The sequence below is a fragment of the Neoroseomonas terrae genome, assembly GCF_018129025.1.
Classification (GTDB): Bacteria; Pseudomonadota; Alphaproteobacteria; order Acetobacterales; family Acetobacteraceae; genus Neoroseomonas; species Neoroseomonas terrae.
Map to the genome: position 1 here is coordinate 1 of NZ_JAAEDI010000023.1, position 105651 is coordinate 105651.

Below are 105651 nucleotides of genomic sequence, written 5' to 3' on the forward strand. Positions count from 1 at the left end.
CCCGGTCCGGGCGCCGATGGAACGGCCGGCGCGCTGGGCTGCCGCACCGCGGCCGGCGCGGTCGGCTCAACCGGATCCCAGGGGATTCGCGGCGCCCTCGGCAGCGGCGGGGGCCCCGGTGCGGCCATCGGCATGCTGCGGTCTCCCTCGGTGCCGGCCGGGCGCGGCGACACGGGCCGCATCTCGGCATCGAGCGGATTGCGACTGCGCTGGCGTTCATCGGCAAGCGCCGCCGTCAACGCATCGCGCACCGCGACATCGGGCACGGTCGGGCGGGCCGGGATGGTTCCAAGATTCGGAAAGGGATCATCGGCGCCGGGCGGCCGTTCACGCCCCTCGAAGGCCGGCCCGGTCAGGTTGCTCCACAGCGGGCCGATCGCCTCGCCGCCCTGCCCGGCCGTGCAGCCGGCCGTCAGCAGCGCCGCGGCGAGCACCAGCCGCCGTGCTTGATCGGCCCGTGCCCGGCCCCTACCGTGCCGGGGCGTTGCCCTGCGGTCCATCCGACCGGTCATGCCGCCACTGTCGCCATCGCGGCCAAGCGGTACCCCGAATCGGTCGGCACGCGAAGGCCATGCCGCCAGTTGATGGATGCGAATACCCGATGGCCGAGACAGAAAACCCGAACGCCGCGCAGTTCCGCCTGCCGGACCCTGCCATCGTCAGCCGCACCATGGCCGATGTCGCGGAACGGGGGCAGCGCATCGTCTCGGACTTCCTGAAGCGCCAGTCGGAATCGGCAGCCGATCCCGACCCGCTCAAGATCGGCCACGCCTTCCTCGAAATGACGACGCGGCTGATGGCCAACCCGGGTCGGCTGATGCAGGCGCAGCTCGGTTTCTGGCACGACTACCTTACCCTTTGGCAGAACACGGCGCGGCGCATGCTCGGCGACGAGCCGAAGCCCGTCATCGCCGAGGACGACAAGGACCGCCGCTTCAAGGACGACGCCTGGCGCGACCATGAGGTGTTCGATTTCATCCGCCAATCATACCTGTTGTCTGCGCGCTACTTCCGATCCGTCGTCGAGGGCACGGAGGGCCTGCCGGCACACACCGCGCAGAAGGTGGATTTCTACACGCGGCAGTTCGTGGATGCGATGAGCCCGACGAACTTCCTGATGACAAATCCGGAGGTACTGCGCCGCACCGCGGAATCGGGCGGCGAGAACCTGCTGCGCGGCCTGTCGAACCTTCTATCCGACCTCGAGCGCGGGCGCGGCAAACTGCGCATCCGCATGACTGACGACACCAAGTTCCGCGTCGGCGAGAACATCGCCGTCACGCCAGGCAAGGTCGTGTTCCAGAACGACCTGATGCAGCTGATCCAGTACAGCCCGACAACGAAGGAGGTGCTGAAGCGCCCGCTGCTGATCATCCCGCCCTGGATCAACAAGTTCTACATCCTCGACCTGCGGCCGAAGAACAGCTTCATCCGCTGGGCGGTGGAACAGGGCCATACGGTCTTCGTCATCTCCTGGGTCAATCCGGACGAGAAACTCGCCGAGAAGGGCTTCGACGACTACATGCTCGAAGGACCCTACGCCGCGCTCGACGCGATCGAGGCGGCGACCGGTGAGAAGGGTGCCAACGTCATCGGCTACTGCCTTGGCGGCACGCTGCTGGCGTCCACCCTTGCTCACATGGCGGTGAGGAAAGACACGCGGGTGAAGTCCGCCACCTTCTTCACGACGATGGTGGATTTCGAGGAGGCAGGGGAACTTGGCGTCTTCATCGACGAGGAGCAGCTCTCGGCCCTCGAGGAGAAGATGTCGAAGCTCGGCTACCTCGAGGGCCGCGAGATGGCGACGACCTTCAACATGCTGCGGGCGAACGACCTGATTTGGTCCTTCGTGGTCAACAACTACCTGATGGGCCAGGAGCCCTTCCCCTTCGACCTGCTGTACTGGAACGACGATTCCACGCGCATGCCGGCGAAGATGCACAGCTTCTACCTGCGCCGGATGTACCAGCAGAACGACCTGGTGAAACCGGGCGGCGTGGATCTGGCCGGGGTGAAGCTCGACCTGAGGAAGGTCAAGGTCCCAGCCTACATCCTCTCGACGCGCGAGGACCATATCGCGCCCTGGAAATCCACCTACCGCGCTACGCAGCTCTACAAGGGGTCGACGCGCTTCGTGCTTGCCGCCTCCGGCCACATCGCGGGTGTCGCAAACCCGCCGGATGCCGGCAAGTACAGCCATTGGGTCAATGCCGAACTGCCGCCGGAACCCGACGCTTGGTTCAAGGGGGCGACGGAGCTCGCTGGATCCTGGTGGCCGGACTGGCACCGCTGGGTATCGGCGCTCGACCGCACCATGGCCCCGGCGCGTGTGCCCGGCCAAGGCGGTGGCTTGGCTGCAATCGAGGACGCACCGGGCTCCTTCGTGAAGGTCATGGCGACGGACTGACCCAGGCCGAAGCGCCCGGCAGCGCCTCTGCCCGAGTCTTTCTTTGGACCTTAGACGGTGGGTGGCTGGCATCCGCCGGCCTGCCTTCGCGCCATGCGCGCTGTGCCGGGGATTGCAGCCGGCTCGCGCTTCGCGGCGGCGGTTCGGCTTTCGAGGGAGGACTCGGGCTTATCCCGGTCGAACGACCGCGCCGCTGTTCAGCGCGCCGCCCGTGGTCCCGGTGTCAGTACCCGCGCCCGAGCCCGGCCGTGATCGCGCCCGGCGCGCCCCATTGCCACCACGGGCCCGCGCCGGACCAGCCGCTGTCGAGGTCGAGCCGCCTGATATCGTTCGACAGCGCCGCCATGGCCTGCTCGGCCGCCGGCAACGGCCCCACATCGCTCAGCCGGTCGAGCGTCACCTCGCCGCCCGGCTCGAAGATCGGTGCGCGGAGCGCCGCCGCCGCTCCGGCCCGGTCATTCGCCCGAAGCCGCGCCGATACGGTGCCGAGCGCCTGGATCACCTCCGCCGCCGGCGCCTGTTGCGCGGCGCCGATGGCGGCCCGGTTTTCGTCCCGCGCCGTCCGCATCGCATAGCCAATGGTGGGCGACAGGTTTGGCCAGGCACGCCGGTTGGCCACCTCGAGGTCGATCGCCTCGAACCGGGCCAGCGCCAGCGCCGCCTCGGCCGGGTGGCCGGCGAGCTCGGCGCCCTGGTTGGCAAAAGCGGCGGTCGTTGCCGCCACGGCCGCGCGCAGCGGCCCGCCCTCGCGCGGCTCGGTCGTCAGCACCGCGGGCGGCAGCGCCTGCGGCGTGCGGAGTTCCTCGCAGGCCGCCAGCAGCACCGGCAACAGGGTCAAGGCGCGTCGATCGATCAAGGCCAACTGTCGTCCTGCCCCTGGCGCTGGATGCGGAGGAATTCGTAGAACACCATTTGCGCCGCTTGGGCAGAACGGGGCAAGAGCGGGAGGTTCGACAGCTTGGCGAGCGAGGCATCCCCGCCCGGCGTGAACAGTGGCGGCTGTAGCCGGGTCGGAGCGGCTGTCGGGTTTTGCCCGCCATAGTCCATGCGAACGGCCGTCATGGCATTGATGACCGGCTGCGGCAGGGCGGCCTGCTCGATGCCGATCGCCGCGCGCCATTCCGGCCGCGCCTGTTCCAGTGCCATCTTTGCGAGCGGCGACATCTCGATCCAGCGCTGATTCACATTCAGCTCGATCACCAGGAACTCGGCCTGGGAGATGATGTGCGCCGCGACCCAGGGCTGCCCGGCCATTTGACCGGGCGAAGCGAAATAGCTCGCAGTGTTGATGATCGCCTGATTGCCCGGGTCGGCGAAACCGGCAGCCGGATCGAACGGCAGTTGCGCGGGCGGCAACGGCGGCCTCGTGCTGCAGGCTGCGGTCAGGCCAGCCAATGCGACCGCGAGGCTCCGCCGGGGTAAAGCGAAATCCTGCGCCATGGCACCATCCTCCATCCGTGCATCTGGCGTTGCCGGAGCCGCGCGGCAATCCCGCTACAGGCAACCGGCCGCCCGCGCCCGCGCCCGCACGAGGGCAAGCACGGTGCGGCAGGTCGGCGCTGCCTCGCCCACCAGATCGGCCAGTTCGACCACGGCGCCGAGCAGCGCCTCGACCTCCATCGGCCGCCCGCGCTCCAGATCCTGGAGCATCGATGTCTTGTGCGCGCCGACTTCCGCCGCGCCGGCGATGCGCTTGTCGACGTCGATCGCGAAGCGGATGCCCAGCGCTTCGGCGATGCGCTGGCCCTCCAGCATCATGGTGCGGGCGACCGCCCGCTGCTCGTCATCGTTGATCAGCACGTCGAGCGTCGCCGTGGTCAGCGCCGAGATGGGATTGAAGGCCAGGTTGCCCCACAGCTTCACCCATAGCTCGTCCCGGATGCGCGGCCGTACCGGCGCCTTGAACCCGGCGGCAATCAGCGCCTCGGACAGCTTCTGGGCACGAGGGCTGCGCGAGCCATCCGGTTCGCCGAGGGAGAAGCGGTCGCCATAGGTGTGTTCGATGACACCGGGCTCGATCACCTCGGCCGCGGGATAGACGATGCAGCCGATGGCCCGCTGCGGAGGCAGAAGGCGGGAGACGATGCCGCCAGGATCGACGCTCTCGACGATGCGGCCCCCATGCGGCCCGGCGAGGCCGTGGAAGTACCACCACGGCACGCCGTTGACCGCGCTGACGATCGCTGTCTCCCGCCCCAGCAGCGGCTGCATCTGCAGCGCAGCGCCGGGCAGCGAATGCGCCTTCAGCGTGACCACGACGTAGTCCTGCGGGCCGGCCTCCTCGGCGGAGGCGACGCAGCGCGGGCGGGCGGAGATCTCCTGGCCCTCGCTCAGCAGGCGCAGGCCCTTCGCCTGCATCGCGGCAAGATGAGGGCCGCGGGCGATGACGGTGACCTCGGCATCGCCCTTCAGAGCGAGCTTCGCCGCCATGAGGCCGCCGATCGCGCCGGCACCGAAGATGCAGACCTTCATGCCGTCAGCCCCAGCTTCTCCGCGAGCCCGATACGCATCAGCTTGCCCGTCGCGCCCTTCGGGATCTCGTCAAGGAACACCACTTTCCGCGGCACCTTGAAATCCGCGAGATGCAGCGCGGCGAACTCGCGCAGTTCGCGTTCGCTGCAGGCCAGGCCGTCGCGGAGCACCACGGCGACCGCGACTTCCTCACCCAGCTTCGCATGCGGCATGGCGAAGCAGAGCGCCTGCGCCACCGCCGGATGGCCGGACAGCACGCCGTCCACCTCCAGGGGGCTCACCTTCTCCCCGCCGCGGTTGATCAGTTCCTTAAGCCGTCCGGTCAGCGTCAGGAAGCCATCGGCATCGAAGGCGCCCTGGTCCCCGGTGCGGAACCAGCCATTGGTGAAGGCCTTGCCGTTGGCCTCGGGGTTCGCCTCGTAGCCGGCGGTGACGTTGGGGCCGCGGATCACGACCTCGCCAATCTGACCTACGGTCAGCAGCGTGCCGTCATCACCCATGACGGCGACCTGCGGGCCCGCCGCCAGCCCAACGGAACCCGGCTTGCGCGGTCCGGCGAGCGGGTTCGAGCACATCTGGTGGGACGCCTCCGTCATGCCATAGGCCTCGACCAGCGGCGCGGCGAAGACCTGTTCCAGTTGCTGCATGACCGGTGCCGGCAGCGATGCCGAGGAGGAGCGAAGGAAGCGCAGCCGCGCCCGCGCGATAACGTCCGCGTTTCGTTCAGCGCGCGCCAGGATCGCCTGATGCATGGTGGGCACGGCGGTGAACCAGCTTGGCCGTTCCTCATCCAGCCAGCGGAAGAAGCGCAGCGCATCGAAGCCCGGCGTGCAGATGACCGACGCACCCGCACCCAGCGAGGACAGCACCGCCGCGATCAGACCATGGATATGGAACAGCGGCATGACGTTGAGGCAAGCGTCGTCCGGCCCCAGTTCCAGCGTGCGCGCGATGTTGCGGGCCGAGGCGCAGACATTCGCCTGGGTCAGCGGCACGATCTTCGGCCGCGCCGTGGTGCCGGAGGTATGCAGGATCAGCGCCTCGTCCGTCGACAGGGCCTCGCCGGGCTTTGCCGCGCTGCCAGGCTCGCCGCCTTCCAGGGTGAAGTCGCCGGCCGCCTCACCCGGGATCAGTTCCAGGACCGGGATGGACAGGCGCGCCGCCACTTCCCGCGCGTCGGAGGCCATACCCTGCAGCACGACCAGCGCCCGGGCGCGCAGGTCAGTCAGGTAGAAGGTGAATTCCTCCGCACGATAGGCGGGGTTCAGCGGCGCCGTCGCCGCACCGCTGCCGATGGCGAGGAAGGCCGCCGCCATCTCCGGCCCGTTGGGCAGGACAATCGCCACGCGGTCGCCACGCCCGATGCCAAGCCGGTTCAGCGTGCCGGTTGTGCGGGCGCAAAGGTCGCGCAACGCACCGAAGCTCAGCGACGGCCGGTCATTGGTGCCGCGCAATGCCGCCGCGCCCGCGGGTGCGGCGGCAAGCAGATGCGGGATGGTATCGGTCATGCGCGCGTTCTTCCTCCCTTGCCGGCGGTCTTGCTGCCGCTGCTCGGCGTCTTCGCGTGATCTCCCCGGCCAGGCGCGGCGCGTCAGGCGCCGGCGAGCGAGCGCCGATGCCGCCCCGACAACTCGACATAGTGCCCGGCGGTGCGGTCGAAGCCGGCGCGGCGCTCCACAGTCAGCACCTGAACCATCTTCGCCGGGTTGCCCATCCAGAGTTCCATCGCCTTGATGACCTTGCCCGGCGGCAGCACGGAACCGGCGGCGAGCACGCCGCCTTCCTCGATGACCGCATCGTCGAGCACGGTTGCGCCCATCCCGACGAAGGCGCGGTCCTTCAGCGTGCAGGCGTGGATGATCGCGGCGTGGCCGACAGTGACGTCATTGCCGATGGTGGTGCATTGCCGCCCGGCATTCACATGCACGATCGTGCCGTCCTGGATATTCGTGCCGGTGCCGATGGTGATGGTGTTGGTGTCGCCGCGCAGGACGCAGTGATACCAGATGTTGGACCCCTCCCCGATCGTCACCTGGCCGATCACGGCGGCGGTCGGCGCGACCCAGGCATTGGGGTGGATGACGGGGCGATGGCCCTCGAAGACATAGAGCGGCGGCAGCGTTGTGGTCTGGTTGGCGTCCATGGTCGATCCTCCGATATTCCGGCCGACAGGATGCGCCTTCGGGCGGGGCAGCGGAAGCCACCCCCGCCTGGAGGCCCGGTCACGAGCGGAGGGGCGCTGCCCCTCCGAACCACCCCGCCAGGTGGCTGGGCCACCTGGACCGCAATCGATTGGTGCGTCGGAGCGGGCTTCGGAACCATTCTGCCAGCCGCGCCGGGGGCCAGATGGAGGTTTGCAAAGGCCTTTCGGCCTTTGCTGGGGTGGCTTGGAGGGGTGAAACCCCTCCAACGCCGTCAGCAGCAGTATCAGCGCAACCCGTCGCTGCTCCTATTCGGCGGCGCGCGCCGTCGCCACCGGCAGGTCGGCATTCACGGGAATGTCGAGCATCAGCCCGAGGTTCTGCACCGCCGCCCCCGACGCGCCTTTGCCGAGGTTGTCGTAGCGCGCCACCAGCACCGCCTGCCCGAGCGACGCGTCGCCATGGACGCGGATCTCGAGGCCGTTGGTGTTGTTCAGCGCCTGCGGCTCGATCTTGCCATTGGCGTCGGCCGGCACGACGCGGACATAGGTGCTGCCGGCGTAGCGCGCGGCTAGCATCGCCTCGATCTCCGCCGGCGTCACGGTCTTGGCGAGCGTGTCGAGATGCAGCGGGATCGCGTCGATCATGCCCTGCGCGTAGTCGGCGACGGCCGGGACGAAGATCGGCCGGCGCGTCAGCAGGGAGTATTTCTGCAGCTCCGGCACATGCTTGTGCTTCAGCCCGAGGCCGTACATCTCGAAATCCGGCGCCGTGCGGGATTCATAGGCCGCGACCATCGACTTGCCGCCGCCGGTGTAGCCGGAGACAGCGTTGACGGTGACGGGATGATCCGCCGCCATGATCCCGGCCTCGACCAGCGGCCGCAGCATGAGGATCGCCCCGGTCGGGTAGCAACCCGGGTTGGAGACACGCTGTGCGGACGCGATTGCCGCCGGTTGGTTCGCCGTCAGCTCGGCCAAGCCATAGACCCAGTCCGGATCGACCCGGTACGCGGTGGAGGCATCGAGCAGCTTCGGCGCGTTGTTGCCGAGGGAAGCGGCCAGCGCCGCGCTCTCCTTCGCCGCGTCGTCTGGCAGGCAGAGGATGACGAGGTCCACCTCCTCCATCATCTCCCGGCGCGCCCCGGGGTCCTTTCGGCGGTCCGCGTCGATCGAGCGCAGGGCGACATGCGGGTTCTCCGCCAGCCGCTCGCGGATCTGCAGGCCGGTCGTGCCGGCCTCGCCGTCGATGAACACCTTGGGGGTCTTGGCCATGGGAAATGGACCTCCGTTGCGTGGGTAGTTTGCCGCCAAAGGCGGCCCGTAATGCAATAGGGGCGGATCCTCGCGGATCCACCCCCATTTGCATGACAGTCCTGCGTCGAAGGACCGGCGCTGCGCGCCGATCCGCCGGCGTCAGCGCTTGCTGAACTGGAAGGAACGTCGGGCCTTCGCCTTGCCGTACTTCTTCCGCTCGACCACGCGCGGGTCGCGGGTCAGGAAACCGGCCTTCTTCAGGATGGCGCGCAGCTCCGGCTCATAGTTGGTGAGCGCGCGGGAGATGCCGTGGCGAACCGCGCCGGCCTGGCCCGAGAGCCCGCCGCCGACGACGGAGCAGAACACGTCGAACTGCTGGTAGCGGTCGGCCACCAGGAAGGGCTGCGTGATCAGCATGCGCAGCACGGGGCGTGCGAAATAGCGCGACGCCGGCCGGTCGTTGATCAGGATCTGGCCCTTGCCGGGCTTCACCCACACGCGGGCCACGGCATCCTTGCGGCGGCCGGTGGCATAGGCGCGGCCCTGGGCATCGCGCTTCGGTTCACGCTTGATCGCGGCCTCAGGCGCCGCCGGCGTGCCGGCGACCATGTCCTTCAGGTCCGCGAGGGTACGGGTCTCGCTCATGACCTCAGGCCACCTTCTTCACGAGGACGGAGTTCTTGCGGTTCAGCGCGGCGACGTCGAGCGCCTCCGGCTGCTGGCCGGCATGCGGGTGCTCGGCGCCGGCATAGACGTGCAGGTTGCGCATCTGCTGGCGGCCGAGGGGGCCGCGCGTGATCATGCGCTCGACCGCCTTCTCGATGACCCGCTCGGGATACTTGCTCTCCAGGCGCTCACGCACCGTGCGCTGCTTGATGCCGCCCGGGTAGCCGGTGTGCCAGTAGAACACCTTCTGCTCGGCCTTGGCGCCGGTCACGCGCACCTTCTTCGCATTGATGATGACGACATGGTCGCCACAATCGACATGCGGGGTGAAGGTCGGCTTGTTCTTGCCGCGGAGGCGATTGGCGACCAGGGTCGCGAGGCGGCCGAGCACGAGCCCGTCCGCATCGATGAGCACCCAGCCCTTCTTCACATCCGCCGGCTTAATCGAGGTCGTCTGTCTCGTAAGCATGGGTGTTCCAAGGGTCTGACAAATGAAGTGGCAGAGCTTATCGCGGCGACGGGGCTGAAAGTCAAGCGGAAAGCCGGGTTTCGGCATGCGGTATTATGATACCGCCATCGCGAACACGAAGCCGTGGGGTTCTCCGGAACGCGATTGCGGCCTCGTCATCCCGTGGGGCAGCGTTCGGCCCGCCAACCCGCCGGAGGACCCGAAAGCATGTTCAGCCACGTCACCCTCGGCACGACCGATATCCGCCGCTCCGTCGCCTTCTACGACCCTCTGCTCGCGCTGCTGGGGCTGGAGCGGCATGAATCGGACCTCGAACTCGGCTTCGCCGGCTATGCCGCGGAACGCGATACGACACCGCAGTTCTGGATCCTGCTGCCGATCGACCGCGCACCCGCCACGGTCGGCAACGGCGTGACGGTCGCCTTCGAGGCCCGGGACCGTGCGACGGTCGACCAGTTCCACGCCGCCGGCCTCGCCCGCGGTGCGGAGGATGTCGGCGCGCCCGGCCTGCGCCCTCACTACCACGCCGACTATTACGGTGCTTATCTGCGCGATCCCGACGGCAACAAGCTCTGCTGCGTGTGCCACCGCCCCGAATAGCGGGCCGGAAGCCCTCGCGCAGACCGGAGAGAGACGCGCGAGATGACCGACAAGAAGCCCCATGGCCTGGGCCGGAACGCCTCCAACTACGGCGATCCGGCCTTTGCGCTGTATCTGCGCCGGTCCTTCGCGAAATCCATGGGCTACAGCCAAGCGATGCTCGACAAGCCGGTGGTCGGCATCGCGGACACGGCCAGCGACTACAACAACTGCCACCGCACCATTCCGGAACTGATCGAGGCGGTGAAGCGCGGCGTGCTCGCCGCCGGCGGGCTGCCGATGGCCTTCCCGACCATCAGCATCTGCGAACCGTCGCTGTCGCCGTGCTCGATGCACTACCGCAACCTGATGGCGCTCGACACCGAGACGATGCTGGCGAACCAACCGATGGACGCCGCGGTGCTGGTGGGTGGCTGCGACAAGACGGTGCCGGCGCAGCTCATGGGTGCGATCAGCTCCGGCACGCCGTCCGTCATGCTCGTCGTCGGCCCAATGCTGGCACAGTCCTTCGAGGGCGAGCGGCTTTCCGCCTGCACCGATTGCCGCCGCTACTGGGCGCGGTATCGCGCCGGGGAAGTGACGGATGAGAAGATCAACACGCTGGAAGGCAAGCTCGCGACGACGGCCGGGACCTGTGGCGTGATGGGCACGGCGTCCACAATGGCCTGCATCGCCTCCACGCTCGGCTTCATGCCGCTTGATGCGGCGTCCGCGCCTGCCGTCCACGCCGACCGGCTTCGCATCGCCGAGGAAGCCGGCGCGCAGGCCGTGCGGCTGATCCAGAACCCCGTCTCGCCGCTGTCGCTGATGACGCAGGGCAATCTCGACAACGCGGTGCGCGTGCTGCTGTCGCTCGGCGGGTCGACCAACGCCATCGTGCATCTCGCCGCCATCGCCGGGCGCGCGGGACTTGAACTCGACCTCAAGCGGCTCGACGCGCTGTCGGAGGAAACGCCGGTGCTGGTGGACCTCAAGCCCACCGGCGTCGGCTACATGGAGGATTTCCACGCCGCCGGCGGCATGCGCGCCCTGCTGTGGGAGCTCCGCGACCTGCTCGACCTGACGACCAAGGACCTCGACGGCAGGACGCTGGAAGAACGCATCGGCGACGGCTCGCACTTCGTCGATCGCCGCATCATCCATGCGCGGGCCGAGCCGGTTTCCCCGGTCGGGGGGCTGATTGCGCTGTTCGGATCGCTGGCACCGGAAGGCGCGATCCTCAAGCGCAGCGCCGCGACGCCGTCGCTGTTCGAGACCGAAGCGCGCTGCCTCGTCTTCGATGGCCTCAAGGACCTGTCCGACCGCATCGACGACCCGGACCTCGACGTCACGCCGCAGGACATCCTCGTGCTGAAGGGTGCGGGCCCGCGCTCCCCGGCCGGCATGCCGGAAGCCGGCTACCTACCCATCCCGAAGAAGCTCGCGCGCCAGGGCGTGAAGGACATGGTGCGGATGAGCGACTGCCGCATGTCCGGCACCGCCTTCGGCACCATCGTGCTGCACATCTCACCGGAAGCCTCGGTCGGCGGGCCGCTGCAATTCGTCGAGACGGGCGACCGCATCCGCCTGTCGGTGAAGAACCGCTCGCTCGACCTGCTGGTGGATGAGGCGACGCTGGCGAAGCGCCGCGCGGCATGGACGCCGGAGCCGGCGCCGAAGCGTGGATGGGACAAGCTGGTCTACGACCAGGTGACCCAGGCGCCGCAGGGCGCGGACCTCGAGTTCCTGCGCGCGGCAGCGTCGTGATCAGGCGGACTGCCTGAACGAACGGCCGTGGCGTCCAGCTCAGTTTCCTCAGCGCCGCCCGCCCGCAGGGCGATCGGCATGGGATTGCTGATCGCCGCGGGCTGTTCCTTGCGCATCCGGTCGCTGGACCACGGCGAAACGGCGGCGGTCCGCCTGCGGCGCAATGCCCTTTCAACGGGTGACTGGGGTGTTGACCACAGCCCGCCGGACAGTTGCAGCGGCAATGGCGCCCATCGCTCGTCGATGGTGGCGATTGCCAGTCGCTTTGCAGCTCCTGCTGGCCGTCCCGGCGACAATAGTGGCGGCACTCGCGACCCTGCTCATACTCTTCGCGATGCTTGTGCCTCCGAAGCAGCCCCCGTTCTGGGTCTTGCTCAGCATGGCGCAAGTCGGCGTATTCATGGAATTCCACGATCGCGGCCTGCCGCTGCCACACCCCTTGGATTCCGCGACACCGGGCAATCGGTCCGTGCCATGCTTCCGCGATGGCGAAGTTGCACGCGACCTGCCGCAAAACCGAGGCTGCTTGCCAGGCATCTTCTCGGCTGAGGGCCGGAATGCGGACGATGGCTCCCTGATGCGGAGGCCGGCCACAGCCGTAACTGGTGTCGCGGTACCGACCTTTATGCTCGACTCTGGTTTCATCGGACGTCGCTTGATCCCGTACATCGAGGAGCCTTGCCAAGCCGTGCGAGACTTCGACGCTGTGATCATGCCGCATCTGCGCAGGCAAGCTGAAGCACAGCGGGGCGGCCAACCTGTCAGCGATCGTGTCGCACAGGGATGGACCGGGCAGGAGTTACAGAGGATTCGTACCAGCTTCGACTGTGACGGCGACGGCCACTTACGTGATGACTGGCGCGAAGCCTGGAAGGCAACGACCTTCCGCGTGCATCTGTATGATGCGCGCGGGGAGGTCGTCACGACGCTTGAAGTCGTACCCAACTGGGTGGTCCAGCGCGGTGATTGGGTGGTGCCGGCCCGTTGGCCAAACAGCGCGGATACGATTCGTTGGCTGTCGTCCCAGTTCCCGGAGGCGGATAGAGCACCGGCAAGCGCACAGTGATATCGACGAGGATGTTTCTTCGCACTGATGCGCAGACTCGGGCGTCACCCAGCATCGCATCGATGCGGCGAGCAGGCCCCATCCCTATATGGCGCGGGTGCGCCGGATGATTTCCTTGTTGCTGCTGCTCGCCCTGGCGGGCGGGCTGTTCCTCCTGTCCCGGCATCTGCCGGATCGCTGGAACCCCTTCACCCCGATCGTCCTCACCGAGCCGCCCGGCCCCTTCACCCGCATGAAGCTGCGGCGCCTGGCCGGCGAGCCCGAGCTCTGCCGCGCCGTGCTGGCCGAGGCCGGCGTGATGGTGAGCATCCTGCCCGACGGCTCGGCGGGAGAAGACTGCCCGCTGGAGGACACGCTGCGCCTGCCCGGCCGCTTCGAACCGGCTCGGCCGCTGCTGACCTGCCCGATGGCCGCCGCCTGGACGCTCTATGAAGGGCAGGTACTGCGGCCGGCGGCGGAGCGACATTTCGGCGCGGACATCACCCGCGTGCAGCATTTGGGCACGCTCGCCTGCCGCAACGTCCGCGGCGGGCAGCGGCGCAGCCAGCATGCGACGGCCAATGCCATCGACCTCGCCGCCGTGCGGCTCGCTGACGGCCGGCAGGTGAGTGTCCTGCGCGACTACGGCCGCGACACGCCGGCCGGTGCCTTCCTGCGGGAAGCCCGCGACGGTGCCTGCCGCATCTTCGCCGCGGTGCTGGGCCCGGAGCGCGACGCGGCGCATGCCAACCACTTCCATCTCGACCTCGGCCGCTGGTCGGCTTGCCGATGACGAGGATGGCTCTCGCGGACGTCAGAGGGGCTTTGCCGCTCCGGCACCTCCCCGGCACGGCGACCCATGAACGTTGCCTTGCACCGTTCGTGGGAGGCCGCATCGGCCGAAGGGCCTTTGCAAACCTAAACCTGGCGCCGTGCAGGCTGCGCGCCGAGAGTCGCCTTCGTATGTTCGAACGGCTGCGGCGCCTGTCACCAACAGATTGCGGTCCAGAGGCTCCAAGCCCCTGGCGGGTGGAGGCTCGAAGGAGGGCAGAGCCCTCCTTCGATCGTCACCCGCGCTACGTCGGATCTCCCCCATGACCCTCGCCCTGATCGGCGCCACCGGCCGTTCCGGCGCTGCGCTGGCCCGCGCCCTGGCAGCGGCCGGCACGCCCTTCATCCCCGTCGCGCGGGACCGCGGCAAATGGTCCTCGCTCGCCCTTCCCGGTGATCTTCAGGCCGCCGACCTGCGTGACGCCGTGGCTCTGAAGCGCGCGCTCGCCGGCGCGACCCGCATCGTCAGCACTGTCCATGCCCGCTGGGCGCCGGCTCTGCTCGCCGCTGCCGAACCCGGTGCGAGCTTCGTCCTGATGGGATCGACGCGCCGCTTCTCGCAGTGGCCGGACGCGCATGGCGACGGCGTCCGTGCTGGCGAAGCCGCCTTCCTCGCCTCCGGGCGCAGCGGCGTGATGCTGCATCCCACGATGATCTATGGCGCGGAGGGGGAGGACAATGTGCGCCGCCTCGCCGCCCTGGTCGCGCGCCTGCCCGTCGCGCCGCTGCCTGGTGGCGGCCGCGCGCTGGTGCAGCCGATCCACCAGGGCGACGTCACGCGCTGCCTGATGGCGGCCGTCACGCGCGACTGGACGACGGCCGAGACCATCGTCATCGCCGGCCCGGCAGCCCTGCCCTACCGCAACTTCCTTGGCGCTGTCGCACGGGCCGCCGGCCTCCGCGCGCCGCCGATCCTGCCGATCCCGGCCCTGCCGTTGCGGCTGCTGGCGCCCCTCACCCGCCTCCTTCCGGGCCTGCCCCGCATCGGCGCCGACGAGATTCGGCGGCTGACGGAAGACAAAGCCTTCGACATCGAGCGCATGCGGCGCATGCTCGGCGTGGAGCCGATCCCGCTTGACGAAGGCCTTGCCCTCACCTTCCCGCCGCAGCACACACGGCGTTGACCTGCACCGGAGCCCGACCATGCCCGTGAACAACCGCATCGCCGACTTCCATGCCGAGATGACCGCCTGGCGGCGCGACTTCCACGAACACCCGGAACTCGCCTTCGAGGAGGTGCGCACCTCGAAGATCGTCGCCGACAAGCTCCGTGAGTTCGGCTGCGACGAGGTCGTCACCGGCATGGCGAAGACGGGCGTCGTCGGCGTCATCCGCGGGAACAACGCTGCCTCCGGCCGCGCCATCGGGCTGCGCGCCGACATGGATGCGCTGCCGATCCTGGAAGACACCGGCGTTCTTTACGCGTCGAAGACGCCGGGGAAAATGCACGCCTGCGGCCATGACGGGCACACCACCATGCTGCTCGGCGCGGCGAAGTACTTGGCCGAGACGCGGAACTTCGACGGCACCGTCTACGTCATCTTCCAGCCCGCCGAGGAGAATTTCGGCGGCGGCGAGGTGATGGTGAAGGAAGGCCTGTTCGAGCGCTTCCCGATGGAACGCGTCTTCGGCCTGCACAACTGGCCGTCCGTGCCGGCGGGCACCTTCCTGTGGCGCGAGGGACCGGTCATGGCCGCCGTTGCGAACCTGGAGGTGACCATCACCGGCAAGGGCGCGCACGGGGCCATGCCGAACAACGGCAACGATCCGATCGTGATCGCCGCCGCCATGGTGCAGGCGCTGCAATCGATCGTTGCGCGCAATGTCGAACCGGTGGAAGGCGGCGTCATCACCATCGGCCACATCAATGGTGGCCACACCTACAACGTGATCCCCGAGACGGTGACGATGCTCGGCACCGCCCGCTGGTTCGCGCCGGAGGTCGGCGACCTGCTGGAGAAGCGCTTCCTCGAGACCGTCAACGGCATCGCCGCGGCCTTCGGCGCGATGGTGGAGGCGAAGTTCGTCCGCCTCTACCCGGCGACGATCAATGAGGTCGCCTCCGTCCACCTCGCCGCCGACGCCGCGCGCGCCGTGCAGGGCGATGCGCGCGTGCAGCCGCTGGCGAAGCCCACGATGGGCGGGGAGGACTTCTCCTTCATGCTGAACGCGAAGGACGGTGCCTATCTGATGCTGGGCGGCGGGCGGTCCGCGACGGACGCCAACGTCCACCACCCGAAATACGACTTCAACGACGACATCCTGCCGGTTGGCGCCTCCTGGTGGGCGTCGCTCGCGGAGCGGTTACTGCCCCGCCAGGGCTGACCGCATTAGGCTGCCGGCAACCAGTACGGGGGATGGTCGTTCGGCCGTTACCCGACCGGAGGTCCGATGGCCCAGCCGACCGCGCGCTTCGACACTTGGCCCTTGCTGCCGCGCCGCCGCAATGCGGCGGCGGAGCGGCCGGCCGGCGAGCCACTAGAGGCGGCCGCCGCCGCCCTGGCGGGTCTCGCGGCCCTGTTCCTGGTGCTGCGCTGGGCCGTTCCCAGCAGCGGGATGGCTGTGGAGGTGGCGCGGCAGGTGGCCCTATGGGGGTGCCTCGGTGGGCTCGCGCTGGTGGTCGGGCTGACGGCATTGGCATTCGGCGTCGCCATCGCGACGCCGCTGATCCCCACCGGCGGCCCGTTCAAGATGGTGGCGCTGATGGTCTTCGACCATATCGTGCATCTGGCCTTCGTGCTGACGGTCGCGGGGCTGCTTGGCCTGATCGTGCTGCATGGCGAGCTGGGGCCGATAGCCGCCTGGTTCGCTGGCCAGGCTCTGGTGCTGTGGGGATGCCACCGCGCCCGCCTATGGCTCGCGGGGCCTTCGATCGCCTGACGGACGGCAGGAAAGTCCTTCCAGAGCTCGCCCGGGTTCGACGATGCCATTTTCCCTCCGCCGCACGCCGGAGGAGCGATTTGCTATTTTCTCCAAGCCCTTGCCGCCGCGCGCCTGATGGCGTTCCCCTGCCCGGGAACGGAAGGAGAAACCCTATGCCGCATGATGGTCACGACCACCCCTCCATCCCCGATGATGGCTGGAAGCATACGGGCGTGCGCGTCATCCCTGGCGGCAGCCTGGATGCCAATACCGCCCAGACGCCGGGGATGAACCGCGCCGCTGCGATCAACGCCGCCCGCGTCGGCGCGCAGAAGATCTGGGCCGGCACCGTCCACATCCATCCCGACGCCAAGACGGGCGCGCATCACCATGGTCACCTCGAAAGCGTGATCTTCGTGGTGAAGGGCAAGGCGCGCATGCGCTGGGGCGAGAAGCTGGAGTTCGTCGCCGAGGCCGGCCCCGGCGACTTCATCTACGTACCGCCCTATGTCCCGCATCAGGAGATCAACGCCTCCTCCGACGAGACGCTCGAATGCGTGCTGGTGCGCTCGGACAATGAGGCGGTGGCGATCAACATCGATATCGAGCCGGTGGAGAAGCCAGAGACCGTGCTCTGGGTGGACCCGATCCACCGGGCACCGTGACGGCGGCCCGCCACCGCTGCGGCGCACCGTCTTGACGCCGCGAAAAGCGGCCGAATAGCCTTCCCCCCATCATCGGACGGCGCCCGCGACGGCGACCGCCAAAGGGGGGAAGCCATGACGCGCTCGGATGGGCCGCCGTCGCCCGGCGCGCGGCCACCGCCGCGTGATCGCAGCGGCGCGATGCCGTCCCCCACTTCATCCGGATCATTCGCCGCGCCGGGTCGTACCCCGCGCGGCGCGAAACGCATCCAACAAGGAATGGGCCGCATCGCCACCGGCGGTACCACGGTCGTCCGGCCCGTGCCGACGCACCGCCCCAGCGGCGGCTCCCGGAAAGGATGACCATGGACCCGACTGCGAAGCGCCGCCTGGGACGGACGGCGCTTGAAGTGACCTCGCTCGGCTTCGGCGGCGCGCCGATCGGCGGCTTCCGCGCGACCATCCCGGAGGCCGAGGCACAATCCCTGCTCGACGCGGCCTGGGGAGGCGGGGTGCGCTTCTTCGACACCTCGCCCTTCTACGGATACGGCCGCAGCGAGTTGCGCGTCGGTCACGCGCTGCGGCAGCGGCCGCGCGAGGAACGTCCTGTCCACCAAGATCGGCCGCGTCATGCGCCCGGCCCGCCCGGGCGAGGCACCGCCTGCCGACATGCGGCAGAACGGCCTGCCCGGTTTCGTGCCGCGCTTCGACTACACCTATGATGGTGTGATGCGCTCGCTGGAGCAGTCGTATCTGCGGCTCGGCCTCGACCGCATCGACATCGTGCTGATCCACGACATCGACTTCTGGACGATCGGCGACCGGGACGTGCTGGAGGATCGATTCCGGACCGTGATGGATGGTGGCTATCGCGCGCTGCACGAGTTGCGCGCCGCGGGCGTGATCGGCGCCATCGGTTGCGGCCTGAACGAAGCGGACATGTGCCTGCGCTTCGCGCGCGCCGGCGACTTTGACTGCATGTTGCTGGCCGGCCGCTACACGCTGCTGGAACAGGGCGCGATGGCGGCGTTCATGCCCTATTGCGCCGAACGTGGCATGAGCGTGATCCTCGGCGGACCGTTCAACTCCGGGATCCTGGCCGGCGAGGTGAAAGACGGCGCGCCCTACGACTACGCCGCGGCACCAGCGGCCGTCGTGGACAAGGCCCGCCGGATCGAGGCCGTGTGCCGACGGCACAGCGTACCCCTGCCCGCCGCCGCACTGCAGTTCGTGCTGGCGCATCCTGTCGTGTGCTCCGTGATCCCGGGCGCCCTGGCGCGCCATGAGGTCGAGGCCAACATCGCCCATCTGCGCCGCCCGATCCCTGCGGCGCTGTGGGCGGATCTGAAGGCCGAAGGCTTGCTCGACACCGCCGCCCCCGTACCGGCGGGGTGAACCGGTGCCCCCTTGCGCCCATGGCCGCGCGGCGCCAACGCTGTATGGGACAGCGAAGGGACGGGACGGATGACGCAGACGATGCGCGCAGCGGTGGTGACGGCCGAGGGCGTAAAGGTCCAACCGGTGGCGATCCCGGCGCCAGGGCCCGAGGAAGTGCTGGTCCGCGTCCGCGCCGCCACGCTGAATCGCGCCGATCTTGGCGTCGCGGCTGGCGGATCGCATGGCTCGATGGGCGGGGCGGGAACGATCCTCGGCCTCGACTTCGCCGGCGAGGTCGCAGCCATCGGCAGTGGCGTGACGGGCGTGGCGGTCGGTGACCGCGTCACCTGCTCCGGCGCGGGCGGCTATGCCGAATACGCCATCGCGGATGCGGAGCGCGTCCAGAAGGTGCCCGACCGCAACCTGTCGTGGGAGGAAGCGGCAACGCTGCCGGTCGCGCTCGCGACGATGCACGATGCGATCGTCTCGAACGGCCGCGTCGCGAAGGGCGAGAGCGTGATGATCCTTGGCGCCTCCTCAGGCGTCGGCATCATGGGCATGCAGATCGCGAAGTTCATGGGCGCGTCGCTGGTCATCGGCACCTCCACCGATGCTACGCGCCGCGCCAAGCTCAAGGAGTTCGGCGCGGATGTCGCGGTGAACACGCGCGACGCCGATTGGGCGGACCAGGTGCTGAAAGCGACCGACGGCCGCGGCGTGAACCTCGTAATCGACCAGATCAGCGCGGCGACGATCAATGCCGCGATGCGCTGCACGGCGATCCTCGGGCGCATCGTCAATGTCGGCCGGCTCGGCGGTGGCAAGGGCGAGTTCGACTTCGACACGCATGCGACGCGGCGCATTTCGTATATCGGCGTCACGCACCGCACACGCTCGCCCGCAGAGATCCGGGCGGAATACGCCGCCATGCGCCGCGACCTCTGGCCTGCTGTCGAACAGGGCCGCTTCTCCATCCCGATCGACAAGATCTTTCCGCTGGATGCGGTGGTCGAGGCGCTGGCCCACATGAAGGCCAACCGCCACTTCGGCAAGATCGTGCTGTCCGTGTAGCGGGAGATGCGCCATGCATGATTTCGTCATCCGCGGTGGCACGGTGGTCGACGGCACGGGCGCCGCGCCGTTCGAAGCGGATATCGCCATCGATGCCGGTCGCATCACAGCCGTGGGCCGCGTGACGGCACCTGGGCGTGACGAGATCGCCGCCAAGGGCCTGCTCGTCACGCCGGGCTTCGTGGACATCCACACCCATTACGACGCGCAGGCGAGCTGGTCGGACCGGCTGATCTCCTCCTCCATCAACGGCGTCACCACCGCGCTGATCGGCAATTGCGGTGTCGGCTTCGCGCCGTGCCGGCCCGAGCGGCGCGAGATGCTGGTGAAGCTGATGGAGGGCGTGGAGGACCTGCCCGAAGTCGTGCTGACCGAGGGCCTGCCCTGGTCGTGGGAATCCTTCCCCGACTACATGAACTTCCTCGGCGGCCGACGCTACGACACGGACATCGCCGCCATGGTGACGCATGCGCCCCTGCGCGTGCATGTGATGGGCGAACGCGCCGAGGCGCATGCCGAGGCCACCCCCGAGGAATGTGCCGAGATGGCGCGGCTGGCGGCCGAGGGGCTCGCGGCGGGCGCGGTCGGCATCTCGACCTCCCGCGCGCTCGCCCATCGCACGCTGGATGGGCGGCACATCCCGACGCTGGGCGCGCCGGAAGCTGAGCTGGAAGCCCTGGCCGGCGCACTGCGCGACCATGGCGCGGGTTGGCTCCAGGTGATCTCCGACTTCGACGATCCGGCGGAGGAGGAATTCGCGCGGCTGCGCCGCGTCGCTGCCGTATCGGGGCGTCCCCTCACCTTTTCCCTCCTCCAACGCGAGTCCAAGCCGGGCTTCTGGCGCTGGCTGCTCGATCGCGTCGAGGATGCGAACGCCGATGGCGTGCGGATGTTCGGCCAGGTGATGGGCCGGCCGGTGGGGCTGATGTTCGGCTTCGAGCTGTCGCAGCATCCGTTCCTGACACGCCCGTCCTATCGAGAGGTCGCGCATCTGCCGCTGCCGGAACGCGTCGCCGCGCTCCGCGACCCGGCCCGCCGCGCCCGCATCCTGGCCGAGCCAACCGACGATGCCGGCCTGAAGGTGCGGCTGAACAACTGGGACAAGATCTTCCCGCTGGGCGACCCGCCGGACTACGAGCCGCCACCCGAGCGTTCCGTCGCCGCCATGGCCGCCGCGCGCGGCATGCCACCCGAAGCCTTGTGCTACGATCTGATGCTGGAACGCGACGGCCAGGCCATCCTGAATCGCCCGCTGCTCAATTACGCGGATGGCGACCTCGCCGCGATCCGCGAGATGATGACGCATCCCCACACGCTGATGGGCCTCGGTGATGGTGGGGCGCATGTCGGCTACATCTGCGATGCATCCAGCATGACGCACATGCTGTCCTACTGGGTGCGCGATCGCCGGCGTGGGCCGCGCCTGTCGATCGAACAGGCAGTGAAGCGCATCAGCCGAGACAATGCGGCGGCGATGGGTCTGACCGATCGTGGCGTCATCGTGCCAGGCCGCAAGGCGGACATCAACGTGATCGACTTCGATCGCCTGCAGCTGCACGCGCCGGTCATGCACTACGACCTGCCTGCCGGCGGCAAGCGACTGATTCAGAAGGCGGATGGCTACGTCGCGACCATGCTCTCGGGCGCCGTGACCTATGCCGATGGGCTGGCGACGGGCGCCCTGCCCGGCCGCCTGGTGCGCGGAGCCCGTGGCGCCTGATGCCGACCGAGAAGGAGAAGATGCTCGCCGGCGCGCTCTACGACGCGAGCGCGCCTGAAATCCAGGCGGATATGGAAGCCGCGCATGCCTGGATCGAGCGCTACAATGCCAGCCTGGCCGCGGACGAACGCCGCGCGCTGCTGCTGGAACGCTTCGCCGCCGTGGGCGACGGCGCCATCATCCGCCCGCCCTTCCATTGCGACTACGGCTTCAACATCAGCCTCGGCGCCGGCGTCTTCCTGAACTTCAACTGCGTGATCCTGGACGTCGTGGCCGTCACGATCGGCGACCGCACGCAGATCGGGCCGGGCGTGCAGATCCTCGCCGCCGACCACCCGCGCGACCCGGCGCAGCGCGCGGCGGGGCTGGAATTCGGTCGGCCGGTGACCATCGGCAGCAATGTCTGGATCGGCGCGGGGGCGATCATCCTGCCCGGCGTGACGATCGGCGACGATGCGCTGATCGGGGCGGGCAGCGTCGTGACGCGCGATGTGCCGGCGGGGGCGACGGCGTTCGGGAATCCGGCGCGGGTGAAGAATTGAAGGGGCTCCGCCCCTCCAAACCACCCCGCCAGGATGCTGGGCATCCTGGACCGCAATCTGTTGGTGTTGGGCAGTCGGGCATGCTGCTGCTTCGTCAGGCGCTCGGCGCATGGCGCCAGGTATTGGTTTCCAAAGGCCCTTCGGCCTTTGGCGGGGTGAGCCCGAGAGGGGCAGAGCCCCTCTCGGTTCCGCCCTTCACGCCCAGACCTGTTCCGGCGTCAGCGGCTTCGCGATCAGCCCCTGCTCCGCACAGAACCGCCCCGCCAACGCGATCGCCGGCGCCAGCGCCTCCCGCGTCGTCAGGCTCTCGCCGAAGATATCGAGCAGACCGGCAACGATCGCCGGGTCCCGCGCCAGCTCCGACCTCGCGACAACCAGGTGGTTCACCGGCTTGAAGCCATAGCGCGCGTGGAAGTCCCGCCCTGCCGCGGCCGGGTCGGGGAATACCGTCCGCATCCCCTCCGGCACCTCGAAGCCGAAGATCGCCGCATCCAGCTCACCGCCGCGCACCATCGTCGCGATGTCCCTGCCGGGGGCTGAGCGCGTCACGAAGGACGGGTCGCGGAAGGTCGGGACATGCGCGTCCTCGAAGGTCGTCCAGGCGATGGAATCCGGCTTCACGCCGTAGCTGTCCGCCAGCACACCGCGTAGCCACATCCCCGTCGTCTGGCTGTAGGCGCGCACGCCCACGCGCTTGCCCTTCAGATCGGCCGGACCGGTGATCGGGCTGTCCCTCGGGCAGACCAGCGCGCCTTCCTGATATCGTTCGGCCATCACCACCGGCAGCAGCGTGATGGGAATGCCGGCTTCCTTCGCCATCAGGAAGGTGGCGATCGCCATCTCGCAGACGTCGAAGCGCAATTCGCGCACCATCGGCGCGAAGGCCATGTTGATCGGCTTGATCGTCTTGCGATCAAGCCGCAGCGCGGCCGTCTCGGGCAGCGATGCCGTGTGCGGGTACTCGCCGATCGCGGCGGTCAGGACGCGCGGGCTCATGCGCCGACCTCCTCGAAGAAGGCGTCGACCTTCGCGTTGAAGGCGGCCGCATGCTCGAAATGACCGGAATGCCCGGCCTTCGGCAGTGGCGATACCCGCGCCCCCGGGATCAGCGGCGCCATGCCGGCCGCGGCGAAGGGCGGGATGACCACATCCTCCTCCGACGGCACGAACATCACCGGCGTCTGCGCGGCGGCGAAGGATTCCGGCGGGCGGCTGCGCGCAGCGTGCAGCTTTGCGCGCACGGCCTCCCGGTCGAAGCCCTGGGACAGGCCGTTGATGTGGGTATAGACCTGGAACAACGCCGGCTGTTCCTCCGCCATGCGCGCACCGGTCGCGGGCAGGATGTTGCGCGAGAGAAGATCGGTGCGGGCTTCCGCGCTGGTCTTGCTCCAGGGCGCCAGTTGCGATCTTTGCGGTTCCTGCATCTGCCGCGGGTCCAGCGAGCCGGTCGTCGCCGCCAGCACCAGCGCCTTCACCCGGCCCGGCCGCAGCAGCGCATATTCCACGCCCGACCAGCCGCCCATCGACTGGCAGACCATGCGGATGTCGCCGAGCTTCAGCTCATCGACCAGCGCCGCGACGTCGCCGCCATACGCCGCCGGGTCCGGCCCGCCGGCCGGCGCCGTGGAGGGGAAGAAGCCGCGATGCGAGAAGGCGACGCAGGTATAGCGCGTCGCGAAATGCGCCACCTGCTGCCACCAGGAGAACAGGCAGCCGCCGAGCCCGTGCGCGAAGACGATCGCCGGGCCGGACCCCGTCACCTCGTAGCGGATGCGCGCATCGGGCCGTTCGATCCAGCCGGCACGGCGCGGGGGTGCGGCGAAGCTCATGCCAGCGTCTCCACCACATGCGGGAAGACGGACTGGAAGCCCTCGCCCCAGGTGATCTTCTTGTCGGAGTTGCGGGCCGCCTGGGCACCGCGCTGCTGGGCGACGCGGGTGTAGTATTCCCAGAGGTGCTCCTGCCCTTCCATGCACTCGATCGCCGCGCGCTTCTTCGCCCAGACGCTGCCGATGTCGAGCAGCATGTCCGGCTTCCAGTTGCACTGTTCCGGCTGGTGCGGTTCGAACAGGAAGACCGGCGGCGCGCCGAGCACCTTCTGCCCCGGATTATGGCCATGCGCCTGGGCGGTGATGCGGGCGTGCTGGGCGAAATCCGTCACCGCGGGGTGGTCGCGGTTGTAGATGTCCTCCTTGCTGTGGGTCAGCACGAAGTCCGGGTGGATGTCACGATACACATCGACCAGGCGGAACAGCGAGTCGTTCGTCAGCGTGATCGGGTAGTCGCCGAGGTCCCAGAACTGGATGTCGTGCACGCCGAGCACCTCGGCCGCCTTCTTCGCCTCGACCTCACGGCCGGCCTTCACGCGGTCCAGCGTCATCCCCGGCACGCGCCACAGCTTCGCCGATTCGCCGCGCTCGCCGTAGGACAGGCAGATGACCGTGACCTTCCACCCCTTCTCGGCGTGCAGCGCGATCGCGCCACCGCAGCGCCAGACGAAGTCGGCCGAATGGGCGCTGACGACGAGGGCGGTCTTGGTCATGGGCATTCCTCCACAAGGCGATCTGGCGGCGCGCAACGGCCGCGCCTAGGCTGGGCGGGGAGAAAACCACAGGAGAAGCCGCCCCGCCATGGCCGACACCTTCGACTATGTCATCGTGGGTGCCGGCGCCGCCGGCTCGATCCTCGCCGCGCGACTGACCGAGGATCCCGGCGTCACCGTCTGCGTGCTCGAGGCCGGGCCGCCCGACCGCAACCCGTGGATCCACATCCCCGCGGGCTTCATCAAGACGCTGGTCGACCCGTCGGTCACCTGGCAGTTCAAGACGGCGCCGACCGAGCGGACAGGCGGGCGGGCGATCGCGACGACGCAGGGGCGGACCCTCGGCGGATCGTCCTCCGTCAACGGCATGATCTACAATCGCGGCCAGCCGGGGGATCTGAATTCCTGGGCGCAGCGCGGCAATCGCGGCTGGGGCTATGACGACTGCCTGCCCTACTACATGCGGACCGAGCGCCGCATCGGCTTCGGCCGCGACGACCGGCGTGGCAAGATCGGCGGGCTGCCGGTCACGGACATGGACTGGATCCATCCGCTGTCCGAGGCCTTCCTGGAGGGCTGCGTCGGCGCCGGCCTGCCGCGCAACCCGGACTACAACAGCGGGGACCAGGCGGGGGTCGGCTATTTCCAGCGCGGCATCCAGAAGGGATGGCGAGTGTCAGCCGCCCGCGCCTTCCTCAAGCCGGCCATGTCGCGGAAGGAACTCGAGGTCCGCACCAATGCCCGCGCCTGCGGCATCATCTTCGAGGGCAAGCGCGCCGTCGGCATCCGCTACCTGACGCAGCGCGGCGGCGTACCTGCGGAGGTCCGCGCGCGGCGGGAAGTCATCATCTCCGCCGGCACCGCGAACACCGCGCGCCTGCTGCAGGTGTCGGGCATCGGGCCGGCCTCCACGCTGGCGCGCATCAACGTGCCGGTCTTCCACGAATTGCCGGTCGGCGAGAATTTCCGCGACCACTACGCCTCCCGCATCGTGATGCGCGCGAAGGACGGGGTGGAGACGCTGAACCAGCTCGCCAAGGGCTTCAAGCTGGCACAGCAGGTGGCGCGCTGGGCGATGGGCAAGCCCTCGATCCTCGCGACCGCGCCGTCCCACGTCCACATCTTCTGGAAGTCCTTCGAAGGGCTGGATGAACCGGACCTGCAAGGCGTCTTCACCCCCGGCTCCTACGCCGAGGGCAAGGTCTACGTGCTCGACGACTACCCTGGCTGCACGGCCGGCGCATGGCAGCATCGGCCGGAGAGCATCGGCTGGGTGCGCGCGAAGACAGCCGATGTCTTCGACGACCCCGAGATCCAGCCCAACTACCTCGCCGACGAGATGGATCGCCGCGTCCATCTGGGCGGCATCCGTTTGATTCGCCGCCTGCTCAACACGCCGAAGATGCAGGCGCTGCTGCAAGGCGAGGTGCTGCCGGGGGTGAACACCCGGAGCGACGACGAGCTGCTCGACTTCGCCTATCGCAACGGCTCAACCACCTACCACCTCATCGGCACCTGCCGCATGGGGCCCGAGACGGACAGGACCGCCGTGGTCAACGACCGGCTCCAGGTGCATGGGCTGGAGGCGCTGCGGGTGATCGACGCCTCGATCATGCCGTCCATGACCTCCTCCAACACCTACGCGACGACGATGATGATCGCGGAGCGCGGTTCGGACTTCGTCCGGGGCCGGCCGCCACTGGCGGCCTGAGGGCCGATCGTCCCTGCGCTGCCGTTCCTCGGCCAAGCCGCCTGGCACCCCTAACGCCGCGAGGCGGGCACCGCGTCAATTCAGGCCGCGCGGCGCAGGCTGAAGCGCGCCCAGACGTCCTGCAGCGCGCCCACCAGCCGGTCCATGTCGCCGTCGCTGTGCACCGGCGACGGCGTAATGCGCAGCCGCTCCGTGCCGCGCGGCACCGTCGGGTAGTTGATCGGCTGGACGTAGATGCCGTGCTCATCCAGCAGGGCATCGCTGATGGTCCGGCACAGCACGGGATCGCAGACCATCACCGGAACGATATGGCTCGGGTTCGGCAGGTGCGGCACGCCCGCTGCGTCCAGCCGTCGGCGCAGGGTCGCCGCGCGTTCATGCAGGCGGTCGCGTTCGGCGCTGCTGCCACGAAGATGCTCGATCGCGGCGCGCGCCCCGGCCGCGATCGCCGGCGGCAGTGCCGTCGAGAAGATGAAGCCCGAGGCGTAGGAACGCACGAAGTCGACCATCGCGGCGGACCCCGCGATATACCCACCGATGACGCCGAAGGCCTTGGCGAGCGTGCCCTCGATCACCGTCAGGCGATGCGCCACGCCGTCGCGCTCCGTCACGCCGCCGCCGGTCGGGCCGTAGAGGCCGACGCCATGGACCTCGTCGCAATAGGTCATGGCGCCGAACCCATCCGCCACGTCGCAGATGTCGGCGATAGGCGCGATGTCGCCATCCATGGAGTAGACGCTCTCGAACGCCACCAGCTTCGGCGCGGCGGGATCGAGTGACGCCAGCACGCGACGCAGATCAGCGACGTCGTTGTGGCGGAACAGGCGCCGCTCCGCGCGCGAATGCCGCATGCCTTCGATCATCGAGGCATGGTTCATCTCGTCCGAGACGATGATGCAGCCGGGAATGCGCGAAGCTAGCGTGGACAGCGTCGCCCAGTTCGACATGTAGCCCGAATTGAACAGCAGCGCGGCCTCGGTCCCGTGCAGGCCGGCAAGCGCGTGTTCCAGCAACACATGCTCGTGATTGGTGCCCGAGATATTGCGCGTGCCCCCTGCCCCGGCGCCGTGGCGGTCGAGCGCCGCATGCATCGCCGCAAGCACCTTCGGATGCTGCCCCATGCCGAGATAGTCGTTGGAGCACCACACCGTCACTTCCCGCGCCATGCCGGCGTCATGGCGAATGGCGCGCGGATACTGCCCCGCGCAGCGCTCGATGTCGGCAAAGACGCGATAGCGCCCTTCGCGGCGCAGGGTATCGAGTTCGGAACGGAAATAGGCCTCGTAGTCCATCCGTGACCTCCCAGGGCCGGATGCCGCCCTGGCATGGGACAGCAGTCGCGCAGGCGCGGCAGCTTCCGGATGCACCCGGCGGGCGTGTCGTGCCTTGACGCAGATCAATTCGCCGCCCGGGAAAGCCCAGGACGGCCATCGCGCGTGCCCATAGGCGCCTTCGCCCGCGGGCTCAAGCCGTCACCGTGCCGCCTTTGCCGAATGGCGGGATCGGACTAAGCCGGGGCCTGCGCCGCGAGAAGGAGTGCCGCATGCGCCGTATCGTGATGGCAATGACGCTGGCCGCGATGCCCGGCATGGCCGTGGCCCAGCAGGGCGATGCCGCGGCCGGACAGCGGGTCTACAACCAGTGCCGTGCCTGCCACACGGTCGACCAGGGCGGCCGGAACGGCGTCGGTCCCAACCTGTTCGGCATCGTCGGCCGCCGCGCCGGCAGCGTCGAAGGCTTCCGCTACTCCGCGAACCTGCGCGAACTTGGCGCCGAGGACCTCACCTGGACCGAGGACCGGCTGCGCGCCTATGTCGCGAACCCCAAAGCGGTGGTGCCACGCGGCAGCATGTCCTACGCGGGGCTTCGCAACGAGACGATGATCAACGACCTGATGGCGTATCTCACCTCGCTACGATAGCGGTCAGGCGGCCGCGCGCCGCCCGCGATAGGCCTTGAGCGAGCCCGCATGCATCAGCCGCCCCGACAGCGGCCGGCCAATGATGCGTTCCGCGAGCCGCGCCGCCTCGATCAGCGCTTCGAGGTCCACGCCGGTTTCGATGCCCATCTCATGGCAGAGGAACACCATGTCCTCGGTGCAGATGTTTCCCGCGCCCTTCGCGTCGCCATGGCCGGCGAAGGGGCAGCCGCCGAGGCCGGCGACCGAACTGTCGAAATGGGAGACACCCATCTCCAGCGCGGCGAGCACATTGGCAGGCCCGAGGCCACGCGTGTCGTGCAGGTGCAGCCCGACCTCCGCCCCCGGTAGCGCGTCGCGCAGCATACCGACGGCCCGGCGGATCGCCTTCGGGTTGGCCCAACCCATGGTGTCAGCGAGATACAACCGCGGCGGCGCCATGCCGCGCGCCTCGCAGGTCTTCCACGCCCAGACCAGTTCGCCGACGGCGCGTTCCGGCGCGACTTCGCCTTCGAAATTGCAGCCGAAGGCGGCCATGACCAGCGCGCGTTCCATCGGCACGCCATCGGCTGCGTAGCGGTCGAGCCAGCCATTGACGCGGCCGCGCATCTCCGCCGCCGTGCAGTTGTTGTTGCGCATCGCAAACGCATCGGAGGCATAGAGCGCGATGCGTCCCGTGATGTGCACGCCTGGCGCTGCGCGGGCGCGCTCATAGCCGCGCTCGTTCAGCCACACCGCGTCGTAGCGCACACCGGGCTTCCGCCTGATCGTGCCGAACAGTGCTTCCGCATCGGCCATCTGCGGCACGGCCTTGGGGGATACGAAGGAAGAGACCTGGATTTCCTCGAGCCCCGTCTCCGACAGCGCATCAACCAACGACGCGCGCTGCTCGAGCGGAAAGCTGCCGCGCTCGATCTGGAAACCCTCACGAGGACCTTCCTCGTGGAAATGCACGTGCTTCGGCAGATCGGACATGTCGTTTCCTCCGCACGCCGCGCGGCAGCCGCGGCATGGACGCTGTTGCTTCGCCGCGCCAGTATGCGGCCACGCGACGGCACCGGCCAGAGGGTGCCCAACGGAGGACGCATCCATGACCCGACCGATCGGTCGACGCGCAGCGCTGACGGCGCTCGCCGCGGTTCCCGCCCTGCCCCGCCTTGCCGATGCTCAAGGCACCGGTGCGTGGCCCGACCGGCCGGTCCGCGCGATCGTCGCCTTTCCTGCCGGCAGCGGCACGGACGTCACGACGCGCCTCATCACCGAGCCCATCGCAGCGGAACTGGGACAGCCCATCGTCGTCGACAATCGCGGTGGCGCGAATGGCTTCCTTGCCTCCGAGGCGGTCGCGCGGTCGCGGCCGGATGGCTACACGTTCCTGTTCACGGCCAACACGACCCATGGGTCGAACCCGGCGCTGTTCCGACGGCTGCCCTATGACCCGGTGAATGACTTCGCACCTGTCGCGCTGATCGGCGTCGGCGTGCTGCTGGTGGTCGTGAACAACGACCTGCCGATCCGGTCCATGCAGGACCTCGTCGCCTACGCGCGCGCCAATCCAGGACGACTGAACTTCGCCTCCGGCAGCGCTTCCTCACGCGTCGCGGGTGAGATGTTCAAGTCGATGGCTAATGTGGACATGGTGAACGTCACCTATCGCTCGAACCCGCTCGGGATCACCGACGTGATGGGTGGCGTCGCTCAGGTGATGTTCGTCGATGCAACCACCTCCGCGACCCATGCCCGGGAGGGCCGGGTGCGGGCAATCGGCGTGACGAGCCGCGAGCGCGTTTCGATGCTGCCGGACGTGCCGACCGTCGAGGAACAGGGCTTCCCGGGCTACGAGATGCTGTCCTGGAATGCCGTTTACGCGCCCGCCGGCACGCCGGCGCCCATGGTGCTGCGGATGAACCGACTGATCAACGAGACCATGGCGAAGCCCGATATCGCCGCGCGGCTGACCGCCAACGGCATGGTCCTGCGCCCCGGCACGCCCGAAGACCTCGCGACGTTCCAGGCGGCCGAGATCGACAAATGGAAGCGCCTCGTCGCCGCTTCAGGGATCGAGCTGCAATGACGGGGGTGCTCGACGGCCTGCGCGTGGTGGAACTCGGCCAGGTGCTGGCCGGGCCCTTCGCCGGCGCGATCTTCGCCGATCTCGGCGCTGAGGTGATCAAGGTCGAGAAGCCCGATGGCGGCGACGATGCCCGCCAGATGGGCCCCGCCTTCCGCCACGGCGACGCGCTGAACTTCCACGAGTTCAACCGCGGCAAGCGGTCGGTCGCGCTCGACCTGAAATCGCCGGAGGGTGTCGCGGCGCTGCACGTGCTGCTCGAGGACGCCGACATCATGCTGCACAACCTCCGCCCCGGCGTGGCGGAGACGCTCGGCATCGGCCCGGACGAGGTCACGGCACGGCATCCGCGGCTGATCTACTGTGCCATGGCCGCCTTCGGCCATGTCGGGCCGGAGAGGCTGCGCCCCGGCTACGAGCCCCTGCTGCAGGCCTTCGGCGGACTGTCCTCCATCACTGGCGAACCAGGCGGGCCGCCGGTGCGCATGGGTGCATCCGTCGTCGATCAGGGCACGGGCATGTGGACGGTGCTCGGCGCACTCGCGATGCTGGAACGCCGGCATCGCACCGGGCGCGGCGGGGTCGTGAACACCTCGCTGCTGGAAACGGCGCTGCTCTGGGCCGGGCAGAAGATCAGCGGCTACGTCAACACCGGGAAGGTGGGCGAACGCCACGCCTCGGGCCATCCGAACCTCGTGCCCTACCAAGCCTTCGATGCGGCGGATGGGCCGGTTCTCGTCTGCTGCGGCAATGACCGGCTGTTCTCCCGCTTCGCCGCCGAGCTTGGCCATCCGGAATGGGTCAGCGATCCGCGCTTCATCACGAACCGCGCGCGGCTATCGAACCAGGGCGAGTTGCTGCCGATGATCGCCGCGGTCATGAATGCCGTGCCGCGCGGCGAATGGCTCGACCGTCTGCAGCGCATCGGCGTGCCCTGCGCGCCGGTGAATGCCATCCCGGAAGTGCTGGCCGAACCGCAGGTGCAGGCGATGGAGATGGTGCAGCCCGTGCCCGGGGAGGATTTCTCGCTGGTGGCGATGCCGCTGTCCTTCGATGGCGAGCGGCCGCGGATGCGCGCCGGCGCGCCGCGCCTCGGGGCCGACAATGCGGCGCTGGTGGGCGCGAAGGGCGACTAGCGGCGCGTCCTTCCCCGCGCTCGCTGCAGGGTGTCGTTGCAGCGCGTGTCGTCGCCGATGCCGAGTTCGATCGTCGGCAGGATCGCGAGCGGCGCGGCGGTGAAGCCGAGCGCCGCCGCGATGCCGCCGCGAATGCCCAGTTCCACGATTTCCGGCTGCACTGACGGGTCGCGCAGCGTGCCCGTCACCAGCAGGTCCGTCGGCAGCGCCGCCACTGTCAGGCGCTTCGCCTGGCTGCGCACCCGCAGGTCCAGGCGCTCGCGATCCAGCCGGATGCTGCCTTCGGCGCTCAGCAGCGCATCGTCCGTTTCCAGCAGAAACAAGCGGGGTCGCAGCACGCCGCGTTGCAGGGCGAAGTCGCCGACGAAGCATTCGATCCGCGTGCGTGAAGGCAACCCGAGCGCCGAGAAGACCGCATTTCCCAGCCGCAGTCCTGACAGATCCACCAGGAAGGCCGACAGGTTCCCACCGCCCGTCGCCAAGACCAAGGAGCCATTGCCGCGGCCGAGCATCTCGGCGGTCGAACGCCCGGTCGCCTCGATCCGCGCTCGGCCGGTCAGCGTACCGCCGCCTTCTGAGCCGACGAAGCGCATGAGGCGCGCGATGTCCACGCGGCGGAACTCGATATCGCCCTGCAGGCGCAGCGCCTCGTTCTCGACCGGGGTGAGGATTAGGTTGCCGGCCACCTCGCCCCGCCCGATGCCGAACGCGACGGGGCGCAGCGTGATGACGCCGTCGATAAGCGTGAGGTCCGCGCGCAGGTTGTCGACGGGCGCGGACCCGCCCACCACCTGCCGCGCACGATACGTCAGGTGCACGTTCGCGGCCTCGAGCTTGGGGATGCTCACGGGCTGGTCGGGCAGCACGCGCGAACCCTGCTGGCCTTCCCGCGTCGGCGTGCCGCGCCCCGGTCGCCCGCCGATGAAGCCGGTCAGGTCCGCAAGATCGACGCGCCGGGATTGCAGTTCCGCAGTGACGTCGGGCCGGGTGCCGCGCGGGTCGACCGTGATGGCGCCGCCAAGGTCACTGTTGCCCACCCGTCCGGCGATCTCCGTGAAGCGGAAACGGGATTCGGCGTAGCTGAGCTTGCCCTGCACCCGATAGCGCGGCGTTCGCGGAATCGGCACGCCCGTCAGCGGCGTCAGCAGCGCCATGTTCGGCCCCGCGAGTTCCAGGGTCAGGTCGGCACCGGCGAGGTTCACCACATCCAGCACAGTCCCGGCCAGCCGGCCATGCGTGGGGCCGTTCTCCAGCGTCACCTCGATCGGCCACGGCACGGTCGCCTCGCCCAATGCCAGCAGCGCGCCGCCATTCAACTGAGCCGAGAGCGGCTGCTCGGCATAGGTGCCCTCTGCCTCGGCGGCCAGCACCGGGACCCCCTGTTCGTTCTCGCGCGTTTCAAAGGTGATGCGGACATCGGCGCGGAGTTGGTTGACGAGGACATGCGCCTGCCCGCCCTGCACGCGCAGTGCACCGACGCGGACGGGTGCCGCCGGCGGGGTCTCCCCGGATGGCGGCTCCCCGGCCGCGGCCGGCAGGGCAAAGGTGTAGTTGTTGTCGCCCTCCGCCCGCGCCTGCGCGGCAATCACCGGCGTTTCGATGGTGACGCGAGGCAGGATCAGGGCACGGGTGCGGCGCGTCTCCCCGACGTCGATTTCGACAGCGACGCGGGCGATGCGCGCGAAGGGTGGGTCAGCGGGCCAGCCCTCGGGATTGGCGACGACGACATCGGTAAAGGTGACTTGAGTCAGGCCGAAGGACGGCGAGACCGATATTGCCCCGATGGTGACGGGCCGGCCAAATAGGCTCGACAACTGCCTTTCCGCCATCGGTCGGGCGGCGACCCACGCGAAGGCCGCAGCCCCCGCCCCCAGAATGCAAAGGACGACCAGGATACCGATCGCCCACCTCGCTGCCTTACGCATCGCCTCCCCGCTGCGGCCGTAATCGGCCCCAGCGGGAAACGCGCGGCACCGGGCCTGGGCTTGCCCGGTCACGCGAGTGTGACGGGGTTACGCCCGCATCAGGAATTCCGGCCCGAGTTCATCCATCGTGTTCGCGCCGATCAGCGCGAGATCACGGTGGATCTCCTCCTGAAGCAGGTCGATCGCGCGCTCCACGCCCGGATGCCCGCGCACCGCCGCCGCGCACAGCATGGGGCGACCGACGAAGACGAAGGCCGCGCCGAGCGCATAGGCCTTCATCACATCCGTCCCCCGCCGCACGCCACCGTCGTAGATCACCGGCATGTCGCCCGCGACGCTCACCGCCGCTTCCAGCATGCGCAGGCCGGACACGGCGCCATCGAGCTGTCGCCCGCCATGGTTCGACACCATCACGCCGTCCACGCCGATCTGCTTAGCACGCAGGATATCGTCCGGGTGCAGCACGCCCTTGATGAGCACCTTGCCCGGGAAGCGCTTGCGGATCAGTTCCAGATGCTCCCATGCCAGCCCGTCCCGCGCGCCAAAGGCGCGCTCCAGGTCGCGCGACAGGATCGGCGGGCCGCGCCCGGCATCCATGTTCTCGAAATGCGGCATGCCGTGGTTCTGCAGCGTCTTGAACCAGGTGCCGAAGGCCCAGCGGGGGTGCGTGGCCCCCTGCCAGAATAGCCTGAAGGTCGGCTTCAACGGGATCGTATAGCCGTTGCGGATGTTGTTCTCCCGGTTGGAGGAGACCTGCACATCCACCGTCAGCACGAAGGTCTTGAAGCCCGCTGCGATGACGCGGTCGACCAGCGGCTCGATGCGCGAAGGCTCGCCGGGCAGATACGCCTGGTACCAGGCATCCGGATTGGCCTTGGCGACCTCCTCGAGCTTGATGAGCGAAGAAGCCGACATGATCATCGGGATGTTCTTCGCGCGCGCCGCCTGCGTCAGGACAAGGTCTCCGCGATAAGCAAGCAGCGCGGATGAGCCCATGGGCGGGATGCCGAAAGGCGCGTCGTACTCCTTCCCGAACAGCGTCGCCCGCGTGTGGCGGGCCCGGGCATCCACGAGCACGCGGGGTACGAAGCCCCACTCCGCGAAGGCGCGGCGATTGTCGTCCAGCGACCAGTCGGTCTCGACGCCGCCCGCCATGTAGCCATGCAGCATCTTCGGCAGATGCCGCTTCGCCGCGGCTTCGAAATCATGCAGCGACAGGAAGGATGCCAGGTTGGCAGGGACAGGCGGGGCGGCGCGCTTCTGGGACAGGGCCTGGGCAGCGGGCTGGCGGGATTCGGCGGGGCCTTGGGCATTCATGGGCTGGTCTTCCTGGACAACGGCACCATCATTGTCCGGCGGGCCGTGTCGGACAATGCCCCCGCCCGGCCATGGGGGCGGTGCGTCCGGTGCGGGAGTGAAGTGGCCTCATCGTCGGCCGAGTGCCGCGGCGGGGGTCGCCGCGGCGGCTGCAACCCGGGCCGAGCAGGTACGTTTCGTGTCCGGTCGCTCGTTAATGGGCGTGTGACAGGGTCTGCCAGTCGCGTCTGCGCGGACCCTGCTGAAACGAGGTTCGAGCATGCGTGCATTCTATGTCATTGCCCCCGCCGCCGGGCTGCTGCTGGCTGCCTGCACCGTCAACAACCCGCCAGCGCCGGCTCCCGTCGTGGTTCAGGAGCCGATGCGCGCCGTGCCGCCGGGGTCGACCGTGATCCCGCCGGGGTCGACGGTCGCGCCACCGGGCTCCGTGATCGTACCGCCGCGCTACTAAGCGCGACCGGAGCGGGGCCTGACGTGGTCCCGCTCCGCAGGGCTCACGGCTGAGAACGCCGTGCGCGTCCACAGCCGCCTTGCCTGCACCTCAGTTCGCCGGCCGGAGCCCAATCGCCAGCGTCCACTCATCGGATCGGGCTGCGTGCGTGAATTCGCGCCGGACGCCCCAGAGATTGACCTGGTGATGCATTGGGACAAGCCCGACATCCCGCATCGCCGTCTCAGTGGCCCGGATGAAGATCTGCCGACGCTGCTCGTCGTCGAGCGTCGCCAGCCCTTCGGCCAGGAGGCGATCCACCTCGGGGTTCGAGTACCGCGAACGGTTTGATGCGCCCTGCCCCGTCGCACGGTCATAGGTCGCAAGCAGCGAGCCCAGCGGCGATGACGCCTCGGCCGTGTCGATGCCCCAACCGCCGAAGATCATGCTGTAGTCCTGGCGGCTGGCGCTCGCGATCCAGGTCGCGAAGGGCAACGCCTGAACCGTTGTCTGGATGCCGATGCGCGCCAGCATCTGTCCAAGGGCCTGGCAGATCCGCTCATCGTTGACGTAGCGGTTGTTGGAGCAATGGATGGTCAGGTTGAAGCCGTTCGGGAAGCCCGCCTCGGCCAGCAGCGCGCGGGCGCGCGTGGGGTCGTAGGCGGGCGGCGGCAAGCTCGGCGTCCAGCCGAACCAGTCGCGCGGCATCAGCTGCCCCGTCGGCTCCGCGGCGCCGTCCATCACGCGGCTGACGATGGCATCCCGGTTCACCGCCATGCTCACCGCCTGACGCACGCGCAGGTCGCGGAACGGGTTCTGCGCCAGCGGCCGCCCCTGCCGGTCGGTCACGAAGGGCGAGGAGCGTTCGAGGTGATCCACGAACACATACATGTTGCGGTTGGACAGGGCGCGGCTGACGCGGGTGCGTTGGTCTCGTTCCACGCGCGCGATGTCCCCGGTCGGCAGGGCATCGATGATGTCGACATCGCCCGAGAGCAGCGCGGCGACACGCGACGCCGGACTGCGCATGAAGCGCGTGACCACCGACGCCCACGGCGCGGCGCCACCCCAGTAGTCCGGGTTGCGTTCCATCACGATGCGGTCGCCCTGCGTCCAGGACACGAAGCGGAACGGTCCCGTGCCGATCATCGCCCGGCCGCTGTTGTAGTCCGCGGTCGAGGCCCCTTCGCCATGCCGACGGGAGACGATGCCGAAGGTCGAGAGATAGACGGGCATCAGCGGAAAGACGGTGTGGGTGCGGAAGCGGATGGTATGCGCATCCACCACGGTCGTCTCCGCGATCTGGCGGATATAGAGGCCGAAGGAGGACGGGCTGTTCGGCACCGCCGGTGCCCGGGCGATGGTGAAGGCGACGTCCTCGGCGGTGAAGGGCGACCCGTCATGCCAGGTCACGCCCTCCCGCAGTTTGAACTCCCAGGTCAGGTCATCGATGGCGCGCCAGGAGACGGCGAGGCCCGGCACCATGCGCTGCTGTTCGTCCTGCATGATCAGCGCATCGAAGAAATGCGCCGAGACGGCCTTGTTCGGCGCCAGGTTGTGATAGTGCGGATCGGTCGAGGTGATCTCCGCCTCCACCGCCATGCGCAGTACCGGCGCGGGCTGGGCCTGCGCCGGGCGGGGGCCCGGAAACGCCGCGAGGGCGGCGAGCAGTGACGTGGCCAGCAGGCTGCGTCTGGCGTTCCGGGGCATAGCGATAGTCTCCGTTTCAGGTGCGGGATGGCATGCGCAGGATCTCCCGCGCGTCGTCGGGGCTCGCGACCTCGCGGCCCATGTCGCGCGACATGCGCGCGATCCGGTCCACAATATCCGCGTTCGTCGGGCAGCCAAGCTCCGGATACTGGTAATCGCCGAGGCCCGGCGCGACGTGCCCGCCTTCGGCGATGGCGACAGCGGCGCAGGGGAAGATGTTGGCGTGCTTGGTGCACACCGCCCACTGAATGCTGCCGTCGGGCGGAACGGCATGAAAGAAGGCGCGCAGGCCGTCCGGCGTGGCATCGTGGCCGGCGAGCCGGCTGCCGCCGCAGAGCGGGATCTTCGCGAGCACGGGGTTGTCGAGCAGCCCCATCTCGATGAAAGCCGCCGCCGCCCGCATGAAGGGCACCGACCAGATGCCGAGGCTCGGCTTCACCCCCAGGTCGCGCATGGTCTTCGCGAAGAACATGCAGCTCTCGATGCTGTTGGCGTAGACCTTGTCCGTGCTCTCCCACTGCTTCTTCGCAGGGTTGTAGCGGTCCATGTTGGTGCTGCCGATGTCGATCGTCGCGATGTCGGGCTTCGACGCCTGGACATGCTTCACGCGGTCGGCCGCTTCCCCTTCAAGATAGACATTCCCGAGCGTCGTGTGGATCAGGATGTCGCTGCGCGCGCGGATCTCGCGGGTGATCTCGGCGTAGAGTTCGGGGCTGTGGCTCCGTTCGCCGTTGGGCCCGCGCGCGTGGACGTGCACGATGGAGGCACCTGCCTCACGGCACTGCGCGGCCTGCTCGGCAATTTCCTGCGGCGTGTAGGGAATGTGCTGGTTCGGGCCACGCACTTCCCACTCGTTCAGGCGGACGTTGATAATCAGCTTTTTCATGGCGTCACGTTCTCGATGTGATGGGAGCAAAATGCGTGCCTAGCCTCAGGCGGCGGGCAGGCCGAGCATGGCCCGCGTTTCGGCGGGCGTCGCCGTATCACGGCCGAAGCCGCGGGCCAGCTGCGCGAAGTAGCGCACCAGCTCCGCATTGGTCGGGCAGCCGAGTTCCGGATAGGGGTAGTCCCCGATGCCCGGCGAAAGGTGCCCCCCGCGTTCGAGCGCGACCGCCGCCGCCGGCAGGATGCTGCCTTCCTTGCAGGTCACGGTCCATTCGATACGTCGTTCGCGCGGCAGCACGTCCAGGAAGGCCAGCGTGCTGGCGATCGTGCAGGGATGCCCGCCGACGATGCCGCCTTCGCAGAAGGCGAATTGCACATAGGCCGGCTCCTTGAACACGCCCATGTCGAGCATCGCATCGGCGGTACGCAGGAAGGGGATGGCCCAGCAGGTGAGATGCGGCTTCACCCCGGCGCGATCCATCTCACCGGCCAGGTACATGCAGGTGCCGATGGTGTTCAGATAGGTCTTGTCAGTGGTGCGGAAGCGCTTCGCCGCCGCGTCGTACACGTCGATGTTCGTGCTGCCGACGTCGACGGCCGCCAGGTCCGCTCGGTCCTGCGGCTGGTCGCGCATGCGCGCGATGTGCGCGGCCCGGGCCTCATCACCCTTGATGGTGTTCTGGCCGAGCGTGCAGTCGATCAGGATATCGGTCCGCGCACGAATGCGCCGGATGATGTCGAGATAGACATCCGAGTCGTGCGACGGCGACCCATCCGCGTTTCGCGCATGGAAATGCACGATGGAGGCGCCGGCCTCCCGGCAGGCGGCGGCCGTTTCCGCAATTTCCTCCGGCGTGAAGGGAATGTGCGGGTTGCGGTCGCGCGGCGCGTACTCGTTGATCCGCGCCATGATGATGACCTTCTTGGCCATGGACGTTTCCTCCCTGTTCTCAGGCGGCGGCGATGCCGGCGCGCACGGCGCGCGCGGCGAGTTCGTCGCGGCCCTCGCGCATCTCCTCGATCGTGCCGTAGGCCAGCATGTAGTGGCCGCGATAGCCCGCCTGCTCGATCAGCGCGAAGGTGTCCTCGAAGTCGATAGTGCCTTCGCCGGGTCGCAGGTGTTCTTCCTTGTCGCCGCGGTTGTCGGCGAGGCGGACTTCCTCCATCCGCGCCACCCCGAAGGCATCGAAGAAGCCCCGGATGCCGACGGGCAGCATGTGCGCGTGGTTGACCGTGTAGGTCCAGCCGTAGATCTCGGGATCCAGGCGGTCGAAATAGGCGCGGCATTCCTCGACGTCGCAGGCGAGGTAGCGCACCTCGGCATCCGCCGGCTCGGGGTTCATGTTCTCGAGCAGCAGACGGATGCCGTGCTTCCGCGCGTGGTCGCCGAGGCTCTGCAGGCGCTGGATGCCGGTCTCCATCCGCCGGGCGTAGTCGCCGGTGAAGTGGAAGCCGCCATGCAGCACGATCCAGTCGGCGCCGAGCGGCTTCGCCAGCTCGATGTAGCGGCGGAGATACTCCTCCACGGCCTCGCGCAGGAACGGCGCGGTCTCCGCGACGTTGACGGCGGAGAGAGTGTGCAGGCCCAGGCGGATGCCCTGGCTCTCGATGCTGTTGCGCACATCGGCGATGCGCGTGGCGTCGAAATCCTCGAAGGCGTTGCCGGTGTCGCCCAGGCGGACGTCGATCACGCCAACGCCGTTGCGGGCGGACCAGGCGACGGCCTCCTCGATAGGCAGGCGCGCGCCGAAGTCGATGCCGATGCGGTCCTTGAAGTTGCTCACCGGATGGCGATCCCTTTGTGTGGCGCGAGAGGCGACGCGCTGATTGTTGACAATAACCAGAAAAGCCGTGGCTGATCGGCATTGTCAACCAGCGCTGCGCACACCGGACTCTCACCTTATGGCGGATGGATCGCCTGTACTCCTCTGGCAGCCGTTTGCCCGTTGTTGACAATAATGCCATCAGTGTGTCGCATGATCGTCGTCCCCGGCTGTCGCCGGCCACTCCGTGGAGCCATGCCTTGCCTGTCCTGCCTGTCACCCCTCTCGATCCGGCCGCTCCGAGCCTGCGCCGCGCCTATGACCCGCGTCAGCCGCTGCTGCGCCCCTATGTCCGCGAGGCGGACAGCTTCCGCGACGGCCGTTCATCGCCACGCGAGGTGCTGGAAGCCGGCATCGACCGCATCACCCGGGACGAACCCGCCATCCGCGCCTTCGTGACGCATGATTTCGCCGCGGCACGGCGCGCCGCTGATGCGGCGACCGCGCGGTGGAAGGAAGGGCGGCCGCTTTCGCCTGTGGATGGCATGCCCATCGTGGTGAAGGACATGATCGCGACCGCCGGCCTGCCGACGCAAATGAACAACCCGATCTACGCGGGATGGGATGCACGCACGGACGCCGCCTGCGTCTTCGCGATGCGCGAGGCCGGCGCCGTGATCCTCGGCAAGACCGTGACGACGGAATTCGCCTGCGGCAACTCCGGTCCGACCCGGAACCCCTACGACAGCACGCGCACGCCGGGCGGCTCGTCCAGCGGATCGGCGGCGGCTGTCGGTGCGGGCATGGCGACGCTCGGCTTCGGCACGCAGACGCATGGTTCGACCATTCGTCCGGCCGGATACTGCGGCGCCTATGCGCTGAAGCCGACGCATGGCGCGCTGCATGTAGGCGGCATCACGCCGCTGGGCGCCACGCTCGACCATCTCGGCCTGATCGGTGCGAGCCTCGAGGATGTGTGGGCATCCGGCATGGCGATCTCGCGCATCGTGGGCGGGACGCCGCCGCATCCGGGCCTCGCCGGCCCCGCGACCGCGCCGGCGCCGGCGCAGCCGCGCACCCTGGTGCGGCTCGACACGCTCGGCTGGAGCGAGACGCCGGACAGTTCGCGCGCGGCCTTCGAGGCCGCCATTGCCGCGCTCGGCCAGGCGGGTGTGCGCATCGTGGACAAGGACAACGACGCCGAGGTCGCGGCGCTGGAAGCGGCGTTGACGGAGATCGGCGAGTTCGCCAACGACCTGCTGGCCTGGGAAGCGCGCTGGCCGCTGGCGGCGTATCGCGCCCACGGCCCGGAGATGGTCGGCGGCCGTATCCACGACCTGCTGGAGCGCGCCGCGCGGCTCGATCCGGCGGCCTATGCGCGAGCCGTCGGCGACCGCCAGCGTCTGCGCGACCGCGTGGCAGCCTTCGCCGGTCGCGCCGACGGCTTCGTCATGTTGTGTTCCAGCGGGCCCGCGATCCAGGATCACGCCTTCACGGGCTCGCGCAACTACGCGCTGCCCTGGACGCTGGTTGGTGCGCCCGCCTTCGCCCTGCCGCTGCTCGTCGCGGAGGACCTGCCGCTTGGCCTGCAGATTGCTGGCTTCGCCGAGCAGGATGCGGAAGCCTGCGCGATCGCCGGCTGGGTCCGCGACACGCTGCTGCCGCCGCACCGCGACCATTGAAGGACCGAACCGATGCTGTCACGTCGTACATTGATTGCCGCCCTGCCGGGCCTGCTCGCTGCGCCGGCAGTGCGGGCGCAGGATTTCCCGAACCGCACCATCCGCTTCATCGTGGGCTTCCCGCCGGGCGGGACGACCGACATCGCCGCACGGCTGATGGCGCCGAAGATGCAGGCGCTGCTCGGCCAGCCTGTCGTGGTCGAAAACCGCACCGGCGCGGGCGGCAACATTGGCTCGGAGTTCGTCGTGCGGGCGCCGGCCGACGGGCATACGATTCTGATGGGAACGATCGGCGGCCTGTCGATCAACCCCGCACTCTACGGCAACCTCACCTTCGATCCGGCGATGGACCTCGCGCCCATCACGCGCGTCGGCATGATCCTGAACGTGCTCGCGGTGCCGGCGGAGCGCACCTGGCGCAACACGGCTGAGATGGTGACGGCGGCGAAGGCCTCGCCGCTGACCTTCGGCTCCTCCGGTGCGGGCGGCGCGGGGCACATGGCGGGTGAGCAGCTCAATCTGATGGCGGGGCTGCAGAACATTCACGTGCCCTATCGCGGTGGCGCGCCACTGATCACCGATCTGATGGCGGGGCGCATCGACTTCGCCTTCACCCCGGCTTCGGGCGCCAAGCCGCAGGCGGATGCGGGCAAGCTGCGCATGATCGCGGTCTCGACGAAGGACCGCAGCACATTGCTTCCTGAGATTCCGGCCGTCGCCGAATCCGCAGGACTCGCCGGCTTCGACATGGCGGATTGGAGCGCGCTGATGGCACCGCGCGGGACGCCAGCGCCGGTAGTGCGCACGCTGCACGGCGCCGCCACGGCCGCGCTGCGCGACCCGGAGCTTGTGGCCGCGCTGGGGCAGCGCGGCATCGAATCCACGCCGTCCTCGCCAGAGGAGTGCGGCGCCTTCATCCAGGCTGAGACCGCCAAGTGGCTGCCGGTGGTGCGTGCCTCGGGCGCGCGGCCCGATTGATGTGACGCATCCGGCGCGTTAGCTGGATGCAACCGACGGAGGCAGGATGATGACCGGGCAGCGGCTGAGCGATCTGACAGCGACCGAGACGGCCCGGCGTATCGCCCAGGGCAGCATCACGGCGCGTTCCGTGGTTGAGGCCTGCCTCGAACAGGTGGCGCAGCGCGAACCGGAGGTGCTTGCGTTCGAGTATCTGGACGCGGACGGTGCGCGCCGCGCCGCGGACAGGCTCGATGCCTCGGGCAAGGCGGCGACGCTGCCGATCCCCGGCGCATGCTTCGCCGTAAAGGACATCATCGATACGGCGGACATGCCGACCGGCTATGGCTCGCCGATCCACGCTGGGCATCGCCCTTCGGCCGATGCCGCCTGCGTCGCGTTGTCCCGCAAGGCAGGCGGCATTGCGCTTGGCAAGGCCGTCACGACGGAATTCGCCAACGTGCATCCCGGGAAGACGCGGAACCCGCACGATCCGGATCGCACGCCGGGCGGATCCTCGTCCGGTTCGGCGGCGGCGGTGGCGGCGCGGATGCTGCCGCTGGCGCTTGGAACACAGACCACGTCCTCGACCATACGGCCGGCGTCCTTCTGCGGCGTGGTCGGATTCGTGCCGACCTATGGGACGATCAGCGTCTCCGGCGTGCGTGCCGCGGCGGGCTCGCTGGACCGGGTCGGGCTGTTCGCGCGGTCGGTGGACGACATCGCGCTCTACGCAGCCGTCGTGCGCGGCGTGACGCCCGGCGACGCACCGTCCGGCCAGGCCTTCGCACCGAGGATCGGGTTCTGCGGCGAGTTCCTGGCGGGTAGGATGGACGCCGGGACAGGTGACGCGCTGACCGGCCTGACGCGACGCATCGCCACGGCGGGCGCGAGCGTCGGCACCGTAGCCGTCCCCTCCAGCTTCACGCGGCTGACGGAGGAGCATCGCTGGATCTCGAGCTTCGAGTTCGTGCGCAACTTCACCTACGAGATCGAGAACCACTGGGACCGGATCAGCACGACGCTGCGCGAAGGCCGCATCAGCCATGGCCAGTCGTGTCCCCCGGAACAGTATCTCGAGGCGCAGCGCCTGGCGAAGGAAGCGCGAGCGCGGGCGGACGCCCTGTTCGGCGATCATGATGTCCTCCTGGCCGCCTCAGCGGCCGGGGAAGCCCCGAAAGGTTCGGCGACGGGCGATTTCGCTTTCTGTGCGCTGTGGACAGTGCTCGGCCTGCCTGCCGTATCATTACCCCTTATGAGCGGCCCCTCGGGCCTGCCCATCGGCGCGCAACTCCTGGGCCGGCCCGGAGACGAAGCGCGGCTGCTGGCAGCCGCCGCGTGGATAATGACGCATGGTGCCGGATGATCGGCTGACGGCCGCGCTGCTGACGCAGCCGCAGGCCACCGAGCACAAGACGCATGCCGACCGCGTCTTCGAGGAGATCGAGCGCGCGATCGTCACCGGCCAGTTCGCACCCGAAACCCGGCTCGGTGAGGAGACACTGGCCGAGCGGTTCGGCGTCAGCCGCGGACCACTACGCGAGGCGCTGCGGCAACTGGAGGGGCGTGGACTGGTCGTGCGGCTGCCGCACGCCGGCGTGCGCGTGGTGTCCCTGGGGCATGCCGACCTCATCGAGCTGTACGAGGTCCGCGCCAATCTGGAAGGGCTCGCCTGCCGCCTCGCGGCGCAGCGCATCAGCGACTCCGAAGCGACGGCGCTGGAAGCCTTGCTGCGCCAGCATGGGGATGAGGAAGGTGTGCGCACTGGCACGGCCTATTTCCAGGAACACGGCAGCTTCGATTTTCACTTCGCCATCGCGCGGCTTTCAAAGTCCCGCCGGCTGGAGAAGCTTCTCTGTGACGACCTGTATTCGCTGACGCGCCTGTTCAGGTTTCGGACCGGCCACAAGCCAGGTCGGCCACGCCAGGCCTATGACGACCACCTGCGCATCTGCGAGGCACTAGGCCGCCGTGATGCGGAGCTGGCCGAGTTGCTCATGCGGCGCCATATCGAGGCTGCGTGCAAGGAGCTGCAGGCGATGACGTGAACCGCACATGACAGCGGTTCACGACGCAGGAGAAGCCATCTGCATGCAGCGTTGGCTCAGAAGGAAGCCGGAGTGCCGCCAGTCTGTCCAGAATGCGCGCCGCACCTCGCGCAGCCGCAGAGAACTGCGGCCGCAGCCAGCCTAAGCTTGGGAGCAAACAGGAAGTTTGGCTGAAGCCGCGCGAAATCGGCCAGAAAGACAAGGAGAACTGGCGGAGGGGATGTCCGCCCATATCCGCACAACACCAAGGACTTTGTCGACATTTGGTCACTCAGTCCACAATTCAGTCCACAAACAGATGACTGGCTGCGGTGGGATGGCACGGGATGCGGAGTTCCCTGCCGGCAAATCATCTTCGGACCCTGCCCTGCCCCGCCTGCCTGCCTGCCGGGGATGATTCAAAGTGCGCAGCTTCCCCCTTCCCAGAAAGTCCATCCCTCTGCGTGGGTTGCCAGCCCTAACCACTGCCGAATCGGCGCCTTCCCAGGTATCTCCAGGCTCGCGACTAGCGAGAGAGGAATCGATGGGACTGCGACGCACGCCCAACACCCGCGCGAGCTTGCGCGACAGCGACGAAGGTCGGGCTGCGCGTTGCGCCGCCCACGGGGCTGTTTTCCAGTACGTCGCCTGCCTCGTCGCGGCTGGCGGCATCGTCGCTTGGGCGGTCCTTCGCTGAGGGCTACGCGGCGCGCGTCCGGGCTACCGCGCCTCGCGCGCGACGGCCGCCCTCGATGAGGTCGACGCGCGAATAGTTGAGAATTGGCGATCCTTATTCTCGATTATGGTTCATGGCACGTCGAGGTGGAACCGACATGCCCGATGGGGTGCATCTTCGAGGGATGTATAGCCGTTACATGGACGAGGCGCGTGCGCTGCCGGGCAGTCGACGCCTTGTCGATAAGATTCTCATCCCCTTTCATCAGGCTTGTGACCAGCAAGATCTGGAAGTCGCGGCACGTCTCCTCAAGATCGTCGAGGTCATGCTTCAGAAACCCGCCGCCACAATCCACGCGGATCGCCGGAGGACCGTGCAATTACTAGTCGCGGCTCATGAACGCCTGTGGCTGCTGAAGCATCCTGAAGCGCAGGGGCACTAGAGATGTCGCGTTCGCATACCTAACCGCGGCGGCTTCTGGCGACGACAACTAGGGCCGCGAAGTCCTCGAATGCTTTGTCCAGCCTCGCTCTCGATCGAAGGATACCGGCGAAGCGAGATTGCGAAACGCCCATCGCCTTGGCTGCTTGGGGCTTCGTCATGCCTGACTCCACGAGCTGGGCAGCTCGTCGCTGCCGAGCATCTGCGGTTCGCCAGGTGGATTCCCCGGATTCTTTATGAATTCGCATGAGATCGTTTCTTCGGCCGCTTGTTGGTGTGTCGTATTAAATTTGTTCCAATATCGGATTTTGTCAACGCGCTCGCGCCGCAGCCACGCGAACGCGGTGAACCGTGCCGCCGGCACCTGCTGACCACGGAGACGTGCACGCTCTTACGTGAATGCAATTGGACCGCAGTTCTGTAAGGGCGCTCACTCAGAAAGCGCCTCACGCGCCACCGTGCCGGCCTAACCCGCAGCGCTTGCAGGAGATCGTCGTGAGCAGTTGTGGCCTTTGGTTGTCGGCGGCCGGGCTCGTCGTTGCTTGGTTGGCTGCATGCGCGTCAATCTTCCTGACGCTCTGACGGTGCCAACCGCCCCGCTGAGCAGGGCACGCACGCGGTCCCGAGGACGAACAGGCGGCAGGAACCGCAACGTTCAAAGCGAGTAGATTTCGGGCGCTGAGTGCTTTCCGAACAACCCTCCGACTCGCGCTGCCAGGGATTGTGAATGCAGGTGCCGCGCTTGCCATCAAACTGGCCGCCGATACCGGGCGTTTGGCTGTCTCGATCAGGCTGGTCATGGCGATGGCACAGGGCGATCAGGAGGCCACAGCGCTCGTTCGCGCGATCGAGCAGAAGGCCGCCGACTTCACCGCGAACCCCGCGAAAGCGAACCGGCTCGGCTACTTCCGCGGGCACGACCTAACCCCCGCAATGAGCGGAGAGACCGCCCGACCCAGCATCCATGATGACTACGCTGCGTGGCTTCGGGCCGTGGCCGAGCGCGACCTTGCCGGCCGCGAATATCGGTTCGACAAAGCACCGGAAGCGCCCGGCGGGATTCGATTGATACTGCTGCGGTAAGGCCGTCGAGTTATCGCCTTCTGTCCTGTATCGTGCTGCGCGGCCGCACGTGGTCGTCTAGGAACACCATGGAAAAGATCGACGCAAAGATCCTCGGCATGGTCTCGGTGACGCTGCTGACGCGGCTCACTGGGCAATTGGAGCGCGAGGGTGTGTTGCCGCGCGGCTGGACTGCGACCGAACTGCGCGACATCGCCGCGACCGCCGAGACGAACATCCTCCGCGGCAGCGATCCTGAGTTCCACCACGCCTTTGCGAGGGCACTCCAGCGCATCGCTCAAGTGTGCCTGCAGCCGGTTCCGGAAGGAAACGCTGAGGCGAAGGAGCCGGCCTAGGCAGCCCGGCGATGGTCTGGCAGCCTACCCGGACCGCGCGGTCACTCGAACCAGGGATCGTGACGGAGAGCACAAACTCGCCCGCCGACTTGCGCTCGGCGGGCTTTTTGTTGGGCGGTTCGACCGATCTAGCTGCCGCCACCGCCCTGCAGTGGCGGCCTCCACTCTGAGAGCCTTTAGGAGGCGCAGTCGGCCCCTTCGCTCCAACATCACCGTCTTTGTGCGTGACTGCCGCGCAACTGCCCGGCTAACCATCGCTTTCGTGATTAGCTGATCTACGAGACAAAGCGCTGGGGGGCGGGGTGAATGACTGAATTGCGTGACGCATACCATCGCGCGTGCGTGGAGTTGGAAGTTGCGGCACGCGTACTGCAAGCTGCTGAGGCCAGGTTCCGCACGGCTCAGGCCCGATGCGAGGAGATCGAGAGCGCGCTGGGAATGACCAAGCTCAGTACGTGCCCGTTTCCTGAAGTCCCTAAGTCGCGCCTTGTCGCGCCAGACGCCAGGAGCACACGCCCTGGCTTAGCTTTGCTTTCCCTGGTGGCCAGTGGCACGAGAATACTGCGCCGCCCCCCGGAGTGGAACGCCATGGCGGCCGGCGTACTGATCGCGATGATCCTTTCCGCGGCATACGCAAGTAGCTTGCGTTGGTCTGAACAGATGTACCAAGAAGCGTTGAACTACGCGCCCTTCGTTGGGGAGGGTGACACTGGTGTTTGGGCCAGTGTCGCCGCGATCTTTGGCGAAGACACCGCGGAGGCTCAGTAGCGCTTTCAGTCCGCCTCGGCACCCGCGCGGCCTGTTGGGCGATAAAAGCCGCCCGCCGCGGGAAGCGACGGGCGGAGGAAGATGGGTGCGAGGTACGATTGCCCTCGGAGGGCAGTGCTAGAACCTCGCCGGACCGCCGGAGTTTCGCAACGACCCAGCCGCGGACCGAGCTTTTCGTCGGCGGACGCACGCGCCGGCGATCCTTCGGAAGGTCACGGTGATGGAAGCGTCAAATGCCGGCCATCTCCGCTAGGGTCGAAGGCTCGTCCTCCGGTGACGCGACGGTGCCCAGCAACACTGTGCCAGCGATCAACAGCAGCAGGGCCGCTGACGCGAGCAGGGCGGCCAGGGCGATCCCAGGAAATCGCTTCATGGTTGTACGGTGCCGGCAGCGCGAGCTTTGTGAAGGCCCCATTCGCTCACGGAGCGATCAACCCCGTTATCCACCGTTTCATCAACGCAACTCTTTTTCTGAGGACGCAACCATTACGCGGTGAGGGGCTGCATCACGCAATCAGGCCGCCCGCCAAGCTCCACCGCTGGGCGCTCGGGCGGCGTTGCCGTCTGCCGGCGTTGTCGACGGGGGCAAGTTCTCCGTCCTTCCCGGCATACCCTCTTTTGTGGGCATCGCGCCGGCCGCTGGCGAGTTAGCATTGCAACACGATGACGACTCCGAAAGCAGATGAGCCAAAGGCCCTCCGAAAGGCCGATAGGCGCTTGCTTAAGCCGCTCGCGGATTTGCAGGCGAGCGCCGACGCGACGGTCATTCAAGAACTGTGGCAGACCATCTTGGAACGTCGTGCGAGCCGTCCGACCGCGTCGCACTCTGCACGCCTCCTTGCCAAGGGACGGACGCGGATGGCGCAGAAGCTGGGCGAGGAAGTCGTCGAGTGCGCCATCGCGGCTCTGGGGCTTGATCGCCGCGAGACAGTGCTGGAGAGTGCCGACGTGATTTACCACCTCGTCGCGCTATGGGTCGATTTGGGGATCCAGCCGCAAGAGATCTGGAACGCGTTGACTCAGCGCGGAGATTTGCTCGACGGCCTTCCCGCGAGCGTTGATGCGTCGCATCACGCTCGGCACTCTTGACACCCCTGCTACATCGGTCACCAGCCCGGCAGGCCGGGGCAGATCGTGGGGAAGACGGTGACGGTGAGGGTGGCCGACGGGACACCAGCAATTCTATGCTGCGACTACTTAGGCTAGGCCGTAGACTCATAAGCCCTGAGCCGCAGCCGCATTGAGGCGAGTTGGACCATGGCAAGGAAGTTGGCGGCGAGCTTGTCGTAGCGGGTGGCGACGCGGCGGAAGTGCTTCAGCTTGGAGAAGAATCGTTCGATGAGGTTGCGCTCGCGATAGAGTCGCTTGCTGAAGCACGGCTTCCAGCGTCGGTTGCTCTTGGGTGGGATGTTGGGCGTGGCGCCCTGGTCCTGGATCAGTCCGCGAATGCGGTCGGCGTCGTAGGCCTTGTCCGCCAGCACGATTGTGCGCGGGCCGAGGTGGTCAAGCAGCGTATAGGCGATCTGGCCGTCGTGGGTCTGTCCAGCGGTCAGGCCGAGCCGGATCGGGAGGCCTTGCGCGTCGACGACGACATGGATCTTGGTCGTGAGCCCGCCACGCGATCGACCGAGACAGTGATCTGCACCCCCTTTTTTGCCGTCGCGGCCTGCTGGTGGGCGCGAACGGAGGTGCTATCGATCATCTGAATGGCGCCGTCGTGAGCGGCAGTGATGGCGTCCATCAGCCGATCCCACACGCCGGCCTTTCGCCATCGCACGAAGCGGTTGTAACAGGTGGTGCGCGGGCCATAGCGCTCGGGCAGGTCGCGCCACGGCGCACCGGACCGCAGCACCCAGAAGATGCCATTCAGCACACGGCGGTCATCGACGCGCGGCACGCCACGAGACTTGTTGGGCAGGAGCGGCTCGATCACGCGCCACTCGAAGTCGGTCAGGTCATATCGGCTCATGCCGACGCTGAATCAGACTTCAGCGCGGCGAGAAAGCCGCTAGCCGGCGGAGGTGGTTCGTCTGACCGTTTTCATCATCTGAAGGATTGCGTCAGCCGCCTGTTGTGGGGCGGTTGTTCCAGTGTCGATCCGCATCGCGGGCTGCGGCATGGCCTGCATGCACGCGGCCATCGAAGATCGGAGGTCTCGAAGAATTGCTGGGGACCGAAGCTTGCCGAAGGCCATGCGAGTAGGTTCAACGAGCCGGCGTTCCTGCTCGTCCGCCGCCACATCCAACGCTACGAAGATCACTTCACCGTCCACTGCTTCGACCAGACGCGACACGCGTTCCGGGAAGTCATTGGTCACGGTAGGTTCCGGAGCAAAGGTAAAGATCAACGATTGCCCTGCCTTGGCTGCTGTAGAAATAGTCTCAATCCAGAAATGCTCTCGCAACTGGATGAACTCTTGCGAGCCGAATGGAAATACGGCTGCAACGGCATCAACAATCAGATGATTATGAAACAGCGGCAGGCTGGCGCGCTCGGCAACCAGGCGGGCAATGGTCAGCTTACCCGAGGCAACAGGACCATAGATGAAGAGCAGGCGCATAGCGCGTTACCCTACCTCTTCAGCCCCAAGCATTCCACCACCTCAGTGACCTCTCATTTATGGGTTCACAGCCTAGGCGCCGCGCCTAGTCGGCGCGCCTGTTGGACTTAACCTAGGTTAATGCGCCGCGCACACAGCGCCGTTACATGGCGCCCGGCACGTTCGCTGGGCGGGTGGGGCCGCAGCCCGACCATTACCCGCGGAGCATGGCGTGCGATTCTGGTTGTACCTCGCCGCAGTCGCCGTGGCGGCATTAGCCGCAGCCGCGTGCGTCCTCCCTTGGTGAGCCGGCACCGTTAGGCGCGGACCCACGTCGCCAGCGGCGTCACATCATCAGCCGAGGCAATCTGATCAAGGATCAGCGTGCCCGCGACCACCAGTAGTATCAGGGCGGCCGATGCAAGCACTGCGGCTATCATGAGTCCCGATACGCGCCTCATAGGTTCGAGCGTATCCACGCTGCGCCATGATGGAAGCGGTTTTTTCGCTCACAACGCGATCAAATCTGCACGTTATCACCCGCTCGGCCTGCAACCCTTCCGAAGGGGTGTAACCAAATCGCGGTGAGCCGTGCAGCGGGGGGCGCCCGCGTTCGTTGCAGCCGGATGCGTCTTCCGACCGAGGTTTGGCTGCTGGTCTGGTCCGCCGTCATCGCCGCGGTGCTTTGGGCGCCGGTGTGGATGAGGTGAAGGGGCGGAGCAGCCGGGCAAACGTCGGGTAGGAAGTTCAGGACCGCGGGCGCTGTCGTTGCCGCAACGCAAACATGTGATCCCGCGCCCGGCCGCGCCGGCGTACCCTGGCGATGCCTCCGACGAGAGGCTAATCCATCTGCCTAGCCCCTGCCCGCCGTCAGTCCCCGGCGGGCCTTCTTTTGTCCTCGCGCTCCCGGTGCCAGACGTGGTTTCCCGGCAACGATCCGCTTCCGTACCATGCCGCTGCCTGGCTCAGACCGGGTCGCATCTCAAACTGGCCCGCTGCTGATCCGGCGGTTTTTTTGCGCTCACCGCCCCGCCTCATCCTTCGCCAGCATCTCAATGAACCGCCGCGGCGCTTAATGCGCCGAGCGTGCCACCAGCCTCCGCCGGCATTCCTCCGCGTCGGCTTCATCGGCGAAGGCCAGGGCGACAGCCCCGCCATTGGCGAGAGCAGCGACGGCCGCTGCCTCCCCCACTTCATCCGGCCAGGTGGCGCCGTCCTCCGGTTCCACCCACAGCCCGCGCCCGGCGATGGCCCTACAGCCCGGCACGTCCGGCAGCGTCGCGCAGCCCGTCACCAGCACCACCCACGGCGCGGCGCCGCTGGGGAGGCCGTGCAGGCTGACAACGCCTTCCCGGGGCACCGATAGCCGCGTCACGGCACCGGCCCCTTCATACCGCCGCCCACCGGGCCGCTGGTGCTGCTGAACATGCCGCCCCCGCCCGCCGTGATGGCTTGCATCAGCGTCGCCGCCAGTTGCGCGCCCTGGAGCGGGCCGAAGGGCTGGCCGCTCTGGAACCCGCCTCCGCCCGCGAGCAGCGAGGCCATGATCTGCCGGCGGCGTTCTTCGTTGGGGTCGCCGGCCATCGCACCCACGGCCTCGTTGGTCGGCGACGGCGCGAGCCCCGAAGCCGGCGGCTTGTGCATGGCGGCGTTGGCATCCCAGATGCCTATCGGTGAGAGCATGGCGAATCCTCCCTCACCAACCTGTCGGGCCTTTGACCAGTGCCTTCGCGCCGCCATCGGCCGGACTGATCAGGCTGCTAATCAGCGTGCCGGCGAGCATGCCGAGCCCCTGCCCGGCCTGCCCCCACGCTCCGCCTGCACCGCCGCCCCCGCCTTGGAGCAGGTTCGCCATCATCTGGCGGCGACGCTCGGCGTTCGGGTCGGCCGAGGTCGGCGCGCCAGGTGGCGCCATGGCGGGGGCGGCCAGGGCATCCGGCTTCTTCAGCCAGATGGACGGGTCCGCAGGAAAGCCCACAGGCATCGTGGTCATGCGTCGGTCCTTTCGAGGATGGCCGCATGTGCGGCCGTGACAGCATCCACCACGGGCAGGAGGGCGCTTGCGATCGGCGCCAGCCGTTTGCGGTAGTCAGCGAACAGGTCGGGATAGAATTGCCGTAGGTAGGCGGCGCGGCTTTCGTGCCACCAAGCGGTGCAGCGCGCGCATTCGGGCGACTGCGTCTTGTGATGGTAGAGACGGGCGATCGGCGCACCCACGCTGCGGAGGTAGCGGAACACGTCTTCCGCCTTCCACTCGCGCAGCGGCAGCCTTAGCAGCATGCCACCGGGAAGGATGGCGCCGTCATCGGCAGGGAGGCGGGGCAGATCGTCGCGCCGCGTTCCGCGGAACAGCAGATCCACCCCATCCGCCGCGATGCGCTCCCACAGGGGCAGCATGAGGTTGGCGTAGCAGCAGGCGTAACGCTGCACGATGCTGCCCGGCCCCGTCCCCGGGGGCTCGCGCCCATTGCCGGGCACCAGGTCGGACGGCGCGCCGTTGCGCTCGATCCAGCCCAGCACGTCGCCTTGCAGATGCACGAACCGCGGCGCGAAGGCTTTGACGTGGTCCACGATCTCGCGAACCTCGGGCAGCAGGTCGCCCGTGTCGAGGTGATACAGCGTGACGCGATCGAGCAAGCCCGCCTCGCGCAGCAGATAGACGACAGCAAGGGAATCCTTCCCGCCACTGAACGCCGCGGCTGGCCGTGCTGCTGCTTCAATGGCGGCACGCAGATCGGTTCCGATGGGCGGCAACGCCGTTCGAACGAAGGTGTCGGCAGGCGTCATCTGGCGATCTCCACGCACTGTTCAGTATAGAGCATTCCTGTGCTCAATCCAACGATCGCAAACCACCGAAGTCAGAAACTTCGCTTTCTGCAACTCGCATAAATCGCTCGCGCCGTTGTTAGCCGAAGACCGCGATCTGGGACTTCGGCGCCTTAGTCATCCTCCACGCTATTGGTCGCAGGCCACCGAAGATCGCGTCGTAGATCTACCTGGCGTGGTCGAACTCGGCACGGAATGCCGCGTCGCAGCCCTTCGGGTTAATCATATCCCCGGACCAGCCGGCGGCGTCTCCGGCGTGTTGGCGAAGTGGCGCGCCATGGCTTCCCAGGCAGCCGGCGGGGAAAACTTGGTCACTCTTCATGTGCGACGCCCGACGCCCATACATTTGCTCCTCCAACCTGTTGGATGGGAGCGCGGCAACCATAGCGCCGGCTAAGGGGTTGCTCATGCGCAGCCAGGAGAGGAGCCGCCACCATGGCCCAGGAACCCAAGCCAAAGTCCGATACCCGGAAGATCAACACGCCGCTGGATGAGCAGCTCGACGATTCCTTCCCGGCCAGCGACCCGCCGTCGCTGACCGACCCGAGCAAGAAGATCATGCCGAAGTTCCCGTCGCCGGCCGATGAGGAAGATCCGACCACCAAGCCCGGCCAGAAAGGGCCGCAGTCGTAGCGCCCCCCCCGGCCGAACTGCCGTCACCGGTCGGAGCCCGGCGGTGCGTATGTCTTGAGCCACTCTTGGACACTGTCGGGCCGAAACGGCGCCACCACGACCAGGCCGCGGTATCCCGTCCGCGCCTTGTGTGCAGCAATCTCGGCGTCGATCGTGGCGCGGTCGGCGCCTGGCGGCACGCGCACCACATAGCAGCCGCTCTGCCCGGTGGTCTCCAATGCGGTGAGACGCCCTTCGAGATTCTTCCTGGTCATCGATAGCCTCCATTGTTCTGGCGCGCTTCCAGCGCCGTGATGCGGTTCTCAAGCTCCAAGGTCTCGATCGCGCGACGCTGCATTTCCAGGATCGCGGCGACCGCCTGGCCTTCTTCCGGCGAGAGGTCACCTGCCGCGGCCACCATGTAGCGCAGCGTCCACTTCGCCGAGCCCGGCCCGACGATGCGCAGATAGAGATTGCCGCCGTCAGCCTTCGCGCCCGGCTTTCCCGCCGCGAGCAACGCGCGAATCGCGACCGCCTGCAAACGGCCTCCGATCTTCCCCCGCGCCATCCGCCCACCCTTCCCGTCCACAATTGGGTCCACAATAACGATGTGGATTGGCAGGGAACAGCGCGGAACGGCTGGGGACGCGGCGCCTGAAATACTGGCGGTTTTCCGCCATATTCCGGAGGTCTAGGGCACTATGGGGAATGTCTGGGGATGGAGAACTGGCGGAGGGGATGTCCGCCATACCATCGTTCGCAACCGTCCAGATGGGGCGCCGCTGACCACCATAACTGACGGAAATTGCGTAATTTCATTCGCCGACCTGACCACCGATACTCGCTTCCGTTCGCCCCTATTCGGGCATACGATGTGGGAACGGATGAGGGAACAACCCCGTTCCCACAATGGCGGAGATATTGGGTGCCGAAGCGCGCAGCGGGCCTTTCGGCCGCTCAAGTAGCGAAAGAGAGGCGTCCGGGTCGCTATAGCGACGGGGGCGGGCTCATCTTCTATGTGAAGGCTAGCGGGGTCCCTGCCTGGGTGTTCCGCTACAGCGTGAACGGCGCCCGCCGCGACATGGGGCTTGGCCCGGCGCGCGGCACGGGCGCCCTTTCCCTTGCGGACGCCCGCGTGAAGGTCGGCGAGTTGCGCCGCATGGTGGATGCCGGGGTCGATCCCTTGGCGAAGCGGGAAGCCGATGCTGCCGCAGCGAAGGCCGCGGAGCGGGCGGCCGTAGCGCGCGCGAAGACCTTCAGCCAGGTGACGGACCTGTTTCTCAGCGCGCATGAGGCCGGCTGGCGGAATGCGAAGCACCGCGCACAATGGAAGATGACGCTCACGGAGTATGCCGGCCCGCACATGGGCAACCTGGTCGTCGGCGATATCGCCACCGAGCACATCACCGCGGCGCTCTCGCCGATCTGGACAACGAAGCCGGAAACGGCCTCTCGCCTGCGCGGCCGCATCGAGGCGGTACTGGACTTCGCCGCTGTCCATGGCTGGCGCGACGGGGCGAATCCTGCGCGGTGGCGCGGGCATCTGGACAAGGCGTTCCCCCGCCGTACGAAGGTGCGCGCGGTCAAACACCACGCCGCTCTCCCCTGGCAGGACGTGAACAGCTTCATGACGCTGCTCACGAAGCGTGAGGGCGTGTCGGTCGATGCACTCGCCTTCTGCATCCTGACGGCGGGGCGGTCGGGCGAAGTGCTCGGTGCGCGGTGGTCCGAGCTCGACCTGACTTCCGCGGTGTGGACGATCCCGGCGGAACGCATGAAGGCCGGCAGGGAACACCGGGTGCCGTTGTCATCCCCTGCCCTGTCGGTGCTTCACAGAATGGCGAAAGTACGCGAGCGCGATGCGGCTGACGCATTGGTTTTTCCGGGTCAGAAGGAAGGCCGGCCGCTCTCCATCATGGCCATGACGATGGTCCTGCGCCGGATGGCGCGTGGGCACCTGACGGTGCATGGCTTCCGCTCCGCCTTCCGCGATTGGGCCGGCGAGACGACGGCGCACCCGCGCGAAGTGGTAGAGGCGGCCCTCGCGCACCGCACCGGCGACAAGGTCGAACAGGCCTATGCCCGCGGCGACCTCTTCACTAAGCGACGGCGGCTCATGGATGATTGGTCCGCCTTCTGTGCGAAGAAGCCGGCGACCGTCACGGCGATGACGCCCGTGGCGGGGGAGACCGTGGAGCAAACAGCGTGAAGTTCCCAGCTCCATCCCGCGAGTTCCATATTCCCGACGTTCCGGCCGAAGGCTCACCCTTGTGGTTAGCTCGCATCGCCTTCGCGGATGATTCGGCACTGGCCGACCGCGTCACCATGCTGGGGATTCGGCAGCGGTGGGCCGGCGAATCAGACTGCGCGCCGCTCTCACCCGAAGAACAGGCGGAGCACGACGCCGGCGAGCAGGCTATTCGCGCCTTGATCCTGCGGCGTCTCCGCTGCGGAGAGCTGGTTGCCCGCGGCATCCCCGAAGGCCGCATCCAGTACGAGGTGATCCCCCCTGAGGCTTGGCGGGATGTCACTGTCGATTGGTGGGAAAGCGCCATCGCGGTGCATGGGGTCGAGGTTCGGGGCATCATCGTCAGCCCGGTGCCGGGAGCGGTGAAGGACGCTCCCGCAAAGCCCAAGAGCGCCGCCGGCCGCGGTCGGGGCCGCAGCTACAAGGATCATGATGCCCCCCTAGTGGAAGAAGCCGTGGAGGCTGTCATTTGCGGCGCGGCAAGCGGGCCGATGGTTGCTGCGCGCGGCGTCGCCGACCGGGCAACAGGCCGGGGCGAGCCAGAATCGAAAGTGAAGCGGCTGACGCCGAGAATTCAGTCTCGCCTTAATGAACTCGGGTGGCAGCCCCGATAACGCGGCGCTGCACCGCGCCTGTCGCAGCGGAGCCAGTCAGAGTGGTCAGTTCTGACTACTCTACCCCAGACTGACCGACCAGCCTGTTCCTATTGGGTCCTCGCACACCGCCGGACGGCGGCGATCAAGCGAGGATTCCCCATGAACTTCGACCCCTCCGCCCAGAACATCCAGCCGAACACGGCGCTGGGCTTCCGTGTCAACGACGCCTGCCGGCTCGGCGGTTTCGGCCGCACCACCTGCTATGCGCTGCTGAAGAACGGCGCGCTGAAGAAGGTGAAGGTCGCCGGCCGCACCCTGATCGAAGGCGACAGCCTGCGCGCGCTGCTGAAGAACGGCAGCGCGGAAATCTCCTCCCCCGCGAAGTGAGGAGGCCGGTGAGCATGATCGCTCTCCGTTGGTGCCGACCGATCGCGGTGACTCCCACCGAGAAGGCCCTGCTGTGGGCGCTGGCCGACCAGGCCGACGACGGAGGTAAGGCCTGGCCGTCCATTGCCGGACTGGTCGAGGCCACCTGCCTGTCGGAACGGTCGGTCCAGAACGCCATCAAGGGCCTCCGCCTCCGGCACCTGCTGACCACCGAACCGGGTGGTGGGCGCTACCGCACCACCACCTATCGGCTGCATCTCGGCGCCCCCGAAACCCCGCAGGAGGTGCCGGGTAAGGCGCACGACGTGCGGGGTTTGCCGGAGGATAAAACCCCGCAGGTGGTGCAGGAAACCCCGCAGGTGGTGCACCCGAACCCTCAGAATCCTCAGAACCCCCAGGGAACCCTCACACTGAACGAGCCCGAATTGCCGCGGGGGGATGCCTTCAGCGATTGGTGGGAAAGCTATCCGAAGAAGGTCGGAAAGGACGACGCGGCGCGCGCCTATGACCGCGCGAAGAAGCGCGGCGCGACCGACGGGGAACTGGCCGCCGGGCTGGCCCGCCAGCGGTGGCCCAGCGAGCGGCGCTACATCCCGAACCCCACCACCTGGTTGAACGGAGGTCGCTGGAAGGACGATCCCGATGCCGCGGCGCCGCCCGAGCGCCTGCGCAGCGGCCGGGTGAACCGGCTGGATGCCCTCGCCGCCGAACTTCTCGCCGAGCGCGGCGCCAGCACCAGCACCGGAGGCACCGTCCGCATCATCGACGGCCAGGCCGAGGAGATCTGGCAATGAGCGCCGTCGCGAATCGCTACCCGGCGCCCGCTCGCGCCATCGAAGGCGTGCCGGTGCCGGCTGCCAGCCAGTGGTTGCGCGATGCCATGCGCTACATCGCCGATCCGCACCCGAATGTCGGCTTCGAGCCGGAGCGGATCGCGCCGGGCGTGCGCGAGGAGGCGGGCCGCGCCCTCATCGCGATTGACCGCGTTCTGCGACCGGCCACGGAAGACGACTGGCGGGCGTTCGTCGCGCCGTTGCGGTCCCTGCCGCAGGCGCCGACCACCGCCGCCAGTCTCGCCCTGGCCATCAGCGGCTTCACCTTCGCGATGAACGACGTCCCCGCCGCGGCGCTGACGATCGATCGCTCGCGCGAGGCGTCGCGGAGCCTGCGCTTCTGGCCTTCGCCGGCGGAACTGGACAGCATCCTGCGCCCGGCCACCGATGCCCTGAAGCGCGAGCGCCGATTGCTGGATGCCGTGGCAAAGGCGCCGACCGCCACCACCCGCGCAGCGCCGACGGAGGCCGAGCGCGCCCACATCACCGCCGGCTTCGCCAGCCTGCAAGCGGAACTGCGCGCCCGCGCCGCCGAGAAGCCCCGGACGGAGGCGAAGCCCAGCCACCTCAACCACAACCAACTGCGCGCCGCCTATGCCGGGATCGACACCGACGCGGCGCGCACCCGCTTGGCTGCGCTGGAGGGCCGCTCAGAATGAGCTCGGCGACCATCGACCCCGATCGTTTCCGCAAGGTCTGGACGATGGCGCAGCAGGGCGCCACGCAGGGCGAGCGGGATGCCGCGATGGGCCGCGCCGAGGTCATGTTGGCGGGCGCCGGCCTGACCTTGGACGATGTGCCGGCCGTCCTCGCCGAGGACCCGGCGCCGCAGGAGGAGGTGGCCGGGTTCACTTTCTACGACATGAACAATCCCGCCCATGTGGCCGCCTGGAGCGCCGGGAGGCGAAGCGGCGGGCGGAGATGGCGCGACGCAACGCGCCCTTTCGCGCGGAGGTGATTCGCCGCTACGGCACCGAGGAAGCCGTCACGCGCCCCACGCCGGACCTGCCGCCCGGCACGCCGAAGCCGGCCGGAGGCCAGGCGGCCTGATGCGCCGGCTCCACCAAGCACGCGCGCCGCCGTCGCGCCCGGCATCCCCATTGAGTCCTCCGACACGCAGCAGAGTGCGCACGAAAGGAACTACTCCCGTGAAGTCCGAAAATTTCATCCCAGAGGCGCCCGAAGAGATCGCAGCGGCATTCAACGCCTATGCCGACCGGATGCGCTCATATCCGGCCGCCGTGCAGGCGGACATTCGCCATGCGCTCCTTCCCTTCTTCGAGAAGTTCGGCGGCGACAACGCGCCGCGCGATCGGGCCACGGGCGAGAAACTGATCCCCGCCCGCGAGGTTCTTGCCGCCGTCTATGCCGCGGAGGCCAACGCCCTGCGGGCCCATGAGGCTGCGGCGAATGCTCCAGTTCGAGATCGGCGGCCCGCGTATCTCGCCTCCTTCGAGCAAGCTTGTGAACGAGCGGTGGAGGACGACACGCCCCCGAAGATCGTTGCTCGTCTCTTTGGCGACCTGCCCGATGGGACGTGGAACGATGCGGTCGATGCTGTCGCGGATAGCATTGGCACCATCTCCGAAGTGCATCACGGCCGCGCATTCCGCCGACGGTTCCTGGCGCAGTTCCGGCGGGAGTGCGCCGCCGAACGCCAGAAGCACCGCAGCAGCACGATCGAGGTGCACGCCCGCGGCGTGAACGAAACGCTGCACTGACCTGAGCTGCCCCGCCGCCCGTCCGGGGCGGCGGGCGTATCATTCTCGCAACACTTGCTCGCGCAACTGCGTTTCCTAGAAGGGAATTCCTCCGCCAGGATCTCTCGTCAGGAAGAATACCAGGAGCGGTCCCAGCCCACGATCTTGCTTCCCACGCTAGGGTTGGCGCGAAACTGGGATGAATCCTAGTTTACGTGTGGATTTGCACGATCCTGAAAGCGCCCGTTACTGACTCGTCCGCCGAAACCCGGAGGACCAGATGACGGCCCACTCACTCAATCCCGCCGCGGCCCTGATCGCCGCCGATGAGCTAATAGCGGCCCTGCGTGGCACCACTGCCGAAGATACGGCGCTGGACATCAACCTCAGCATCGAGGATGCGATCCTCGCCCTGCCGCCGCGTACTGTGCGGGCGATCACCGCGCAGATGTCCATCGCGATGCATCGACTCTGGCGCACCTGGGGCGACGATGGCGCCGCGCCGATGCTGAAGACGCTCGCCGATGCTCTTGTGGCTCTCGGCGACACCAGCGCTGCTGACGGCGCCATGGATACGGACGCGCTCGCCACGCTGCGCCGCATCCAGATCGCGATGACCCCGCAGACGCAGCCGTTGCCGGCCGTGGAGCAGGACAACGCGCACCAGCTTTGTGCCACGGAGATCAAGCGGTGAGCGCGCCTAAACCTCACCTCTGCTGCTGGCCGTTCAATCAGTCGGGCGCATCGGAGTATCTGAGCTGCGAAGCCGCGCGCCGCATCGGCGGTTCCCACGGCGACGAGCACCACGCCCGCGCCTACCGCGCGACGCCGGTCCGCTCCGGCCCGCGGATCCCGCTCGCCGCTGCGCATGGGGCATTCAGCCGCGCCGCGCCGCGCGGTTGACGAGGCCGAAAGGCCGGCCAGCCACGATCGAAACAGGTCAACGCCCAGCAGTAGCCTGCCGCGCCCGGCATCACCTGCCGGACATCCAGCACCTCCCAGACACCGCGGACACGAGCCGCATTGAAGGAATCGAACTGTGAAGCCCGAAGCTCTCTTGAAGAAAGCGCGCCTGCGGGCGCGCGCAGGCAAGCGAGGCAATCAACTGCTGGAGCGGCGGCACCCGTCCGCCCCCAAACTGCAGCTACCCGGTCCCATGGCACTCGCCGTGCACGAGTCTGGTCACGCCGTCGCCCGGCTGGTCCTTTCCGAAACACACTATGTCCCACCGATCGAGGAGGTGTCGGTTGACCCGCTGCCCGAGGACAACGCACTCGGCATCGTGCGCGGGGAGAGACGCACGAAGTTGTCCCTTCTGGGATACCTGGACGACGCCCTCGCCTCCCGCCCTGGGATGCTGGATGCCGCGCGAGAGAGTGCGCGCCAGGATATCATCGACACGTTGGCGGGGCCGATTGCCGAGTTGCGGTGGCGCCATTGGCTGACCGTCGCCATGTCGCGCCCCAACTACCTGTCCTTGGTGCTCGCCGTGGATGCCACGGTCCCTGTCAATGTCGATCGCTTCAAGCAGGCCGAGGTAGCGATCGGAAACGACGCTTTGGTCATCGCGACGTTGCTTCGATGGATCGCGCCGGCTGACCCGTCCGCGTTCCTCGGTGCATGCTGGGATGAAACGTCCGCCCTCATCGAACGGGAATGGCGGGGCATCGTCGCCGTGGCCCGCATGCTTCGCCTGCGCCGCACCATGTCCGGCGAGGACTTCGAGGCCGCCTGGCAAACCGTCAGACGGCAACCGCGGGTCCCGCCGCACTGATCCGCCCGTAGCACCTGCCGCGCCACCACCTGAATAGCGCGCGCTCGACCTACGTGAGCTCAGCGCCGCGCAGGTTCTCGTCACCATTGGCGAACTGCTTCGCCTCAGTGCTCTCAGCGCAGTAGGGCATTCTAGGGTCATCAACGCGCAACAGAACAGCGGCGGGGCGGTCGTGACGCCACCCTGGAGGCATGTCCGTGTCCATCACCAGCGCGCAGCGTGCCGCACTGCGCGCCGAGGTAGAGGCCGCCGCGCTCGCCGAGATCGAGCGTGTCGGACCCGAGGCCTTGAACAAGAACTGCGTCGCCAAGCGCTTCGCGAGGCGCGGTGCCAGCCCGGCCACGGTCTATCGCTGGGTCGATGCCATGGTGAAGGATGGCCGCGCCGGGCAGCACCTCGCCAGGAAGGTCAGGGCCGCTGTCGCCGAGCGCGCGAAGCGCCACCCCGTCCCCATGGATGCGGCTGCGCATGTCGCGGCCGAGGTGATGGCCAACCTGCCCGTCCTAGTCTCGCCGGACGACATCGCCGGGTGTGGTGGGACGATCTCTGCCATCGGCCAGCTCCAGGACTGCATGCATGCGGCCCGTCAGGTCATGAAGCATGCCCGAACCACCGATGGCGACGTTCGCATGGCGAAGACGCTGTTGACCGCGTCGGAGCACCTCCGCCGTTGCCTTGAGACCACGGCCCGCCTCGCCGAAGCGATGCGTAGCGTTGCCGAGGTGGACCGTTTCCACCAGGCGGTGATGGAGGAGGTGGCGAGGGAAGCGCCCGCAGTCACCGAGCGCATTCTGATGCGCCTCGGCCAGGCCACACGTGCGTTGGGTGCCTGATGCCGATCGCCGCGGCCGACCCGCCCAACCCGAGCCTGTTCCTTGGTGAGCGGCAGACGATACGGCTCACCGTCGCAGGCCGCGCAAGGCTGTGGCGGTCCGCTCGGGACCGGCGCCCCGAACCGCACAAAGGCCGCCACATCTGTCTCGGCTGCCCCATCGGCGGCGCAAACGCCGGCGAGCAGCATGAACCTTTGGTCGAGGCGCACGAGGGAATGGCGGTCTGTCTGCTGCCGCTGCCGCTGCCGCTGCCACTGCCGACATCCGCCCGATCGGCTCGTCGGCGGGTGGCGTTGCCCCCATTCAAACCGGACAAGCGGCTTGGGTTAGTGACTGCGCGGTGATGAACTTATGAGGCGAGAAGGTGCGCGAGCCGCTGTGAGGGTGGATGCGCACCACGTCACAGGCCGGTCCAGACTATGGTGCGGGCCGCCCGCACCGCGACATCCCGGATCGCATTTGGCGTCCCGCCCTTCGCCCGGAACCTGCCGCCAGGTGGCCAAGCCGCACCGACGGTCGAGGGCGAAGAAGACCGCATTGCTCGGAGCGCCACTCCACTCAGCCATCGGGCCGGGCAACACCAATTTGCGCGCCCGCCGAACCTGCGAGATCACCTGCTCTCGTCGTCGCACTTCACTTGGTCGGCGCTGGCGCATAGCCGTGCGCCGCAGGCACGAACGAAGGTGGTGGTGCCGGCGGCAGGGATCGAACCCACGGCCTGCCCATTACAAGTGGGCTGCTCTACCAACTGAGCTACGCCGGCTTGTGAGAAAAGCCCCCGGCCCCTCCGCCACCGCAAGATGCGCCAGCACGGGAGACAAACCCGCTGAGGCTCCCGAAGCTGGATGCCATATCCAGCGCCGGCGTATCCCGCAACAAGTGCCTGCCGCCCGGGCCGGCGGGGCATCGCGCCCCGGTTCGTCATTCTATCATCAACCAGTCCGACGCGGCTTCAGCACTCCGCCGGTGGACAAACCCGTGGATGCGGCCATTCGCTTCACATTTAACGCCTCGCTGCGATCGGCAGGAGCCGTGCCATTGCGCCGCTCGCGCGCTGATCGCCGCACACGGTGAGAAAACTTCCTCACTTTCATGATGAAGTCCCAACGGTAGGGAATCCTTGGCCTTCGGACGGATCCGAGGAGGCAAGGCGGATCGAAAATGAGAAAGTCGCATCATGAGAATGAGGAGACCGCGAGCGTCGGTGCTGTCTCACGGTTCCGGAGCCGAGATTGGCCGCACGGGATGCGCCAAGGCCGGCATTTAGTACTCGTCCGCTTCATTTGGCGCGCTACGGACGAACGCGCACGCGGCACGTCGATCATCGCGACGGAAGCTTGTGACCGAACCCGACTGGCCGGAGCGAGAAGCAGACTTGATGCTGATCCGGCACGTCCAAGACCTGATTCGCATCGTTGGCCGGGCACCCCTAAGGAAGCGGGGCTGCGAGGACAGAAGTCGAGGAATTGATGCAGGCCTACGCGGCGATCAGTTGCCGCCACAACGCGGCGCGGCGCTGAAGCGTTCTCTGTCCGCGCGGCGGGCGGAGGGCGGTCCCAACGAGCAGTAGGAGCCACGCGGCAATCCGTTGCTGAATTGAGAGCCTTTCATCGGAATGGAGAGGGCGGCGTTCACGGCGTGGTCGTGACGTAGATCGCGATGATCGCGGTTCTTCTGCTGTGTGGCATAGTCCGATTGCGCCTCAGCCTCGAAAGCTCAAAATCGACGTCCAGGGCAGCAACGGTGATAGCCTCTGGATTTCCAAGGCCGCTCGATTGAGCAGTGCAAGCAAGCGATCGGTTCCCCCTGTTCGCGTCTCACTCGCCAAACGGAGAATCTTAAGTGCCGCCACGGCTTTGCCTTCACCATCGTGCACCGCCACGCCGAGATGGAAGAAGCGAGGCGTTCCACTCGCTGTGACGGCGTAGCCCATGTGCCGCGTACGTTGGACGGCAACGCGCACCTCATCCGGCCCGGTGAAGTACCGTCGGTAGGCGTCAGCATTGGCCTTCAGGACCTGCTCCATTTCGGCGTCCGGCATCTCCGAAAGGATGACCTGCCCACCGGCGGCGACGCCGATCGGGCGCCGGACGCCGACGCCGCCGACCCAACGGAGCGTCGACGCCTGGTTGCCGCGGCGTCGCATCGCCTCGCTGGCGGACGGCCGAACTTGGTATGAAGAAGGTACCGCGCGCTGGATGCAGACCATCTCCAGGCCACTGGGGATCAACAGGTGTGTAGGATGCCCTGTGCGCTGTGCGAGGTCCTCCAGCACTGGAGCGCAGATATCGGCGGGATGCGGCCGGCTGGCAGCGGCAAGGCCGAGCTCGTACGCCAGAGGCCCAATCCGATACTCGTGGGCTGCGGTATGGGTGACGAGGCCCTCGGCCTGGAGGGATTTCAGGATCCGATGGGCCGTCGGCGCCGGCAATCCGGACCAGGCAACCAGATCAGAGATGCGGGCACCACGCGCCCCTCGGGTGGCGATCAGGCGCAGCAGATCGACGGCGCGGCCGATACTCTGGACAGTGTCCCGCGATTGGGGGCGGCCGCCCCTCGAGGCGGCGGTGGCCGACATTGATTGTTCCTCCCACCACAGTCAGTGGCTCCACGAGGCCCTCGTGACCTAGCGGTTCGGTGCATCGTGCCAGCGGATGGCCATGTGCGGTAGGGGATCTTGGACCGACGAGTTGCCTTGAGACGAGGTCGCGGCGCTTCAGACGTCGGCCGAACCAGCGGTAGCGGCGGTCCGCGCGCCGCGGAAGTCGGGCTCCCTGCGCTCGAGCATTGCCTGCACTCCGGCGCGGTGATCTGCGCCGAGGAAGGTCAAGGTTTCCAGGCCAAGCTGGGCGTCGACGAGAGATCGGAGCCCCTGCTGCATGAGGAGGTTGATTGCCCGCTTGGTGCTTCGGATAGCCGCTTGCGAACCGTTGAGCATCCGATCCGCGAAGCCGTAAGCCGTGGCGTCAAGTTCGGCCGCGGGGACGGCTCGGTTGATCAGGCCCATGGCGGCGGCATCCTTCGCCGCGATTGCATCTCCGGTCAGAAGGAACTCCTTGGCACGGGGGAAGCCGATGCTCATCGGCCACGCCAGTGAACCGCCATCGCCCGCTGCGAGGCCGATACGTACGTGCGGATCAGCGATGCGGGCCGTCTCGACCGCGACAATGAAGTCGCAGAGCAGCGCGAGCGTGCAGCCCAGCCCGATCGCCGGCCCGTTGACCCGGGCAATCACCGGCTTTTCGAGATCGAGCATGCTGAGCACGATCTCCCGTGCCTCCCTCATGGCGGTGACCCAGAGTTCGGGCTGGTCCAGCCGGGTGCGCATCTCGTTCAGGTCGCCACCGGCACAGAAGCTGTCACCAGCGCCGGTAAGCACCACAACGTCAGTCCCTGGGTCCCTGGCGACGTCGCGGAACACCATCGACAGTTCTCGATGCGTCGCGGCATTGCTCGCGTTCCGCGGCGGGCGGTCCATCGTGACCGTGAGTAGACGCCCCATCTGCTCTATGCGTAGTGCCGAATACGTCTCGTACATGCCCGTCCCTGTCTCTTGTCGCGCTAGTCCAGGGCAACCTGGCCGCGCAGCCTGCCGTAGAGTTCGATCTCACGCGACACCGATGCGATGAACTCGTCGCGCGTGACTGGTGTCGGCTCGATCCCGACGGCCGCCAGGCGTTGGCGGACCGCCGGATCACCAAGGCCCGCATTGATGGCCGAATGCAGTTTCTCGACAATCGGTGCGGGTAGATCCGCCGGTCCGTGGACACCGAACCATGCGTAGACGGAGAGGTCGACGCCTCCTTCCCGCAGCGTCGGCACCGCAGGGAAGCTCGCCTGGCGCGCGTCGCTGGTGATCGCCAGCAGGCGCAGACGGTCGTCCGCCGCAAAGGGGGCGACCTCCGAGAGGAATGCCGAGACCATCTGGATCTGGCCGGCCAACAGCGCAGTTACCGCCGGCCCGCCTCCCCGGAAGGGAATGTGCGTAAACTCGGCCCCCGTTATCTGGCGCAGCAGTTCCATCACGAGGTGCGGGGTCGTGCCGATCCCTGCCGTGCCGTAGCTGATCGTGCCCGGCTGGACCCGAGCCGCAGCGATGAGGTCGCTGGCTGAACGGAAGGGCGATTGCGGCGAGACCGCCAGGGCGAACGGGCCTCGGCCGACCATCCCGATTGGCGTGAAAGAGCGGACGGTCTCCATCGACAGGAGCGCCTCGCGCAGGGTCGGCAGGATCGAGAAGGTCGAGGGTGTGCTCAGAACCAGCGTGTAGCCGTCAGGTCGGCTCTCCAGCGCGGCCCTTGTACCAATCACCCCACCTCCACCGGCACGATTGTCGACGATGGCCTGGACGTTCAGCTGCCGGCCGATGATCTCGGCCACCAGACGACCGACCGCATCGGCTGACCCTCCGGCCGGAAACGGAACGATGATGCGGATCGGACGGTTCGGAAAGTCTTCCGTCTGCGCCTGCGCCAGGGACGACGACGCACAGAAGGTCAGCCCCGCGGCCGTGAGAAGCGACCGCCTGGCGAGCCTGGCTTGGGGATCGGGCATTGGCATCTCCTCCTGCTTGGCCTCTTGTCGACAGGCGGCTTGGTCACCCGCCTTGGGCCATCGGTTAGCCGGCGCCGACGCGGGGCAGTCCGAGCACGCGTTCGCCGATGATGTTGCGCCGGATCTCCGAAGTGCCGCCGGCGATGGTCTCGTGGAAGACGTGCAGGAATGCGCCCACCAGGTCCTCCGACGCGCCACCGCGCATCAGGCCTTGAGGACCGAGGATGCGCATGGCCGTCCGATGCACGCGCTGTGACAACTCTCCGTAGTAAAGGGCGACGATGGCGCCCTCCGGGCCGGGAACGGCCTCGCGCTGGCAGCGGGAGATCTGAGCGTAGGTCATGGAACGCAACGCAGCGACCTCGGCCTTCAGCTCCGCCAGGTCGCCGGCGACTTCGTCGTCGTTCAGAAGCACGTTCCCGTTCGGCCCCGGGAGTTCTCGCGCGAGCGAGATCAGTTCCTCGATCGCCCGCGCAAGGTCGAGTTGCTTCGCGACATACCCGGTCCCGCGCTCAAAGGAGAGCGTGGACATGGCGACACGCCAACCGTCATTGACCGCTCCAACCACATTCGCGAGCGGGATACGGACGTTGTCGTAGAAAACCTCGCAAAAGTGGTGGTGACCGGCCAGCGTGCGGATCGGCCGCACAGTGATACCCGGCGCTGTCATGTCGCAGATGACCCAGGTCAGCCCCCGGTGCTTCGGGACCGCGGGATCCGTCCGCACCAGCAGCTCCTGCCACCGCGCTAGATGCGCGTGGCTGGTCCAGACCTTTTGGCCGTTGACGACTAGATCCTCGCCATCGATCTCCGCCCGGGTTCGCAGGCTGGCCAAGTCCGACCCGCTGCCGGGCTCGGAGAAGCCCTGACACCAGACGACCTCGCCGCGGAGGATCTGCGGCAGGTGGAATGCCTTCTGCGCTTCGCTGCCGCGGGCGATCAGTGTCGGTCCACCGTGGTTGAGTGCGACGGTCAGGCAACCCTGCAGTGGCGCGTTGGCACGAGCGCACTCCTCGTACCAGATCAGCTGCTCGATGAGCGAAGCCCCTCGCCCGCCGTGTTCCCTGGGCCAGGCCAGTCCTGCCCAGCCGCCGTCGTATTGCCGGCGCTGCCAATCAAGGTCGAAGGCCCGCATGGGCTCGCCGTCGGTCGGGCGCGTCTCCTTAGGCTTGTTGGCGAACAGCCAATCCTTCGCCTCCTCACGGAAGTTGTTCTCTGCAGCGCTGAATCGAAGGTCCATGGCGTCCGTTCGAGGTGTCGTCGCGGCACGCGGCAGAGGCCGGTCGCGCAGGAGATCCTCATCTTCCGCTCCGTCTGCCGAGCCGAGGAAGTCCAAAGGCGAAGAAATTCCGCGATGCGGAAAAACCAAGAGATCCCGCGGCGTGCGGCGGGGACCCGCTCCCTATACTGGCGTCATCGATACGAGAGCGAGCGATATGGTTGATCTTCTCCCCGATCCCGAACAGCGCCAGATCGAGGAGAGCTTCGTCGAGTTCGTCACCAAGGAGCTCCCGATCGATCGCCTGCGCGGTGGTGAGTCGCCGAACCGCGATCGGGAACTTTGGCAACGCATCGCGCACCTCGGTTGGCTTGGCCTGAGCATTCCGGAGGATGCAGGCGGTGTAGGGCTGAGTCTCGCCGAGGAGACCCTCCTGTTCCGGGTCTGCGGTCGTGCGCTGGTGACCCCATCGCTGCTCGCGACCGTTCTTGCTGCCCGTGTCGCTCTTGAGACCAAGGACGCCGCGGCGATCGAGACCCTACTCGGTGGCCGGCGCCGCGCCGCCTTTGCCCTGGCGATGCCTGGCAGTCGGCCCGCTAAACTGCTGCTGCTGGACGCCCATCCCGAGGATCTTTTACTCCTACTCCACCCGGCTGGAGCAAGGCTGATCGAACCGTCCGACCTCGGCGTCTGGCAGGAACTCGACCCCTTCGATGGGACGCTGACTCTCGCTCAGGCCGACTACCCTCGTGCTGACCAGGCTCCTGCGGTGACGTCGAGCATCCTACGCCGTGCCGACCTTCTCCTCGCTGCACTCCAGGTCGGTGCAGCCGAGGCCGCCCGCGACATGGCCGTTGCCTATGCCAAGGACCGCAATCAGTTCGGCCAACCCATCGGCTCCTTCCAGGCAGTGAAGCATCATTGCGCCGACATGGCCGTCCGCTGCGAAGCCGCCGGCGCCCAGCTTGCTTTCGCCGCCTGCGCCGAGCGGGACGGCATCGGCGAGCCGGAGGGACCTGCCCAGGCGTTGCTGATCGCGCGCGATGCTGCGATGCGGAATGGTGCCGCCAACATTCAGATCCATGGCGGTCTGGGCTTCACCGCGGAATGCCATGCACAGCTGTTCATGAAGCGCGCCCAGGTTCTCGCACAGCTCGGCACCGACGCTAGGCGCGCCCTGATCTCGGCGCTGCGCGATGCGAATGCGAGCCGCGCGGCCTGACATCCCACAATACTCGGAGCGGTCGACCATGCCTGCCATCGCCTATCAGTACCCTGAGGAGATCTCCGCGCTGCGCGAGGCCATCACCGGCTTCATCCGGGCCGAGGTGATCCCAAGGCACGACAGGAACCGCTCGCTGTTCGAGGATCCCCATCTCGCCTACGACAGCCGTGGCCTGTTCACCCCGGCGATGCGGCAACTGGCCCTCGAAGTACGAACCACCGCGGCCGAGGCGGGCTTCTACGCCATGGCCACACCTGAGGATCTGGGTGGAGCCGGCATGGGTCTCACGGCGTACTTCGCGGCCTTCGAGCGGATCTTCCACGAGTGCGGCTACCGCTACACGCTGGGTCATCAGATCGTCAGCCATTGGGCCAAAGGCCCAAGCCCCCTCCTCCACAAGATGACTGCGCGTATGCGCGCGGACGTCCTCCCCGGTCTGATGTCCGGGCAGGCGACGATGTGCTTCGCGCTCTCTGAGCCCGGCGCGGGGTCAGATGCGGCGATGATTAAGACGCGCGCGGTTCGCAACGGCGACGGGTGGCGGATCTCCGGGACGAAGATCTGGACGACGAACAGTCCTTATGCGGACTACGTCTGCGTTTTCGCGATCACCGACCCAGAGCGGGCAGCTGTCCGGAAGGGCGGCATCAGTTGCTTCCTGGTCCCAACGAACAGCCCGGGCTTCAGCGTCGGGCGGGTCATCATGATGTTCGGTCAGTCGCATGGCGACGAAGCGGTGCTCACCTTCGACGAGGTGGAGGTCGGTGAGCATCAGCTGATTGGAGATCTCGACCAGGGCTTCAAGGCAGCAATGCTTGGGGTGGGACTGGGCCGCGTATTCAATATCGCTCGAGCCGTCGGTACCGCGCGCTGGGCACTCGAGCTCGCCCTTGAGCATGCCAAAGTGCGCGAGACCTTCGGCCGGAAACTTTCCGATCGCCAGGGGATCATGTTTCCCCTGGCTGAGTCAGCGATGCAGATCCATGCTGCCCATCTGATGGCGCTGAACGTGGTGCAGCTCCTGGACCGGGGCCTTCGGGCGCACAAGGAACTGTCGATGGCCAAGGCCTACTGCTGCAGGATCGCGATGCAGGCGGTGGACCGGGCGATGCAGACACACGGTGCCATGGGTCTGACGAACGAGATGAGTCTCTCCGAGGCCTACATCGCCATGCGCAAGATCAACATCGCCGACGGCACGGCGGAGATCATGCACCACGTGGTCGCCAAGGAGCTCCTGGGCGGCGATACGGATCTCTAACGTCAGCGCAGGCGCCACTTCGCTTTCGACGCGCTCCATCGGTCGACCTCGGCTCGGCCGATCGGATTGCCGAGTTGGGTGTACTTCAAAGCATTGGCCGTGGCAGCGTGCCGGGGCATGTCGAGCGCCTCCCAGATCGCTCGAACGCTCCCCTGGATCGCCGCGGCAGGCTTGGCTGCGATGATCGACGCGATCTCGTGCGCGCGTGCCACTAGTTCCTCCCGTGTCTGCACGATCTCGGTGACCAGGCTGATCCGGAGGGTCGTCTGGGCCGACATTCGTTCGTCGTTGCCCATCAGTGTCATTCGGTGGGGGGGGGGAAATATCCATGAGCGATTTGAGGCAGGGAAACCTCGGTCCCTACAATCTCGAGGGTCGGATAGCGGTCGTCACGGGAACCAGCAGCGGCATCGGAGCTGCCACGGTGCAGCGCCTCGCCGAGCAGGGCGCCCGGGTGTCATTGGCTACAACACCGGTCGGGAGCGGGCTGAGGCACTGGCGTCGCGGCTTCCTGGGACCGGACACTTCTCCATGTTCCTGTCGGCAACGGACAGTGGAGCGATCCGCACCGCGGCGAATGAGATCGAACGGCGCTTCGAGCGCGTCGATGTCCTCGTGAATTCTGCCGGAACCACGCGTGCGGTTCCCCATGGTGACCTCGAGGCGATGGACGACGAGACCTTCGATCGCATCCTGATCACCAGTGTGCGTGGCCCCTTCGCGGTTATTCGCGCCTTCCTGCCGCTGTTGCGACGCAGCGGTGATGCCGTCGTCGTCAACATGTCGTCGTTTGCCGCGCTCCGCGGCCAGGGCAGCAGTGTCCCGTACGCGGCCTCCAAGGCGGCCGTCGACACCATGGGCGAGTCGCTGGCACGCGCCCTGGCACCGACCATCAGGGTTGTCGGCATCGTCCCGGCCGGGGTCGACACCGACTTCATCCCCGGCCGCACCCAGGAAGGCTTCTTGCGAGACATCGCGCAGAGCCCGCTGAAGACCATCTGCCAGCCTGATGAGGTGGCCATGGCCGTGCTGGCCGCGGTGACGCACCTCCGTCTGACGACCGGATCAACTATACTGGTCGATGGCGGCTCGCATCTTTAGCGAGCGCGCTGGCCTACTCGATCTGCGCGCCGCTAGCCCGCACCAGAGGTGCCCACTTCGCGATCTCCGCCTGAACATACGCAGCCGCCGACTCAGGCGTTGAGTCGGTCACCGGCTCAATCGCAAGGCTCCGCAGGTCCCTCTGCAGGGACTCGTCTTTCATCGTGGCCATTGCTGTCCGATTCAGCGAGGTGACGATCGCAGCAGGCGCACCGGCGGGCAGGCTAAGAACATTGAAGGTGCCGAACTCTGCACCCGGATACCCAACCTCCTCGGCCGTCGGGATATCCGGAAAGCTTGGCGATCGCCTCGCGGCAAGGACAGCGATGATCCGGATCCGCCCAGCGCGGTGATGGTCGATCAGCGGTCCGAAGGTCTCGAGGAAGAGAGGTATCGTCCCCGCCAGGACGTCCATCAGCGCGGGGTTGCTGCCGCGATAGGCGACATGCGTGATGTCCAGGTTCTGAGTCTGCTTCAGCCACTCGAAGGCAAGCTGCGTGATCGTTCCGACGCCGGCCGTTGCATACGAATAGTGGCCCGGCCTCGCGCGGACGAGCTCAACCATCTCGCGCAGATTGTTGGCTGGCACGCTCGGATGCACGGCAACAACCAGGGGAGCGGTGCCTACGATTGCGACGTGGGAATAGTCGCGTATCGCGTCATAGGCCGGCCGAACCATCATGGTGGGGTTCACCCCGTGGGTCGAAGCCGTCCCGAACAGGGCCGTGTAGCCATCGGGTGCGGCTCTCGCGACCTCCGTGGATCCCAGGATGCCACCCGCCCCGCCACGGTTCTCAACGACGATAGGCTGGCCGAACCCCGCCATTGCCCGCTCGGCGAACTTCCGTGCGAACAGGTCAGTCGCCCCACCCGCTGCGAAGGGGACAACGATGCGCATCGGACGGGTTGGATACCGTTCCTGCGCCGCGGCCTGCTTCCAGCCAACCGGGAGGCACCCCGATCCCGCCGCAGCCAGTAGAGACCGTCGTTCCATCGTTTGTCTTCCTCCCCTAGATCGCCGACGTCAGGCCCGTGATGAGGGCGGCGAGTACACTGAAGGCGGGGTGACGGATGAAGCACTCGCTGTGGCTAGGCCCTGCCCCTTTGGGCATGCCCGAATAGCACTGGTCGCCCAGGCGCCGGACTGTGCCATGCGCTCCATTTCCTCCGCTTGGTGACAAACATCGCATCGGCGTGCGGAACCGGCCAAGGACTGGCCCTGACTATTCACATCTGTGAATGCGATCGCTGGAGCGTGGACGGTGCGTTGACGCCATGCGCGTGGGTCCCGACAGTCCCCGCTCATGGAAACGGATGGCCTCGCGCAGACGATGCGCAGCCGTTGGACGCAGGCTCCGGGACGCCCGGCGCTCGGCTTCGGCGACACCTGGTATGACTGGCAGTGGGTCGGCGAGAACGCGACGCGCCTCGAGGAAGCGCTCACAGCGGTCACCTATCCGTCGCGCGCCCCCATCGCCGTCATCGCACGGAACCGGCCAGCCCAGGCAGGCGCCATTCTTGGACTGATGGCGACCGGTCGCCCCGCGGTCGTCATCTCCTCCATTCAGTCGCCCGATGGCCTGGCGGCCGACATCCTCAGGCTCGGAGTGCAGGTCGTCTTGGGAAGCCCTGACGACCTCCGTGCAGATGCCGTCGCCAATGCAATGCGGACGACAGGCGTCCTGGGGATGACCGTTGCGGAGCATGGCTCACCGACCTTCGACGTCGAGACCCCCGTACGTGTGGAGTGGGCGCCTCAGGCTATCGACCCTGACGCCCTGGTCGTGATGTTGACCAGCGGCACGACCGGGGCGCCCAAGCGCCTGACGCTTGGCCGTCGGGCTACCCTGTCAGCCATGGCGGATCTGACGGCCATGCTCGGGGAATGCGAGGAGCCCGGGGAGACCTCGCCGTCGATCCTCTTCCAGCCCCTGGCCAACATCAGCGGCATGTATCTGCTGATGCTCCTTGCGGCTGAGGGACGTCCTGCGTTTCTCATGGAGCGGTTCAGGGCCGCCGAGTGGGCGGAGGCGGTCCGACGTCTTGGCCCCTCCTGGCTCTGGCTCCCGCCGGCGGCGATGCAGATGGTCTTGGACGCGGATGTCGACCCAGCGCACCTCTCCTCGGCCCGGGCGCTGAGGACGGGGTCCGCACCGTTGGGGGACAGCGTACGGACCCGCTTCGAGGAGCGCTTTTCCATCCCCGTCCTCAGCCACTACGGCGCCACGGAGTTTTGCGGCATCGTGACGTCCCTGTCCCCCGATGACGTCGCCGAGAACCCTGATCGCAGCAGCTCGGTCGGCAGGGCTAGGCCGGGCGTCCGCCTGCAGGTCGTTGATGCCGCAGATGGGGCGGTGGTCGCTCTGGGCGAACTCGGCATCCTCGAGGTTCAGGCCGACCGTCTTGGACCGGGCTGGATGCGCACCACTGACCTTGCCGCCATCGATCCCGATGGGTTCCTGACGCTGCATGGCAGGGCGGACGACGCCATCAATCGTGGGGGCTTCAAGGTGCTCGCCGGCCAGGTGGCTGATATCCTGCGCGCACATCCAGCCGTAGCGGACGCCGCCGTCCTTGGACTAGCGGATGATCGCCTTGGCCAGGTCCCCGTAGCGGCTGTTGAGTGTCGCCATGGCGTCCTGCCGCCTTCCAGCGAGGATCTCGCCGCCTTCAGCCGCAGCCACCTACTCGCCTACCAGGTGCCAGTCCGCTTCCTCATCGTGCCTTCCCTGCCCCGGACGGGGACGATGAAGATCGACCGCCAGGCCGCGCTGAAGCTATTCGCGTCGGCCGGCTGACCTTGCCGGCACCTCGCCAGCCTTCGATGCCCTCGCGCATCGCGGCGATGAAGTCCGTCTCGTGCCTGCGGAGGACTTCCGTGTCGGCACTGACGCTGAGCGCGATCGGGCGATCCTGCAGGGGGTCGAGGGGCAGGAGCATCGCCACCGAACCACGGCCGACGCGCACCTTATCCACGACCTTCGCGTAGCCGCGGCGACGTGTCTCCTCGATGGCGCGCATGATCGATGGGAGGCCAACCCGCTTCTCGGGTGGGTGGACCGCGTTGAAATGCCGGACGAGTTGGCCAATCACGGCATCGGCGTAGCTCGCGACCACCGCGATACCGGCGGCCGTATGGAACAGAGGCCTCCTTGCCCCTGGCATGTACGTCATGTCCCCGCTGTCAGGCTCGATGATGGCCATATACTGGACATCGAGACCCAGACGCCCGGCCAGAATGGTGACCTGACCTGTCGCGGCATAGACGCGCTCCATGAGGTCGCTGACATCCCCCCCGCCCCAGGTGGCAATGCCAACCCACTCCCCGAGCAGGGCGATCCGCGGTGTCGGCGTGTACCGTCGATCCCGCGGGTCCTGTTTCATGTAGCCCAGGTCGACCAGCGACCGCAGGAGAACGGCTGTGCTTGAGGCTGGGTAGCCTAGGTAGGTGGCGACATCCGTCACGCTCGCTGGACGACGGAGCTTGTCGAACAACTCGAATACCTCGAGCACACGCTTTGCCGACTTCACCGGCGCGGCAGCAGTCCTCGTGTTAGGCATCACCGATTTTCCGTCGTGGAGTTCCGATCCCGCCGAGGCTAGGCATTCACATCCGTGAATACAACGACGGGCGCCTTGGCGGGCTGGTGCCGCCTGCAGCACGATCGCACGTCCTTTGGGTTCGGGTCGAATGAGCGACGTTCCGGTGGCAGACGAATTGGGCGGGTTCCGTGCCGAAGTACAGCGATTCCTCGTGAGTGCGTTGCCGCCTGAGTTGGCGGCGAGAACGAAGGCCGGCCATACGCTGTCGCGCGATGAGCTCATGTTTTGGCACCGTACCCTGCATGGCCGGGGCTGGGTGGCACCTGGCTGGCCCACGGAGCATGGAGGTGCCGGCTGGAGCATCCTCCAGCGGCACATCTATGACGAGGAAGCTGCGCGAGCCGGTGCGCCATCGATCATTCCAATGGCGCTGACGATTGTCGGGCCGCTGCTCATCGCCCATGGCACCGATGCACAGCGCACCAAGTACCTACCGCGGATCCTCGATGGCAGTGAGATTTGGTGCCAGGCCTGGTCAGAGCCGGAGGCAGGCTCGGATCTCGCAAGCCTCAGGTGCCATGCTGAGCGCATCGGGGATGAGTACGTCGTCAACGGGACGAAGATCTGGACGACGTTTGCCCAGTGGGCGGATCGCTGCATGTTGCTCGCTAGAACTGCAACGGGAGACCGACAGCAGTTCGGCATCACAATCCTGCTCATCGACATGAAAGATCCCGGTGTCTCGATCAGGCCGCTACCGTCGCTGGATGGCATGCACGTCCTGAACCAGGTCTATTTCGACAATGTCCGGGTACTCGTGTCGGACCGCGTCGGCCCGGAGGATGAAGGCTGGGGACTACTTAAGTCGACGGTCGGCCACGAGAGGATTCTCAATGCAGATGTCGGGCGTGCCAGGGCACTGCTCGATCGTTTGATCCGGACGGTTCAAGCGAACCCAGGTGCACAGCCAGGTTTGCGCTCACGCGTCGCCCGGGCGGCCATTCGGCTCCGGTCGCTGGAGGTCCTCGTCATGCGTGCCCTGGACTCGCCGGACCCCGCCAATGCTTCCGGCGCATCCATCATCAAGCTTCTGGGCACTGAGCTCCAACAAGAGGCCTCGTGGCTCATGAGCGAAGCCCTTGGCCTGTACGGCTTGCCTTATCTGCCGGACGTCATGCAGAACGGCTGGCAGAATGAGATACCTATTGGCCCCGATGATGCCGCGACAGTGACGCCATTCTATCTGTTTTGGCGTAAGGCCTCGATCTCCGCGGGCACCAGCGAGATCATGCGAAACCTGATAGCGCAGCAGGTCCTTGGCCGATGAGCATGTCATCCAGCCCTGGAGAGGATCTTCTTGCGATTGAGGAGGCCGCTAACAATTTCTTGTCGCAGGAGTACGACTTCAGACGCAGGAATATCTACCTGCAGGGGACCGGAAATGTTGAGCGGTCCCTGTGGCGTCGCTTTGCGGACCTTGGCTGGCTTGGACTGTCACTACCGGAGGACTACGGCGGAGCCGGCGGCAGCGCGGTCGAAAGTTGGATGCTGCTCCAGCGATTGGGCGCCTACCTAGTGTTGGAACCCTACCTCTCCAGCGTGGTCGTCTGTGGTTGGCCCCTCGTCACGCACGGCCGGAAGCAAGTCCGCGACCGCCTGCTTCCGGAGTTGATCGCAGGACGAATACAACTGTCGCTAGCACTTAACGAGCCAGAAGGAAAACACCCCAACATCATTACTACCTTAGCGACGCCCATGGACGGCGGCTGGCGATTAGTTGGCCATAAGTCGGTCGTCCTAGGCGCGCCGACCGCCGACTACCTCCTTTTGAGCGCCAGGTGCGACGCACAGCGCATTGTCCTGCTCATTCGTCCGGACGACGCTGGCGTCATGATCCGCCCCTATCGCCTCATTGATGGGCGGACCGCTGGCGAGATTCTTTTTGATGGTGCCCGAGTTGGGCCGGATAGTCTGCTGGCTGTCGGTCCCGAGGCCGATGAGTTGTTGGACGTAGCGCGCCTCGCAGGAGCATTCGGATGTGTTGCTGAATCAGTAGGCGTGATGAAGGCGGCGCTGGCAGCAACGGTCGAGCACGTTCGCGCCCGCCGTCAGTTCGGACAGGCGCTTTCGGGGTTTCAGGCTATTCGGCATCGCATTGCGGCCATGCACATCGCGTGTGAGGAGGCAGACGCCCTAGGTTGGAGAGCCGCTCAGGCCTACAGCCTTGCTGATCCTAAGGAACGCCTTGCCGCGATTGCTGCGGCTAAGTCTGATGTGGGCCAAAGTGCTCGCCGTGTTTGCGAAGAGGCAGTCCAATTTCACGGCGCAATTGCTATCACCGATGAGTTCCCAGTTGGCCATTACCTCAAGCGAGCCGTCGTCAACGAGCGCCTATTCGGCAACAGCGAGCTCTGGACTGAACACTTCTCCAAGGCAGTATTCGGATGGCCTTAGGCGGTGCGTGGGGATCACCATACGCGCCCTGTGCAATTGCTCGTACGCACTGGTACTCCACCACCGATCAGCACAGCAGTGCGATGGCATTAGTGCCCAGAGGGACCATGGTGGTTGGCTAGCGCCCACGCCCCTGTCAGTCTGGCGTCACGCCACCATCCCGCACTATCCGCTCCCAACGCGGAATGTCCGCGTCCAGGCCCGCCCGTGTCTCGACGGCAGTGCTGCCGACCGGCTCGAAGCCAAGTTCCGCGAGGCGCGCCCGGATCGCTGCGCTGGTGACGACGGCCCGCGCGGCGCCGGCGAGGCGCTCGACGATCGGCTCCGGCAAACCGGCCGGCCCCACCAGGATGTTCACCAGGGCCGCGTCCACCTGCGGCAGACCTGCCTGGGCCATGCTCGGCACATCGGGAAGCAGGGGCGACCGCTCCGCCCCGGTCACGGCCAGCGCGCGAAGCCGCCCGGCACGGACATGCTCGGCGATGGCCGGCACTGTGCCGAAGGCCATCTGCACGCGCCCGGCGAGGAGATCCGTGATCATCGGACCGCCGCCGCGATAGGGCACATGGACGTAGTCGAAGCCCGCCGCCTGGCGGAACTGCTCGCCGGCCATGTGGACCGCCGTGCCGTTGCCGGCCGACGCGAAGGTCAGCGCGCCCGGCTTCGCGCGGCCTTCCGCGATCAGTTCCGCGACGGTCTGCCACGGGGACGAGGCTGGCACGACCAGCGCCAGCGGCGCGCGGACGAGCAGCGACACCGGCGTGAAGTCGCGCCGCGTGTCATAGGGCAGCCGCGAGCCGAACAGCGCGGGGTTCACGACGAAGGCGGTATCCATCACGCCCAGCGTGTAGCCATCCGCCGGCGCGGTCGCGACGGCCTGCGTGCCGGCGATGCTGGCAGCGCCGCCGCGATTCTCCACCACGAAGGACTGGCCCAGCGCGGTGCTGAGTTCCTGGGCGAGCAGCCGCGCGGTGATGTCGCTCGCCCCGCCCGGCGGGTAGGGCACGATCAGCCGCACCGGCCGGCTCGGCCACGCCTGCGCCAAGGCCGGTCGCGCGGCCGCGCCCAGCGCAATCCCGCCCGCAAGCAGCGATCGCCGGCCCATGGTCATCGAATTCATTTGTTCCTCCCTGGTCGTGTCGCGGCGTCAGGCGGCATCGATCTGCCACTGCTCACCAAGCCATGGCGCCAGTCGTGCCGGATCGAGCTCGAAGCCGAGGCCCGGCGCGTCCGGCACCGCGATCGTGCCATCGGCCGCCGGGTCCATCGGTCCGAGCAGCGTCAGCAACGGGTTCGGCGTCACGTCGATCTCGATGAAGGGATAGGGCATCGGACCGCCGCCGCGGCGCGGCACCAGCAGCGACCCCATCTGCAACGCGGCATGGGCGTTCACCAGCGTGCCGAATACATGCGGCATCGCCGGCACGTCGAAGGCATCGGCCAGCGCCGCGATGCGCCGGAAGCCGTTGAAGCCGCCGCAGACGCCCATGTCCGGTTGCAGCACGGAGAAGGTGCGCGCCTGCAGGAAGTCGCGGAACGCCGCGAGGCTGCCGAGTGCCTCCCCACCCGCGATGGCGCAGCGCGTCGCCTGCGCCACGGCCTGATAGCCGCCGATATCCTCGGGCTGCAGCGGTTCCTCAATCCACAGGAGGTCGGCATCCTCCATGTGTCGCGCGCTTTGCAGCGCGGCACCGACGGCGTAGCCCTGGTTGATGTCCACCATCAGCGCCGCATCCGGCCCAACCTGCCGCCGCATCGCGCGCATCACCTCGCCGTCGCGATGCGGCGCGACACCAACGCGCGGCTTGATGGCGCGGAAGTTGCGGCGCAGTAGGTCATCGACCTGGCCGGGATACTCTCTGTAAGGGTCCGGGCCCTCGGCGATGAACGGTCCGCTCGCATAGGCCAGCATCCGGTCGCGCAGCGCGCCGCCCAGCATGCGCGCGACGCTGACGCCGAGGCTGCGCGCGGCGAGATCGTGCAGCGCCATGTCGATGGACGAGATCGCCATCATGCCAGCACCGCGCCGGTCATAGTTCAGCGTGCCGGCCATCGCGTGATACAGCCGGCCAAGGTCCTGCACCGGCTGCCCGAGCACCAGCGGCGCCAGCCGCGCCCGGATGAAGGCGGCCGCCGCGAAGGGCGAGGAGAAGGCCTCGCCCCAGCCGACCGTCCCGTCCTCGCCGATCGCCTGGACCAGCAGGAAGTCACGCCGGCGGATGAAGGTCGAGGCGTTGCCGAGTGCCGGGCTCGGCGAGAAGCCGAGATGGTAGCCACGCAGGCCGATGATCTTCACCCATCCTCCAGTCCCGCCGCGCGTGACGGCGGTGCAGCGTTGGTCCGCTATGAGCCTTCAGTCGGCTCGGATGTTGGCCTCTTGCACAAGGCGGCTCCATTTGGCGATGTCGGCGGCGATGAAGGCGTCGGCCTCGGTGGCATTGGTGCCGCCCGGTTCCAGACCAAGCGCCGTCAGCCGCTCGCGCACCGCGTCGCTGATCAGCACCGCCGCCGTCTCGGTGCGCAGCCGCGCGACGATCGGCGCCGGCGTGCCCGACCGCACCGAGAGCACGTGCCAGACGGCCAGCGAGAAGCCGGGAACGCCGGCCTCCGCGACCGTGGGCAGTTGCGGATAGGCGGCCGAACGCTGCTCCCCTGACGTCGCGAGGGCCCGCAGACGGCCGGACTGGAGCAGTTCCGCAACCTCGGCGGGGCCGGCGAACATGAAGTGCAGCGTGCCGTTGATCATGTCCGTCAGCGCCGCAGCGTTGCCGCGATACGGCACATGCTCGGCCTGGAAACCCGCGATCTGGCCCATCATCACCACCGCGACGTGGGATGGCGACCCAACGCCGGGCGAGCCGTAGGACAACCGGCTCGGCGCCGAGCGCGCCTGCTGGATCAGGGAGGGCACGTCGCGCGCCGGCCCATCCACCGGCACGACGAGCACGCTCGATGCGCGCGCGACCATCGCGATGGTGGTGAAGTCGCGGCTCGTCTCGAAGCCGGCCGTGCGGACGATCAGCGGGCTGATCGCGTGCGTGCCGATATGGCCGATGACCAGGGTATAGCCATCGGCCGGCGCCTGCGCGGCCGCCGCCATGCCGAGCAGCCCATTGGCCCCGCCGCGATTGTCCACCACCACCGGCTGGCCGAGCCTCTGTTGCAGCCCGGCGGCGATGAGCCGCGCCAGGATGTCCGAACTGCCGCCGGGCACGAAGGGCACGATGAGGCGGATCGGCCGGTCCGGCCATTCCGCCCGCGCGGCCGGCGCAAAACACGACAGCAGCGCGACGGCAAAGCAGGCCAGCACCCGTCTGGTGAAGCGCATCCCGTTGTTCCTCCCGTTGTTCGTTTGCTTGACGCGCTTACCGGAGCGCGCGCGGTGCGATCTTCCGTCCGGCGAGGACCGGGTCGCTGCTCGGCTGCAGCAGGCCACAGCCGCCTGCCACCGCCCACCACAGGCTGTCGGCGCGATGGACGATCAGGCATTCCAGGCTGCGGATGACGCCATCGCCTTCGAAGGAATGGCCGAGCGCGATATGCGCGATCTCCTCCGGCAGGCCAACGGCGATGCAGATATGCGCGCCATACACCGAGTGGCGCAGCGACGGCAGGCCGGTCTGGGACGGGTCGCCTTCCCAGCGGCGCCGGTTCTCCGCATCGAACTCCCAGGGCTTGCCAACGTCATGCACGAGGCCGCCGGCCAGCACGATGTCCCGGTTGATGTTCGCTTCCGGGAAGGTCGTGGTGAAGTTGTCGGCGATCGACAGGGCGATCTGCGTGACGCCGCGCAGATGCACCGTCTGGTCGCCGCGCTTGAGCGGGAACATGCCGGGATTGCCTTCCCCCGGCAGGTCCGACACGCGGGCGAAGCTGCTCTCTGACAGGGCGTAGGCCCAGGCCTCGATGCATTTGGCCCGCAATTCGGCATCGGCGATGTCGGCGAGTTCCGGCAAATCCTCGACGACGGCATCGCGCAGGGCCTGGGTGACCGGCCGCCGGACGCGGCGATCCATGAAATGCACGGTGCTTCTCTCCCCACTCGCCGCTGCCCTCGGAACCGGGCCGCTTACGCTTCAGGTTGTGCCAGCGGAATCCATATGGAAAATATCTCTTTCGACAGCATTCATGTGATTCAGGTTATGCGTCTGCGGCTTCGGGAGCTGGAGGTGTTCCGGCAGGTGATGGAGGTGGGCAGCGTCACCGAGGCGGCGCGCAGCCTTGGTACGTCGCAGCCCGCGGTCAGCAAGATGCTGCAGCAGGTCGAGGACCGGCTGGGCTTCGACCTGTTTGTCCGGGATGGCCGGCGCTTGCGACCTACGGCTGAGGCTCAGGCCCTGCTGCCGGAGACGATGAAGGCCTTCGGCGCGCTCGACGCCGTGCATCGCCTGGCGGATGACCTGCGCGTCGGGCGGTCGGGCATCCTTACCATCGCGGCCATCCCGTCCCTCGCCAACAGCCTGCTGCCGCTGGCGATCCAGCGGTTCCGCGAGACGCGACCGCATGCGTCGGTCGTCGTGCAGACCGGGCGGGCGGCGGAGGTCACCGCCATCGTCAGCAGCCAGGCGGCCGATCTCGGGGCGGTTGTCGGGCCGGTCGGCCAGGCGGATGTTCGCGTCAGCGAACTCGGCGCATCGGCGCTGGCCTGCGTCATGCCGAAGGGTCACCCCCTGGCTGAACGATCGAGCGTGACGCCCAGCGACCTGCAGGGTCTTTCGCTGATCTGCCCGGGGCGCGGCTGGCCGATCGGCACCATGCTGGAAGGCGCCTTCACCAATGCGAATGTGCCGCTGCGCATCGCCATGGACGTGCCGCAGGCGACGATCGCGGGCGCGCTGGTGCGTGCTGGCGCGGGTGTCGCGGTGCTGGACGGCTTCGGCGGCATGTGCGTCGCGGCGCCCGATCTCGTGGCAGTGCCCCTGCGGCCGAGGATGGTGAGCGTCGCGCGCCTGATCGAACCGCGGCACCGTCCACTGTCGCGGCTCGCGCTGGAATTCCGGCGGGAACTGCTGGCGGTCACGGAGGCAGCGGGGTTCCGCTGAGGACGGGGGCCAGGCCCATCGCGACTATCCATCATAAGCGATGCGGAACCCTGTGTGCCCGGCCGACGTGTCAGGGCTGTGGCCCGTCCGCGCCGCGATGCGATAGCGGTAGCAATAGCTCTCGTGGCAGAGATACGAACCGCCCTTCATCACGCGTTCGCCGGCGGATGCCGCCACCGCATTGCGTGCCTTCGCCATGGAGGACAGAGAGCGCACGCGGAACGCATCCGCGCACCACTCCCACACATTGCCGCACATGTTGAACAGGCCATAGGCGTTCGGCGCGAAGCTGTCGGCAGGCGCGGTCCCCGCGAAGCCGTCGGCGGCCGTGTTGCTCTGCGGGAAGCTGCCCTGCCAGATGTTGCAATGGCCGGCATTGGCGTCGTCGGGCTCGTCCGCGCCCCATGGAAACCGCGCCTTCCGATCGCCGCCCCTCGCGGCGTGTTCCCACTCGGCCTCCGTCGGCAGCCTTCCCCCCGACCAGGCGGCGTAGGCGGCCGCGTCATTCCAGGACACATGGATCACCGGATGATCGGCACGATCCGCCGTGGATGACCCGGGGCCTTCAGGCGCCGACCAACACGCGCCCTGGACCTTCGCCCACCATGGCGTCTGCGGCGGGCTTTCCACTGCCGCGCCGGGCGGCAGGAACGCGCGGAAGACATAGGACCAGCCGTAGCGCTCGGCATCGCTCCGGTACCCCGTTCCCGCCACGAAGGCAGCGAAACGCGCATTCGTCACGGCCTGGGCGTCGATGCGGAAGGGGCGGAGCGAGATGCGCCGCGCCGGCCCTTCGCCGTCAGCGCGAAAGACCGGGGCATCGGTGCCGATCGTCCCCTGCCCGCCCGGAATGGCGACGACGACCGATGCTACCGACGGATGCGCACGCTGCGCCATCGGGGCCGGTGCCGCGCCGGCGACCGCGCCGCGCCCGGGGACGCAGCAGGCCTTCGTACCGTCCGGCGGCAGGATCATCGCGTTTCCTCCGTGGTGCGCCTCGCACGCGGCGCCGTGGAACGACGCCTCGGCGCACGATGATCGACGGTGCCCCCGGCACCTGCAATGACGCGCGCTGCCGACTCGATCTGCTTCATCAGGCGCAGCGCGGTGGGGCTGAGATAGCCCTTGGCCCGCCACACCAGCCCGGCGGAGCGATCGAAGAGGTCATCCGACGACGTCATGGCGACCTCGCGATAGGCGTGCCCCAATTCGGAGGGCCCGAGACGCGAGCGTTCGAGCAGGGCCAGCGCGTTGAAGGTTACGCCGAGCCGCAAGGGAAACGGGTGGTCGCGCAATGCCACCATCGCCGAGGGAAACATCAGGCCGCGACTGCCGAACTGATGCTCCAACCAGCCGCGCGCTTCGGTTCCGGTCGCGGGCACCAGCCAGGTCTGCGTTGCGAGGTCAGGCCAGGACACGCCCGCGCGATCATGCAGCGGATGGTTCACCGGCGCGGCGACGACACGCGGGTCGCGGAACAGCGGCTTCCACATCAGGTCGCCATCATTGGCGAAGCCTGAACCCGCGACAGCGAAATCGATCTCGCTGTTCAGCAGCAGGCGTCCAAAGATCGCCGGCGTGCCGCCCAGCATCTCGATCATCATGCCTTGCCGCATCAGCGGCCGCACCGCGTCGGCGAGAAGCATCTGCGGAATGCCGATCCCTACCCCGATCCGCACCAGCCCGGCGCGACCGCTGCGCAGGTCGCGCATCGCGATGCTCGCATCCTCGATCCTGGCATGGATGTCGCGCGCATGCGCGGCGAAGATCTGGCCCGATTCCGTGAGGACGACGCCGCGCGCCTTCCGCTCGAACAACTGCATGCCCAGCGCGCGTTCCAGCCGCGCCACGGATTTCGTCAGCGTCGGCTGGGAAATCCCGAGCTGTCGCGCCGCCGCGCTGAGATTCTGGCTGCCGGCGACCGCCAGGAAGTATCCGATGTCATCGGTGTTCATCCGTCGCCCCGCCCCGCGGCGGCATCGCGACCGAGATCAAGGCGACGCCACGCGTTATGCCAATCCGGCATGGATTCCATGATCACCATCGTAGTCGCCTCCCGTCGCCGCAATCTAGGCTCGATCCGACGATCGGCAGCGACGGCGGCATCAACTTCAATGATGCCCGCGCATTAGGGAACAGTTGCATGACCAAGGCTCGGAATCTGCTTGTCATCATGTCGGACGAGCACAATCCGAAGATCGCCGGCTATGCGGGCGACACCGTGGTCGCCACGCCGCATCTCGATCGGCTCGCGGCGCGCGGCACCCGGTTCGATGCGGCCTACACGCCCTCACCCATCTGCGTTCCCGCCCGCGGCGCCTTCGCCACCGGCCAGCCGGTGCATCGCAGCCGGTGCTGGGACAACGCCATAGCCTATGACGGCCGCATGCCGTCGTGGCACAAGGCGCTGCGGGATCGCGGCCATCACGTCGCTTCGATCGGCAAGCTGCATTTCGAAGGGCATCCAGGCCAGGATTACGGCTTCAGCGAGATGATCCTGCCGATGCAGATCACCAACGGCACCGGCGACGTCACGATGCTGCTGCGCGACCCGACGGATGTCCGCGAGGCCGGCGCGCGCAAGCTTCTTGCCCAGTCCGGGCCGGGCGAGAGCGAGTACTCCATCTACGATCGCCGCGTCGCCGCCGCGGCGCAGACCTGGCTGCGCGAGAGCGCGCCGCGGCATACCGACAAGCCCTGGGTGCTCTTCGTCTCGATGGTGTCGCCGCACTTTCCGCTGACCGCGCCGCCCGAGCACTACTACCGCTATGCCGATCGCGACCTGCCGAAGCCGAAGCTGTGGGACGCACCCGTGGAGGAGCGGCTTCCGCATCCCTGGCTGCGCGGCTACGGCCATCGCTCCGACCACTACCGGCACTTCCGCAGCGATGACGACCTGCACCGCGCCCTGGCGGGGTATTACGGCCTCGTCTCCTTCATGGACGACCATGTCGGCAAGATCCTCGCCGCGCTGGAAGCGGCCGGCATCACGGACGATACCCGCGTCATCTACACGTCGGACCACGGCGACAATCTCGGCTCGCGCGGCCTATGGGGCAAATGCACGATGTACGAGGAAAGCGCGCGCATCCCGCTGCTGATGGCAGGGCCGGATGTGCCCGCTGCGACAGCCTGCCCGACGCCCGTGACGCTGTGCGATGTCGCGGCAACGATCCTCGATGCGGTGGGCGCGGCCGACGCAATCACGGAACTCGCGCTGCCAGGCGAATCCCTGCTTGCCTTGGCCGGTGCGCCGCCCAAGGACAAGGCTGCGCTATCGCAGTTGCACACCTACTGCCCCAACGGCGTCTTCATGCTGCGAACGCTGCGGCACAAGTACATCCACTATGTCGGCGCCGCGCCGCAACTCTTCGATCTCGAGGCGGATCCGGAGGAGCTGCACGACCTGGCGGGCGATCCGGCCCACGCGGCGTTGCTTGCGGCGCTCGAGGCCCGGCTGCGCGCCATGCTCGATCCCGAGACCGTCGATGCCGAGGCGATCGCCGCCCAGTCGCGCAAGATCGACGAGTATGGTGGCACCGAACGCATCAGTCAGAAGGAGCGGATGGCCTATACGCCACCGCCCGTGGGTTGAGGGAGGCGACCATGAATCGACGTTCACTGCTTCTCGCGGCACCGGCGCTGACGCTGGCCCGTCCCACGCGCGCCCAGATAGCCGGCGGGCGGCCGATCCGGATGGTCGTGGCCTATCCGCCCGGCGGGGGTACGGACCTGATGGCCCGGGCGGTCGCACAAGGTCTGCGGACGCATCTGGGCCAGAACGTCGTGGTCGAGAACCGCGCGGGCGGCAACGGGACCGTGGGTTCGCTGTCGGTGGCGCAATCCCGACCGGACGGAACGACGCTGCTGTTTGCGTCAGGCAGCGAGTTGGCGGTGAAACCGCTGCTCGAGGCGGATCTTCCCTACGATGCGGTGCGTGACTTCGCGCCGATCGCCCTGATGGGCATCACGCCTGTCGGCGTGGCGGTGCATCCATCCGTGCCGGCGAGCACGATGGGCGAGTTCATCGCGCTCGCCAAGGCCCAGCCCGGCAAGCTGAACATCGCCAACTCCGGCCGCGGCGGCGTGATGCACCTGACGGCGGCGTACCTGGCGTTGCGTGCCGACATCAACGTTGTCCATGTCGCCTATCGCGGTGCGGCGCCGGCGGTGGCCGACACGGTGGCGGGAACGACGCAGGCCGTGGTCTCCGGGCTGCCACCGCTGCTGCCGCAGGCGCAGGAAGGCCGGCTTCGGATGCTTGCCGTCGCGGTGCCGCGACGCAGCTCTGCCCTGCCCGATGTGCCGACACTGGACGAGGCGGGCCTCACCGGCTTCGACATGTCGAACACGGTGGGCATCGTGGCGCGCCAGGGCACGCCGGCCGACATCCTGGACGCGGTGAATGCCGCAGCCAATCGCGCCATCCAGGATCCGGAGATCCGTCAGGTGTTCGTCATGAATGGCGCCGAGCCGGCCGGCTCCACGGTCGAGCAATACGCAACCTTCGCTCAGGCCGAGCGGGATCGCTTTCGTGCCGTCGTGCGCGCAACGGGCATTGCCGTGCAGGACTAGCGATCCGTCGACAGTTCGGCTGGTCTCTGTTCTGAACTCCGAGATGGCGCAGACAACGCCACCCGGGAATGGCCGCGAGGCCCCGCCTTAGCCTCCCGCTCTATCGCCATCGATTGTCGAGGGCCGCTCCACCTCACTCATCCTTCTTCTGCTCGGAGTGAGGCGTTGGCCCTATCTCACTGGGGCGCAAAACAAGCACCCGAGGTGCGCTAGCTGGACTTGCCATCCAGAATTCGGCTGGCAGCGATCACCTGGTCCGTATGCTCGCCGAGTTTGGGCGCGGAATGGGGATTCTCCGTCGACGATCGCGACATCCGGATGGGATTGCGAACCACACGTGCAACGCCGCCGTCCGGCAGCGTCACCGATTGGACCAACTCCCTCGCAATGACATGCTGATCGTCAAACACCTGGGCCAAGTTGTTGATCGGGCTTGCCGGAACCCCCGCCGCCTGAAGGAGAGCGAGGCACTCCGCCACCGTTCTTGTCCGAAGCGCGGCGGCGATGATCGGCGCCAGTTCAGCGACATGAGACAGCCGCGCTGCATTGCGGGTGAAGCGATCGTCGCGTGCCACGTCGAACAGCTCGAGCGCGGTGCAGAAGCTTTGAAACTGGCTATCATTGCCGACGATGATCATGATGTCGCCATCGGCGCATCTGAAGCTGTCGCTGGGATAGACAGTGGCTAGGCGGTTGCCGGCACGCACCGGGAGCTTGCCCGTCGCGAGATAGCCCAGGCCGATGTTCGTCAACGCCCAGACCTGGACGTCCAGCAGCGAGAGATCGAGGTGCTGGCCGAGACCCGACGCGTCGCGTTCCCGGAGCGCGGCGAGGATCGCGACGTCTGCGTGCAATGCCGTCATGAGATCGGCAACGGCGATGCCGGACTTTCGTGGGCCGCCGCCTTGGACGCTATCGGGATCCCCCGTGATGCTCATGAGGCCGCCCATGCCCTGGACGACCGTGTCATATCCCGGCCGGGCGCTGTACGGCCCCGTCTGGCCAAATCCGGTTATGGAGCAATACACCAGTCGCGGGTTCAGCGCAGCGAGGCTGCCGAAATCCAAGCCGTATTTGCGAAGTGATCCGACCTTGTAGTTCTCGATGAGAACGTCAGCCTCCGAAGCGAGCCGTCGAACCAGATCCTGGCCCGCTTCGCTTGCAATGTCGGCGACCACTGAACGCTTCCCGCGATTGCACGTCCAGAAGTAGACAGACTCGTCGCGGGGAGACATCGGCTGCTCCCGCATGAACGGAGGCGCCCATTCCCGCGTATCGTCTCCCCTCTCCGGACGTTCGATCTTAACGACGTCGGCGCCCAGATCGACTAGGATCTGACCCGCCATCGGACCGGCCATGACCCGCGACAGATCGAGAACCCGGAGCCCCTGGAGGGCTCCGCGCCGCATTTCGCCGCTCACTTCTGCCCCCATACCGGCTTGCGTTTCTCCGCAAAGGCCGCGAGGCCTTCCTTGCAGTCATCCATGCCGAACACCGTTGAGACCAGGTCGACAGCGGCCTCCGATCGTTCGCGATACCCTGCGGCCGCCGTGCGGAGAAAGGCGTCTCTGCCCAACCGCATCAAGGCAGGAGACTTGGATGCGAGTGTCGCGGCGTAACGGCGGGCCTCGTTCATCAGTTCGGCTTCCGGCGCTTGGCGCATAACCAGGCCCAGCGACATCGCCTCCTGCACGTCGAATGCGCGACCCGTGAACAGAAGGTCGAATGCCCGATGCCGCCCCACGATCTGCGGGAGATGGCAGAAATGGATTGCGGGAAGGAGCCCGACGTCGAGTTCCGGATAGCCGAAGGTCGCGTGATCTGCCGCGATGATGACGTCGCAGGTGATCGCGATGGACATGCCCGCACCCCGCGCCGCGCCATTGATGGCAGCGATCGAAGGCTTGCCGAGCCGAAACTGGAGATCGCTGAGCCTGGCGTAGATCTTCCCGACAATGCGATGTGCGTCGGCCGGTGCGCCACGCAGGAAGGAGGGCAGATCGAGCCCTCCGCAAAAGCGCCCCGAGATGGCGCTCCCGATGATTACCGCGCGCACCTCGGAATCCTCGCGTGCCCTGTCCAGCGCTGCGAACAAGGCATCCATGAACGCATCCGTTATCGCGTTCACAGGCGGGTTGTCGAAGGTGATCTCGGCGACGCCGCCGCGCACCTCGTAGTCTATCACGATGTCCCTCCGTCAGTTGATCTAGGCCATGAGGCCGCTGCGCGACGCTATTCGGGCTGGATGCCAGCCTGCCGGATCAGCGCCTCCCAACGGACATTGTCCGCCCTGATTCGTGAATCGAGCCCGGCCGCATCCAGTGTGAGGACCGCAGTCGACGCCGTCGCAAAGCGCTCCTGCAACGCTGGCCGCGTCAGTGCCGCTCGGATCGCGGCATCGAGGCGCGTGACCACGTCCGGCTGCATGCGCGCCGGCCCCTGCACCGCAATGATCGTCTCGAGCGACATCTCGGCCGATGGGAAGCCTTCCTGCAGCGTCGGAACGTCCGGCGCGAGCGTACTTCGCGCGCCGGCGGAAACGGCGATCGCACGGGCATGCCCCGAGCGCATCTGTGCGAGCCCGCTGCCCAGATCGACGACCGCCGCGTCGATATGGCCACCGGCCAGGTCCGTCATGGTCTGAGGTATGCCACGATAGCTGACGGCGGTCGGGCGCGTGCCGCTCGCGGTCGCGAACAGCGCCAAAACGACCTGCCCGGATGGAGAGCCGAAGCCAATCGTCATCGGCTGCGCGGATTGCCGGGCACGAGCGTGGAAATCGGCGATGGTCCGGATCGGTGACGTCGCCTGCACCATGAAGATCATGGAGGTCGAACCGACGCCGGAGACGGGCTGGAAGCTCCCGACAGGATCGTAGGGGAGGTTTCGGATCAGACTGCCTGCCACGAACATGACCGAAGAGCCCATGAGCAATGTCTGGCCATCCGGTTGGCTTCGGGCGACATGGGCCGCCGCCAGTGTCCCCTGGGCGCCCGGACGATTGTCCACGACGACGGGCTGACCGAGCGACTCCTGCAGTTGCTGCGCGAGCGCGCGCGTGACGACGTCGGTATTCGAGCCTGCCGGGAAGGGAACGACGAGCGTTATCGGGCGCGAGGCTTCTTGAGCCCGCCCGGTTGCTGGTTGGCACGCCAGCAGCGACACCGCCGCGACGCGTAGGATATCCCGTCGGCACGGCGCGCGCCGCCGGCAGTCGGAGGTCGCCCGACAGCGTGGATCACCCCTGTCCATGCGGCAGTCGCCTTGTTGCGGCGCGTCACTCATTGCATTCCCTCCTTTACTGCACCCGTGCTCTTTGTGGCCGGGTTGATCAGACACCTGCGGATCGACGCTTTTGCTGCGCTGCCGAATGGCCAGCCCGTCATGACGAATGTTGGTGGAGGCTGTCCCGGCATGGCCGGACGCGCAAGCGGCTTCGAGGCGGTCCACTAGATCGGGTGGTTATGGGCTGAAGCGACAGCGCCATAGCGCACGGTCCGGTGATGATTTTCACATCCGCGCCGAACAAGGGCGGGACGTGAGTCGCATGGACTACAGCAGCTACCGATTCATCAAAGCGGAACGGCAAGGCCGGATCCTGACGCTCACGCTGAACAATCCGCCCATGAACACGGTGCAGATGGAACTGCATCACGAGCTTTCGCGGATCTTCCACGATGTGCAGGTCGATCACGACAGCGACGTGGTCGTTCTGACCGGCAGCGGTGACGTCTTTTCCGCCGGCGGCGACATCCCGAACATGCAGCGCCGCATCGACAACCCCGAGCTGTTCAATCAGAAGAACGTGGAGATGAAGCGCATCATCTACGGGCTGATTGAGCTGGAAAAGCCCGTGGTATGCCGCATGAACGGCGACTGCTTCGGCCTCGGCGCGACGCTGGCGCTGCTGTGCGACATCATCATCGCCGTAGACACGGCAAGGATCGCCGATCCGCACGTCAAGGTCGGGTACGTCGCGGGCGATGGCGGCGCCATCATCTGGCCGCAGCTCGTCGGATATGCACGCGCGAAGCAGTACCTTCTCCTCGGTGATCCGCTCACCGCCACCGAGGCGGAGCGGATCGGACTGATCAACTTCGCCGTGCCGGCCGGGGAACTCGATGCCAAGGTCCAGGAGATCGCGGGCCGTCTCGAGCGCGGCGCGACCAAGGCGATACGGTGGACCAAGACGTCGATCAACATCGCGCTCCGGCAGTTGGCCCACTCCATGTTGGATGCCTCGCTGGCCTATGAGGCTTTGACCAACATCGGCGCCGATCATCAGGAAGCGGTCAACGCGTTCCGCGAAAAGCGGAAGCCTGTGTTCAACAAGGCCTGACCCACCGACCGCGCAGCGTAACGTCTCCCACGAGAGGGATCCCATGCCCAAGGCTTTTGATGGTGTGCGCGTGCTCGATATGAGCCGCGTGTTGGCCGGCCCGTTCCTGGCTCAGAACCTGGCGGATCTTGGCGCCGACGTGATCAAGGTCGAGCGACCGGGACATGGCGACGAGTCCCGGACCTTCCCGCCATTCCTCGCCGCCAAGGACGGCGGCACCACCGAGGACTCCGCCTACTTCTCGACCGTAAACCGGGGAAAGAGGTCGATCACGGTGGACCTGTCCCGCTCCGAGGGACAGCAGATCATTCGCCGGCTCGTGGCGGAGACCGACGTTCTCGTCGAGAATTATCGCGTCGGTACGCTGGCGCGCTACGGCCTCGACTATGAGAGCCTTCGGCAGATCAACCCGAGCCTCATCTACTGCTCCATCACGGGCTTTGGGCAGACCGGCCCTTACCGCGAGCAGCCCGGCTATGACTACATCTTTCAGGCAATGAGCGGCCTGATGAGCCTGACGGGCCAGAGCGACGACCTGCCTGGCGGCGGCCCCGCCAAGGTGGGCGTCGCGATCTGCGACGTCATTACCGGCATCTATTCCAGCTTCGCCGTTGCCGCCGCGCTGTTCCATCGCCAGCGGACGGGCGAAGGGCAGCATATCGACATGTCGCTGCTCGACGTCCAGGTCGCCGCGATCTCTCACATCAACATGAACTACCTGGTTTCCGGCGTCATCCCGAAGCGCATGGGCACTGCGCATCCGAGCATCGTCCCCTACCAAGTCTTCGACGGATCGGATGGCAAGTTCGTCCTGGCTGTCGGCAATGATGGCCAGTTCCGCAAGCTTTGCGAGATCATGGGCAGGCCGAATCTTCCGGATGATCCGCTCTACGCCACGAACGTCGTCCGCGTGGCGAACCGTGCCGAGCTCGTCCCGCTGGTCGCATCGATCCTGCGGACGCAGCCGGTAAAGCACTGGGTGGATCGGCTGAGCGCGGTCGGCGTGCCCTGCGGCCCGATCAACGATCTCAAGCAGGTTTTCGACGACCCGCAGATCAAGGAACGCGACGTCCTCAAGACCATCCCGCATCCCCGCGCCGGCACGATGCCCGTGCTGTCCAACCCGGCCAGGCTGAGCGTGACGCCGCCTTCCTATGATCGGCCTCCTCCGAGCCTCGGCGAGCATACGGGGGATATCCTCTCGACCCTTCTCGGAATGCCCGCGGAGGAGATCGCCGACCTCCGTCGCGCCGGTGTCATCTGAGGCCCATCCAACAGACGCCTGCTGCCGGGAGAGGATCGCCGCATGCCGAGGACACCTGACTACTTCAAAGGGAAGACCGCGTTCATCACGGGTGCCGCATCCGGTATCGGCAGGGCCACGGCGCTCCTGTTCGGCCGAGACGGCGCGAATGTGGTTTGCACCGACCGGGACCTCGCCGGCGCGGAGCGCACCGCGGCTGAGGTCGAACGCCTTGGCGTGCGCTCGCTCGCTCTGGAGACCGATGTCGTATCGCGCGAGCAGGTGGATCGCGCCGTCAAGCAAAGCGTCGACGCCTTCGGCCGCGTCGACTTCCAGTTCAACTCCGCCGGCTCGGCGCTGAATCGCGCGACGTTCCTGGAGATCGACGACGACCTCTTCGATCGTACCTTCGACCTCAACGTGAAGGGTACCTTCTACTGCATGCAGGCCGTGCTGCCGCACATGCTGGCGCAGGGGAGCGGCGTGATCGTCAACGTCGCCAGCATGGCACACAAGCGTGGGAGTCCGGGTGCCTATGTGCACTATGCGGCGGCGAAGGCGGCCGTTCTGACCATGACTCTCGGCGTCGCGCGGGAATTCGCAGCGAAGAGAATTCGTTGCCTGTCGGTATCGCCGGGCCCGATCGACACCGGCTTCCAAGCGGCAGCCAACACGCCCCCCGAGAGCATCGAGAAGTCCCTTCTCGACGTTCCGATGAAGCGCTTCGGTCGGGCCGATGAGATCGGCGAGCTCGTGCTCTTCCTGTGCTCGGATGCGTGCGAGTTCATGACGGCCGACACCGTCTACGTCAGCGGCGGTGGCGGCTGGCGCTAGCCGGAAGCGACGGGCAGCAAGAACGATCTGCGGAGGAAAAAATGAACATGATTGGACGACGCGCGGCGATCGCGTCGGCGCTTTCGGTCGGGCTGGGTTCCGGGGCTCTTGCCCAGGAGTCCTGGCCGTCGCGCCCCATTCGGCTCGTGGTCGGATATCCGGCCGGTGGTCCCGGGGATCTGATTACGCGACTGGCCGCCGACGGCCTGCGGGACGAGCTGAATGTTCCGGTCATCGTCGAGAACAGGCCAGGCGCGGGCGGCGCGATCGGCGCCGCTTTCGCTGCCAGGGCGGAGCCGGACGGCTACACGATCTTCAGCGGCCATGTGCAGAACTACACGCTCAATCCGCTGATCCAGCGGTCGATCACCTACCGGCCGTTGGAGGACTTCGTCAGCCTCGGCACTCTTGCCGTCGTTCCGAATGTCCTTGTCGTCAACGCGCGCAGCTCGACCCTGACGACGGTTGCAGAGCTGGTGCAGCGGGCGCGCAGCAGGCCGGGCTCATTGACCTACGCGTCCTATGGCCCCGGATCGTCGCCGCACCTGCTCAGCGTGCTGCTCCAGCAGATCGGTGGATTCGAGGCCCTGCAAGTGCCCTACGCCGGGAGCGCACCGGCCCTCGCGGCGTTGCTGGCCGGTGATGTGGACTTCATGTTCGACAACGTGACCACCTCGGCAGCGCAGGTCCGTGGCGGTGCCGTGCGCGCGCTGGCGGTCGCATGGCCGGAACGGCTGGCGGTGTTGCCGAACGTGCCGACAATGGATCAGGCAGGCGTTCGTGGCTTCGATCTTCAGTTCTGGTTCGCGCTGTTCGCGCCGGTGCGGACGCCTGAGCCCATCATCCGCCGCCTCCGCGCCGCGCTGGCGGCCGCGGCCTCGAAGGCGACGTTCATCGAGCGGCTGCGCGCGCAAGGCGGAGAACCGTTCAGCGTACCGGCGGACCGCCTGCCGGACTTCTTCCGCCTTGAATCCGAACGATGGGCGAAGCTCCTCCACGACGCGGGCGTCAGGCCAGAATAGCGGTCACGCGTGACGGAAACGATGATGCCCGGAGATCTGACCGCATGCGCAGGCTGACCATCGGCGATGTCACCATCTCCAGCATCATCGAACGCGATGGTCCCTGGCAACGACCCGAGGTGATCTTTCCCGGCGCAGCCGCGGAGCCGGAGCTGCTGGCTCGACGGCTCGCCGAGGTTCCGCCGGAATCCTACGATCCAGCGACCGGCAGGTTGGTCCTGACCTACCAGACCTTCGTCGTGCGGACGCCGCATCACACGATCCTGGTGGATACCTGCACGGGTGAGGACAAGGGCTACAAGCCGCCCATGGACTTCTCACGGCAACCCTGGCGCGACGGGCTGCGGCGAGAGGGACTTTCCTTCGACGACATCGACTATGTCTTCTGCACGCATCTCCACATCGATCACACCGGTTGGAACACCGTTCTGAAGGACGGTCGCTGGGTTCCCACGTTTCCCCGCGCCAGATACATCTTTCATCGTCGGGAGTACGCGGCATGGGAAGCTGCGACACGGGCCGGCGAGAAGCACCATGGTGGCGGCGGACGCATCTTCCGCTTCAATTGCGAGCCGGTGGTCGAGGCAGGCCAGGCGATGCTGGTCGACGACGACTTCATGCTGGACGACCGCCTGACCATCGAGGCGACGCCGGGTCATTCGCCATGCCACTGCTGCCTGCACATCCGCAGCGGCGGCGAACACGCCGTGATCACCGGCGATCTGATGCACCATGCACTGCAAGTGATGGAGCCCGACTGGTCGACGCCGGTTTGCTGGGACCCGCAGCAGGCGGCAGCGAGCCGGCGTCGCTTCTTCGCTCGCACCGCCGGCAGCGGCACCAGGGTCCTGCCGGTGCACTTCCCCGATCCGACCGTAGGACGCATCGAGGAGGTCCAAGGCAGCTTTCGATGGGTGCCGCTTCGCTGAAAAAATGTCCTCGCCGTCGTCCGGAAGGGTCCGTTTACCCTTCGACCGACTGGGAAGGAAGCGCATCAGGGCTGTCGAGAGCGCGGTCGATTTCCGCCCTGGTCCAGCGATCGGCGCACATGCCGATGAAGTCGTACTCATACGAGCGCAAGCGCCTTTGCCGTCGCAGCGAAACGCCCGTGATGGCCGGTTCGAACAGGTGGCCGACCGGAATGGCGCGCAGGCCCGTGTCCCGGCCGGGATCGAAGGTCACGGACGAGACGATGGCGATGCCGAGACCGAGTTCAACGCAGCGCTTGATGACGTCCGCGTCGCTGGCCGCCAGGGCAATCGTTGGCGAAACAGCCGCACGATCGAACGAGCGTTGAACGAGCTTGCGACCCGTAAATGTCTGCTCGTAGCTGATCAGGGGAAAGGTGGCGATGGTTTCCACCGTCATGGGCTGGATGGACAGCGATGGATGGTCCGGTGGCACGATGAGCACGCGGTCGAAGCGAAGGCACGGCAGGGTGATGAGACCGCGCACGTGCCGCTCCGTGTCGGTCGTGATCCCGACATCCGCGTCGCCCGCCAGCAGCAAGGCCGAAATGCTGTCGGGATCGCCGTGTCGCAGCGTGACGCGCACATTCGGATAGCGGTGCGTGAAGCGCTTGAGGATCTCCGGCAGGACGTATCGCGCCTGCGTATGGGATGTCGCGATCACTAGGTTGCCGCGGCTTTCGATCGAAAGGTCCGTTGCGATGGCTCGGATCTGCCCCGCCTGGCTGACAATATCCTGCGCCAAGGCGATGATCTGCTTGCCGAGTGCCGTAACGCCCGAAATCCTGTTTCGGCTCCGTTCGAATATCAGAATGCCGAGCTCGTCTTCGAGAAGGCCGATTTGTTTGCTGATTCCTGGCTGCGATGTATTCATGGCGGCTGCAGCGGCAGAGATGCTGAGCCCTCTTTGAACGACCTCGCAGATATAGCGTAGTTGCTGCAGCGTCATTTCTGGCGGTGTTCCCTCCCTCGCGTGCCCGGTCGGTCCCGGCCCGTCGGGCCGTCGTCACTATTCCAGCCGGTTATAACGCATGAAGAGCGGGACTTTGCACCGCCCTAAGTGCCGCGCAATCGTCAAATCTGACAAAAGCAGCTTTCGAGGAAACGAGTTATGCAACCTGTGCTTGGGCGCCGCGTCGCCATGGGAATGGCCCTGTCGCCCATCATCGGCTGGTCGGCAGGTCCAGCGCGCGCGGACACCTATCCGAACCGTCCGGTCCGATTCCTCGTTCCGTATGGTCCCGGCGGCTACGGCGATACGGTGTCGCGCCTCGTGGGCAGGAAACTGGCCGAGTACCTCCGGCAGCCCTTCACCGTCGAGAACCGGCCGGGTGCCGGTGCCATCATCGGGACGGAAGCGGCGGCCAAGGCGGATCCCGACGGCTACACGATCCTCCAGGTATCGACGACGCACACGATCAATCCGAGCCTGGTCCGCACGCTGCCCTTCAATTTCCAGCGCGACTTCGCGCCCGTCGCACTCCTCGCGACGAGCCCCTTCATGCTGGTCGTGCCGGCCGACCTTCCGGTTCGCTCGGTGGCCGACCTCATTGCGCTGGCGCGGCAACGGCCGGGCGGCCTCAACTACGCATCGACCGGCCATGGCAGCTCGCATCACCTGACGGCGGAACTCTTCTGCGCCCAGGCCGGCGTGACCATGGAACACGTGCCATACCGCGGCACCGCACCGGCGATCGCGGACATGCTGGCGGGACGTGTCCAGGTGCTTTTCACGAGCACGATCGTGGCGCTGCCGCCGGTCCGCGAAGGACGGCTCCGTGCCCTCGGCGTGACAAGTCGCAATCGTATCGCGGCGGCGCCCGACGTGCCGTCCATCGCCGAGGCCGGGCTGCCGGAGTACGAAGCGAGTTCGTGGATCGGCGTTGTCGTGCCGACGAGGACGGCACCGGAGATTGTCGAGCGGCTGAACGCCGCGATCATCCGGGCTAATCGGGAGCCCGATGTGATGGCACTGCTCGCCCAGGAAGGCGCGGATGCACCCCCGCTTTCGCCGGTGCAGTTCGGTGACCTGATCCGAGCGGAGACGGAGAAGTGGGCGACACTCATCCGGGAACGGGGCATCACCGCCGAGTGATCCCCGAGCCCGTGGTATCTGGGCGCCTTCGACAGGCTCCGTGATCCGCGCGCCGCGACCTGGCGGCGCGCCTACTGCCCGGTGAAACGAGGGCGCCGCTTTTCGGCGAATGCGCGCACGGCTTCCTGGTGATCCGCGCTATCGTTGGTCATTGTCTGATACGCCAGCGCGGCATCGAGCATCGAGTGTGCGAGTGCCCGAAGCGGGATGTTGATGGACGTCTTCGACCATCGGATCGCCTTCGTCGCGCCGTTGAGGAACGATGAAAGAAACTCGGACACCTTCTCGTCGAGCTGATCGGCCGGCACGGCGTAGTTGATGAGGCCAAATCGCTCGGCGTCAGGCGCGGACATCAGTTTTCCGGTGAGGAGATACTCCTTCGCACGCATGTAGCCGATCAGCTGCGGCCAGATCGTGGCGGAACCATCGCCCGTGGAGTAGCCCATCCGCACATGGGGATCGCCGATCCGGGCGGTGTCCACGGCGATGGTGATGTCCGACAGGAGGGCAAGGGTAGCGCCAGCGCCGATCGCATCGCCATTGATCCTGCAAATCAGCGGCTTCTCAAGTTCCAGGAGGCTGAAGACGATCCGCTTCACCTCCAGATTCTTCCTGACCATCAGATGCGGATCATCGATCCGCCGCTGCATGAGCGGAATGTCGCCGCCGGCGGAGAACACATCTCCCTGGCCGGTGAGAAGTAGGACGTCCGACTCCGTGTCCAACTGCGCATCGTAAAATACCGTGGACAGCTCGCGGTGGAGCTGCTCGCTCCAACTGTTCATCGGCGGATTGTCGAGCACCAGCTTCAGCAGGCGCCCATCCCGTTCAATGCGAATGGCTTGGTAGCGTGAAATGTCCATGCGGGGCTCCACTTGCGTCCGACGGGCTCGGGCTTCCCATCCGTTGGGGTCAAAGTCTGACGCTTGCTACGTTCGGTTGGAAGCAGCGGAAGACGCTTTGCCGAACGATAGCTGAGCATCCCACAATGTCTTCAACGCCGCCGCGGTCGATCCGACGGGATCCGTTCCGGCATCTCGCAGACGCCCGGCCGTCGTCGCAGCTGCGACACTCTGCCGTACCGCATTCTCCAGTCGGCCGAGAATGTCCGCGGGCGTGCCGACGGACCCGAAGATCGCAATGAGCCGAGGTAGGTCGCCTCGCGCCTGGAGGTGCGCTTCAGCACGGTCGACTGCTTCAGCTTCACCACCCGCTGTCCGCCGACCCTCTCATTCCGGATTGATGGTCAAGAGCCCCTGAACAAAGCTGGCGGCCAGGTTCGGCAAAGGCCGCTGGCGCGAGGTCAGAATCCGTGCAGGCAATGGCACGAATGGCAGGAAGGGCCGCGTCTCCATCCCCTGCTCGCGCGCCGCCATGACCGCGAAGCCGTCCAGCACCGTGACCCCGACGCCGCCATGCGCCAGTGCGCAGGCGACCGAGGACTGATTGACCTCTACGGCCACATGCAACTCGGCATTCGCGTCCTCGAAGGCGCGGGCGACGAGTTGACCGGCCGGCAGGTGCCGCGCCACGACGATGATCGGCTCGCCCGCAAGGTCGGCGGGCGTCAATGCCTCCCGCGCGCACAGCGGATGGCCGTGTGGCAGCACGCAGCCGAGCGAGAGCATCCACAGCTCGCGCACCAGCACGCGCGCATCGCCGATATGGCCGATCACCATGCCGATATCGACGCGATGATCCGCGACCAGGGACGCAGCCTCCAGCATCGTCATGATGCGCATGTTGACGGTGACGTCCGGCCGTTCGGCGCGAAAGGCGCTGATGGCGGCGGGCAGGATGCTGTGAGCCAGCGTCGGCGTCACCGCCAGCCGCAGGAGCCCCGAGCGACCCGCCCGAAGGTCGCTCGCCATCCGCTGCACGACGTCGATCGCGGCGAAGGCGTTGAGCGCCTCGGGAAACAGAGAATGCGCCTCGGTGGTCGGCAGCAGGCGCTTCTTCACCCGCACGAAGAGCTTGAAGCCGAGCCGGTCCTCCGCCTGCTGCAGCATCTTGCTGACGGCAGGCTGGGATATGCGCAACGCCTCCGCCGCGCCGGTGACGCTGCCCCGTTCCATCACCTGGCGGAACACGTCCATTTCCCGAAGGCTAAGGATCATAACTTCAAACCATGATCTCTGTCGGAATTCGTATTTGAGTGCATGAGCGAAGCCTGGGCAAATCGCCCTCGACGCGGCCATCCAAGGGCCAGCGGTGGAGGAAGCCATGTCCGTATCCGAACGCAGTGCCTCCGTGGCACCCGGCGCGGCCAGCGCCTTCGCCGAATTGATGGGGGTCCGCGGCCTCGGCGACGCGGCCGCTGCGGAGGTCGGCATCACCGGCCACGACCCATTCTACCGCACGCCGCTGCGCGTCGGCGAAGCTGCGGCGGCCGTGCTGGGCGCCATCGGCGTCGCCTCGAACGACCTGTGGGAGGCGCGCACGGGCCGCCGCCAACAGGTCTCCGTGGACGCCACACAGGCCGCCGCGACGATTCGCACCGTCGACTACACCGAGGGCCAGAAGCCCGACGGCAGCTTCGAGCACATCCCCATCCCGCAGGGGATGAAGGACATGATCGCCGCCACCCAGCCCTGGCCGACCAAGGATGGTTCCTGGGTCCTGCCGCATCTCAACCTGCCGCATCTGAAGGACCGCGTGCTCGGCGTGCTGGGCGCCGAATTCACGCCGCCCGCCGTGAAGGAGGCCGTCGGCCGCTGGGACGCCGATGCGCTGGAGGAAGCGATCGCCGCCGCGAATGGCTGCGGCGGCCGCGTCCGCAGCCCCGAGGAATGGCTCGCGCATCCGCAGGGCCGCTATCTCGCCGCGCGCCCGGTGGTCGAGATCACGAAGGTCGCCGAAGGCCCGCCGGTGCCGCTGCGCGCCGGCGATCGGCCGGCCTCGGGTGTGCGCGTGCTCGACTTCACGCGCATCCTCGCCGGCCCGATCGGTGGCCGCACCCTGGCCGAGCACGGTGCGGAAGTGCTCATGGTAGGCGCCGGGCACCTGCCGCAGACGCCCGAGCATGTGCGCGACACCAGCCACGGCAAGCGAAGCTGCTTCCTCGACCTGCGCGATGCGTCGCAGGCCGCGCGGGCGCAGCAGCTGGCGCGCGAGGCGGACATCGTCATCGGCGGCTACCGCCCTGGCAGGCTCTCCGCCAACGGGCTGGGGCCGGAGATCGCGGCGGAGAAGCCCGGCCGCATCTACATGACCATCTCCTGCTTCGGCTCGGGTGGTCCCTTCGCCGGCCGCAGCGGCTGGGAACAGGTGGCGCAGGTCGTCACCGGCATCGCGCATGTGCATGGCAAGGCGATCGGCGATGGAACGCCGCAGCTCGTCTTCGCGCCGGTGTGCGACTACCTGACCGGCTATCTCGCCGGCTACGGCGCGCTGCTCGCGCTGGGGCGTCGGATGCGAGAGGGCGGCAGCTACCATGTCAACGTTTCGCTGTGCCAGTCAGGCATGTTCCTCCTGCGGCAGGGCACCGTCGCGGGATTCGAGAACGCGCCGGATCGCCTGACGCGCGCGCAGATCGATGCCATGCACGTCACATCCGACACGTCCTACGGGCGGCTGAAGACCATCGGTCCCGTGCTGCGCATGTCGGAGACGTCCCCGCATTGGGCGCGCCCGACACCCGCTTTCGGCGGCGACGCGCCGGAATGGCTCGCCGCCTGACCGCCATGAGTCAGATCACGGCCATTCGCGGCCACCATGTGGGCTTCGCGCCGGCGACGCCGCTCGGCAATGCGGCGGGCTTCATCCGTCGGCGTGAGTTCCTGCTGCTGGAGATCGAGGCCGATGACGGCACGATCGGCTGGGGCGAGGTCGGGGCATCGCCATGGGCCGCGGCCGCGCTGATCCGCCACGGCCTTGCGCGCCAGGTGCTCGGCCAGCCCGCGGCTGAGCACGGCCGCATCTTCGAGGCACTGCTTACCCTGCGTGGCTATGACCAGCGCGGCGTGTCGATGATGGCGATCTCGGCCATCGACATGGCGTTGCACGACGTCGCGGCGCGGCAGCAGGGCATCAGCGTCGCGGCCCTGCGCGGCGGCGCGCTGCGCAACCGCGTGCCGGCTTATGCGAGCGGCCCTTTCATGCTGGAGGGGCCGGATCCCTATGCGGGCTTCCCGCGTGACATCGATGCGTATCTGCAGCGCGGCTTCCGCGCCATCAAGCCGCGCGCCGGCGCCGGGCCCGCGGTGGATGGCGCGATGGCCGAGGCGCTTCGGCGTCAGGTCGGGCCGGACGTGGCGCTGATGGTGGACTTCAACCGCGGCGTCACCGCGCGCGCGGGTCTGGCCTCGGCGCAGCTGATGGCGCCGGCCGGGTTGTTGTGGATCGAGGAGCCGGCCGTCCCTGAGGACCTTCCTGGCTATCGCATGGTCGCGCAGACGTCGCCGATCGGCATTGCGGGTGGCGAGGCGCTGGGCAGCCTGGCCGCGTTCCGCGAGCTTCTCGAGACCGGCGCCGTCTCGGTCGTGCAGCCGGATCTGTCCGTCTGCGGCGGCTACTCCGGCTATGCGCGCGTTGCGGCGTTGTGTGCCGCCTGGGACCTGCCGGTCATGCCGCATGTCTTCGGCACGCTGGTGAACTTCCATGCCTCGCTGCAGGCGGCGGCGCTGACGCCCGCACGGCGCGGCGGCGCCGTCATGCCCTATCCCTTCGTGGAGTGCGACGTGTCGGGCAATCCGCTGCTGACGCTGCTCGGCGAGGTGCCGCTCGATGCCGAGGGGATGGTGCGGTTGCCTGAGGGTCCCGGGGCGGGCTTCGACCTGCGCGCCGAGCAGCTGGCGCCCTGGATCGTCGAGAGCTGGTCGATCGCGACATGACGGCGCGCATCCCGTTCACCGCCGGTGAAGCGGCGCCCGCGTTCCGCGCGCCGCCAGGGGCCGCGGACTGCCACCATCACATCTACGACGACCGCTTCGCGCCGGATGCGCGCGCCGTGCTGCGGCCGGACGCCGCGACCGCGGCGATGTACCGGAGCCTTCGCGATCATCTCGGAATGTCGCGCAGCGTCGTCGTGCAGCCATCGACCTACGGCACCGACAATGGCTGCCTCGTGGACGCGCTGCGGCAGCTTGGCGACGCGGCGCGTGGTGTCGCGGTGATCGACGAGGCAGTCAGCAACGATCCTTGCAGGAGATGCAGACAGCTGGCGTTCGTGGCATCCGCTTCAACCTCGCGCGGCCGGCCGGTGCGACGCCGCAACTGCTGGAGGCACTGGCCCGGCGGATCGAACCGCTCGGCTGGCATGTGCAGATCCATGCGCCGGCAGGCACGATCGCAGATCTGGCGTCGTCGCTTGCCGCGCTGCCCGTGCCGTTGGTCATCGACCATCTGGGCCGCTTCCCGCAGCCTGATGCCACGGCCCATCCGGCGTGGTCAGTCCTGAGGGGGCTGGTCGATGCCGGTCGGTGCTGGGTGAAGGTCTCCGGGGCGTATCACGACAGCGTCGCAGGTGCGCCGGACTACGCGGATACGGGCGCGCTGACCCGGGCCTGGCTGACCGCCGCGCCGGAACGCGTCGTCTGGGGCACCGACTGGCCGCACCCGGCGGCGACCGCCGGCGAGAAGCCGTTGCCGGACGATGCGCGGCTGCTCGACCTCCTTGCGGACTGGGCGCCCTCCAGCGCGACGTTGCATCGCGTGCTGGTGGACAATCCCATCGCTCTCTACGGCTTCGCGCCCGTGGCGCCGGTGGCCGATCAATCACGAACCATGACAGGAAACGAACCATGATCCGCATCGACCGCCGCCGCCTGCTGGCCGGCGCCGCCATGCTGACCGCGACGCCCTTCGCCGCGCGCGCCCAGGATGCCGCCTGGCCGTCGCGGCCGATCAAGTACATCGTGCCCTACACGCCCGGGGGCGGATCCGACATCGTCAGCCGGCTCGTCACGGCGACGATGTCCGGGCTGCCGGGCGGGCCGCAATTCGTCATCGAGAACCGGCCCGGCGCCGGCGGCAACATCGGCGTCAAGGCGCTCGCGGACTCGCCGCCCGACGGCTACACGATCGGCGTCATCACCATCGCGACGCATGGCGTGAATCCCACGCTGTATCCGAACCTGCCGTTCGATCCGGTCAACGACTTCACGATGATCTCGCAGCTGAACCTGCAGCCGGTCGTGGTCGCGGTGAATGCGGATTCGCCGATCCGCACGCTCGCCGACCTGCTGCGCAACACCGGCCCCTCCGCGCGCGAGCTGACCTTCGGCAGCGCCGGCAACGGGCTCAGCGGCCATGCGGCGGGCGAGCTGCTGCGCCAGCGGGCTGGTGTGAAGATGATCCACGTCCCGTATCGCGGCAGCAGCGGCGCCTGGGCGGATCTGCTGGGCGGGCGCATCGACCTGATCGTCGACAATGTGGCGACGGCGGTGCCGCACGCGCAGTCCGGCCGGGCGCGCATCCTTGGCGTGTCATCGCGCCAGCCGATGCCCGGCGTCGATGCGCCGACCATCGGCAGCCTGGTGCCCGGTTTCGTCGTGGATTCGTGGAACGTTCTGGCCGGGCCCAAGGGCATGCCCATGCCGATCGTCAATCGCCTCGCCGGCTGGGTCGGCCAGGCGATGGAGGTGCCGGCGTTGCGCGCCCGCTATGCCGAGCTGAATCTGATCCTGCCCGAGAACACGTCGCCAGACTTCGCAGCGACCTTCATTCGGCAGCAGATCGCGATGTGGGCTCCGGTGGTTAGAGAGGCGGGCATGCGGGTCGACTGACATCAGGTCGCCCGTTCAAGCGCGTTGGCCCCTTGCGGCGGCGCCGGGCCGGATGGTGCGCCATCCGGCCAACCCCCCTCAGAGCGAAGTTGGTCGATCGCACTGTCCGCTTGCCGCACCTTCCCGGTATGGCCGAAGGACGGTATCGGGCGCTTATCTGCCGAGACGTCGCAGCGGCATGCGGCAGCACATGATCGTATGACCTAGCAGTCTTCCATTCCGACGCTGGCGGCTGGCTCCTCGCTCCGATCGAGCACATTAAAGCCCTTCAGCCGCGAGGATCATTCGCTTCTCGTCCTCTGTAAGGCTCTCAAAGCGTATCAGCTCCTCTCCCCCGTCCAACCACCCGGACGCGATCTCCCAAGCGTTCTCCTCGAAATCGAGCACTACTTTGAAGCCATACGTGCGCGATCGTCCGCGGTCGCAGCGCGCCCTGCGATCGCCCGCCAGGCCACCAACAGCGCATCCCACCAGACTTCCGCCTTGGCATCCTGCGCGCTCGCCGCGTGCGGCGCTGCCGGCGGGGGCTGGATCACCGTGCCGTCGAGGCTCTGGCGGGTGCTGAAGCGGCAATGCGTGCCGGCCTGGATCGGCGCGCAATCGAAGCGCTGGCCGGCGCGGACGCCTTCGCCGGCCTTAGCCTCGATCGTCGTCAGGCCGGGTGGCAGGCGGCGGCGGTGGACGTACGCCTGCCGACGGACCTGCCGCTGTTCGGCGCGGCGGTCGAGGCCGACAACCGGCCGCTGATACCCGAGGCGGAGCCGCAGCTACCGGCGATGCCAGAGGGTGAGGAAATCGCGCGGGACTATGGCACCACCGGGCTGACGTTGCGCAGCCATCCTCTGGCGCTGCTGCGGCCGGTCCTGGCGCAGCTGCGGTGCGACGACAGCCGAACGCTCGCCCGCTTCGCGCAGGGTCGGCGGGTGCGCGTGCCGGGGCTGACGCTCATGCGACAGCAGCCGATGACGGCGAAGGGCGTGGTGTTCGTGACGATCGAGGACGAGTTCGGCGTGGCCAACGTGGTGGTCTATGCGCATGTCTCGGCGCGGGACCGGACGGCTCTGCTGACCTCACGCCTCATGCTGGTGGAAGGCCGCATCGAGCGTGAGGACAAGCACGCTGAGGTGCCGATCGTGCATCTCATCGCATCGCGGCTTATCGATCGGTCGGACTTGCTGGACCAGCTCGGCACCATCGACGGCCAGGAGGACGGCATGTGGGCGGAGCGGATGCTCGGCCGAGCCGACGAGGTGAAGCGGCCGGAGCCCGGATCGCGGCGAGTGAAGATGCCGGGCACGCGGGGTTTCCGTTAGGTAGTGCCGCAACCTGGCGTCGGCGGACAGCATCCGCAACGGCAGATTGGCGCCCACATTAGTCATACAGAGAGCTTTGCGGCTTCCCTGAAAGCGGACCTAGCCTCCGACTTCCAGGGGGCCAGGAGGACGGCCAGCTCCGGTTTCCGATTTGCCTCAATTGAACATCTATACTTGTTTGGCGGCCTGATTGTTCTCGCCGCCGGTGACACATGCGCTGCGCATAGAGGTTTTGCAGACGCTCATGTATCTGCGTCGATCAGATTTGCGACAGCATGCGTCGAGACGCGTCGCGCCATCCCGTTCGATCCGGCAGGCTACCGAGAAGTGCGCAGCAGCCACTTCCCAGACGCCGGAGTATCCGTTTAGGCCCCTTTTTTACGACGATCGTGGGCGCCAGTCGGACATCTGAAGGCTGCGCCCTCCCAGTCTCTGGAACGCACGTTGTCGGCAGGAGAATACGATGATCTGTTGATCCGTCGCTTGCCGATGGAGCGCGTCGAACATTTTCTCGATGCGGTCATCGTCTGAGTAGACCAGGGCGTCGTCGAGAATGACGGGTGT

At 67.4% G+C, this 105651-nt stretch carries 105 protein-coding genes, 1 tRNA gene and 4 pseudogenes; 60 read left to right on the forward strand and 50 right to left on the reverse strand.

What is annotated here, in order from left to right; genetic code table 11:
- Positions 1–512, reverse strand: a pseudogene (locus GXW78_RS19940) (hypothetical protein); the annotation flags it as partial.
- Between the two features lie 89 nt (positions 513–601).
- On the opposite strand from GXW78_RS19940, the gene GXW78_RS19945 reads away from it, so the two are divergent.
- Positions 602–2407: a PHA/PHB synthase family protein gene (locus GXW78_RS19945; protein ID WP_211870656.1), complete on the forward strand. Its 1806-nt coding sequence runs from the start codon at positions 602–604 to the stop codon at positions 2405–2407.
- 223 nt (positions 2408–2630) lie between these two features.
- Here the strand turns inward: GXW78_RS19945 and GXW78_RS19950 are convergent, their stop codons facing one another.
- The 8 genes from GXW78_RS19950 to rplM form a co-directional block, all read right to left on the reverse strand.
- A complete protein-coding gene (locus GXW78_RS19950; RefSeq protein WP_211870657.1) occupies positions 2631–3245 on the reverse strand; it encodes a hypothetical protein in 615 nt (204 codons plus the stop codon).
- 14 nt (positions 3246–3259) lie between these two features.
- On the reverse strand, positions 3260–3847 hold the full coding sequence (locus GXW78_RS19955; protein ID WP_211870658.1) for a hypothetical protein: 588 nt from the start codon (positions 3845–3847) through the stop codon (positions 3260–3262).
- A gap of 54 nt (positions 3848–3901) precedes the next feature.
- Positions 3902–4879: a 2-dehydropantoate 2-reductase gene (locus tag GXW78_RS19960; protein ID WP_211870659.1), complete on the reverse strand. Its 978-nt coding sequence runs from the start codon at positions 4877–4879 to the stop codon at positions 3902–3904.
- Positions 4876–6387, reverse strand: a complete 1512-nt coding sequence (locus GXW78_RS19965) for an acyl--CoA ligase (RefSeq protein ID WP_211870660.1) — start codon at positions 6385–6387, stop codon at positions 4876–4878. Before GXW78_RS19965 ends, GXW78_RS19960 begins: the two co-directional genes overlap by 4 nt.
- Positions 6388–6470: 83 nt before the next feature.
- Entirely contained in the window at positions 6471–7022 is a 552-nt protein-coding gene (locus GXW78_RS19970; protein ID WP_211870661.1) for a gamma carbonic anhydrase family protein, read from the reverse strand.
- A 306-nt stretch (positions 7023–7328) separates the two neighbouring features.
- Positions 7329–8294: an N-acetyl-gamma-glutamyl-phosphate reductase gene (gene argC, locus GXW78_RS19975; RefSeq protein ID WP_211870662.1), complete on the reverse strand. Its 966-nt coding sequence runs from the start codon at positions 8292–8294 to the stop codon at positions 7329–7331.
- 141 nt (positions 8295–8435) lie between these two features.
- Positions 8436–8921 carry a 30S ribosomal protein S9 gene (rpsI, locus tag GXW78_RS19980; RefSeq protein WP_211870663.1) on the reverse strand — a complete coding sequence of 162 codons (486 nt, stop codon included), beginning with the start codon at positions 8919–8921 and terminating at the stop codon, positions 8436–8438.
- Positions 8922–8925: 4 nt separating this feature from the next.
- Positions 8926–9411 carry a 50S ribosomal protein L13 gene (gene rplM, locus GXW78_RS19985; RefSeq protein WP_211870664.1) on the reverse strand — a complete coding sequence of 162 codons (486 nt, stop codon included), beginning with the start codon at positions 9409–9411 and terminating at the stop codon, positions 8926–8928.
- A 207-nt stretch (positions 9412–9618) separates the two neighbouring features.
- Between rplM and GXW78_RS19990 the strand changes: the two genes are divergently transcribed.
- The 13 genes from GXW78_RS19990 (at position 9619) to GXW78_RS20045 (ending at position 21849) form a co-directional block, all read left to right on the forward strand.
- Positions 9619–10011, forward strand: a complete 393-nt coding sequence (locus tag GXW78_RS19990) for a VOC family protein (RefSeq protein WP_211870665.1) — start codon at positions 9619–9621, stop codon at positions 10009–10011.
- A 42-nt stretch (positions 10012–10053) separates the two neighbouring features.
- Positions 10054–11757: a dihydroxy-acid dehydratase gene (locus tag GXW78_RS19995; protein WP_211870666.1), complete on the forward strand. Its 1704-nt coding sequence runs from the start codon at positions 10054–10056 to the stop codon at positions 11755–11757.
- Between the two features lie 379 nt (positions 11758–12136).
- A complete protein-coding gene (locus GXW78_RS20000) occupies positions 12137–12823 on the forward strand; it encodes a hypothetical protein (protein ID WP_211870667.1) in 687 nt (228 codons plus the stop codon).
- Between the two features lie 106 nt (positions 12824–12929).
- The gene (locus GXW78_RS20005; RefSeq protein WP_246522450.1) at positions 12930–13595 is read left to right on the forward strand and encodes an extensin-like domain-containing protein; all 666 of its coding nucleotides are present in this window, start codon (positions 12930–12932) and stop codon (positions 13593–13595) included.
- 301 nt (positions 13596–13896) lie between these two features.
- Positions 13897–14757, forward strand: a complete 861-nt coding sequence (locus GXW78_RS20010) for an SDR family oxidoreductase (protein WP_211870669.1) — start codon at positions 13897–13899, stop codon at positions 14755–14757.
- Between the two features lie 19 nt (positions 14758–14776).
- Entirely contained in the window at positions 14777–15958 is a 1182-nt protein-coding gene (locus GXW78_RS20015; protein ID WP_211870670.1) for a M20 aminoacylase family protein, read from the forward strand.
- 66 nt (positions 15959–16024) lie between these two features.
- Positions 16025–16513: a hypothetical protein gene (locus GXW78_RS20020; RefSeq protein WP_211870671.1), complete on the forward strand. Its 489-nt coding sequence runs from the start codon at positions 16025–16027 to the stop codon at positions 16511–16513.
- Between the two features lie 155 nt (positions 16514–16668).
- Positions 16669–17160 carry a cupin domain-containing protein gene (locus GXW78_RS20025; protein WP_211870672.1) on the forward strand — a complete coding sequence of 164 codons (492 nt, stop codon included), beginning with the start codon at positions 16669–16671 and terminating at the stop codon, positions 17158–17160.
- A 344-nt stretch (positions 17161–17504) separates the two neighbouring features.
- Entirely contained in the window at positions 17505–17861 is a 357-nt protein-coding gene (locus GXW78_RS28345) for an aldo/keto reductase (protein WP_272876878.1), read from the forward strand.
- A complete protein-coding gene (locus tag GXW78_RS20030; RefSeq protein ID WP_272876879.1) occupies positions 17809–18534 on the forward strand; it encodes an aldo/keto reductase in 726 nt (241 codons plus the stop codon). Before GXW78_RS28345 ends, GXW78_RS20030 begins: the two co-directional genes overlap by 53 nt.
- 69 nt (positions 18535–18603) lie before the next feature.
- A complete protein-coding gene (locus GXW78_RS20035; protein WP_211870673.1) occupies positions 18604–19587 on the forward strand; it encodes a zinc-binding dehydrogenase in 984 nt (327 codons plus the stop codon).
- Between the two features lie 13 nt (positions 19588–19600).
- On the forward strand, positions 19601–21307 hold the full coding sequence (locus tag GXW78_RS20040; protein WP_211870674.1) for an N-acyl-D-amino-acid deacylase family protein: 1707 nt from the start codon (positions 19601–19603) through the stop codon (positions 21305–21307).
- Positions 21304–21849 carry a sugar O-acetyltransferase gene (locus tag GXW78_RS20045; RefSeq protein ID WP_246522456.1) on the forward strand — a complete coding sequence of 182 codons (546 nt, stop codon included), beginning with the start codon at positions 21304–21306 and terminating at the stop codon, positions 21847–21849. The genes GXW78_RS20040 and GXW78_RS20045 overlap by 4 nt, the downstream gene beginning before the upstream one ends.
- A 195-nt stretch (positions 21850–22044) precedes the next feature.
- Here the strand turns inward: GXW78_RS20045 and GXW78_RS20050 are convergent, their stop codons facing one another.
- Genes GXW78_RS20050 through GXW78_RS20060 form a run of 3 tightly spaced genes read right to left on the reverse strand, consistent with a single transcriptional unit; the run spans position 22045 to position 24391 of the window.
- Positions 22045–22845: an ABC transporter substrate-binding protein gene (locus GXW78_RS20050; RefSeq protein ID WP_211870676.1), complete on the reverse strand. Its 801-nt coding sequence runs from the start codon at positions 22843–22845 to the stop codon at positions 22045–22047.
- A complete protein-coding gene (locus GXW78_RS20055; RefSeq protein WP_211870677.1) occupies positions 22842–23678 on the reverse strand; it encodes an alpha/beta fold hydrolase in 837 nt (278 codons plus the stop codon). The genes GXW78_RS20050 and GXW78_RS20055 overlap by 4 nt, the downstream gene beginning before the upstream one ends.
- The gene (locus GXW78_RS20060; protein ID WP_272876880.1) at positions 23675–24391 is read right to left on the reverse strand and encodes a PIG-L deacetylase family protein; all 717 of its coding nucleotides are present in this window, start codon (positions 24389–24391) and stop codon (positions 23675–23677) included. The genes GXW78_RS20055 and GXW78_RS20060 overlap by 4 nt, the downstream gene beginning before the upstream one ends.
- Before the next feature lie 88 nt (positions 24392–24479).
- Here GXW78_RS20060 and GXW78_RS20065 point away from each other — a divergent pair, with 88 nt between their 5' ends.
- Positions 24480–26102: a GMC family oxidoreductase gene (locus GXW78_RS20065; RefSeq protein ID WP_211870679.1), complete on the forward strand. Its 1623-nt coding sequence runs from the start codon at positions 24480–24482 to the stop codon at positions 26100–26102.
- 80 nt (positions 26103–26182) lie between these two features.
- On the opposite strand, the gene hemA is transcribed toward GXW78_RS20065, so the two are convergent.
- On the reverse strand, positions 26183–27394 hold the full coding sequence (hemA, locus tag GXW78_RS20070) for a 5-aminolevulinate synthase (protein ID WP_211870680.1): 1212 nt from the start codon (positions 27392–27394) through the stop codon (positions 26183–26185).
- A gap of 251 nt (positions 27395–27645) precedes the next feature.
- On the opposite strand from hemA, the gene GXW78_RS20075 reads away from it, so the two are divergent.
- The gene (locus GXW78_RS20075; RefSeq protein ID WP_211870681.1) at positions 27646–28023 is read left to right on the forward strand and encodes a c-type cytochrome; all 378 of its coding nucleotides are present in this window, start codon (positions 27646–27648) and stop codon (positions 28021–28023) included.
- Positions 28024–28026: 3 nt separating this feature from the next.
- Here the strand turns inward: GXW78_RS20075 and GXW78_RS20080 are convergent, their stop codons facing one another.
- On the reverse strand, positions 28027–28995 hold the full coding sequence (locus GXW78_RS20080) for a hydroxymethylglutaryl-CoA lyase (protein ID WP_211870682.1): 969 nt from the start codon (positions 28993–28995) through the stop codon (positions 28027–28029).
- A 115-nt stretch (positions 28996–29110) separates the two neighbouring features.
- On the opposite strand from GXW78_RS20080, the gene GXW78_RS20085 reads away from it, so the two are divergent.
- Both GXW78_RS20085 and GXW78_RS20090 read left to right on the forward strand, forming a co-directional pair.
- Positions 29111–30094, forward strand: coding sequence for a Bug family tripartite tricarboxylate transporter substrate binding protein (locus GXW78_RS20085; RefSeq protein ID WP_211870683.1), 984 nt, complete (start codon positions 29111–29113; stop codon positions 30092–30094).
- Positions 30091–31227, forward strand: a complete 1137-nt coding sequence (locus tag GXW78_RS20090; protein WP_211870684.1) for a CaiB/BaiF CoA transferase family protein — start codon at positions 30091–30093, stop codon at positions 31225–31227. Before GXW78_RS20085 ends, GXW78_RS20090 begins: the two co-directional genes overlap by 4 nt.
- Here the strand turns inward: GXW78_RS20090 and GXW78_RS20095 are convergent.
- Entirely contained in the window at positions 31224–33041 is a 1818-nt protein-coding gene (locus tag GXW78_RS20095; RefSeq protein WP_246522452.1) for an AsmA family protein, read from the reverse strand. The genes GXW78_RS20090 and GXW78_RS20095 overlap by 4 nt on opposite strands.
- A gap of 198 nt (positions 33042–33239) precedes the next feature.
- A complete protein-coding gene (locus GXW78_RS20100; RefSeq protein WP_211870686.1) occupies positions 33240–34469 on the reverse strand; it encodes an alpha-hydroxy acid oxidase in 1230 nt (409 codons plus the stop codon).
- A gap of 259 nt (positions 34470–34728) precedes the next feature.
- Between GXW78_RS20100 and GXW78_RS20105 the strand changes: the two genes are divergently transcribed.
- Positions 34729–34920 carry a hypothetical protein gene (locus GXW78_RS20105; RefSeq protein WP_211870687.1) on the forward strand — a complete coding sequence of 64 codons (192 nt, stop codon included), beginning with the start codon at positions 34729–34731 and terminating at the stop codon, positions 34918–34920.
- A 90-nt stretch (positions 34921–35010) separates the two neighbouring features.
- On the opposite strand, the gene GXW78_RS20110 is transcribed toward GXW78_RS20105, so the two are convergent.
- Genes GXW78_RS20110 through GXW78_RS20125 form a run of 4 tightly spaced genes read right to left on the reverse strand, consistent with a single transcriptional unit; the run spans position 35011 to position 39278 of the window.
- Positions 35011–36609: an ABC transporter substrate-binding protein gene (locus GXW78_RS20110; protein ID WP_211870688.1), complete on the reverse strand. Its 1599-nt coding sequence runs from the start codon at positions 36607–36609 to the stop codon at positions 35011–35013.
- Between the two features lie 16 nt (positions 36610–36625).
- Entirely contained in the window at positions 36626–37495 is an 870-nt protein-coding gene (locus tag GXW78_RS20115) for a BKACE family enzyme (RefSeq protein ID WP_211870689.1), read from the reverse strand.
- A gap of 45 nt (positions 37496–37540) precedes the next feature.
- The gene (locus tag GXW78_RS20120; RefSeq protein ID WP_211870690.1) at positions 37541–38425 is read right to left on the reverse strand and encodes a BKACE family enzyme; all 885 of its coding nucleotides are present in this window, start codon (positions 38423–38425) and stop codon (positions 37541–37543) included.
- A gap of 19 nt (positions 38426–38444) precedes the next feature.
- Positions 38445–39278, reverse strand: coding sequence for a sugar phosphate isomerase/epimerase family protein (locus GXW78_RS20125; RefSeq protein ID WP_211870691.1), 834 nt, complete (start codon positions 39276–39278; stop codon positions 38445–38447).
- A 239-nt stretch (positions 39279–39517) separates the two neighbouring features.
- Here GXW78_RS20125 and GXW78_RS20130 point away from each other — a divergent pair, with 239 nt between their 5' ends.
- From GXW78_RS20130 to GXW78_RS20160, 7 genes are all read left to right on the forward strand, one after another.
- The gene (locus GXW78_RS20130) at positions 39518–40939 is read left to right on the forward strand and encodes an amidase family protein (protein WP_211870692.1); all 1422 of its coding nucleotides are present in this window, start codon (positions 39518–39520) and stop codon (positions 40937–40939) included.
- Between the two features lie 12 nt (positions 40940–40951).
- On the forward strand, positions 40952–41917 hold the full coding sequence (locus tag GXW78_RS20135) for a Bug family tripartite tricarboxylate transporter substrate binding protein (RefSeq protein WP_211870693.1): 966 nt from the start codon (positions 40952–40954) through the stop codon (positions 41915–41917).
- Positions 41918–41963: 46 nt separating this feature from the next.
- Positions 41964–43262: an amidase gene (locus tag GXW78_RS20140; RefSeq protein WP_211870694.1), complete on the forward strand. Its 1299-nt coding sequence runs from the start codon at positions 41964–41966 to the stop codon at positions 43260–43262.
- Positions 43249–43944, forward strand: a complete 696-nt coding sequence (locus tag GXW78_RS20145) for a GntR family transcriptional regulator (protein WP_211870695.1) — start codon at positions 43249–43251, stop codon at positions 43942–43944. Before GXW78_RS20140 ends, GXW78_RS20145 begins: the two co-directional genes overlap by 14 nt.
- A gap of 854 nt (positions 43945–44798) precedes the next feature.
- A complete protein-coding gene (locus GXW78_RS20150) occupies positions 44799–45041 on the forward strand; it encodes a hypothetical protein (RefSeq protein ID WP_211870696.1) in 243 nt (80 codons plus the stop codon).
- Positions 45042–45763: 722 nt separating this feature from the next.
- Positions 45764–46123 carry a hypothetical protein gene (locus GXW78_RS20155; protein WP_211870697.1) on the forward strand — a complete coding sequence of 120 codons (360 nt, stop codon included), beginning with the start codon at positions 45764–45766 and terminating at the stop codon, positions 46121–46123.
- Positions 46124–46191: 68 nt separating this feature from the next.
- On the forward strand, positions 46192–46458 hold the full coding sequence (locus tag GXW78_RS20160) for a hypothetical protein (protein WP_211870698.1): 267 nt from the start codon (positions 46192–46194) through the stop codon (positions 46456–46458).
- Between the two features lie 997 nt (positions 46459–47455).
- Here GXW78_RS20160 and GXW78_RS20165 read toward each other — a convergent pair.
- Entirely contained in the window at positions 47456–47599 is a 144-nt protein-coding gene (locus tag GXW78_RS20165; RefSeq protein ID WP_211870699.1) for a hypothetical protein, read from the reverse strand.
- Between the two features lie 344 nt (positions 47600–47943).
- On the opposite strand from GXW78_RS20165, the gene hisE reads away from it, so the two are divergent.
- Positions 47944–48315, forward strand: a complete 372-nt coding sequence (gene hisE / locus GXW78_RS20170; RefSeq protein WP_246522454.1) for a phosphoribosyl-ATP diphosphatase — start codon at positions 47944–47946, stop codon at positions 48313–48315.
- Between the two features lie 113 nt (positions 48316–48428).
- Here hisE and GXW78_RS20175 read toward each other — a convergent pair.
- From GXW78_RS20175 to GXW78_RS20200, 6 genes and pseudogenes are all read right to left on the reverse strand, one after another.
- Positions 48429–49195: pseudogene (locus tag GXW78_RS20175) on the reverse strand (IS5 family transposase).
- 39 nt (positions 49196–49234) lie between these two features.
- The gene (locus GXW78_RS20180; RefSeq protein ID WP_211870702.1) at positions 49235–49786 is read right to left on the reverse strand and encodes a P-loop NTPase family protein; all 552 of its coding nucleotides are present in this window, start codon (positions 49784–49786) and stop codon (positions 49235–49237) included.
- A 1051-nt stretch (positions 49787–50837) separates the two neighbouring features.
- Complete coding sequence (locus GXW78_RS20185) at positions 50838–51140, reverse strand: hypothetical protein (RefSeq protein ID WP_211870703.1); 303 nt, start codon at positions 51138–51140, stop codon at positions 50838–50840.
- Entirely contained in the window at positions 51137–51448 is a 312-nt protein-coding gene (locus GXW78_RS20190) for a hypothetical protein (RefSeq protein ID WP_211870704.1), read from the reverse strand. The genes GXW78_RS20185 and GXW78_RS20190 overlap by 4 nt, the downstream gene beginning before the upstream one ends.
- Positions 51449–51461: 13 nt before the next feature.
- Positions 51462–51758, reverse strand: coding sequence for a hypothetical protein (locus GXW78_RS20195; RefSeq protein ID WP_211870705.1), 297 nt, complete (start codon positions 51756–51758; stop codon positions 51462–51464).
- Positions 51755–52552 carry a phosphoadenosine phosphosulfate reductase domain-containing protein gene (locus GXW78_RS20200; RefSeq protein WP_211870706.1) on the reverse strand — a complete coding sequence of 266 codons (798 nt, stop codon included), beginning with the start codon at positions 52550–52552 and terminating at the stop codon, positions 51755–51757. Before GXW78_RS20200 ends, GXW78_RS20195 begins: the two co-directional genes overlap by 4 nt.
- Positions 52553–53026: 474 nt before the next feature.
- On the opposite strand from GXW78_RS20200, the gene GXW78_RS20205 reads away from it, so the two are divergent.
- Complete coding sequence (locus GXW78_RS20205) at positions 53027–53224, forward strand: hypothetical protein (RefSeq protein ID WP_211870707.1); 198 nt, start codon at positions 53027–53029, stop codon at positions 53222–53224.
- Positions 53225–53247: 23 nt separating this feature from the next.
- Here the strand turns inward: GXW78_RS20205 and GXW78_RS20210 are convergent, their stop codons facing one another.
- Together GXW78_RS20210 and GXW78_RS20215 are read right to left on the reverse strand one after the other, a co-directional pair.
- A complete protein-coding gene (locus GXW78_RS20210; RefSeq protein ID WP_211870708.1) occupies positions 53248–53478 on the reverse strand; it encodes a hypothetical protein in 231 nt (76 codons plus the stop codon).
- The gene (locus GXW78_RS20215; protein WP_211870709.1) at positions 53475–53771 is read right to left on the reverse strand and encodes a DUF4102 domain-containing protein; all 297 of its coding nucleotides are present in this window, start codon (positions 53769–53771) and stop codon (positions 53475–53477) included. The genes GXW78_RS20210 and GXW78_RS20215 overlap by 4 nt, the downstream gene beginning before the upstream one ends.
- A 357-nt stretch (positions 53772–54128) precedes the next feature.
- On the opposite strand from GXW78_RS20215, the gene GXW78_RS20220 reads away from it, so the two are divergent.
- The 10 genes from GXW78_RS20220 (at position 54129) to GXW78_RS20265 (ending at position 61574) form a co-directional block, all read left to right on the forward strand.
- Positions 54129–55412 carry a tyrosine-type recombinase/integrase gene (locus GXW78_RS20220; RefSeq protein ID WP_211870710.1) on the forward strand — a complete coding sequence of 428 codons (1284 nt, stop codon included), beginning with the start codon at positions 54129–54131 and terminating at the stop codon, positions 55410–55412.
- Positions 55409–56065, forward strand: coding sequence for a hypothetical protein (locus tag GXW78_RS20225; RefSeq protein WP_211870711.1), 657 nt, complete (start codon positions 55409–55411; stop codon positions 56063–56065). The genes GXW78_RS20220 and GXW78_RS20225 overlap by 4 nt, the downstream gene beginning before the upstream one ends.
- Before the next feature lie 141 nt (positions 56066–56206).
- Positions 56207–56434 carry a helix-turn-helix domain-containing protein gene (locus GXW78_RS20230; protein ID WP_211870712.1) on the forward strand — a complete coding sequence of 76 codons (228 nt, stop codon included), beginning with the start codon at positions 56207–56209 and terminating at the stop codon, positions 56432–56434.
- Positions 56435–56448: 14 nt separating this feature from the next.
- Positions 56449–57228, forward strand: a complete 780-nt coding sequence (locus GXW78_RS20235) for a helix-turn-helix domain-containing protein (RefSeq protein WP_211870713.1) — start codon at positions 56449–56451, stop codon at positions 57226–57228.
- On the forward strand, positions 57225–57926 hold the full coding sequence (locus tag GXW78_RS20240) for a hypothetical protein (protein ID WP_211870714.1): 702 nt from the start codon (positions 57225–57227) through the stop codon (positions 57924–57926). The genes GXW78_RS20235 and GXW78_RS20240 overlap by 4 nt, the downstream gene beginning before the upstream one ends.
- Complete coding sequence (locus GXW78_RS20245) at positions 57923–58225, forward strand: hypothetical protein (protein ID WP_211870715.1); 303 nt, start codon at positions 57923–57925, stop codon at positions 58223–58225. Before GXW78_RS20240 ends, GXW78_RS20245 begins: the two co-directional genes overlap by 4 nt.
- A 190-nt stretch (positions 58226–58415) precedes the next feature.
- Positions 58416–58988, forward strand: coding sequence for a hypothetical protein (locus GXW78_RS20250; protein ID WP_211870716.1), 573 nt, complete (start codon positions 58416–58418; stop codon positions 58986–58988).
- 259 nt (positions 58989–59247) lie between these two features.
- Positions 59248–59661 carry a hypothetical protein gene (locus GXW78_RS20255; protein ID WP_211870717.1) on the forward strand — a complete coding sequence of 138 codons (414 nt, stop codon included), beginning with the start codon at positions 59248–59250 and terminating at the stop codon, positions 59659–59661.
- Positions 59662–60006: 345 nt separating this feature from the next.
- Positions 60007–60741 carry a hypothetical protein gene (locus GXW78_RS20260; protein WP_211870718.1) on the forward strand — a complete coding sequence of 245 codons (735 nt, stop codon included), beginning with the start codon at positions 60007–60009 and terminating at the stop codon, positions 60739–60741.
- A gap of 191 nt (positions 60742–60932) precedes the next feature.
- Positions 60933–61574 (forward strand): hypothetical protein, encoded by a 642-nt coding sequence (locus GXW78_RS20265; protein ID WP_211870719.1) that lies wholly within the window; start codon positions 60933–60935, stop codon positions 61572–61574.
- Between the two features lie 687 nt (positions 61575–62261).
- On the opposite strand, the gene GXW78_RS20270 is transcribed toward GXW78_RS20265, so the two are convergent.
- The 5 genes from GXW78_RS20270 to GXW78_RS20290 form a co-directional block, all read right to left on the reverse strand.
- Positions 62262–62337: transfer RNA gene (locus GXW78_RS20270), tRNA-Thr, on the reverse strand.
- Positions 62338–63276: 939 nt separating this feature from the next.
- Positions 63277–64152: an IclR family transcriptional regulator gene (locus GXW78_RS20275; protein ID WP_211870720.1), complete on the reverse strand. Its 876-nt coding sequence runs from the start codon at positions 64150–64152 to the stop codon at positions 63277–63279.
- A gap of 138 nt (positions 64153–64290) precedes the next feature.
- Positions 64291–65112, reverse strand: coding sequence for an enoyl-CoA hydratase-related protein (locus GXW78_RS20280; protein WP_211870721.1), 822 nt, complete (start codon positions 65110–65112; stop codon positions 64291–64293).
- A 23-nt stretch (positions 65113–65135) separates the two neighbouring features.
- Entirely contained in the window at positions 65136–66128 is a 993-nt protein-coding gene (locus GXW78_RS20285; protein WP_211870722.1) for a Bug family tripartite tricarboxylate transporter substrate binding protein, read from the reverse strand.
- A 64-nt stretch (positions 66129–66192) separates the two neighbouring features.
- Positions 66193–67464 (reverse strand): acyl-CoA dehydrogenase family protein, encoded by a 1272-nt coding sequence (locus tag GXW78_RS20290; RefSeq protein ID WP_211870723.1) that lies wholly within the window; start codon positions 67462–67464, stop codon positions 66193–66195.
- Between the two features lie 100 nt (positions 67465–67564).
- Here GXW78_RS20290 and GXW78_RS20295 point away from each other — a divergent pair, with 100 nt between their 5' ends.
- Positions 67565–68569, forward strand: coding sequence for an acyl-CoA dehydrogenase family protein (locus tag GXW78_RS20295; RefSeq protein ID WP_211870724.1), 1005 nt, complete (start codon positions 67565–67567; stop codon positions 68567–68569).
- A 28-nt stretch (positions 68570–68597) separates the two neighbouring features.
- Complete coding sequence (locus GXW78_RS20300) at positions 68598–69833, forward strand: acyl-CoA dehydrogenase family protein (RefSeq protein ID WP_211870725.1); 1236 nt, start codon at positions 68598–68600, stop codon at positions 69831–69833.
- A 2-nt stretch (positions 69834–69835) separates the two neighbouring features.
- Here the strand turns inward: GXW78_RS20300 and GXW78_RS20305 are convergent, their stop codons facing one another.
- Positions 69836–70129: a hypothetical protein gene (locus GXW78_RS20305; protein WP_211870726.1), complete on the reverse strand. Its 294-nt coding sequence runs from the start codon at positions 70127–70129 to the stop codon at positions 69836–69838.
- 32 nt (positions 70130–70161) lie between these two features.
- Here GXW78_RS20305 and GXW78_RS28350 point away from each other — a divergent pair.
- Both GXW78_RS28350 and GXW78_RS20315 read left to right on the forward strand, forming a co-directional pair.
- A pseudogene (locus GXW78_RS28350) lies at positions 70162–70284 on the forward strand (3-beta hydroxysteroid dehydrogenase); the annotation flags it as partial.
- Between the two features lie 8 nt (positions 70285–70292).
- Positions 70293–70934: an SDR family NAD(P)-dependent oxidoreductase gene (locus GXW78_RS20315; RefSeq protein WP_338147799.1), complete on the forward strand. Its 642-nt coding sequence runs from the start codon at positions 70293–70295 to the stop codon at positions 70932–70934.
- Positions 70935–70947: 13 nt separating this feature from the next.
- On the opposite strand, the gene GXW78_RS20320 is transcribed toward GXW78_RS20315, so the two are convergent.
- Positions 70948–71832, reverse strand: coding sequence for a Bug family tripartite tricarboxylate transporter substrate binding protein (locus GXW78_RS20320; RefSeq protein WP_211870727.1), 885 nt, complete (start codon positions 71830–71832; stop codon positions 70948–70950).
- A 433-nt stretch (positions 71833–72265) separates the two neighbouring features.
- Between GXW78_RS20320 and GXW78_RS20325 the strand changes: the two genes are divergently transcribed.
- Entirely contained in the window at positions 72266–73732 is a 1467-nt protein-coding gene (locus GXW78_RS20325; protein ID WP_246522460.1) for a class I adenylate-forming enzyme family protein, read from the forward strand.
- On the opposite strand, the gene GXW78_RS20330 is transcribed toward GXW78_RS20325, so the two are convergent.
- Positions 73650–74495 (reverse strand): IclR family transcriptional regulator, encoded by an 846-nt coding sequence (locus GXW78_RS20330; RefSeq protein ID WP_272876881.1) that lies wholly within the window; start codon positions 74493–74495, stop codon positions 73650–73652. The two genes, GXW78_RS20325 and GXW78_RS20330, sit on opposite strands and share 83 nt — an antisense overlap.
- Before the next feature lie 130 nt (positions 74496–74625).
- Here GXW78_RS20330 and GXW78_RS20335 point away from each other — a divergent pair, with 130 nt between their 5' ends.
- Both GXW78_RS20335 and GXW78_RS20340 read left to right on the forward strand, forming a co-directional pair.
- Positions 74626–75804 (forward strand): acyl-CoA dehydrogenase family protein, encoded by a 1179-nt coding sequence (locus GXW78_RS20335; RefSeq protein ID WP_211870730.1) that lies wholly within the window; start codon positions 74626–74628, stop codon positions 75802–75804.
- Complete coding sequence (locus GXW78_RS20340) at positions 75801–76931, forward strand: acyl-CoA dehydrogenase family protein (RefSeq protein ID WP_211870731.1); 1131 nt, start codon at positions 75801–75803, stop codon at positions 76929–76931. The genes GXW78_RS20335 and GXW78_RS20340 overlap by 4 nt, the downstream gene beginning before the upstream one ends.
- A 136-nt stretch (positions 76932–77067) precedes the next feature.
- Here the strand turns inward: GXW78_RS20340 and GXW78_RS20345 are convergent, their stop codons facing one another.
- From GXW78_RS20345 to GXW78_RS20360, 4 genes are read right to left on the reverse strand one after another with little or no spacing between them, the layout of a single operon-like run.
- Positions 77068–78051 (reverse strand): tripartite tricarboxylate transporter substrate binding protein, encoded by a 984-nt coding sequence (locus GXW78_RS20345; protein ID WP_211870732.1) that lies wholly within the window; start codon positions 78049–78051, stop codon positions 77068–77070.
- 27 nt (positions 78052–78078) lie between these two features.
- Positions 78079–79227 (reverse strand): mandelate racemase/muconate lactonizing enzyme family protein, encoded by a 1149-nt coding sequence (locus GXW78_RS20350; protein WP_211870733.1) that lies wholly within the window; start codon positions 79225–79227, stop codon positions 78079–78081.
- A gap of 57 nt (positions 79228–79284) precedes the next feature.
- Positions 79285–80259: a Bug family tripartite tricarboxylate transporter substrate binding protein gene (locus GXW78_RS20355; RefSeq protein ID WP_211870734.1), complete on the reverse strand. Its 975-nt coding sequence runs from the start codon at positions 80257–80259 to the stop codon at positions 79285–79287.
- A 37-nt stretch (positions 80260–80296) separates the two neighbouring features.
- Positions 80297–80947, reverse strand: coding sequence for an HD domain-containing protein (locus tag GXW78_RS20360; protein ID WP_211870735.1), 651 nt, complete (start codon positions 80945–80947; stop codon positions 80297–80299).
- 84 nt (positions 80948–81031) lie between these two features.
- On the opposite strand from GXW78_RS20360, the gene GXW78_RS20365 reads away from it, so the two are divergent.
- Positions 81032–81973, forward strand: a complete 942-nt coding sequence (locus GXW78_RS20365) for a LysR substrate-binding domain-containing protein (RefSeq protein WP_211870736.1) — start codon at positions 81032–81034, stop codon at positions 81971–81973.
- A gap of 24 nt (positions 81974–81997) precedes the next feature.
- Here GXW78_RS20365 and GXW78_RS20370 read toward each other — a convergent pair whose 3' ends face one another.
- Both GXW78_RS20370 and GXW78_RS20375 read right to left on the reverse strand, forming a co-directional pair.
- Complete coding sequence (locus tag GXW78_RS20370) at positions 81998–82948, reverse strand: formylglycine-generating enzyme family protein (RefSeq protein WP_211870737.1); 951 nt, start codon at positions 82946–82948, stop codon at positions 81998–82000.
- On the reverse strand, positions 82945–83928 hold the full coding sequence (locus GXW78_RS20375; protein WP_211870738.1) for a LysR family transcriptional regulator: 984 nt from the start codon (positions 83926–83928) through the stop codon (positions 82945–82947). Before GXW78_RS20375 ends, GXW78_RS20370 begins: the two co-directional genes overlap by 4 nt.
- A gap of 188 nt (positions 83929–84116) precedes the next feature.
- Here GXW78_RS20375 and GXW78_RS20380 point away from each other — a divergent pair, with 188 nt between their 5' ends.
- Both GXW78_RS20380 and GXW78_RS20385 read left to right on the forward strand, forming a co-directional pair.
- Entirely contained in the window at positions 84117–85568 is a 1452-nt protein-coding gene (locus GXW78_RS20380) for a sulfatase-like hydrolase/transferase (RefSeq protein WP_211870739.1), read from the forward strand.
- An 11-nt stretch (positions 85569–85579) separates the two neighbouring features.
- Positions 85580–86548, forward strand: coding sequence for a Bug family tripartite tricarboxylate transporter substrate binding protein (locus tag GXW78_RS20385; protein ID WP_211870740.1), 969 nt, complete (start codon positions 85580–85582; stop codon positions 86546–86548).
- A 209-nt stretch (positions 86549–86757) separates the two neighbouring features.
- Here the strand turns inward: GXW78_RS20385 and GXW78_RS20390 are convergent, their stop codons facing one another.
- From GXW78_RS20390 to GXW78_RS20400, 3 genes are all read right to left on the reverse strand, one after another.
- Positions 86758–87969 (reverse strand): CaiB/BaiF CoA transferase family protein, encoded by a 1212-nt coding sequence (locus GXW78_RS20390; protein ID WP_338147798.1) that lies wholly within the window; start codon positions 87967–87969, stop codon positions 86758–86760.
- Complete coding sequence (locus tag GXW78_RS20395; protein WP_211870741.1) at positions 87966–88718, reverse strand: enoyl-CoA hydratase/isomerase family protein; 753 nt, start codon at positions 88716–88718, stop codon at positions 87966–87968. Before GXW78_RS20395 ends, GXW78_RS20390 begins: the two co-directional genes overlap by 4 nt.
- A gap of 62 nt (positions 88719–88780) precedes the next feature.
- Positions 88781–89998 (reverse strand): Bug family tripartite tricarboxylate transporter substrate binding protein, encoded by a 1218-nt coding sequence (locus GXW78_RS20400; RefSeq protein ID WP_211870742.1) that lies wholly within the window; start codon positions 89996–89998, stop codon positions 88781–88783.
- Between the two features lie 97 nt (positions 89999–90095).
- Here GXW78_RS20400 and GXW78_RS20405 point away from each other — a divergent pair, with 97 nt between their 5' ends.
- From GXW78_RS20405 to GXW78_RS20425, 5 genes are read left to right on the forward strand one after another with little or no spacing between them, the layout of a single operon-like run.
- Positions 90096–90887 carry an enoyl-CoA hydratase-related protein gene (locus GXW78_RS20405; RefSeq protein WP_211870743.1) on the forward strand — a complete coding sequence of 264 codons (792 nt, stop codon included), beginning with the start codon at positions 90096–90098 and terminating at the stop codon, positions 90885–90887.
- Between the two features lie 43 nt (positions 90888–90930).
- Positions 90931–92151: a CaiB/BaiF CoA transferase family protein gene (locus GXW78_RS20410; protein ID WP_211870744.1), complete on the forward strand. Its 1221-nt coding sequence runs from the start codon at positions 90931–90933 to the stop codon at positions 92149–92151.
- A gap of 42 nt (positions 92152–92193) precedes the next feature.
- Entirely contained in the window at positions 92194–92964 is a 771-nt protein-coding gene (locus GXW78_RS20415; protein ID WP_211870745.1) for an SDR family NAD(P)-dependent oxidoreductase, read from the forward strand.
- A complete protein-coding gene (locus GXW78_RS20420) occupies positions 92895–93986 on the forward strand; it encodes a Bug family tripartite tricarboxylate transporter substrate binding protein (protein ID WP_211870746.1) in 1092 nt (363 codons plus the stop codon). Before GXW78_RS20415 ends, GXW78_RS20420 begins: the two co-directional genes overlap by 70 nt.
- A 44-nt stretch (positions 93987–94030) precedes the next feature.
- Positions 94031–94915: an MBL fold metallo-hydrolase gene (locus GXW78_RS20425; RefSeq protein ID WP_211870747.1), complete on the forward strand. Its 885-nt coding sequence runs from the start codon at positions 94031–94033 to the stop codon at positions 94913–94915.
- Between the two features lie 34 nt (positions 94916–94949).
- Here the strand turns inward: GXW78_RS20425 and GXW78_RS20430 are convergent, their stop codons facing one another.
- Complete coding sequence (locus tag GXW78_RS20430) at positions 94950–95903, reverse strand: LysR substrate-binding domain-containing protein (RefSeq protein WP_211870748.1); 954 nt, start codon at positions 95901–95903, stop codon at positions 94950–94952.
- Positions 95904–96065: 162 nt separating this feature from the next.
- Between GXW78_RS20430 and GXW78_RS20435 the strand changes: the two genes are divergently transcribed.
- Positions 96066–97049, forward strand: coding sequence for a Bug family tripartite tricarboxylate transporter substrate binding protein (locus GXW78_RS20435; protein WP_211870749.1), 984 nt, complete (start codon positions 96066–96068; stop codon positions 97047–97049).
- A 71-nt stretch (positions 97050–97120) separates the two neighbouring features.
- On the opposite strand, the gene GXW78_RS20440 is transcribed toward GXW78_RS20435, so the two are convergent.
- Positions 97121–97912, reverse strand: a complete 792-nt coding sequence (locus GXW78_RS20440) for an enoyl-CoA hydratase/isomerase family protein (protein ID WP_211870750.1) — start codon at positions 97910–97912, stop codon at positions 97121–97123.
- A 366-nt stretch (positions 97913–98278) separates the two neighbouring features.
- Positions 98279–99166 (reverse strand): LysR family transcriptional regulator, encoded by an 888-nt coding sequence (locus GXW78_RS20445; protein ID WP_211870751.1) that lies wholly within the window; start codon positions 99164–99166, stop codon positions 98279–98281.
- 106 nt (positions 99167–99272) lie between these two features.
- On the opposite strand from GXW78_RS20445, the gene GXW78_RS20450 reads away from it, so the two are divergent.
- The 6 genes and pseudogenes from GXW78_RS20450 (at position 99273) to GXW78_RS20475 (ending at position 105087) form a co-directional block, all read left to right on the forward strand.
- A complete protein-coding gene (locus GXW78_RS20450) occupies positions 99273–100727 on the forward strand; it encodes a CoA transferase (RefSeq protein WP_211870752.1) in 1455 nt (484 codons plus the stop codon).
- 5 nt (positions 100728–100732) lie between these two features.
- On the forward strand, positions 100733–101881 hold the full coding sequence (locus GXW78_RS20455) for a mandelate racemase/muconate lactonizing enzyme family protein (RefSeq protein WP_211870753.1): 1149 nt from the start codon (positions 100733–100735) through the stop codon (positions 101879–101881).
- Positions 101878–102165: pseudogene (locus GXW78_RS28660) on the forward strand (amidohydrolase family protein); the annotation flags it as partial. The gene GXW78_RS20455 and the pseudogene GXW78_RS28660, both read left to right, overlap by 4 nt.
- Positions 102166–102197: 32 nt before the next feature.
- Positions 102198–102794, forward strand: a complete 597-nt coding sequence (locus tag GXW78_RS28075; RefSeq protein ID WP_408904203.1) for an amidohydrolase family protein — start codon at positions 102198–102200, stop codon at positions 102792–102794.
- The gene (locus tag GXW78_RS20470) at positions 102791–103774 is read left to right on the forward strand and encodes a Bug family tripartite tricarboxylate transporter substrate binding protein (protein ID WP_211870756.1); all 984 of its coding nucleotides are present in this window, start codon (positions 102791–102793) and stop codon (positions 103772–103774) included. The genes GXW78_RS28075 and GXW78_RS20470 overlap by 4 nt, the downstream gene beginning before the upstream one ends.
- Positions 103775–104346: 572 nt before the next feature.
- Complete coding sequence (locus GXW78_RS20475; protein ID WP_211870757.1) at positions 104347–105087, forward strand: hypothetical protein; 741 nt, start codon at positions 104347–104349, stop codon at positions 105085–105087.
- A gap of 378 nt (positions 105088–105465) precedes the next feature.
- Here the strand turns inward: GXW78_RS20475 and GXW78_RS20480 are convergent.
- Positions 105466–105651: hypothetical protein (locus tag GXW78_RS20480; RefSeq protein ID WP_211870758.1), on the reverse strand; the 186-nt coding region annotated here is incomplete at its 5' end.

What these genes read in the sequence shown, in the direction of transcription:
- GXW78_RS19945 (WP_211870656.1), top strand. Translation starts at nt 602, where the DNA reads ATGGCCGAGACAGAAAACCCGAACGCCGCGCAGTTCCGCCTGCCGGAC.
- GXW78_RS19955 (WP_211870658.1), bottom strand. Translation starts at nt 3,847, where the DNA reads ATGGCGCAGGATTTCGCTTTACCCCGGCGGAGCCTCGCGGTCGCATTG.
- GXW78_RS19960 (WP_211870659.1), bottom strand. Translation starts at nt 4,879, where the DNA reads ATGAAGGTCTGCATCTTCGGTGCCGGCGCGATCGGCGGCCTCATGGCG.
- GXW78_RS19965 (WP_211870660.1), bottom strand. Translation starts at nt 6,387, where the DNA reads ATGACCGATACCATCCCGCATCTGCTTGCCGCCGCACCCGCGGGCGCG.
- GXW78_RS19970 (WP_211870661.1), bottom strand. Translation starts at nt 7,022, where the DNA reads ATGGACGCCAACCAGACCACAACGCTGCCGCCGCTCTATGTCTTCGAG.
- argC (WP_211870662.1), bottom strand. Translation starts at nt 8,294, where the DNA reads ATGGCCAAGACCCCCAAGGTGTTCATCGACGGCGAGGCCGGCACGACC.
- rpsI (WP_211870663.1), bottom strand. Translation starts at nt 8,921, where the DNA reads ATGAGCGAGACCCGTACCCTCGCGGACCTGAAGGACATGGTCGCCGGC.
- rplM (WP_211870664.1), bottom strand. Translation starts at nt 9,411, where the DNA reads ATGCTTACGAGACAGACGACCTCGATTAAGCCGGCGGATGTGAAGAAG.
- GXW78_RS19990 (WP_211870665.1), top strand. Translation starts at nt 9,619, where the DNA reads ATGTTCAGCCACGTCACCCTCGGCACGACCGATATCCGCCGCTCCGTC.
- GXW78_RS19995 (WP_211870666.1), top strand. Translation starts at nt 10,054, where the DNA reads ATGACCGACAAGAAGCCCCATGGCCTGGGCCGGAACGCCTCCAACTAC.
- GXW78_RS20000 (WP_211870667.1), top strand. Translation starts at nt 12,137, where the DNA reads ATGGCGCAAGTCGGCGTATTCATGGAATTCCACGATCGCGGCCTGCCG.
- GXW78_RS20005 (WP_246522450.1), top strand. Translation starts at nt 12,930, where the DNA reads ATGATTTCCTTGTTGCTGCTGCTCGCCCTGGCGGGCGGGCTGTTCCTC.
- GXW78_RS20010 (WP_211870669.1), top strand. Translation starts at nt 13,897, where the DNA reads ATGACCCTCGCCCTGATCGGCGCCACCGGCCGTTCCGGCGCTGCGCTG.
- GXW78_RS20015 (WP_211870670.1), top strand. Translation starts at nt 14,777, where the DNA reads ATGCCCGTGAACAACCGCATCGCCGACTTCCATGCCGAGATGACCGCC.
- GXW78_RS20020 (WP_211870671.1), top strand. Translation starts at nt 16,025, where the DNA reads ATGGCCCAGCCGACCGCGCGCTTCGACACTTGGCCCTTGCTGCCGCGC.
- GXW78_RS20025 (WP_211870672.1), top strand. Translation starts at nt 16,669, where the DNA reads ATGCCGCATGATGGTCACGACCACCCCTCCATCCCCGATGATGGCTGG.
- GXW78_RS28345 (WP_272876878.1), top strand. Translation starts at nt 17,505, where the DNA reads ATGGACCCGACTGCGAAGCGCCGCCTGGGACGGACGGCGCTTGAAGTG.
- GXW78_RS20030 (WP_272876879.1), top strand. Translation starts at nt 17,809, where the DNA reads ATGCGGCAGAACGGCCTGCCCGGTTTCGTGCCGCGCTTCGACTACACC.
- GXW78_RS20035 (WP_211870673.1), top strand. Translation starts at nt 18,604, where the DNA reads ATGACGCAGACGATGCGCGCAGCGGTGGTGACGGCCGAGGGCGTAAAG.
- GXW78_RS20040 (WP_211870674.1), top strand. Translation starts at nt 19,601, where the DNA reads ATGCATGATTTCGTCATCCGCGGTGGCACGGTGGTCGACGGCACGGGC.
- GXW78_RS20050 (WP_211870676.1), bottom strand. Translation starts at nt 22,845, where the DNA reads ATGAGCCCGCGCGTCCTGACCGCCGCGATCGGCGAGTACCCGCACACG.
- GXW78_RS20055 (WP_211870677.1), bottom strand. Translation starts at nt 23,678, where the DNA reads ATGAGCTTCGCCGCACCCCCGCGCCGTGCCGGCTGGATCGAACGGCCC.
- GXW78_RS20060 (WP_272876880.1), bottom strand. Translation starts at nt 24,391, where the DNA reads ATGACCAAGACCGCCCTCGTCGTCAGCGCCCATTCGGCCGACTTCGTC.
- GXW78_RS20065 (WP_211870679.1), top strand. Translation starts at nt 24,480, where the DNA reads ATGGCCGACACCTTCGACTATGTCATCGTGGGTGCCGGCGCCGCCGGC.
- hemA (WP_211870680.1), bottom strand. Translation starts at nt 27,394, where the DNA reads ATGGACTACGAGGCCTATTTCCGTTCCGAACTCGATACCCTGCGCCGC.
- GXW78_RS20075 (WP_211870681.1), top strand. Translation starts at nt 27,646, where the DNA reads ATGCGCCGTATCGTGATGGCAATGACGCTGGCCGCGATGCCCGGCATG.
- GXW78_RS20080 (WP_211870682.1), bottom strand. Translation starts at nt 28,995, where the DNA reads ATGTCCGATCTGCCGAAGCACGTGCATTTCCACGAGGAAGGTCCTCGT.
- GXW78_RS20085 (WP_211870683.1), top strand. Translation starts at nt 29,111, where the DNA reads ATGACCCGACCGATCGGTCGACGCGCAGCGCTGACGGCGCTCGCCGCG.
- GXW78_RS20090 (WP_211870684.1), top strand. Translation starts at nt 30,091, where the DNA reads ATGACGGGGGTGCTCGACGGCCTGCGCGTGGTGGAACTCGGCCAGGTG.
- GXW78_RS20100 (WP_211870686.1), bottom strand. Translation starts at nt 34,469, where the DNA reads ATGAATGCCCAAGGCCCCGCCGAATCCCGCCAGCCCGCTGCCCAGGCC.
- GXW78_RS20105 (WP_211870687.1), top strand. Translation starts at nt 34,729, where the DNA reads ATGCGTGCATTCTATGTCATTGCCCCCGCCGCCGGGCTGCTGCTGGCT.
- GXW78_RS20110 (WP_211870688.1), bottom strand. Translation starts at nt 36,609, where the DNA reads ATGCCCCGGAACGCCAGACGCAGCCTGCTGGCCACGTCACTGCTCGCC.
- GXW78_RS20115 (WP_211870689.1), bottom strand. Translation starts at nt 37,495, where the DNA reads ATGAAAAAGCTGATTATCAACGTCCGCCTGAACGAGTGGGAAGTGCGT.
- GXW78_RS20120 (WP_211870690.1), bottom strand. Translation starts at nt 38,425, where the DNA reads ATGGCCAAGAAGGTCATCATCATGGCGCGGATCAACGAGTACGCGCCG.
- GXW78_RS20135 (WP_211870693.1), top strand. Translation starts at nt 40,952, where the DNA reads ATGCTGTCACGTCGTACATTGATTGCCGCCCTGCCGGGCCTGCTCGCT.
- GXW78_RS20140 (WP_211870694.1), top strand. Translation starts at nt 41,964, where the DNA reads ATGATGACCGGGCAGCGGCTGAGCGATCTGACAGCGACCGAGACGGCC.
- GXW78_RS20145 (WP_211870695.1), top strand. Translation starts at nt 43,249, where the DNA reads ATGGTGCCGGATGATCGGCTGACGGCCGCGCTGCTGACGCAGCCGCAG.
- GXW78_RS20150 (WP_211870696.1), top strand. Translation starts at nt 44,799, where the DNA reads ATGGACGAGGCGCGTGCGCTGCCGGGCAGTCGACGCCTTGTCGATAAG.
- GXW78_RS20160 (WP_211870698.1), top strand. Translation starts at nt 46,192, where the DNA reads ATGGAAAAGATCGACGCAAAGATCCTCGGCATGGTCTCGGTGACGCTG.
- GXW78_RS20165 (WP_211870699.1), bottom strand. Translation starts at nt 47,599, where the DNA reads ATGAAGCGATTTCCTGGGATCGCCCTGGCCGCCCTGCTCGCGTCAGCG.
- GXW78_RS20180 (WP_211870702.1), bottom strand. Translation starts at nt 49,786, where the DNA reads ATGCGCCTGCTCTTCATCTATGGTCCTGTTGCCTCGGGTAAGCTGACC.
- GXW78_RS20190 (WP_211870704.1), bottom strand. Translation starts at nt 51,448, where the DNA reads ATGCTCTCACCGATAGGCATCTGGGATGCCAACGCCGCCATGCACAAG.
- GXW78_RS20195 (WP_211870705.1), bottom strand. Translation starts at nt 51,758, where the DNA reads ATGACCACGATGCCTGTGGGCTTTCCTGCGGACCCGTCCATCTGGCTG.
- GXW78_RS20200 (WP_211870706.1), bottom strand. Translation starts at nt 52,552, where the DNA reads ATGACGCCTGCCGACACCTTCGTTCGAACGGCGTTGCCGCCCATCGGA.
- GXW78_RS20205 (WP_211870707.1), top strand. Translation starts at nt 53,027, where the DNA reads ATGGCCCAGGAACCCAAGCCAAAGTCCGATACCCGGAAGATCAACACG.
- GXW78_RS20210 (WP_211870708.1), bottom strand. Translation starts at nt 53,478, where the DNA reads ATGACCAGGAAGAATCTCGAAGGGCGTCTCACCGCATTGGAGACCACC.
- GXW78_RS20215 (WP_211870709.1), bottom strand. Translation starts at nt 53,771, where the DNA reads ATGGCGCGGGGGAAGATCGGAGGCCGTTTGCAGGCGGTCGCGATTCGC.
- GXW78_RS20230 (WP_211870712.1), top strand. Translation starts at nt 56,207, where the DNA reads ATGAACTTCGACCCCTCCGCCCAGAACATCCAGCCGAACACGGCGCTG.
- GXW78_RS20235 (WP_211870713.1), top strand. Translation starts at nt 56,449, where the DNA reads ATGATCGCTCTCCGTTGGTGCCGACCGATCGCGGTGACTCCCACCGAG.
- GXW78_RS20240 (WP_211870714.1), top strand. Translation starts at nt 57,225, where the DNA reads ATGAGCGCCGTCGCGAATCGCTACCCGGCGCCCGCTCGCGCCATCGAA.
- GXW78_RS20245 (WP_211870715.1), top strand. Translation starts at nt 57,923, where the DNA reads ATGAGCTCGGCGACCATCGACCCCGATCGTTTCCGCAAGGTCTGGACG.
- GXW78_RS20255 (WP_211870717.1), top strand. Translation starts at nt 59,248, where the DNA reads ATGACGGCCCACTCACTCAATCCCGCCGCGGCCCTGATCGCCGCCGAT.
- GXW78_RS20265 (WP_211870719.1), top strand. Translation starts at nt 60,933, where the DNA reads ATGTCCGTGTCCATCACCAGCGCGCAGCGTGCCGCACTGCGCGCCGAG.
- GXW78_RS20275 (WP_211870720.1), bottom strand. Translation starts at nt 64,152, where the DNA reads ATGTCGGCCACCGCCGCCTCGAGGGGCGGCCGCCCCCAATCGCGGGAC.
- GXW78_RS20280 (WP_211870721.1), bottom strand. Translation starts at nt 65,112, where the DNA reads ATGTACGAGACGTATTCGGCACTACGCATAGAGCAGATGGGGCGTCTA.
- GXW78_RS20285 (WP_211870722.1), bottom strand. Translation starts at nt 66,128, where the DNA reads ATGCCCGATCCCCAAGCCAGGCTCGCCAGGCGGTCGCTTCTCACGGCC.
- GXW78_RS20295 (WP_211870724.1), top strand. Translation starts at nt 67,565, where the DNA reads ATGGTTGATCTTCTCCCCGATCCCGAACAGCGCCAGATCGAGGAGAGC.
- GXW78_RS20300 (WP_211870725.1), top strand. Translation starts at nt 68,598, where the DNA reads ATGCCTGCCATCGCCTATCAGTACCCTGAGGAGATCTCCGCGCTGCGC.
- GXW78_RS20305 (WP_211870726.1), bottom strand. Translation starts at nt 70,129, where the DNA reads ATGGGCAACGACGAACGAATGTCGGCCCAGACGACCCTCCGGATCAGC.
- GXW78_RS20320 (WP_211870727.1), bottom strand. Translation starts at nt 71,832, where the DNA reads ATGCGCATCGTTGTCCCCTTCGCAGCGGGTGGGGCGACTGACCTGTTC.
- GXW78_RS20325 (WP_246522460.1), top strand. Translation starts at nt 72,266, where the DNA reads ATGCGCAGCCGTTGGACGCAGGCTCCGGGACGCCCGGCGCTCGGCTTC.
- GXW78_RS20330 (WP_272876881.1), bottom strand. Translation starts at nt 74,495, where the DNA reads ATGCCTAACACGAGGACTGCTGCCGCGCCGGTGAAGTCGGCAAAGCGT.
- GXW78_RS20335 (WP_211870730.1), top strand. Translation starts at nt 74,626, where the DNA reads ATGAGCGACGTTCCGGTGGCAGACGAATTGGGCGGGTTCCGTGCCGAA.
- GXW78_RS20340 (WP_211870731.1), top strand. Translation starts at nt 75,801, where the DNA reads ATGAGCATGTCATCCAGCCCTGGAGAGGATCTTCTTGCGATTGAGGAG.
- GXW78_RS20345 (WP_211870732.1), bottom strand. Translation starts at nt 78,051, where the DNA reads ATGAATTCGATGACCATGGGCCGGCGATCGCTGCTTGCGGGCGGGATT.
- GXW78_RS20355 (WP_211870734.1), bottom strand. Translation starts at nt 80,259, where the DNA reads ATGCGCTTCACCAGACGGGTGCTGGCCTGCTTTGCCGTCGCGCTGCTG.
- GXW78_RS20360 (WP_211870735.1), bottom strand. Translation starts at nt 80,947, where the DNA reads ATGGATCGCCGCGTCCGGCGGCCGGTCACCCAGGCCCTGCGCGATGCC.
- GXW78_RS20365 (WP_211870736.1), top strand. Translation starts at nt 81,032, where the DNA reads ATGGAAAATATCTCTTTCGACAGCATTCATGTGATTCAGGTTATGCGT.
- GXW78_RS20370 (WP_211870737.1), bottom strand. Translation starts at nt 82,948, where the DNA reads ATGATCCTGCCGCCGGACGGTACGAAGGCCTGCTGCGTCCCCGGGCGC.
- GXW78_RS20375 (WP_211870738.1), bottom strand. Translation starts at nt 83,928, where the DNA reads ATGAACACCGATGACATCGGATACTTCCTGGCGGTCGCCGGCAGCCAG.
- GXW78_RS20380 (WP_211870739.1), top strand. Translation starts at nt 84,117, where the DNA reads ATGACCAAGGCTCGGAATCTGCTTGTCATCATGTCGGACGAGCACAAT.
- GXW78_RS20385 (WP_211870740.1), top strand. Translation starts at nt 85,580, where the DNA reads ATGAATCGACGTTCACTGCTTCTCGCGGCACCGGCGCTGACGCTGGCC.
- GXW78_RS20405 (WP_211870743.1), top strand. Translation starts at nt 90,096, where the DNA reads ATGGACTACAGCAGCTACCGATTCATCAAAGCGGAACGGCAAGGCCGG.
- GXW78_RS20410 (WP_211870744.1), top strand. Translation starts at nt 90,931, where the DNA reads ATGCCCAAGGCTTTTGATGGTGTGCGCGTGCTCGATATGAGCCGCGTG.
- GXW78_RS20415 (WP_211870745.1), top strand. Translation starts at nt 92,194, where the DNA reads ATGCCGAGGACACCTGACTACTTCAAAGGGAAGACCGCGTTCATCACG.
- GXW78_RS20425 (WP_211870747.1), top strand. Translation starts at nt 94,031, where the DNA reads ATGCGCAGGCTGACCATCGGCGATGTCACCATCTCCAGCATCATCGAA.
- GXW78_RS20430 (WP_211870748.1), bottom strand. Translation starts at nt 95,903, where the DNA reads ATGACGCTGCAGCAACTACGCTATATCTGCGAGGTCGTTCAAAGAGGG.
- GXW78_RS20435 (WP_211870749.1), top strand. Translation starts at nt 96,066, where the DNA reads ATGCAACCTGTGCTTGGGCGCCGCGTCGCCATGGGAATGGCCCTGTCG.
- GXW78_RS20440 (WP_211870750.1), bottom strand. Translation starts at nt 97,912, where the DNA reads ATGGACATTTCACGCTACCAAGCCATTCGCATTGAACGGGATGGGCGC.
- GXW78_RS20445 (WP_211870751.1), bottom strand. Translation starts at nt 99,166, where the DNA reads ATGATCCTTAGCCTTCGGGAAATGGACGTGTTCCGCCAGGTGATGGAA.
- GXW78_RS20450 (WP_211870752.1), top strand. Translation starts at nt 99,273, where the DNA reads ATGTCCGTATCCGAACGCAGTGCCTCCGTGGCACCCGGCGCGGCCAGC.
- GXW78_RS20455 (WP_211870753.1), top strand. Translation starts at nt 100,733, where the DNA reads ATGAGTCAGATCACGGCCATTCGCGGCCACCATGTGGGCTTCGCGCCG.
- GXW78_RS28075 (WP_408904203.1), top strand. Translation starts at nt 102,198, where the DNA reads ATGCAGACAGCTGGCGTTCGTGGCATCCGCTTCAACCTCGCGCGGCCG.
- GXW78_RS20470 (WP_211870756.1), top strand. Translation starts at nt 102,791, where the DNA reads ATGATCCGCATCGACCGCCGCCGCCTGCTGGCCGGCGCCGCCATGCTG.
- GXW78_RS20475 (WP_211870757.1), top strand. Translation starts at nt 104,347, where the DNA reads ATGCGTGCCGGCCTGGATCGGCGCGCAATCGAAGCGCTGGCCGGCGCG.